We start from the raw sequence: 84169 nt of genomic DNA on the forward strand, positions 1-84169 counted from the left end.
GCCGATGGCCAGCGGTTTGCGTTCCAGAACGCGGTGGATACCTCGGTGCAGCTGTGGGTGGGCGATGCGGTGACCGGCCAGGTCAAGCAGGTGCCGGATGTGCAGCTCAATCCGATCTTCGGCTACACCCTGCAGTGGCTGGGCGGCGGGCAGCAGCTGCTGGTCAAGCGGGTGCCGGCCAACCAGGGCCCGGCACCGACCAGCGGCAACGGCCCCGGTGGCCCCGACGTGCAGGAATCGCTCGGCAGCAGTGGCGAGAGCAGCACCTATGAAGCGCGCGATACGCTCACCAGCGCGCACGATGAAAAACTGTTCGCTTACTACGGGTTGTCGCAGCTGGCGGTGGTCGACGTGGCCGCCGGCCAGGTGCGCAACGTCGGCACGCCGGCGCTGTACAACGAGGTCAACGCGGCACCCGATGGCGTGCACGTGCTGACCGAGACCCTGAAGGCGCCGTTCTCCCACGCAGTGACGTACCAGCGCTTCGCCAACGACGTGGCCGTGCTCGACCTGACCACGGGCCGCGCGGCCGCGATCGCCAGCCTGCCGCTGGCCGACCGCGTACCGGTGCACGGCGTGCCCGAAGGCCCGCGTGACTTTGATTGGCGCGCCACCGACCCGGCCACGCTGGTCTACGCCGAGGCGTTGGACAAGGGCGACTGGAAGGTGACGGTGCCGCACCGCGACCGCGTGCTTGCGCTGAAGGCACCGTTCAACGGCAAGCCGCAGGAGATCGCGCGCACCGCGCAGCGCTTCGAAGGCATCGCATGGAGCGCCGATCCGGCGGTGTCGTTCCTGTTCGAGAACGACGAGAACCGCCACTGGCGGCAGACCCGCATCGTCGATGTGGACCAGCCGACGAAGGAAGGGCGCCTGCTGTGGGATCTGTCCAGCGACGAGCAGTACGCCGACCCGGGCAACCTGGTGTTCACGCGCCTGCCCAACGGCGCGTCGGTGGTACGCCAGGACGGCGCGTTCGTGTTCCTGCGCGGGCAGGGCGCCTCGCCGCAGGGCGACCGGCCGTTCCTGGACCGCCTGGACCTGGGCTCGCTGAAAACCGAGCGCCTGTTCCGCAGCGGCGCCGACGCGTATGAGCAGATCCTCGGCCTGACCGCTACGCCCGGCCGCTACCTCACCTGGCACCAGTCGGTGATGGACCCGCCGAACGCGTTCGTGCGCCAGCAGGGCGAGCGCAACGCCGCGGCGAAGGATGGCGAAGCGCAGTACGCCTCCACCGCCACCGCGCTGACCCGACTCACCGACCCGACCCCGGAAGTGCGCCAGATCCAGAAGCGGCTGGTGACCTACAAGCGCGCCGATGGCGTGGATCTGTCGTTCACCCTGTACACGCCGCCCGGGTACAAGGAAGGCCAGCGCGTGCCGGCGATCCTGTATGCGTACCCGGCCGACTTCGCCAGCGCCGCGCAGGCCGGGCAGGTGTCCGGTTCGCAGCAGACCTTCACCCGGTTGGCACCGTACCGGCTGATGCTGCTGGCCGGCTACGCGATCATCGACAACGCCTCGTTCCCGATCGTGGGCGACCCGAAGAACGCCTACGACACCTACCTGGAACAGCTGGAAGCCGATGCCAAGGCCGCGGTGGACAAGGCCGTGGACCTGGGCGTGGTGGACCGCAACCGGATCGGCGTGACCGGGCACAGCCATGGCGGCCTGATGACCGCCAACCTGATCGCGCACACCACCCTGTTCAAGGCCGGCGTGGCCACGAGTGGGTCGTACAACAAGACCTTCACCCCGTTCGGTTTCCAGAACGAGCGGCGCTCGGTGTGGCAGGCGCAGGACGTGTACCTGAAGGCGTCGCCGTTCTTCTATGCCGACAAGATCAAGCTGCCGTTGCTGCTGGTCCACGGTGAGGACGATGCCAATCCGGGTACCGAACCGTTCCAGTCGCGCAAGCTCTACCAGGCCATCCGCGGCAACGGCGGCACCACGCGTCTGGTGATGCTGCCCAACGAGCCGCACTGGTACACCGCATTGGAGTCCAACGAGCAGCTGGTGTACGAAATGCTCACCTGGTTCGACACCTACGTGAAGAACGCGCGGTAACGTCGACCGTTGCTCGACAGCTGTTGTTGTCCGTCGACTGTTCTTGCTCCACCTCGATCGGCCGTCCTTCAAAAGGGCGGCCGATCGTCTTTGCAGCGCATGCCGGGAACGCAACAACACATGCGTTATCCTGCGCCGCAATGAATGCTCTCCTGATAACCCTGCTGTTGGCCGTTGCGCCCGCTACCGACCCCGCCGCGGAATCTGCGCCCCCGCTGCCTGCCCCGTTGACGTCGCTCGGCCTCCGCACCGGCATGGATTACGCACCGGTACGCAGCGCGCTGCTCCAGCACGGCTGGACCGCCGAACCCCACGATTACGACGGTGCGCCGCCCATCGCCAGGTACCCGGAGGTCGACTGCGGCCAAGGGTGGCAGGCGGTGTGCTCGGTGGGCTATCGCAAGGGCGACAACGTGGTTTACCTGGCCATGGATCCGGCGGCCGACGGCCACCTGCGGCTGTTGGGGGCCGAGTGAGCTGAGCGCGCAGGCGCGCGCTGCACATCTGGACGCGGCCGCTACCGGCAGGCAGAGTGCGCTGGTGAAGCGGTGCATGGCCGCACCCGTGGAGAAGCCTGATGCAGACCGGACGAGCAGCACGCTGCGGTGAGCGTGTGCGCGGCGTGCTGGCCGTGTGCCTGCTGGTGATGCTGCCTGCGCTGGCACACGCGCAGCCGCCTGCCGCCATGGACGCCCCCTCCACCTCCACCGCCCCCGAACGCCCGCGCACCTGCCTGGTGCTCGGCGGTGGCGGCGCGCGCGGCGCGGCCCATATCGGCGTGCTCAAGGTGCTGGAACGCGAGCACGTGCCGATCGACTGCATCGTCGGCACCTCGATGGGCGCGGTGGTGGGCGGCCTGTATGCCTCCGGCTACACCGCCGACGAGATCGAAGCGGTGCTCGACCGTATCGACTGGGCCGAGGTGCTCCACGACAAGCCCCCGCGCAACGAGCGCAGCATGCGCCGCAAGGAGGACGACCTGCGCCTGCTGGGGGGCGTGGAAGTAGGCCTGAGCGACGGCAAGATCGCGTTTCCGCAAGGGCTGATCCAGGGCCAGAAGCTGGAGATGCTGCTGCGCCGCCTGCTGTTGCCGACCTGGCAGGTGCATGATTTCGACCAGCTGCCGATTCCGTTCCGGGCGATTGCCACCGACATCGTCAGTGGCGAAAAGGTGGTGTTCGCACAGGGCGACCTGGCGCTGGCCATCCGCGCCAGCATGTCGGTGCCGGGCGTGTTCGCGCCGGTGCGTTACCAGGGGCGCCTGCTGGTGGATGGCGGCGTGGTCGACAACGTGCCCATCGACGAGGCGCGCCGGCTGGGGGCCCAGCGCCTGATCGTGTCGCGGGTGGGGACGCCGTTGATGACCGAGGCCCAGCTGGATTCGCCGCTGGCGATCAGCCACCAGATGGCCAGCGTGCTGATGCAGCGCGAGGTGCTGGCGCAGCTGGCCACGTTGGGGCCGCAGGATCTGCTGGTGACCCCGCCGTTGGGGGACATGGGCAGCCAGGAGTTCAATCGCTCGCCGCAGGCGGTGGGCATCGGCGAACAGGCGGCGCAGGCCAGCGTGGCAGAGGTACGCCGCTTCCAGGTGGATGCCGGCCAGTACGCCGCGTTCCAGCGCCAGCACCGGCCGCCGGATTACCAGGCACCGCTGGTGTCCTTCGTCGAGGTGCAGCGCGACGGCACGCGCACCGCGCGTTACCTCGAGCAGCGCCTGCAGCCGCAGGTGGGCCAGCCGCTGGCACCGGAGAAGGTGGAGCAGCAGGTGGCCACGGCCTACGGCGAGGGCCGCTACGAGCAGGTGCAGTGGCGGCTGGACGAGCGGGACGGGCGCCAGGGCGTGGTGCTGGCGCCGCAGGACAAGCGCTGGGGCCCGGACTTCCTGCACTTCGCGCTGCGCCTGTCCGATGATTTCGACGGCAGCAGCAACTACCAGCTCATCAGCGAGCTGACCCGCACCGGGCTGAGCGACCAGGGCGCCGAGCTGAAGCTGCGCATCGGGCTGGGCGAAGTGGAAGAGGCGTTCGCCGAGTACTACCGTCCGTTCGGCCGCAGTGGCCGGCATGCGTTGTCGACCTATGCCAAGTACCGCGCCACCGACCTGGACCTGGCCTTGATGGGCGGCGGCGCGCTGGCCGAATTCCGTTACAGCCAGTGGCTGGGCGGGCTGCGCTGGGCGTACTCGCCGCACCCGGACTGGGAGGTGGCCGCGTTCCTCGAACGTGGCCAGGAGCGGCTGCGGCTGGACGTGGGCAACCCGAGCGAACTGGGCAACTACCGGGCCGACATGGGCAGCATCGGCTGGCAGCTGCGGCATGATTCGATCGACAGTTCGGCCTTCCCCAGCCGTGGCCAGCGCCTGTCGCTGACCCGCCAGCACTACCTGGACAGCCTGGGCACCGACGATTCCGCCGCGGTGACCCGGCTGCAATGGGATGGTGCGTGGTCGCAGGGCAGCAACCGCTGGCTGGGCGGTGTGCGCGCCTCGTCCGCGCATGGGGGCGACGATGTCCTGGCCACGTACGGCTTCCTGGGCGGCCTGGGCAATCTCTCCGGCTATCCGGAGGAGGCGATCTTCGCGCCACAGACCGCCTTGGCGCGAGTGGTGTACTACCGCCGCGTCGCGCATGCCGATTCGCTGCTGACCATCCCGTTGTACGTGGGCGGCAGCCTGGAATGGGGCGGCTTCTGGCGCAGCCGCAGCCAGGTCGACATCGACGGCATGCAGAGCGCCGGCAGCCTCTTTGTTGGCGCCGACACCTTCCTTGGCCCGGTGTTCCTGGGGTATGGCCGTGCCCAGGGCGGGCACGATTCGTTCTACCTTACCTTCGGCTCATTGCTGCGCACGCTGGACGGCTTCTGAGCGGCACCGCCGGCGGCGATGGCATGCAGTGCCGCTATGATCAGCACTCCACCGCATAAGGGACTGCGCGGATGCCCGACGCACATCACGCCAACGTGGTTGTATTCGATTTCGATCTGACCCTGACCCGCTGGGAAACCGCGCGTCGCTTCTTCAAGGGCTTGCTGCGCCGCCAGCCGTGGCGGCTGGCCGTGCTGCTGGTACTGCTTCCACTGCTGGCGCCGTTGCTGCTGGTCCCCCGCACGCGCCGCCTGCCGACGCGGTGTGCGGTGTGGCTGGCAACCTTCGGGCACAGTCGCCAGGCGATGCAGGCGCTGGCACAGGCGCATGCCGATGACGTGTTTGCCGCTGACGAAGCGTTGTTCATCGCCCCGGCGGTCGCACGCCTGCGCGAGCACCTGGCGCAGGGTGACCGCGTAGTCATCGCCACCGGGTGCTGGGAGCCGCTGGCCCGCGCGCTGCTGGCCCATGGCGGGCTGGGCAAGGTGCCGCTGGTGGCCTCCACGCTGCGCCCGTGGCGGGGCGGGTGGGTCAGCGACCAACATTGCCTGGGCGCGAACAAGATCCCGATGCTGGCCGCGCGTGGCTTCGCGCCGCCGTGGGCAATGGCCTATACCGACCATCATGCCGACCTGCCGCTGCTGCGCCACAGCGCACAGTGGTGCCTGGTCAGCCCCACCGCCGATTGCCTGCAGCGGATCGAAACGGCACTGGCAACCCGGGCGCAGGTGCTGGCCTGGCGCGGCTGATGCAGTGTGGACGCCGTCTGGCGCCGATGCAGAGCGCAACGTAGTCTGAGGTCCGCGTGGAGTTCAGCGCGCAACGAAGGAGTGCCTGTTATGCGACCGTTCCTGGCCCTATTGCTACTGGCGGTGTGTTCGGTGCCTGCGGCATGTGCCGCTGCCGATGCGCCCGCCGTCAATCCACTGCTGCTGCAGCCCGCCGGCACCCTTCAGGAGCGCCAGGTTGCCGAACTGCAGCAGCGCCTGCGCGATTGGCCGCAGCTGCAGCGTTACCGGGATGAAAATGCCGCATTGGCCGCCCCGGTACCCGGCGCGCCGCGGGTCGTGTTGTTCGGGGATTCCATCACCGAAGGCTGGGGGCGCACCGGCAGCGACAGCTTCTTCCCCGGCAAGGGCTACCTCAACCGGGGCATCAGCGGGCAGACCACCGCACAGATGCTGGTGCGCTTCCGCCAGGATGTGATCGCGCTGCAGCCGGCGGTGGTGGTGATCCTGGCCGGCACCAACGATATTGCCGGCAATACCGGCGCGGCCAGCCAGGCGATGATCGAAGACAACCTGCATTCGATGGTGGAGCTGGCCCAGGCGCACGGTATCGCGGTGGTGCTGAGCTCGGTGCTGCCGGTCAGCGATTACCCGTGGCAGCGCGGCGTGCAGCCTGCGCCGAAGGTGCGCGCGTTGAATGCGGCGTTGAAGCGTTACGCCAGCGCGCACAACGTGGTGTATCTGGATTACCACACGCCATTGGCCAACCGCGACGGTGGCCTGGACAAGGCGCTGGCCGCTGACGGCGTGCACCCCACGGCGGCCGGCTATGCGCGGATGGCGCCGCTGGCCGGGGCGGCGATCCAGCAGGCACTGTCGCGGCCGCGCTGAGCGTCGGGCTCAGGCGTCGTCCTGCTTCAGCGCGGCATCTGCCGCCAGCAACGCGTTGGCGGCGGCACTGAGGGGCGGGGAGGGCACATCGTCGGCACCGATGGACTGCATCATCCGCGGCATGTCCACGAAGCGGCGCTGGCGGCGGTCGTAGATGCCGGTCACCAGCAGCGCGCGGGTGGCGATCTTCTCTTCGCCCAGCAGCACGCGCTGCTCCATGATCACCCGCGTGCCGACCCAGCCCACCAGCCGCGTTTCCAGCGTGAAGCGCTGGAAGGGTTTCAGTTCACGACGGAACTGGATGGTGCCGGCGCCCACGATCGGCGCCCATTTTTCGCGCAGGGCCACGCGGCCCAGGCCCATCCGCAGGATCAGGTCCAGGCGGCCCAGGTCGAAGATGTTCCAGTAGCGCCCGTTGGTCATGTGCAGGTTGCTGTCCAGGTCATTGGGCAGCACCCGGAACGGCAGCCGTGACACCCCGAACGGGGCGGCCAGCCGAGGCCGGAAGAAGCTGCACAGCAGCAGGTACAGCAGGCGGAACCAGAGATTCATGCGGAATATGACGACTGTTATAGTCCCGATACGCTAATGTATGACGACTGTCTTAGCAAGGAATCGCGCCATGTCGCCTCGCCCTACCGATGCACCCCAGCGCGTGATCGCGGCGGCGGCAGACATGTTGGCGCGGGTGGGCCTCAATGCCACCAGCATCCGCGAGGTGACCAAGGCCGCCGATGCGCCGTTGGGCTCCACGTATCACCATTTCCCGGGCGGCAAGCAGGAGTTGTTGGCGCGCGCCACCACCCAGGCCGGGGACAAGGTGGATGCTCTGCTCGCCGAACTTTTGCAGGATGGCGCGGAGCCGGGTCTGCAGCAGTTTCTGCAGATGTGGCGCGCACGCCTGCTGCGCACCCGGTTCGCTGCCGGCTGCCCGGTGCTGGCGGCGGCGGTCGAAGAACCGGTGGATGCGGTGGCCAGCCAGGCACGCGGTGCAGCGGCGGCGGTATTCGCGCAGTGGGAACACCGGTTGGGCAGCGCGCTGGTTGCCGCCGGCCATGCGCCGGCACAGGCTGCAGCGCAGGCCACGTTGATCATCGCCAGCGTGGAAGGTGCCGTGGCCATGTGCCGGGCGATGCAGGACATCGCACCGTTCGACCGGGTAGCGGCGCAGCTGCAGGCGCTGGTGGCGCAGCCGGTGCGTGGCGCGAAGCTCAGCCCCCGGCCGGTGCGTGCGCGAGGAAAAAACGCTCCAGCTCGCTGAGGAACGCGTCGGGCGATTCCACGTTCATCAGGTGGCCGCCGCGCAGCATGCTCAGGCGGGCGCCCGGGATACCGTCCAGCAACACCTGCGCATCTTCCGGCGTGGCCAGCCGATCCTCATCGCCGCCGATCACCAGCGTGGGTACGTGGATGTGCGGCAGCCGGGGGCGGCCATCGAACCCGATCATGGCGTCGAGCAGGCGCTGCCAGTCTTCGGCGGTCTGTTCGTCGGGCGCGTCGTCGGGATAGTCCAGCCACGGCGCGGCGCGCGGATCGGACAGGAAGCCCACCGAGAACAGCCAGGGCAGGACCAGATCGAAGATCTGTTTGGGGGTGGCGCCCGCGCGGTAGACCGCGCCAATGGCCTGCAGGAACAGGCGTGATTGGGTATTGGGGGTGGCGAAGGTGGCCGCCAGCACCAGGCTGTGCACGCGCGTCGGCGCGGCGCTGACCAGCGCCTGGGCGACCACGCCGCCCATCGAGAAGCCGACCACGTGAACGCGGTCGATACCGGCGTGGTCAAGCATGGCCAGCAGGTCCTGGGCCAGCGCGTCAGCGGAGAACGGGCTGTGCGTGCCCGGGGTCAGGCCGGAGCCGCGCAGGTCCACGGCCAGCACCCGATGGCGCGCGGCAAGCGCCGCTTGTTCGGCGCTCCAGAACCCGGCGTCGCCGCCAAGGCCGTGGATCAGCAGTACCGGGGGTCCGGCGCGGTCGTGGCCGGTGTCGATCCAGTGCAGGGCGCCGCGCGTGGTGTTCAGTAGAGGCATGGGACGGGGTTGGCAGGGGTAAGCAGGCGCCCAGCATGCCTGAGGGCCACGGGATTTGCCGCCCGCGTCCAACGGCACGGGCTCATGGCTGGTGCAGATCGTCCAGGGCGATACCGTCGGCCGCCGCGCGCATCTGCGGCTCGGGCACCGGGCCTTGCCGGGTCAGGTCGACCAGCCCTTGGTTGAGGTCCACGTAGGGCTGCATGCGGGTCTGGTAGCGGGCGAACGCCTGCCCGGGCGCGTGCGGGCTGCGCGACAGTTCGCGCGCCAGCACGTAGGCGCCTACCAGGGCCAGGCTGGTGCCCTGGCCGGAGAAGGGCGAAGCACAGTGCGCGGCATCGCCCACCAGCACCACGCGCCCGGTGTGCCACACGGGAAGTTTCACCTGGACCAGTTCCCCGAAGTAGAACGCGTCGGCGTGCGGGATCGCCTCGACCAGCGGTCGCCAGCGTCCGCCCAGTCCCGCCAGCTTGCTGCGTGCCAGTGCCTTCTGCGCAGTGATGTCGTGGCGCAGGGCGTGGTCCACCTCGGCGCCGAACCCGGCCCCGATGCGCAGTTCGCGTCCGCTGGCATCGGGGTAGACCACCACGCCTAGGTCGGCGTCGCGGTACATCCATTCGCGGTCGGTAAGCGCCAGGTGGTTGGGGGCGCTGTAGAACGCCAGCGCACCTCCCAACGGATGCAGGCAGGTCGGCGCCGCGGCGAAGGCCTGCTGGCGCAGCGCGGAGTAGACCCCGTCGGCCCCCACCACCAGGTCGACACGGCGCAATGGCCGGCCGGCAAGCGCGACCATCACCCCGCTGGGGGTGTCGTCGATGCCGGTGATGCGTTCGTCGAACAGCGTGCTGGCTGGGGTGCCCGCGGCGTCGGACAGGATCCGGCACAGCGTGTCACGGAAGATCTCGATATCCGGGCTGTCCAGGCGGCCTGCGCTGAAGGTGCGGGTATCGTCGTGGCCCACCGCATGGCCATCGCGGTCGAGCAGGGTCATCCCGCGCAGGCGCGTGCGCTGGGCCTGCAGTGCTGCGTGCAGCCCCATGGCCTTGACGACCTCCAGCGCCGCACCCCGGATGTCCACGGCATGGCCGCCGCCGCGCAGCGCCGGGGCCGTTTCGACCACCGTGACGTCGAAGCCGAAATAGCGCAGCCACCAGGCGGTGGCGAGGCCGGCGACACCGGCGCCGGAAACAAGGGCGGTGGGTTGCGGCTGCATCGGCAGGCTGGGCGTGGGAGCGGTGCACACATGGTTGGGCGCGGATCGCATGCCCGTCTTGACCTGGGTCAAGCGCGCGACCGATCAACGCGCCGGCAGCGTCGCCAGCAGGTCGGACAAGCCCAGCCAGCCGATCTGCACGCCGATGCACAGGATCACGAACGCCAGCAGGCGTACCACCACCTGGGTGCCGGTGCGTCCGAGCAGCGATTGCAGGCGGCACGCGTAGCGCATGCACAGGTAGATGAGCACGCACAGGGCCAGCAGCGCGCCGGCAGCGGCGGCCAGGTGTACGGCGGCGGGCCCCTCGGCCGGCGACGTGGTGCCCACCGCGATGGCCACCGCGATCGACCCCGGCCCCACCGTGAGCGGCAGCGTGAACGGATAGAACAACTGCGACGTCACGGATGCGTCCACGTCGTCGCGGGCGTCTTCCTGCGCCGCGCCGGCCAGTGAGCCGTGCTCGCTCTGCGCCGGTGCCTGCAGCAGGCGCCACCCGGTGGCGGCAATGACCAGCCCGCCGGCCAGCCGCAGCACCGGAATGGAGATGCCGAAGAAGGACAGCACGTAGGCGCCGATGCCGATCGAGGCCGCCAGCAGCACCAGGCTGTTGAACGCCACCGCGCGCGCCACCTGGCGGCGCTGGGCGGGGCTGGCATCGGGCAGGATGCCCAGCACCATCAGCGCCGCGCCCGGTGGATTGATCACCGGCAGCAGGCTGGTGAAGATCACCAGGAACGCATGGCTGAAGTCATTCCACATGGCAGGCCGCAGTGGCGCCCGGGTGCGGGGGGCAGGGAGGCCCACGATGCGGCCGGCGCCGTGAAGGGGGCTTGATCCCGGTCAAGCCGGGGCACGCTGGCCCGCGGCATGCGCGTTCACTTGACCTAGGTCATGTGTGGGCCCCGTTGCCATGGCTACCGTTGGCCTGCGCTGCGGCCGCTTCCGGTCCGCACCGTCAGCCGCGAGACCGCCATGCGCTCCACCGCTTCCAGCGCGCCCACGGCCGACAAGCCGCCTGCGCGCGCCGCCCATCTGGACGAGGACATCTGCGTCCATATCTTCACCACGTCGGCGGCGATGCTGGGCGTGTGCATGACCGTGGTGGGCGTGCTGCACGTTGTGACCGTGCTGCGCAACGTGGACACGTTGGGCGACGACCTGCTCAGCGTCAATTCGCTGGTCTACCTGGGCGCCTGCCTGAGCGCCTACTGGGCGCTGCGTACGCGGCGGCGCAAGCGCAACCAGTTCCTGGAAGGGCTGGCCGACTGGCTGTTCCTGATCGGCCTGGTGCTCAGCGCGATCGCCACCGGCTTCATCACCTGGGCCATTGCCGGCACCTGACCCCACGCGCCACCCCCCAGCCCCCTCTGAGCCCCAGGAGCCCCCATGGATCGTCACCGCCCTGTCCCGATCAGCGCCGCCATCCACCGACGCCGCAGGCTGCATGACATCTACGCAGCGGCGCTGGTCGGCGTGTTGGCCTGGACAGGCGCCAGCGTGGCGCAGGCCCCGGCCGACAACAGCGCGCCGGGCGCGCCGCTGCAGTCGCCAGTGGAGATCCGCTACGGCGCCGACGGCATCAGCAAGGGCACCCTGCGTCCGGCGATGTCGGCCGTGTCGGTGGGTGGGCAGCCGTACCGCGCGCTGGTGTTCAACGGCGACTACGAAGCGCCGCTGATCCGCACCCGCCCCGGTGGAACCGTGGCGATCACGCTGGACAACCAGATGGACGAAAAGACCAACCTGCATTTCCACGGCATGACCGTTACCCCGTTGGATTCGGGCGACAGCATCTTCCGCGAGGTTGGCCCGCACGAAAAGGGGCTGTACCGCTTCAAGCTGCCCCCCGACCACAGCCCGGGCGCGTACTGGTACCACAGCCATTTCCACGGCGGCGCGCAACGCCAGGTGGAATCGGGCATCGCCGGTCCGATCCTGGTGGACGGCATCCTCGATCCGTTCCCGGAGTTGAAGGGCATCCGGGAGCGCGTGCTGGTCCTGCGCAATTTCCAGAAGACCTTCACCGGCAAGCTGGCCAGCGAAATCGTCACCAGTGCGCCGTCGATCCGCACGGTCAACGGCCAGGCCGATCCGGTGATCGACATCCAGCCCGGTGAAACCCAGCTCTGGCACCTGATGAACATCTCGGCCAACCAGTACTTCCGCATCCGCATCACCGGACAGAACGTGCAGATCCTGTCGCGCGACGGCAACACGGTGACCAAGCCGGTGATGGCCGACGAACTGCTGATCGGGCCGTCCGCGCGTTTCAGCATTCTCGTTGTCGGCGCGGCGGCGGGCGACCACGCGGTTGAACTGGCCGCCGGCAATACCGGTGCGGCTGGCGACCAGTACAAGGGCGCACGCATTGCCACGACGCGGGTGGCTGGCGCACCGGTGGCCACCCGCCGCATCACCAGCCCGTATCCGGTGAGCGAAGACCTGGCCACGGTCAGGGTCGCCCACGTGCGCCAGTTCGCCTTCCAGGATTCGGCCACCGATGGCGACGCGTTCCTGATCAATGGCGAGCGCTTCGATCCGCGCCGGGTCAACACCACGGTCAAGCTGGGCGACGTCGAAGAATGGCGCCTGTACAACCCCTCCCAGGAGCTGCACCAGTTCCATATCCACCAGACCGATTTCCAGGTGGTGGCGATCAACGACAAGCCCGTTCCGTTCAGTGGCTACCGCGATACGGTGTTCATTCCGGCGCGGGGCTCGATCACGCTGCGCATCCCGTTCCGCGACCCGGTGATGCTGGGCAAGTTCGTCTACCACTGCCACATCCTCGAACACGAGGACGGCGGCATGATGCAGGTGGTGCAGGTGGTGCGCCCGGAAGACTATGCCCAGGCAGTGAAGCTGGCCCCGCTGGGCGGCATCTATGGCGACAACCAGACCTGCGCCTACCTGCGCAACAGCGGGCGCGCGTTTACCCTGCCGGCCGACGTGCAGTTGCCTGCGGAGGGACCGTGATGCGCATTCCCCGCAGAGCCAGTCTGGCACTGGGCGTGGCCGCCGGGCTTGGCTTGCTGTCCAGCCCTGCCCATGCCGACAAGGGGTACTACCCCAACGTAGGCATGGATTACAGCGCAGTCATGCAGTACGACTTCAGCCGCAGCGAGGGCGACGGCGCCAGCGCGCCGCGCAACACCACCGACTTCTACCCCGACATCCAGAGCAGCGTCTACGTGCGTTTCAGCCCCAATGATCAGGTGCGGCTGTCCACCGAGTTCAACCCGGTCAACCCGCCGGGCAACGGCGAAAAGCGCACCTTCGGCGACCTTGGGCTGGTGGTCAACGAGCTGAACTACTACAAGCTCACCCAACATACCCAGCTGCAGGTGGGCAAGCTGCAGGTGCCGTTCGGCCGCGCGATGGACGCCGCACCAGGGCTGTATACCAACGATTTCGTCGCGACCTACGACCTGGGCGGCATGCTCGGTGCCACCTATGCCTACCGCTGGTTCGGGCAGAAGATGGGCATGGTGCAGGGCGGGGTGAACCTCTATACCGCCGACACCACCGAGCTCAGCCGGCCATTCCTGCGCGGCGGTGCGCGTGCGCAACGTTCCGATGGCGGGCCGGCCAACACCGGGCGACTCGACTCCTACGCGGTCACCGTCAACTGGGATTCCATTCCCGCCGCGCCGTTCCTGGAGCTGCAGGCCGGCTACATGCGCAACCGCGCCGGCGAGGCACAGCCCGATACCGGTGCGGCCGATGACGAGGTGATCGCCATCGTATCGGCGCGCTACATCTGGGCACCGGCGTCCAGCGCGGACCTGGATACCACCTTGCGGGGCCGCTACCTGGACATCGTGCCGCTGGTTGAATACGCGCACGTGCAGAACGAAAACGCGGTGGCCGGCAACGACACGCGTTACCTGACCACCTCGCTCACCGTCGACTACGGGCGCTGGGTATTCGGCGCGACCCGCACCGACAAACGGCGCCCGTGGGCACCGGGCGCCGGTCGGCACGACTACCTCAACGAACTGAGCTGCGGCTATCGGTTGAGTGGCCAGCTGACCGTGGCGCTGTCGGTGGGCAGCCAGGCGCAGGGCGGGCAAGACTCGAACCTGGTCGGGTTCGCGCTGACGTACAGCGGGGCGCACTGACATGCTGCGCCGTCTCTGCCAAACCGGGGTACGGTCACTGGTGCTGGCGTGGGGGCTGCTGTCGATGCCGTCGCTGGCCGCACAGACGCCACCGCTGATCGGCGGTGCGTTCACGCTGGTCGACCAGGACGGCCGCGCGGTCACGGAGCGCAGTTTCCACGGCACCCCGGTGCTGCTGTACTTCGGCTTCACGTCCTGTCCGGATGTGTGTCCCACCGACCTGGCGCGCGTGGCGCGCATCGCGCAGCGGGTGCGGAAACTGGGCGGTCCCCGCCTGACGCCGGTGTTTGTCAGCATCGATCCGGCACGCGACACGCCGGCGAAAATGAAGTCCTACGTGCGCCTGTTCGGCACGGACGTGGTGGGCCTCACCGGCACGCCGGCCCAGATTGCCACCATCAGCGATCGCTACCACGTGTACGTCAAGAAGGTGCCGACGGCGCAGCCGGGCCAGTACATGATGGACCACTCCACCTTCCTGTTCCTGCTGGATGGAACGGGGCGCTACGTCGACCACTTCGGGCGCAGTACCGACGAGGCGCAGGTGGCGGCCCGGATCGTTGCCGAACTGGCACCGGCCACGCCGAATTCCCGCGTGTCGCCCCGCGCCGTGCGCTGAGCCGACCCTACCCAGCGCCGGCGCGGGCAGTCCGCGTCGGCGCGTGGGCGTGGCGGGGTGCGGTTACGGGCGGCCGTTGTTGTTGGCTGCATTCGCGGCCTGGCGCAGTTCCTGGTCGGCCTGGATCAACAGCTGGCGGGCCCGCTCGGCATGGCCACCAAGGCGCGCGTCGTTGTCCTGCTGGGCCATGCCCACCAGCTGGTAGGCCTGCACGATGTGTTCCTGCGCGTTGCGCAGGTTGCCGTGGCGCTCGCCGATGTTCACGGTCGGCGCCTGCGCCTGGGCGATGCCGACCAGGGTGAACGCGCCGATCAGGGCGAACGGGGCAAGGCGGGAAATACGGTTCATTGCAGCGGCTCCTAAGCAGAAGGGGGTGGCCGTGGCCTGCGGCAGGTGCGGCCGGAACATCACCGTAAGGCGCGCGCCGCGGCAGCTTCTTGACCTGGGTCAAGCGCAACGCGGTGAGGGCCGGTGGTGGCTGGCGGCCCGTGCACGGGACGCCCTTCAATGCAGCAGTTCAGGGCGCAGAACCAGTAGAAATACTGGTGTTTTCCATCTTGCGTAGCGGGCTGCCATCACTACTATGGAACAGTGCGGCACCCGCACGGCCCCCGGCAGGCACCGGCGAGGCGATCGCAGCAGCGCACGTGCGTGAGGATCGGCGGGGGAAGGCGGCAGGCATTCCAGCCCTGCCAGACGGGCCCGGGTATCGGGCGGTGCACCACGCGGGAGCGTCACCACCATGGCTACCACCGTTGGCTTGCCCCCGGCACGCAGCCGGCTGTGCGGCGCCTGCCCGCTGGGCCCGGACTGCTTCCCCGGCTCCCTGGCGTCGGCCCACCTGTACGAGCTGGAAGGGCTCATCGAACACACCGCGCCCGCGCATGCCGGCAGCGTCGTGTTCCGCCAGGGCGACCCCTTCGAGCACATCGCGGTGATCCGGCTGGGCACGGTCAAGACCTATGCCATCGACCGGGAAGGGCGCGAACAGACCCTCGGCTTCCACATGCCGGGCGACTTCATCGGGCTGGGCGCCATCGACGACGGGCGCCATCCCTGCACAGCCGTCGCGCTGGATACGGTGACCCTGTGCCGGCTGCCGTTCCGGGCCACCGCCGACCTGGCCGCGCGCATGCCGATGCTGCAGGCCAAGCTGTTCCGGCTGATGAGCCGCGACATCGCCCGCGCCACCCAGCTGTCGTGCAACAACACCGCCGACGAGCGGCTGGCTGCGTTCCTGATCGGCATGGCCGACCGCATGGCTGCGCGCGGCTACTCCTCAAGCCGCTGGCAGCTGACCATGTCGCGCATGGATATCGCCAACTACCTGCGCCTGGCCCCGGAGACCCTGAGCCGGCTGCTGCGTCGCTTCCAGGCCGAGGGCCTGGTCAGCGTGGAGGGGCGTGAGGTCGAGGTGCGCGGGCGCGAACGCCTGCAGGCATTGGCGGCCGTCGAACCGGCGTCTGCCACGTGTGCCGGTCACGCGCGCAGCGAAGCCGCGTAGTGCGTGGTGAAGCGGCTGGCCGTCAGCAGCGCCAGAACCATCGCCACCCCGCCGGCCAGCACCGTGCCGGGCCAGACCAGGATCAGTGCATCGGCCAGCACCACTACCGCCAGCGCGGCCGTCCACATGCCGGACACTACGTAGTGGCTGCGGATGAAACGCGGCGACAACCACAATGCCGGCTCGGTATCGGGCCGGGTGTAGCCCAGGGTAAACGGGCGGCCGATGAGCATGGAAGCCAGCATCACGCCCAGCAGCACAGCATCCACGGAGAGGCGCACGCCCATCACCGACCAGTTGGGGGCATACACCCCCGCGTAGACGGCCAGCCCGCCGAACAGCAGCAGCGACAGCAGCTCGATCACACCGCAGTGTTGGCGTGGCCCCGTCCAGTCGCGCAGGCATAACCCCAGTGCCGTCAGCGCGGCGCCTGACAGGCCGGCAGCGATGCCGGCGGCGTGTTCCAGCAGCGCAAAAACAAGGAAAGGCAGTAGCCCGAGCAGGATGTTCATGGCGCAGTTCCGGTGCAGATGTCCAGCGTAGGCAGGCGCGCGCGCAAGCGGTTGATCCAGGTCAAGCCGCGCGCACGCCAGCGGCGGCTGGGCCTACAATGCGGCCGTGCATTCCGCATTCCACGGCAAGGACGTCCGCATGCTGCATCACCTGTCCCTTGGGGTCCGCGACCTGGCCGTGGCCGGCGCGTTCTACGACGCTGCGCTGGGCGCGCTGGGGTACCGCCGCGTCTTCGACGATGACACTGCGATCGGCTACGGACTGGTCGATGACGAAGACATGCTGTGCCTGAAACTGCGCGACGATGCCGCCGCCCCCGGGCCCGGCTTCCACCTGGCCTTCAGTGCCCCCACGCCGGCGGCGGTGCAGGCCTTCCATCGCGCCGCGCTGCAGACCGGTGGGCATGACAACGGTCCGGCCGGCCTCCGCCCGGACTACGGCGACTGCTACTACGCGGCCTTCGTGATCGACCCCGACGGCCATCGCATCGAGGCGGTCACCAAGCAGGCGCAGGCATGAACCGGCGGGTGGTGCGCCCGCCCAGGCCGTTGCTGCTGCCGCTCACCCGCGGCAGCGAAATCGCCCGTGCCCGCCAGCAGCTGCAGCGTGGCGGCTGGCCCCGGCTGCAGATGGCGGTGATCGTGATGGTCACCGCCGTGGCCGGGTTGCTGGCCGCGCACCTGCTGGGCCTGGGCGGGCTGGACACGATGCTGCTGCGGTACCCGTTGGCGGTGCTGCTGGCCTACCTGGTGTTCCTGTTGTTGATGTGGGCCTGGCTGCGCTTGCGCGGGGACAGCGTGGTGGACGCGCTGCCCGATGCCGTCGGCGGGGGCGGGAGCGGTTCCGCGCCGGGCGGCGGGCCGAACTGGGTTGGTAGCGGGGGTCACTCCGGCGGCGGCGGTGCATCGGCGTCGTGGACGTCGGCGTCCGGTTCCAGTGCCAGTTCCAGTGCCCGCACCACCAGCAGCGACGGTTCGCTACTGGACCTCGCCGACGGCGAGGCCGGCCTGCCGGTTCTGGCCATTGGCGCAGTGTTGGCCATCGCCGCCGGCACGCTGGTGGCGGCCAGCTGGGTGATCTGGTCGGCGCCGGTATTGATGGCCGAACTGCTGGTCGATGCGGCCATTGCAGGCGGGTTGTACCGGCGCATGCAGGGCATGCGCGCGCAGGGGTGGTGGCGGCTGTGCCTGGCCCATACCTTCTGGCCGCTGATCGGCGTGCTGGTATTTTCCGCCGGGTTGGGCTGGGTGGCGCAGGAAATCGCGCCCCACGCCGACACCCTGGCCGATGTGCTGCAGACGGTGCGCAGCCGATGAGCCTGCTGCAGCGCATGCTGAAAGGCGCCACCGGCGGTGCGGTAGGGCTGGGCGCACTGGTGCTGGGGCTGGTCTGCAGCGGCGTGACCGCAGTGCTGGTCACAGCAATGGGCGCGGCGCTGCTGCCGCGCCTGTTGGCGCCCTTGCTGGAGGCGGGCATGGCACCGTCTGCACTCTCCGCGGCATTCGCCAGCGCCTACCCGTGGGTCTGGGCCGGTCCGGTGCTGGTGGGGCTGGTGGCGGTGTTTGGTCGCCGGCTGCGTTATTGGATGGCCGGCGTGGTGGGTGTGGCCAGCATGCTGCTATGGGGCAGCTTCGCGGTGGTGGCGATGTACCTGTCGCTGTTTTCGCAGGCGGCTGCGATCTGAAACTCCGCTCGGCAAGGGCGAGCAACGCTGCCGCTGCTGGCCGGTGTGCTCAGTCGAACCGCCAGCGCAGGCCGGCATACACCCCGCGCCCTTCACCGGGGGTGGAGCGGGCCACGTCCTTGCCGGCATCGTTGTAGCCGGGCGTCACCGTGGCCGCGTAGTGGCGGTCGCCGATATTGCGCATCTCGGCCCACGCCTGCCAGCGCCCGCTGGGGGCATCGAACCCGACCCGGCTGCCGACGATGGCATGGCTGTCGGCGCGGACGCTGTTGGCGTAGTCCACGAACATTGCCGAAGCGTATTCGGTGTTGAGCGCGGCGTAGAAGCCGGTCGGGTGGTCGTAACGCAGCTCGGCCTGGTAGTAGTGGCGGGGCAGGCCGGGCAGGCGATTGCTGCCGAACAGCGCGTCATCGCGGTAGCGGAAATCGCTGAAGGTGTAGGCCTGGCGCAACGACAGACGGCCATCGCGCCCCTGCCACAGCGTGCTGTCCAGCCCGGCCTCCAGGCCGCGGTGCACAGTGGGGCTGGCGTTGTTCTCGGCCACGAACAGGTTCGGTACCGGCAGCACTTCCACGGTGAGCAGTTCATGCAGCACGCGCGCGTAGTAGCCGGTCAGCTCCCAGCGGCCAATCGCGCTGTCGCCGCGCGCGCCCAGTTCCAGCGTGGTGGCGGTCTGGTTGTCCAGCTGCACCGGCGCGCGCTGGCGACCGGTGGATGCCCCATTGCCTGCCGCGAAGTACTGGTTCGAACCCCAGATCATCGACCACGGGTGCGCCGGCTCCACCGACCGGCTCAGGTTGCCGAACCACTGTGTCTGTGGCGTCTGCTGCCAGGTGAAGCCCAAACGCGGCGCATAGTCCCACTGGTGCTCGCGCAGTCGCTCGGGCGTGGCCGGCCAGGTCACCTGCACATCGCGGCGGGTATTGATCAGCGCCAGCCCGGTCTGCAGGTGCAGCGCATCGGTCAAGGCCAGGTCGTTGCCGATGTGCAGCGTGCTGTCGGTGCCGTGGTGCGAAAAGTCGCGCGTGTGGGTACCGGCGGCGTAGCCGTTGCTGGCAAAGCGCAGCGTCTCGCGCACGTCCGCATCCAGGTCGTGGGTGACGCGCAGGCCCAGCGTGGTCACGCTGGCGCGGCCCAACAGCAGGTGACGGTGGCGGTAGTCCACGGTGGCGTTGAGGTTGCTGTAATCCAGCTGCTGCCGGTACAGGCTTTCGTTCAAGTCCATCGGGTACTTGTGGTACACCAGCCCGGCCTGCAGCGACGAAGCGTCGTCGATCTGCCAGGTGGTCGTGTTGCCGATCCAGGTGCTGCCCGGCTGCGGGCGGCGCGCGTCGATGGCCAGGTTGGCCGGGTTGGCTGCACGCGGGTCGTTGCGGATCTGGTCGCGGGTGAGGCGCCCGGGCGTTTCGTGATTGGTCTCGCGGTAACGCACGAAGAAGCGCGTTTCCAGGGTTGGGCTGATCTGCCAGCCAAGGTTGGCCATCGCGCCTTTGCCGTCGCTGGCGGCATGGCGCTGGTAGCCGTCCGATTCGGTGTCGGTGTAGGCCAGGTAGTAGTCGACATCGCCGCTCACCCCGCCGTAGCCGATGCTGCGCTTCTGGTAGCCACGGCTGCCCGCTTCGTACTGCAGCTCCAGCCCGGCCGAATCGCGACCGCTGCGGCTCACGTAATTGATGGCACCGCCCAGTGCCAATGCGCCGCGCTCGAAGCCGTTGGCGCCGCGCAGCACTTCGGCCCGGCTCAGCCACAGCGGTTCCAGCAACTCATACGGTGTGCCGCCCGGGCCGGTCAGGGGCAGTCCATCCAGCGACACTGAAATCCCCGAGGCATGCGCGCCCGGACCGCGGTTGATGCCCGAGCCACGGATCGAGACCTTGGCGCCTTCATTGCCCGGCGACTGCGCACTGATGCCGGGCTGGTAGGCGAGCACATCGGCGCTGGTGGACAGCCGGCCGTCGGCCTTGGTCAGGTCCACCACGTTGCCGGCGCCGGGAACCCGCTTGAGCGCCGCCCGGGCCTGCTCGGTCTCGCTGGCGGCGGTCACGTTGACCGCGTCCAGGGTGGTGGCCTGCGGGGCAGCGTGGGCGGTGGCGGAAAGGCCGAGGGTGACGGCCAGGAAGAGCGCGGTGGGGCAGGGGCGGTACGGCGAAAGCGACATGCGTAAGGGCTGTAAACCAAAAAGATGGCGCGCAAGTTAACAGGTATGGTCCGGCGCGTCACCCGTCCGTGCCGTACGGGTGCCAGCGGGCGCCTGCTCCCCTCCGGTAGAGCCGACCGTTGGTCGGCTGCTCTCCGTTGCGCCGACGGTGAACCTGCATGCGATCGACCTGAGGCTGCGCCCGTCAGCCGCGACAGGCCGGAAAGCGACTGCAGCCCATGAACACGTCACCGGTTCTGCGATTGCGACGTTCCAACATCGGGGCGCTGCAGCGATTGCAGGTCACCACCTCGGAGGCGGGTTTCGAGTCCGTCAGCACCGGCTCGATCCTTGCGGCAGGCGTCGCCGTCGAACGTACCTGCACCTTCTGAATCATCCCCAAGAGGTCTTCACCCGCTACCAGCGTGATGGGTTTTCCGACAATGAAGACCTGCGCGTCACGGGTGAACCCCCCGCTGCTGACAATCAGCACGGCGTCGGCGCGATGGTGCGCCAGCAGGCCATACATCTCGCGCACGACCGACACGCCCACCTGCTGGCGTCGCCATTGCTTGCATTGCACCAGCGTGCGTTTGCCATCGCGGCGCAGCACTAGGTCGATGCCGCCGTCGGCACCGCCCAAGCCCGTCTCTTCGACGGTGTAGCCCTGCCGCCGATATGCCTCGCCGACCAGCCGTTCGAAGTCACGCCATCCGTTGCTGGAAAGGCTTTCCAGCCCGGTACGCGTGTCCAGCAACCGGCGCCGCCGACGCGCGCCGACCCAGGATGCTGCTGCCGCCAACAGGCAGAGGCCCAGCCACAGCCATGCAATCGGCGCCTGAGCAGCTACGCCTGCAATCAACGCGGTCGGTGTGCCAGCGGCGCGCTCGTGCCACTGCGGCGCGAGAATGCGCAATGCGCCGAAGCCAAGCGCACCTGCGCCGAGATTGACATACCACGGCCATGTGGCCATGACGTCGATAAGGTGCGTGCGTCTGCGTCCCATGCGTACTTCCTCCTGTGTGCGTACGCATTGTAGGGTGCGCCGATCAAGCAGCCGCGTTTGCGTGGATGTGAGACCCGAACCAGCGTGAGGCTGGGGGAGCATTCCGCGATACTGTCAGACAACGTCACGCAACCGGAGAGCCGCTTGGCCAGGCAAGGCGAATTCAAGAAGCTGCTGGACTACCTACAGAAGATTCCGGCTATGTCGGCGTCACCGATGCACTGGGGCAGGGGCGGGGACAGCACCTGGTGCGTTGGGTTCACGATGGATCTTGCACATCCGCTGGCGTGGAGTGCCGTGCAGGAGCTTGCCTACGTGATCAACGGGTTGTCGGTGACCGAAGCGCTGCCGACGGCGTTCATGCCCGTGGCGCCGCCGCCGTATCTCAATGGGCCGGCCAGTGAGTTTCTGTCGTGGCGGATTCAGTCCAGCGGCGCGGAATTCTCACCGGATGATCTGCTGGGGTGGCTGGAGGGGCGATTGCCGCAACCCGTGGAGGATACGGCGCAGTGGATGCCCTCGTTCATCGGCGTGGATGATGCGATGTAGGTGCACGCGTAGCGGATGACGCGCAGCCCCGCACGGCAAGGCGGTACCCGCGAGTGCATGCGGGTAGAGCCACCCCATGGGTGGCTGCAGGCAGTGCCGAATTGGGGAGCAGCCACCCATGGGGTGGCTCTACCCCCGTGTGTGGTAGGTCCCGACCGTTGGCCGGGACGCATCGGGATCAGCCCAGAATCCCCGGCAGATCCAGGCCCTTCTCCTTCGCGCATTCGACCGCGATCTCATACCCGGCGTCGGCATGCCGCATCACGCCCGTGGCCGGGTCGTTCCACAGCACGCGTGCGATGCGCTTGGCGGCCGCTTCGGTGCCGTCGCAGACGATCACCATGCCGGCGTGCTGCGAGAAGCCCATGCCGACGCCGCCGCCGTGGTGCAGCGACACCCAGGTGGCGCCGCTGGCGGTGTTGAGCAGGGCGTTGAGCAGGGGCCAGTCGGAGACCGCATCGGAGCCGTCCTGCATCGCCTCGGTTTCGCGGTTCGGCGAAGCGACACTGCCGCTGTCCAGATGATCGCGGCCGATCACCACCGGGGCCTTCAGCTCGCCGTTGGCGACCATTTCGTTGAAGGCCAGTCCCAGGCGGTCACGGTCGCCCAGGCCTACCCAGCAGATGCGCGCCGGCAGGCCCTGGAACTTGATCTTCTCGGCGGCCATGTCCAGCCAACGGTGCAGGTGCGGGTTGTCCGGGATCAGCTCCTTCACCTTGGCATCGGTCTTGGCGATGTCTTCCGGGTCGCCACTCAGCGCGGCCCAGCGGAACGGGCCGATGCCGCGGCAGAACAGCGGGCGGATGTAGGCGGGCACGAAGCCGGGGAAATCGAACGCGTCTTCAACGCCTTCTTCCAGCGCCATCTGGCGCAGGTTGTTGCCGTAGTCCACGGTTGGCACGCCGAGCGCGTGGAAGGCGAGCATGGCGCGGATGTGGGTCGCCATCGAGGCGCGCGCGGCCTTCTCCACCACCTTCGGCGCGGACACGCGCTTGTCGTCCCATTCCTCCACCGTCCAGCCCTGCGGCAGGTAGCCGTTGACCGGGTCGTGTGCGGAGGTCTGGTCGGTGAGCAGGTCCGGCTTGACCCCGCGCAGCAGCAGTTCGTCCAGCACGTCGGCAACATTGCCGAGCAGGCCCACCGACAGCGGCTTCTTGGCCGTGCACGATTCCTCGATCAGGCGCAGCGCCTCATCCAGGTTGTCGGTCCAGGTGTCCAGGTAGCCGGTGCGCAGGCGCATCTCGATGCTGCTCTTGCGGCATTCCACCGCCAGGCAAGAGGCGCCGGCCATCACCGCGGCCAGCGGCTGCGCGCCGCCCATGCCGCCCAGCCCACCGGTGAACAGCCACTTGCCGGCCAGGCTGCCGTTGTAGTGCTGGCGGCCCATCTCCACGAAGGTTTCGTAGGTGCCCTGCACGATGCCCTGCGCGCCGATGTAGATCCAGCTGCCGGCGGTCATCTGGCCGTACATTGCCAAGCCCTTTTTATCCAGCTCGTTGAAGTGGTCCCAGTTGGCCCAGCGCGGCACCAGGTTGGAGTTGGCGATCAGCACGCGCGGCGCGTCCACGTGGGTGCGGAACACGCCCACCGGCTTGCCCGACTGCACCAGCAGAGTCTGGTCGTCCTCCAGCCGCGTGAGCGTTTCGACGATCGCATCGAAGCTTTCCCAGTCGCGCGCGGCGCGGCCGATGCCGCCGTAGACCACCAGCTCCTGCGGGCGCTCGGCCACGTCGGGGTGCAGGTTGTTCATGAGCATGCGCAGCGGCGCTTCGGTCAGCCAGCTCTTGGCGGTGAGCGTGGTGCCGGTAGGCGCGATGATGGTGCGGGACGGGTCGTTGCGGGTCATGCGGCGCTCCGGTTCGTAGCGAAGGCAAGGCAGGCGTTGAGCACCTGCGCCAGGGTGTGGCGCAGCGGTGCGGCGTGGTCGGGGTCGAGCGGGGTGGGCCAGCTGTGTTCGTCCACCTGGTCCGGTGCCGGCTCGTGCATGTAGCCACGGCAGGCCAGCTCCATCTGCAGGGTATGCACACCGGCGGGAATGTTGCTGTAGTGGCGGGTGATCCAGCCGCCCTTGAAGCGGCCGTTGCGCACGTGGGACAGGCCGCTGATCTTCAGCAGGTTCTCCACCACGTCGCTGAGCGTGTTGTCGCAGGACGTATCCACCGCCCCCGACGGGCCGGCCGTGCCCAGGTTGAACTGCGGCAGCTCGCCCTCGAACAGGTGCGGAATATGCGAGCGGATCGAGTGCGCGTCGTACACCACCACGGTGCCGTGGCGCGCACGCAGCCGCGCGATCTGCGCGGCAAGTGCGTCGTGGTACGGCGCGAAATAGGTGTCGCGGCGGCGCGCGATCTCGGCGTCGTCCGGTTCGCTGCCCGGGTGGTACAGCGGCTGGTTGTCGAAGGTGGTCAGCGGGCACAGGCCGGTGGTGTTCTGGCCCGGGTACAGCGACACACCGCTGGGGTCGCGGTTGAGGTCGATCACCGAGCGCGAGATCGCAGAGCGCACCGTGGTGGCCCCCATGCCGCGCGCGAAGTCGTACAGCTCATGCACCCACCAGTCGGCATCGCGGCGTGCCAGCCACGGCGAGTGGTAGCGGTCGATCAGGTCATGCGGCAGCTCGCTGCCGGTGTGCGGGAAGCTGACAATCAGCGGCGCATCGCCCTCGTGTACCTGCAGCCAGTCCGGGTGGGCGGTCATGCCAGCGGCTCCACCTGTGGCAGCACGTCGGCCAGGCCCTCGGCCAGCGCGCCGCTGCGCACCAGTGCGGTGGCGGCCACCATGTCCGGATGGAAGTAGCGGTCGTCCTGCAGGGTGGGCACCTGCGCACGCAGCCGTGCACGCACGCCTTCCAGCGCCTCGCTGGAACGCAGCGGGGCATGGAAGTCGCAGCCCTGCGCAGCGGCCAACAGTTCGATGCCGACCACGTTGGCCGCGTTCTCGGCCATCGCCAGCAACCGGCGCGCACCGTGCGCGGCCATCGACACATGGTCTTCCTGGTTGGCCGAGGTCGGAATCGAATCGACGCTGGCCGGGTAGGCGCGCTGCTTGTTTTCCGAGACCAGTGCCGCTGCGGTCACCTGCGGAATCATGAAGCCCGAATTCAAGCCGGGCTTCGGGGTGAGGAAGGCGGGCAGGCCGGACAGCGCCGGGTCCACCAGCATCGCGGTACGGCGTTCGCTGATCGAGCCGATTTCGCAGATGGCCATGGCCAGCATGTCGGCGGCAAAGGCCACCGGCTCGGCGTGGAAGTTGCCGCCACTCAGCGCTTCGTTGGTGTCGGTGAACACCAGCGGATTGTCGGACACGCCGTTGGCTTCGATCGCCAGCGTGGTGGCCGCCTGGCGCATCACGTCGAAGGCCGCGCCCATCACCTGCGGCTGGCAGCGCAGGCAGTACGGGTCCTGTACGCGCACGTCGTTGTCGCGGTGCGATTCGCGGATGGCCGAGCCCTGCATCAGCGTGCGCAGCGTGGCGGCGGTGGCGATCTGCCCGCGCTGGCCGCGGATGCTGTGGATGCGCGGGTCGAACGGCGTGTCCGAGCCCTTGGCCGCTTCCACCGACAGCGCCCCGGTGACCAGCGCGGCCTGGAACACGGTGGTGATCGCAAACAGGCCGGCCAGCGCGTAGGCGGTGGAGTACTGGGTGCCGTTGAGCAGGGCCAGGCCTTCCTTCGCGCCCAGCACCAGCGGCGCAAGGCCAAGCCGGGCCAGCGCGTCGGCGGCCGGCAGGCGCTCGCCACCCACAAAGGCCTCGCCCACGCCGATCATCACGCTGGCCAGGTGCGAGAGCGGGGCCAGGTCGCCGGAGGCGCCCACCGAGCCCTGGCACGGAATCACCGGCACGATGTCGTGCTGCAGGAAGGCTTCCAGCAGCGCCAGCGTTTCCGGGCGGATGCCCGACGCGCCCTGGGCCAGGCTGGTCAGCTTCAGCGCCATCATCAGCCGCACCACCGGCGCCGGCATCGGCTCACCTACGCCGGCAGCGTGCGACAGCACGATATTGCGCTGCAGGGTGGCCAGGTCTTCGCGCTCGATGCGCACGCTGGCCAGCTTGCCGAAGCCGGTATTGATGCCGTAGACCGGCGCGCCCTTGGCCACGATATCGGCCACGGTCTGCGCGCTGCGCAGCACCGCCGCGGCGGAGGACGGGTCCAGGCGCACGCGCGCGCCGTCGTAAATCGCGCGCCAGTGCGCCAGCGTCACCGCGCCGGGCTGCAGGGTCAGGGTAGTGCTCATGGAATCTCCAGACATCACAAAAATCAGACGGATACGCCGCGCATCACGCGCGCGTGCAGGGGGTTGAAGCCCATGCGGTACACCAGGTCGGCAGGCGCCTCGATGTCCCACAGGGCCAGGTTGCAGTCCAGGCCGACCGCCAGCCGGCCCACGCGATCGGCACGGCCCAGCGCGCGCGCCGCGTCACGGGTGAAGCCGGCGATGCACTCGTCCACGGTCATGCGGAACAGGGTGGCGGCCATGTTCATGGCCAGCAGCGGGCTGGTCAGCGGCGAGGTGCCGGGGTTCGAGTCGGTGGCCAGCGCCAGCGGCACGCCGGCCGCACGCAGGGCCGGAATCGGGGGCAGGGTGGTATCGCGGGTGAAATAGAAGGCGCCCGGCAGCAGCACTGCCACGGTGCCGGCGGCGGCCATCGCCGCGATGCCCTCGGCGTCCAGGTGTTCGATATGGTCGGCCGACAAGGCGCCATGGCGTGCGGCCAACGCCGCGCCGTGCTGGTTGCTGAGCTGTTCGGCGTGGATCTTGATCGCCAGCCCGTGCTGGCGGGCGGCCACGAACACCTGCTCGGCCTGTGCGGCGCTGAAGGCGATGTTCTCGCAGAACACATCCACCGCTTCGGCCAGGCCCTGCGCGGCCACCGCCGGAATCATCACGTTGCACACTTCGTCGATGTAGTCCTGCGCATCGCGGCCGGGCGGAATCGCATGCGCGCCCAGGAAGGTCGGCACGATCTCCACCGCGCGCAGGCGGCCCAGTTCGCGGGCCACGCGCAGCTGCTTGGTTTCATCGTCCAGGCTCAGCCCATAGCCGGATTTGATTTCCAGCGTGGTGATGCCTTCGGCCAGCATCGCGTCCAGGCGCGGCAGGCTGGCGGCGACCAGTTCGGCCTCGCTGGCGGCACGGGTGGCGCGCATGGTGGAGACGATGCCGCCGCCCGCACGGGCGATGTCGGCATAGCTCACGCCCTGCAGACGCTGCTCGAACTCGCCGGCACGGTTGCCGGCATACACCAGGTGGGTGTGGCAGTCGACCAGGCCGGGGCTGATCCAGCGCCCGCCGCAATCGATGCGCTGCGCCGGTTGCAGGTGCGCCTCGGTGCCGGCCGCGCCCACGTGGACGATGCGGCCGTCGGTGGCGGCGATCACCCCGTTTTCGATCACGCCCAGGCCGGGGCCATCGACGGTGATCAGGTGGGCGTGGTACCAGAGGGTGTCACAGTGCATGGCAGCAACCACATCGGCTTATATGTCTATACAATATAGGCGCCACTTCCGGGATGTCCAGTGATGCCAGCCACCCCCGCCGCGACCCTTGTTTTCCATGCCACCCACGCGCTGCTGCCGCAGGGCTGGGCCCGTGATGTGCGCATCGTCTGCGCCGACGGCCGTTTCACCGAGGTCAATGCCGGCGTGCCGGCGCAGCCCGGCGACACCACGCTGGCCATCGCGCTGCCGGGGCTGGGCAACCTGCACAGCCACGCCTTCCAGCGCGGCATGGCCGGGCTGACCGAGATCGGCGGCCAGAGCGGTGACAGCTTCTGGAGCTGGCGCGAGCTGATGTACCGCTTCCTGGCGCACCTGCAGCCGGACGCGGTGCAGGCCATCGCCGAGCAGGCCTACGTGGAAATGCTCGAATCCGGCTTCACCCGCGTGGGCGAGTTCCACTACCTGCACCATGCCGCCGATGGCACCCCATACGCCAACCGCGCCGAGATGGCCGAACGCATCGCCGCCGCCGCGCAGGGCAGTGGCATCGGCCTGACCCTGCTGCCGGTGTTCTACGCCCACGCCGATTTCGGTGGCGCCGCGCCCAACCCGGCGCAGCGCCGGCTCATCCACGACGTGGACGGTTTTGCGGCGCTGCTGCAGGGCTGCACCCGGGCGCTTTCGGGCCTGGAGGACGCGGTGCTCGGCATCGCCCCGCACAGCCTGCGCGCGGTCACCGGCGAGGAACTCAACGCACTGCTGCCGCTTACCACCGGCCCGGTGCACATCCATATCGCCGAGCAGACCCGCGAGGTCGAGGCCTGCGTGGCCTGGAGCGGCCTGCGCCCGGTGCGCTGGCTGTACGAACACGCCGCCGTGGATGAACGCTGGTGCCTGGTGCACGCCACCCACGTGGACGACGACGAGGTGCAGCGCATCCTGGCCAGCCGCGCGGTGGTGGGGCTGTGCCCGATCACCGAGGCCAACCTGGGCGACGGGCTGTTCCCGATGCAGGCGTTCGCGCGCGCAGGCGGGCGCTTCGGCGTCGGCTCGGATTCGAACGTGCTGATCGACGCGGCCGAAGAACTGCGCCTGCTCGAATACGGCCAGCGCCTGCAGCTGCGCGGGCGCAACGTACTGGCCCCGGGCGACGGCCAGTCCAGCGGCCGCTGGCTGTTCGAGCAGTCACTGCACGGCGCCGGGCAGGCGCTGGGCGTGGCGACCGGGCTGCAGGTGGGCGCCCCGGCTGACGTGGTCGAACTGGACCCGACGCACCCGGCCCTGATTGCCCGCGACGGCGACGCCTTGCTTGACAGCTGGGTATTCGCCGCACGTAATGGTGCGGTGCGTTCGGTGTGGCGCCAGGGTCGCCAGCTGGTCCATCAGGGCCGTCACCTGCAGCGTGATGCCGTGGCCGCCCGTTTCGCCCGCGCATTGCAGACGTTGTTGTCGGCCGGCTGAGTGCCGGTCGCACCCATCCAGGACTCCCGAGTGACGGGCAAGAAAGCAGAAACCCTCAACCAGCGCATCCGCGCCGATCTGGAAAGCCGCATCCTCAGTGGGCAGTGGGAGCCGGGGTTCCGCATTCCCTATGAGCACGAACTGATGGAGCAGTACGGCTGCTCGCGGATGACCGTGAACAAGGTGCTGACCGCGCTTGCCGAGAGCGGCATGATCGAGCGCCGCCGCCGCGCCGGTTCGTTCGTGGCCCGGCAGCCGCCCCACCTGGAACAGGTGGCGTTGGAAATTCCGGATATCGCCATGGCCGTGGGCGCACGTGGCCACGTCTATGGCTACCAGCTGCTGGAGCGGGCCTACCGGGCGCCGCGTCCGCAGGCTGCCGAAGAGGTGGCGTTGTCGGGCAGTGAAAAGCTGCTGGCCATCCGCTGCCTGCACCGTGCCGATGGGCGTCCGTTCGCGCTGGAACACCGCCTGATCAGCCCGGTGGGCGTGCCAGAAGTGCTGGACGTGGATTTCGAGACCACCGCGCCGGGCAGCTGGCTGCTGCAGAACGTGTCCTGGACCCGTGCCCAGCACCGCATCAGCGCCTGGGGCGCCGATGACGCCGCCGCCGCGTTGCTCGAGGTCAAGCCCGGCACGGCCTGCCTGGTCATCGACCGCCTCACCTGGCGCGGCGACCAGCCCATCACCTGCGTGCGCCAGATGTTCCTCGGCGACGCCTGGGACCTGGTCGCAAAGTTCGCCCCCGGCGCCCGGTAGTAGAGCCGGGCTCTGCCGCGCCGCATGACCGGCGGGCGCCGTTACGACGAACGCATCGCCATGCGCACGGTACTCACCGCGCGCGCGATGCTAAAAACCCACCACCATCAAAGCGTAGCGCACTGCCGCCAACGCACCGGCTCGTCCACGCCCACGCGCGGATTCAACTGGATACGCACCGTGCGCAGCGCCGGGTAACGCTTCACCTCGGTGCACACCAACGGCCAGATCGCGTCGATTTCGTCGCTGCGGTTCACCGCCAGGGTCTGCCGCGTCAGCCAGAACGCACTCAGCACGCCGGGCTGGCGGGCCAGGGTGGCGGCCAGCTCTTTCTGGTACCGGGCGAGCGTGGCCGGGTCCGGGTCGGCCACATCGCCAAGGATGCCCGGTGCCGCAGCAGCAGCGGCCGGCTTGGCAGCGGCAGGCACGGCGGGGGCGTTGGGGGCCGGTGCCTCGGCCCCAGCCGGAGCGTCGGCCGGCGCAGCGACGGGCTGGGCCGATGTCGCGGTGGGCGGAGCTACGGCAACGGGGGCGGCCTGCTGGTCCAGTCGCGAGGTCAGGTAGCCCATGCCCACCAGCAGCCCCAGGGTCAGCGACCCCAGCGCGGCGATCGAGATCCGCCGGATCGCCTCGCGGCGGGCCGCGTTCTTGACCTGGGCTTCCATGTCGCCGGGCAGGTACGGCTGCAGCAGCGGCCACAGCAGGTGCCCGTCGAGCACCTCCACGCCTTGCTTCTCGGCAGCCACGCGGCCATCGCGTTCGACCATGCCTTCGGTGATCAGGATGCCGCCGCGGGCACCGGCCAGCCGTGCGGCGGCGCCCAGTTCGTTCACCGCCGCGGTGCCAATGCGGTAGGCGCGGCCATGTTTGCACGACAGCAGCCAGCGGTGCTGGGCGTCGTGCATGAGGAAATCGCTGCGCGGCTCGCGGCTGTCGTCCACCTCGCCAGGCACGTCCTGCAGCCCGCGCTGCTCGCGCATGGCGCGCCGGACGATCTCGGAAAAGTCACGCCAATGCATGCCAGCCAGGGCATTGAGCCCAAGCCGGGTCTCCTTGCGGCGGCGCTTCACCAGCCAGAACCAGGCGGCGGCAAGCGTCCAGACAATGAGGGCCAACAGTAAAGCCAGAATCCAGGAGAACATGAGGCGCTAGAGATGAACACGGATGTGCGATTGACAGTTTATATGCGCTCGCAGGCGTCTGCGGGGGCACTTCAATCCGAACGCTCGGAAGTCAGCGCCCCAGCCGGTGACGGACGTCTCACTTTGGAGCAGCAGACACAGAAAACCCGCCAATCCGTAGCCGTGAGGGGAGGGAACAAACGGCGAAGAAGCGATTGGCGGGTCGGTTTCGATTGTCATCAATGCCGTGCTGCTTTGCAACATCCGGCGCTGATGGCCCCCGAGCCGGGCTCAGGCGCCGCCCGGACCCTGGTGCGTTCCGGGGGACGGGTCGGCGTTGGGTGAGGCGTTGCGGGCCTCGGCGCGGTTGACCCGGGCATTGAGCGCATCGATCCGGGCGTTCAGGGCGGCCACGTCCTCGGCGGTGGGGATGTGCAGGCGCTTGAGCACGCCCTGCACCCGGTCATCGAAGGCCTTTTCCACCTTGTCCCAGGTGCCGGCGGCCTTCTCGCGGGCCTCGCCCAGCTGTTCTTCCACGTTGTCGCGCCAGCGCGGCGTGTCCCCGCTCTGTTCGCGGTTGCGGGCCTCGATGGTTTCGCCTTCCCGCACCAGCGTGTCGAACACGCGGCTGCCCTCGGCCTGGGCACGGCCCAAGGCACCCAGCCCGGCCAGCCATACCTGCTGGGCCGAACCGGTCAGCCGGCGCGAAAAACGCTCGGCCTGTTCGCCCAGCGAGGGCTTGTCGTCGGGGCTGCGGGTGTCGCGGTCGTCGAAGTCGTCGTGTGCGGTCATGGGGCGATCCTGTGGATGGACACCCCGATGCTAATCAGCGCCAGCTTTGCGCCATGTGATGGCCGGCGCCCGCGGACGCGCCGCGATTCAGCCCAGCTTTTCCTTCAGCACGCGCTGGATCTCGCCCTCGACCATGCCCTTCATCGCCGACAACAGGAAGCCCAGCTTGGCGGTCACGTGCACCTGGCCCGGCTGCAGTTCGATCGCACCATCCACGCCGGAGCCGTTGAAGTTCAAGACGTCACCCACCCAGTTGCTCTGCAGGCCGAAGCGCTCGGACAGCTTGGCGGCCACGTCTTCGATCGCCTTGCGGGCGCCATCGACGGGCAGGGAATGGGCGTGGCGGATATCAATGCTGGACATGGGAGCTCCTGGCGGGCGGCAGCGGGGAAGGGCGTGCATTGTGCGCATCCTTGCGTCCAACTCCAAGGACTGCATCACACTTCTTCTTCGATGACATGCAACCTGCTAGGCTTTCGCCGCGTGCAGAACCTGCTAGTTCACTTCACCCAACGCCAACACCCCGACCAGCCGCTGCGGCCCGGGGTGCAGCGCATCGTGCGCCACGCTTCGGGCACTGTCCGGCTCGGCGGTGACGCCACCGGCACCCTGCTGCTTGCACAGTTCTGCCTGGACGACCGCGGCCTGTGGCTTCAGGTCGCCACCGGCACGCGCGGCATCCACGTCAATGGCCGCCCCGTGCGGCGCATGGCCATGCTGCGTGCGGGCGACGCGGTGTACGTGGATGGCGTGGAGATGGTGATCCAGGGCGAGAGCGACGCGCTTGCCCAGGCGCCGCCGCGCAGTGACGCCGGCAGCGACGAACTGCGCCTGCTGCGCGGGTTGGGCGGCCAGCACCACGGGCGCAGCTTCACCCTGGACCGTCCGCGCCTGATCGGCCGCAGCGCCGAGGCCGACATCGCCATCGACGACCCTGCGTTTGCCGAGCAGCACGCACGGCTGGAGCTGCACGGCGACCGCGTGCTGCTGCGCGACCTCGGCGCCGGTGAATCGACCCGGGTCAACGGCGTGGCGGTTCGCCATTGCTGGCTGCTGCCCGGCGACCAGCTGGTGTTCGACACCCAGCACCGGTTCGTGCTCGAAGTGCCGCACGACGCCCGCACCCGGATCGTCAGCGAAGACGAGGACGACCTGCTGGACCTGCCCACCCACGACGCAGCGCCGGTCAAGCCGGTGCGCGTGAGCCGTTGGCCGTGGCTGCTGGCCAGCGCGCTGCTGCTGGCTGCGGTGATCAGCGGCCTGCTGTGGTTCGGCGCACGGTAAAGGTCATTGCACATGACGTTGTCGGCCAGCGGCCGGCACCACCCGGGGGCCCCGGGGCTGGCTGGGTGTTGATCTCGATAGATTCGTTTGCAACCAAATTCGCCTTGTCCTGCAAGGCCTAAAGCCTGGTGCGCTGCGGCATACTAGGGGTCTTGCCCCATAGGTGTGACATGACGCGCGCGTTCAACTTCAGTGCCGGCCCTGCAACCCTGCCGGAATCGGTCCTGCGCAAGGCGCAGGAAGAGATGTTGGAATGGAACGGCGCTGGCGCCTCCATTGTCGAAATGAGCCACCGCGGTCCGGAGTTCATGGCCGTCGCGGCCAAGGCCGACGCCGACCTGCGCCGCCTGATCGGCATCCCCGACGACTACGCCGTGCTGTTCCTGGCCGGTGGCGCCACCACCCAGCAGGCCCTGCTGGCGCTCAACTTCGCCCAGCCCGGCCAGACCGTGGACTACGTGCTCACCGGGCACTGGGGCAAGACCGCGATCAAGCAGGTCACGCCCTACGTCAACGTCAATGTGGCCGCCAGCAGCGAAGCCAACGGCTTCCACGACATCCCCGCGCGTGACACCTGGCAGCTCTCGGCCGATGCCGCCTACGTGCACATCACCGCCAACGAGACCATCCACGGTGTCGAGTTCCGTGACACCCCCGACGTCGGCCAGGCACCGCTGTTCGCCGATTTCAGCTCCTCCATCGCCAGCGAACCGCTCGATGTCAGCAAGTACGGGCTGATCTACGCCGGCGCGCAGAAGAACCTGGGCCCGGTGGGCGTGTCGGTGGTGATCGTGCGCCGCGACCTGCTCGAACGCGCCGGCCAGCCGCGCGCGGACATCTTCAATTACCGCTCGCACGTGGCGCGCGATTCCATGCTCAACACCCCGCCCACCTGGAACTGGTACCTGGCCGGGCTGGTGTTCGAGTGGATGCTGGCCGAAGGCGGCGTCGAAGAATTCGCCCGCCGCAACGCCGCCAAGGCCGCGCTGGTGTATGGCGCCATCGATGCCTCCGGCGGGTTCTACCGCAACGAAGTGGTGCCCGCCGCCCGTTCCCGCATGAACATCCCGTTCTTCCTGCCCGACGACACCCTCAACGCGCGCTTTGTCAGCGAGTCCAAGGCCGCCGGCCTGCTCGCGCTGAAGGGCCATGCCGCCGTGGGCGGTATCCGGGCCTCGCTGTACAACGCCATGCCGGTGGAGGGCGCGCAGGCGCTGGTCGCTTTCATGGCCGATTTCCAGCAGCGCCACGGCTGACGTTTTCGTATTTCCCGGGGCGCGCGACGCCCCACTGCACCTGGAACCCAGATGGCCACCAAACCCGCCAAGCCCAAGGCCGCCACCAAGGCGCCGTCCAAGCCCAAGGCCACCGCACCTGCGAAGGCCGCCCCCGGCAAGGCTGCTGCCGTTGCCAGCACGCCCGCACCGGTGCTGTCGGACGTGCGCGCCAAGATCGACCACATCGACCGCAGCATCCAGGCGCTCATCGCCGAGCGCGCCAACTTCGCCCACCAGGTGGGCAAGGCCAAGGGCAAGCTTGCCGCCGCCGTGGATTACTACCGCCCCGAGCGCGAAGCGCAGGTGCTGCGCATGGTGGTGGACCGCAACGAAGGCCCGCTCAGCGATGAAGTGCTGGTGCATGTGTTCCGCGAAATCATGTCAGCCTGCCTGGCCCAGCAGGAGCCGCTGAAGATTGGCTACCTGGGCCCGGAAGGCACCTTCAGCCAGCAGGCCGTGCTCAAGCACTTCGGCCGCTCGGCGCTGGGCCTGCCGCTGGCTAGCATTGAAGAAGTGTTCCAGGAAGTAGAAGCGGGCAACGCCGATTTCGGCGTGGTGCCGGTGGAAAACTCGGGGCAGGGCACCATCCAGATCACCCTGGACATGTTCCTGACCTCCAACCTGAAAATCTGCGGCGAAGTGGAACTGCGCGTGCAGCAGTACCTGATGTCGCGCAGTGGTCGGCTGGACGATGTGGAACGCGTGTATGGCCACCCGCAGTCGTTCATGCAGACCTCGTCGTGGCTGCGCGCCAACCTGCCCAAGGCCGAGAAGATCCCGGTGTCGAGCAATGCCGAAGGCGCGCGCCGCGCCCGCAATGCCGACGACGCCGCCGCCATTGGCGGGGAGAGTGCAGGGCACGTGTACGGCCTGAAGAAGGTGGTGACCAAGCCCATCCAGAACGATGCCGACAACACCACCCGCTTCCTGGTGGTGGGCCGCAACATCTTCCCCACCTCCGGCCACGACCGCACTTCGGTGCTGGTGTTCATCCACGACAAGCCCGGCGCGCTGTTCGACGTGCTCAGTCCGTTCGCGCGCCACGGCATCAGCATGAACCGCATCGAGTCGCGGCCCTCGCACAACGCCAAGTGGGAGTACGGCTTCTTCATCGACCTGGCCGGCCACATCGAGGATGCCTCGATGCAGGCGGCGCTGGCCGAACTGGAAGCGCACTCTGCACAGATCAAGGTGCTGGGTTCCTACCCGGTCGCCGTGCCCTGATCGCCTCGGCGCAGCCCTGTGCTGCGCCTTCGGTGGCGTCGCCAGCCCGGCGCGCCGCCTTTCCCGCACACCGCTGCATCGCCGCCCGCGCGGCTGCCTGACAGGATCCTTCGATGACCGCTACGCCGTACTGGATTGCCCACAAGGGCCAGCCCCTGCAGGGCACCCTGACCATTCCCGGTGACAAATCCGTGTCGCACCGCTCGGTGATGTTCGCCGCGCTGGCCGACGGCGTGTCGCACATCGATGGCTTCCTGGAAGGCGAAGACACCCGCGCCACCGCCGCGATCTTTGCCCAGATGGGCGTGCGCATCGACACCCCGTCGCCGTCGCAGCGCGTGGTGCATGGCGTCGGCGTGGACGGCCTGAAGGCCCCCACCGCACCGCTGGACTGCGGCAACGCCGGCACCGGCATGCGCCTGCTGGCCGGCCTGCTGGCCGCGCAACCGTTCGACAGCGTGATGGTGGGCGACGAATCGCTCTCGCGCCGGCCGATGCGCCGCGTTACCGGCCCGCTGGCCTTGATGGGCGCGAAGATCGACACCGACAGCGACGGCACCCCGCCGCTGCACGTGCACGGCGGGCAGGCGTTGAAGGGCATCGATTTCGCCTCGCCGGTGGCCAGCGCGCAGGTCAAATCCGCGGTGCTGCTGGCCGGCCTGTATGCCGACGGCGAGACCGCGGTGAGCGAACCGCACCCCACCCGCGACTACAGCGAGCGCATGCTGCGCGCGTTCGGCGTGGACATCGAGTTCTCGCCCGGCAAGGCCCGCCTGCGTGGCGGCCAGCGCCTGCGCGCCACCGACATCGTGGTGCCGGCCGATTTCTCGTCCGCCGCATTTTTCCTGGTGGCCGCCAGCATCATTCCCGGCTCCGAACTGCGCCTGCGCGCGGTCGGCCTCAACCCGCGCCGCACCGGCCTGCTGGCCGCGCTGCGCCTGATGGGCGCGGACATCACCGAAGAAAACCATGCCGAGCAGGGCGGGGAAGCCGTGGCTGACCTGGTGGTGCGTTACGCCCCACTGCACGGTGCGGAGATTCCCGAAGCGCTGGTGCCGGACATGATCGACGAGTTCCCCGCACTGTTCGCGGCTGCCGCCGCAGCGCAGGGCAACACGGTGGTGCGCGGCGCGGCCGAACTGCGGGTCAAGGAATCCGATCGCCTGGCGGCCATGGCCACCGGCCTGCGCACGCTCGGCGTGCAGGTGGACGAAACCGACGACGGCGCCACCATCCACGGAGGCAGCACGCTGGGCAGCGGCACCATCGAAAGCCACGGCGACCACCGCATCGCCATGGCGTTCGCCATTGCCGGCCAGCTCAGCAGCGGCGAAGTGCGGGTGAACGACATCGCCAACGTCGCCACCTCGTTCCCGGATTTCGATGGGTTGTCCACCGGGGCGGGTTTCGGGCTGCGTACTGCCTGAAGGGTTGGGATGTGCGTGGTTGCCGGGCAGAGCCCGGCACTACGGAGGAGCCATTCCCGCGTGGGGTGAGGCCCGTAGAGCCGGGCTCTGCCCGGCTGCCATTCCTCGCGGAGTGCCACAAAAAAAGGGAGGCCATTGGCCTCCCTTTTCGTTCCCGCCTGAGCGAATTAGCGCTCCGTACGGAAATCCACCGGCACGCGCACCACGCTGGCTACGGCGCGACCATTGTTCATGGCCGGCTCGAACTGCCAGTTGCGCACGGTGGTCAGCACCGCGCGGTCCAGGTCGCGGTCACGCGAACCGGTGCGCTGCACGATGTTGGCATCGGTCACGTGACCACGCGGGTCCACGCTCAGGCTGGCCACCACGCTGCCCTGCACGCCACTGCGCAGCGCACTGGCCGGATAGGTCGGCTTGGCATTGCTGGCCAGCGGGCGCGCCTCGCGGTTACGCGCGGCGACGGCCGGCTTGCGCTGGTTGGTGGCCGGTGCAGCCTGGCGCGTCGCCGGGGCCGGTGCCGTGGTGGCAACCGGCGTTTCGGTGGCCGGCAACATGCGCTCGCCTACCGGTGCGGTGCTGGTTTCGTTGGGGTTGGCGTAGCGCAACCAGACCAGCGCAGCGGCGAACATCGCCACGATCAGCGCCATCCACAGCCACGGCGAAGTGCCGCGGCGGGCCGGTTCATCGGTCACGTCGCGCTGGTGCTGCGGCGAAGCGTGCATGTCATGGGCATGGGTAACACTCATGGCGAACTCCTGATGTCGTTTTGACACCCGCAGTCTTGCCCGTACCCGGTTGTGGATGTGTCAGCGCACCGTCAACGCGGTGACTGCATTGCCATCGAGGTTCAGCTTGATGAGCCGTTGCCGAATCAGCGTTGCGTGATGATTCGGCGGCCGCGCATTACTGCGGCTTGAAGTCGAACGGCACTTCGATGCTGCCCGGCACCGGCTGGCCATTGCTCTGCGCCGGCTGGAAGCGCCAACGGCGCACGGCATCGGATGCGGCCCGATCAAGATCGCGTGAACCACTGCGTTCGATGATGGTCACGTTGGAGGGGTAGCCGGTGGCATCCACATCCACGCGCACCACCACCGTGCCGGCATCGCCACGACGCAGCGCGGCAGGCGGATACGAAGGCGGCGGCGACTGGTCAGCGATCGGCTGCGGGCGGTCACCGGCAGCGGCGGCCACCGGGGCGGCCTCGGTGGTCGGAGCGGCGGCCGCGGGCGGCGGCGGGGGCGCGGTTTCCACCAGCTGCGGGGCGTCCTCGCCGGGCGGCAGGGGCTTGGCGTCGGGCATGTCGCTGGAGCCGGCCGCGGCGGGCAGGGGCTCGGGCAGCGGCTCGATGTCGGCCACCTGCTGCGGCGTTGCCGCCGGGCCGGCCTTGTAGAAGTCGTCGTTGCGGCTGCTCAGCCACACCACCAGGAACAGCAGCACGCCAACGCCGAAGGCGATGCCGGCGATCATCAGGCTGCGCCGGGGCAGGTGGAAGGTGATGTTCTTGCCAGACGAAGAGCGGGAAGCGGACATGAGCCATACCGTAGTGAACCCCCCGATTCTGCCACGCCCGCAATGACTGAGGGGTACATGGCGGCCCCCGGGCGGCAGAAATCCGCATAACAGGCGATAATCCCCCTCCAGTCCCAACCCCATCGCACACGCCATGCTTGATCCAGCCCTGCTTCGCCAACACCCCGCCGACCTTGCCGAACGCCTGCGCTCCTCGCGCGGTTTCGAGCTGGATGTGTCCGGGCTGGAGTCGCTGGAAGCAGACCGCAAGCGCATCCAGGTGCGCACCCAGGAACTGCAGAGCCTGCGCAACAGCCGCTCCAAGGCCATCGGCCAGGCCAAGGCCAAGGGCGAAGACGTCTCGGCGATCATGGCCGAAGTGGCCGCGTTCGCCGATGAACTGAAGGCCTCGGAAGTGGCCCTGGACGAACTGCGCGACAAGATCGAAGCCATCGCCCTGGGTATTCCCAACCTGCCCGGCGACGACGTGCCGGCCGGCGCGGACGAAACCGAGAACGTAGAGCAGAAGCGCTGGGGTACCCCGCGCAGCTTCGACTTCCCGGTGCTGGACCACGTGGAGCTGGGCGCCCGCAACCGCTGGCTGGACGCGGAAACTGCGGCCAAGCTGTCCGGCTCGCGCTTCACCGTGCTGCGCGGCCCGCTGGCCCGCCTGCACCGCGCGCTGGCCCAGTTCATGCTGGACCTGCACACCGACACCCACGGCTACCAGGAAACCAACGTGCCGGCGCTGGTCAATGCCGACTCGCTGCGCGGCACCAGCCAGCTGCCCAAGTTCGAGGACGACCTGTTCAAGACCGCCGTGGGCGAGTCCACCCGGTACCTGATCCCGACCTCGGAAGTGCCGCTCACCAACATCGTGCGCGACGAAATCATCGACGCCGACCAGCTGCCGCTGCGCATGACCGCCCACTCGCTGTGCTTCCGCGCCGAAGCCGGCAGCGGCGGCCGCGACGTGCGCGGCATGATCCGCCAGCACCAGTTCGAGAAGGTGGAACTGGTGGCCGCGTGCACCCCGGCGCAGAGCGAAGAAGAACACCAGCGCATGACCCGCTGCGCCGAAGTGGTGCTGGAAACGCTGGGCCTGCCGTACCGCAAGGTGCTGCTGTGCACCGGCGACATGGGCTTTGCCGCGGTGAAGACCTACGACCTGGAAGTGTGGCTGCCCTCGCAGGACACCTACCGTGAGATCTCCTCGTGCTCCAACTGCGGCGATTTCCAGGCGCGCCGCATGCAGGCCCGCTGGCGCAACCCGGACACCGGCAAGCCCGAGCTGCTGCACACCCTCAACGGCTCCGGCGTAGCCGTGGGCCGCGCGATGATCGCGGTGATGGAGAACTACCAGAACGCCGACGGCAGCATCACCGTGCCGGATGCGCTGAAGCCCTACATGGGCGGTCTGGACACCATCGCCTGATCCACGAAAAACCCGCCGAACGGCGGGTTTTTTGTGTGTGTCTCGCCTCGGCGGGGGGCGGGGGGTAGAGCCACCCCATGGGTGGCTGCGTGGGTGGCTGCGGCCCGGTCCGGGGATTACGTTCAGCCACCCATGGGGTGGCTCTACCGGGCAGGTTCCGGGGTTACGTTCAGCCACCCATGGGGTGGCTCTACCCCGCGCAGGTTCGGGGGGGCGTTCAGCCACCCATGGGGTGGCTCTTAGATGGCCTGCAACGCTCGCAACGGCACCCACCCTTCAACTCCCCCGCCCGCCGGCGTGCACCACGCCCAGCCGTTCAGTACGCGCCCACCCACCAGCACCTGGTCCGGGTCCACGTCCAGCTCGCGTGCGCAGTAGTCTTCCTGCGCAAACGCATCGCCCTGCGCATCCCGCCCGATCACCTGCGCCGGCACCCAGCCCGGTGCCTGGTCGGCGGCTTCGCACAGGTACCAGTCGTCCCAGCCTTCCGTGCCTTCATAACGCTCGCCCACCTGCAGCGCCTGGCCACGCGCCAGCGTAATGGGGTGGGGGAATTCACTCCGGTGCGGAGCAACGACCAGATAGCGCATGCGGGTCCGTCCTGAACTTGGTAGGCGACCAGCCTAATAAAGCGCTCACGCCCCGCCCAGCACTTACGTCGCAGTTGCGCCATCGAAAAAGAAGATGGCCCCAAAAAAGGGGCCATCAGGCGCAACACCGGCGGGGGAGGGAGAACCGGTGTTGCGCGCCACGCCGCCACGACGAGGAGGAACGGCGTGGTGTTACACCTTAGGCAGCCGCCAGCTCACGCGGCTGCGGCAGCGCGGCCAGCGCCTGGGCGATGGCGTCGGTGCGGTGCTGCGGCGAGTAGGCGATGCCCTCGGCGCGCACGAATTCCACATCGTCGATCCCGAAGAACGCGAACACCTGGCGCAGGTACGGGTCCTGGAAGTCGGTCGGGGCGCCGGTGTGCAGGCCGCCGCGGCTGCTGGCCACGATCACGCGCTTGCCGCCGGCCAGGCCCACCGGGCCGGTGTCGGTGTACTTGAAGGTCTTGCCGGCCACCGCCAGGCGGTCGATCCACGCCTTGAGGGTGGAGGCCACGCTGAAGTTGTACATTGGGGAGCCGATAACCACCACGTCGGCGGCCAGGAACTGCTCCAGCACCAGCGCCGCGTCGGCCACTTCCGCCGCGTCGGACTGGGCCAACGAGCTGCTGCGCAGGTGCGCAACGGGCTGGGCGTCCAGGTCGCGGTAGGTCACTTCCAGGCCCGGCACCTGGTCGCGCCACTGCTGGACCACGGCGGCGGAGAGCTGGCGGGAAACCGAGTTGTCGCCAAGGACGCTGGCATCGATGTGAAGAAGCTTCATGGCAATCACCTGTTATCTGGGGAGGGGCGGGCAAGGCGCCGCCGACGGAGAACAGGTTAGGTTGTTGCTTGGCTGGGATAAAGGTGGTTGAATACCACGTATTGTTCTATATCTGGAACTTCGGTATGCACGACCTAAACGATCTCTACTACTTCGCCATGGTGGTCGACCACGGCGGTTTTGCCGCGGCCGAACGCGCGCTGGGCATCCCCAAATCCCGCCTGAGCCGGCGCATCAGCCAGCTGGAAACCGACCTCGGCGTGCGCTTGTTGCAGCGCTCCACGCGCCGCTTCGCCGTCACCGACGTGGGCACCAGCGTGCACCGCCACGCCCAGACCATGCTCGCCGAGGCCCAGGCCGCGCGCGAAGTGGTGGACCGGCTCAGTGCCGAGCCCCGCGGCCTGGTACGCGCCAGCGTGCCGGTCTCGCTGGCGCAGATGCAGCTGCCCAAGCTGCTGCCCAAGTTCCTGGCCCAGTACCCCAAGGTCCGCCTGCAGCTGAACATCAGCAATCGCCGCGTGGACATCATCAACGAAGGCTACGACGTCGCCCTGCGCGTGCGTTCGCGGCTGGACGATGACGGCAGCCTGGTCATGCGCAGCTTCGGCCAGGTGCAGGAACTGCTGGTGGCCAGCCCGAAGTACCTCGACCGCGCCGGCCGCCCCAAGGACCCGGACGAACTGGCCAATCACGTCACCCTGAGCATCAGCGAAGACGAAGCCCGCCAGCGCTGGGAACTTCATGGCCCCGACGGCGCCGTGCGCCGGGTGGACCTGCAGCCGCGCGTGGCCGGGTTCGACTTCCCGCTGCTGCAGAGCATGGTCAAGGACGGTTTCGGCATCACCATGCTGCCCGAGACCGTCTGCGCCGACGCCGTGCGCAGCGGCGAGCTGGAAGTGGTGCTGCCGGAATGGTCGCTGCCGCAGGGCGTGTGCCACGCCGTGTTCGCCTCGCGCCGCGGCCTGCTGCCGGCCGTGCGTGTGTTCATCGACTTCCTGGCCGAACACCTGCCGCCGCAGCTGGAGGCCTCGCGCCTGGATTGCGGTGGCGCGTGCGAGCGGGCCAAGGAGAAGATCAAGGCCAGTGCGTTGGGTGCGTTGGCGGTGGATGCGGGCTGAGCCTGGCACCGGCCGGGTGGGCAAACCCCACGTGAAATGCGAGAATGCGACCCCCGGCCAGTGCCGGGGAGCCATGCCGGAAGGGGCGCTGCCCCGACCGGATGCCCGGGTTGCAATGACCCGGGCACGCGGGGCGCGAAGTGCGCTACCGATACGGAGAGATGGCCGAGCGGTTTAAGGCACCGGTCTTGAAAACCGGCGAAGGGTCAAACCTTCCGTGGGTTCGAATCCCACTCTCTCCGCCAAGATGTTCAGAAGAGTCCCTGGAAGCAAGGGTTCTTTTTGTTTTTCTGGGCGGTGCGGGACGGATGCCTTGAGCGGATGCTGTCAGTTGAGGGCTCGTGTCATTGGCCTGACTCCGGTTGTGCCGGATTCTGCTGTGCAAACCTGAGCGGTGGATCTCATTCGGTTCCGCACAGATTTGTTGCCGTTGGTGTCAGTTGACGCTTATGGGCGATGTCCTGGGTGCGGGCTTCGTGTAGTTTCCCAAAGGTGATTGCTGCCTCGACTGAAGATTGGAGGCCGCAGTCGAGGGTAGACGGGGGACAGACAGCAGCGCGATTGGATGGGAGAGGCGGGCGTGGTTGTATCGATATGGTCTCATGTGCATGTCGAAGCCTCCGCGTCTTCCACGAAATCTTGTTGCTAAGGAAGTTTGATTGGTACTTTCAGGGAAGAGGCAAGGTCATGAGGAAGATCCGACGGATAAGTCCGGCCACATTTTTTTCTAAAGCAGGTGTCAGTTGGCTAGTCTCTCGGCTGCTGATTACGCTTCTTTCCGTGGCTGGATGTGCGATTTCTCCTGCGGCTCTTGCATATACGTCTATGCAGCAGGCAATGGCTACATGCCAAGCAACATTGCCTGCGTACGCGGGACACAACTATATCTATAACCAGTTTGGGCAATTGACTACGGAGGCCGAGGCCAATCCCACCGACTTCTCGTACGATGCCAACGGCAACATCGCTTCCAGGGCCGATGCCCTTGGTCGCAGGAGTCGGCAGCAATACGATCCATTGAATCGCCTTGTGCTGTCCCTTCAGGACGTTGGCGGTCTGGATGTGGAAGCCCGTACGCATTACAACGCCATGGACCAGGCGGCCCGGGTAACTGATCCCAAGGGGCTGTCTACAACCTATTCCTACAACGGTTTTGGCGACCTGACTGGGCAAGTCAGTCCAGACAGCGGTGCGAGCCAGTACACGGTTGACTCCGGCGGCAACCGTCGCACGTTCACCGATGCTCGCGGTGTCACCGCGTCGTATCAGTACGACGCGATTGATCGTGTGACCGGTATTGTCTATCCGGACGCCAGTCTGAATATGAGCTACAGCTACGATCTGGTGCCGGCGTCCTGTGCTGCGAACGAGCGCTTCGCCAAGGGGCGGCTCGGACAGGTTCAACATGCCGGTGGCAGCACGTTGTACTGCTATGACCGCCTCGGTCAGGTGACCCGCAAAGTGCAGACGGTCAACGGCGTAACCCGGGCGGTACGATATATCTACAACCCGTCTGGCCAGTTGATGAAGCTGATGCAGCCGGACGGGAGCGTGGTCGATTACGTGCGCGATGGCTTCGGTAGCGTAAACCAGATCGGCCTGACCCGGTCAGGTCAGGCGAGACAGATCGTAGTCAAGGATGTGAAGTATGCCGCTTTCGCTCCGGCCACCGGCTGGACGTATGGCAACGGTCGACAGCTTGATCGTCCACTGGATCTCGATTACCGCCCGCGAGCGGTGAATGATCCGAACGCTGGAGGCCTTTCCCAGAGTTACGGCTACGATCCTCTTGGCTCCATCGTGTCGCTGAAGAATGACAGTGGTTCGGAGACTATGGGGCGGTATGCCTATGACGCTTTGGGGCGGCTGACCCAGACTCAGGACGGTGCCACCGGGACGCCCATCGAGACCTACGCGTATGACTCCACGGGCAACCGCACTTCGCTGACAACTGCTGGCGTCACATCGCTTTACACCTACCCGGCAACGAGTCATCGCTTGATGGCCGTCGACGATGACACGCGTGACCATGACGCTGCTGGCAATACCGTTAGCGCGAGAGGCAAATCATTCACCTACAACGATGCGAACCGATTGGTTGCTTTGACGCAGGATGGAAGTGTGGTCGAACGCTATGGCTACAACCATCGCGGAGAACGCATTCTTCGCGCTCCATCGAACAGTGATGCGCGGATTACGCTGTATGACGAAGCTGGGCGGTGGCTAGGGGATCATCTGGCATCGGGCCCGTCGCAGCAGGCGATCTGGCTGGATGACTATCCGGTGGCTTTGGTCAGTGCTTCGGGTGCTGGTACTCAGGAGCTGCTCTACATCCAACCTGATCATCTCGGAACCCCTCGCGTTGTGATCGATCCCGCTCGCAACGTGACCATATGGGAATGGAGTAGCAAGAGCGAAGTGTTCGGCAATCAGGCGCCGAACACGGATCCCGACGGTGACGGCGTGGCCTTTGACCTGCCGCTTCGCTTCCCGGGGCAGCAGGCGACGGATGCAACTGGGGCGTTCTACAACTATCGGCGGGAATACGATCCATTCGCGGGCCGATACACGCAAAGTGATCCGATTGGTCTGGGGGGGGGGCATCAGTACATATGGCTATGCTGATGGGAATCCTCTTTCTCTGACTGATCCTTTCGGCCTGCAGGCGAGGCCGGGTGGAGGAAATGCGGCGCAGAGGCGAACGGCATTGCGGGCACATCTGAACGCATTGCAGTCAAATTCGCATACATCTCCAATTTATTCTCGCGGACTCTCTCCGGAGGAGGTCGCCTCCATCGAAAATGCCGCGAGTCTTACGAATGAGTTCGATTACACACAATACTGCTCGATTGAGATATGCAGGAAATCCCCCGACGAATGCACATCGGGTGACGTCATGAAGGGTGGGTTTCCAAGCGATCCCACAGTGGCTCAGGTCAATGCTCGCGGTTGCAGATGTGCGAGAGCCTACTACAGGAACTCACCAGAGCCCTATCCCCCGAAACCTCCGAAGGGTTGGGACAATTGGGCGCGAGCACTCATTGATGCTCTCATTCATCGTGGATCTAGAAGGTAATTATGCTCATCAGAATATTCGGAGTTCTGGTCGGTCTTTTGATCATCCTTTATGGCTTGGCCGTGATGGACGGAGCGCAGATTGGGCCTGGTCCTTGCAGGCCTCACTGTGGATTGTATAGGGCAGTTATCGACTTCATCGGGCAATCGAACTACAACTTGATAAGCGGAGTGGCCGGAATCGTTGGTGGGCTGATCTTCATTTATACGTCCGTCTTCATCCTCGGAAGAGACAGGTCAAAGAGAAAAAAGAAGCGTCCGAGAAAGAGGCGGTAAGATGGCGGGGTATCACTCGAACCCGCGGCCCTGCTTCGACCGCGTCACCTCGTCGGATCAACTCATCCAGATCCACAGTCGATGCGGCAAGTGCATCCTGCGTATCGAAGTCCCACTTGTCCTTGCACTCCCATGCAAGCAGATCGCAGACCGCCGTGGCACGAGGGTAAGCATAGTCCTTTACCTCGTTCCGCTTCAGCGCATCGCGATGGATCTTGCACAGCACGAGCTGTTGCGCATCCTCCGCGCACCCGTGCTCCCAGCTGATGTCAGGCCCGAAAGCGCGGCGGCAAACGCGAATGCATTCATTGGCATATTGGGTGTCCAGGTCGCGACTGAAGCGCGAGCGTATGCACGCGGCAGGGGCGTGAGGTCATCGCCACCCGCAGCGCTTCGCCGCGTTCACCATTCTTTGCAGTATGTAGGGGCATCAACTGCAACCGCGTGAGGTCCGAGCAACCCCTTCACGAATTCACATCCATAACAAGCGCCCGCGCACCCTGCCCGGAATGATATGGTCATAAGAACCGGCGAAGGCTTAAACCATCCGTGGGTTCGAATCCCACTCTCTCCGCCAATCATGTATAACTCATTGATTCTAAATGTGAATTTTTGATGTGTCCTGATTGGCAGGCGGAAAGCATGCAGAGGCGACAATCGCATGCGCATCCCTCACCATTTGAGTCGGTCCGAGACCGGTCGCTGGTCGTTCGTCCAGCGCGTTCCCGTCGACCTTCAAGCCGTGCTCGACTGCCGGCTGATCAAACGAACTCTTCGAACGAAAGACCTGGCTCAGGCCCACGTGCGTGCGGTCGTGCTGGGTGCAGGCTATGCTCGGCTCTTCGCACAGTTGAAGGATCAACGCGTGGCCAAGCTCAGCAAAACGGATGCTGACCTCCTGATTGACCGTTTGACGAGCGCTGAGAACCTTCGAGAGCTCACGTTGAACCGGACCCGGGCAACGGACGGGACGGTCACGGAGCAGTGGCAGATCGACAGCCCGAAGGACTTGAAGCTCTACCGGCAGCTCATGGAGTTGGAAGCGATGGCGGCAACGCTCCAGCAGCCTGAAGCTGCCCACCGGGGGCCGACCCGCGAGATCTGGCCACAGGCGACCCGCGCGCCCGCAACACCGCCGGCCCAGGCGATTGAGACGATCACGCTGGGAAAGGCGCGCGATGCCTTCTTGGCGACGCTCAAGCCCTCAACTCTGCCCAAGACCTACACGATCAAGAAGACCGCGATCGAGGCATTGGTGGCGTTCTTGGGGGCAAAGGCCAAGGTCCACACCATCACGCGCTCGGACTTGGCCCGCTGGTATCAGGACATGCGGGAAAAGGGGGCTTCCACGCCAACGCTGACGAACAAGCAGTCCTACATTGGCGGCAAGGGCGGGTTCTTCGAGTGGGCTATGGCCTCTGGTCACTACCCACGGGGCGACAATCCAGCGTCCGGCCATGTGAGTTACTCGCAGCGCGAGAAGCGCGCCCGGAAGAAGCTGGGTTTCAAAGCCTACGATAGGGCGCAGATTCAAGCCCTGTTCGCGCCCGAGGTGCTTGCGAAGATGTCCGAATCGGCCCGGTGGGCTTCACTCATTGGGCTCTACACCGGTGCCAGGGCATCCGAAGTCGGCCAGCTCCTCATCAAAGACGTGTTCGAAGAGGATGGCATCCCGTGCATCCGCATTTCGGACGAGGGCGAGCATCAGAAGGTAAAGACGGAAGTGAGCCTTCGCACCGTGCCGCTCCATCCCGAGCTCCTCGAAATGGGCTTCCTGACATGGGTGGACGGCAAGCGCAAGGCCGGTGAAACGAGGCTGTTCCCGTCTGCTAAAGCGACTGCGGTGAACGGGCAGGGCAACTGGATTACGAAGGCATTCAGTCGGCACCTAGCTGAAGTGGGTAGGGGTTGGGAACCGGCGAAAAGGGGCTTTCATTCGCTCAGGAAGACCTTTATCCAAGAGCTGCAGGGGGCCGGCGTCGTGTCAGAACTGCGCGCGCAGATCGTTGGTCATGAATTGGATGATGAGCATCACTCAACATATAGCCGGGATTTCACGGCGGTGGAGAAGCTCAGCGGAATCGGTGTGCATTCGCCAGGCTTAACTTCCCTTGTTTGGGACTTGCGATGACACTGCCTGCACAATGGTGAAGCATCGGCAACGCCTGATGGTGTCTCTATCGTCGCTGGCCGAAAGCAGGCACATGGCCGTCAACCCACTGACGTATACGGGCGATTTCCATGCCGAACGCGGATGTGCCCGGTGGCTTGGAATCTTCGTTAGATGATTTAGTTGTAAAATATATTTGGGGGGGGTATGAAAAGCTTTGAATTCCGCAAATCAGTGTTGTTTCCATTCTTGGTTAGGGCATTTTTTTCAACCATTCTCTGGTTCGTTGTCTCATACATGGTCTCAGAGTTGATGCCGGTGATGGGGGTTGGGCTCGTAGACTCAAATGGAAGCAAGCTGCCCGTTAGATTTTGGGAGTTCGTCGATAAAAAGCTCTGGATCCTTGTTATTTCCGGAGCCTGCCTTGCGGGGCTTGTCTTTAGCCTTGTTGGCGATTTTCTCGGCGGGAGCAATAGCGTATTCTTCAGAAAGGGGATTTCTTGCTTGAAAGAGGACTCTATATCTCTCCTTATTACATTTGCTGCAATATTCTTAGTGATCTTTTTTCGCCAGCTGATGGTTGGGAAGTTTGATTTAATTGCGGTGCTTGGTTCTATTTGTAATTACCTTCTGGCACTGATGGTTTTCAATTCAAAGATAAAGCATGACGTGGATCAAAATAGCTAAATAGAACCCAAGGATGGCGTAAGCCGCACCTAATGCAGCTAAGTCAGAGAGAATTTTCATCAATTTCTTTAAGGTGATTTGCATCGTAATGGGGGATTTTTTAATCCTTATATCTTCATGATGTGTTTTGTCAAGTCGTTGGAAGGGCGCGGTGTCTCGGGCTGCGCCGGCGATGAGTAGCCCGCAAGTGGGGAAGTCCAGTGAGGAACTCACACTTGCTGGATGGAATTCGCCTGCCGTAATCAAGTCAGCGCCTCCCCGGGCGGCTGATATGACGGTGGAAGGGGCCGGTCGGCTGCTCTAAGAGAAGCTTCGAAGCGCCGTCCAAAAGCAGGATGGGAACACCACCTTCGAGTGGGCGCGGTCATATAGTCGTGCCACATGCTGGCAACCGGAGAGCACAGCCACCTTCCGGCTTGCGCGTCGGGCCATGGGCGGCCCGACGACGAACCCGAAAGGTCCAAGGAAGAGCAAGGCTCCCCAATACCACCAGAAGAACCGGTCGCGTGGGATCATCAGCTTCCGAGCTGCGGGGTGCGGATGGGTCTCCTTGGTTCCTGTCGGCCAAAGCGGCGCGCGGACCCATAGCTCGATGCCTACCAGCGAGTAATGCAGGGGCATCTATGTACAGTTTGGGCGGGCCGACGATAGCCTTCGTCTTTCGGCTAGGGACCCTCCCATGAGCATCCTCAATGTGTTGCTACGCGCTGACCAGTTGCTCATCGCGGTCGACACGTGGGCCGAGGACGCGATGACCCGGACGCCGTCGTCGGGCGCCAAGCTCTTGTTGATCCCCCAGCACAACCTAGTGCTGGCCAGCCGCGGCTCCGCTCAGTTCTTTCTGAAGATTTACGAGCTTTGCCTACAGGCGAGCTTCCGCGCGGATTTCACCATGGAGCAGCTGATGGCCGAGCTCGGACTGGTCATGGACCACCTTTGGCCGAAATACGTCCAGGCGGCTGCGGAGGCGGGCATGACGCGGGACATCCTACACAGCGAGCTTGTTCTGGGCGGCTGGTCACCGAAGAGCGGCCGGATGATGGCCACGGCCTATGCCAAGGATGCGGGCGGCGGTCCGACACGAGTGCAGCCATTGGAAGGCGGCGTAGCGTCACCGGGAGAACCGTTGCGTGGGCGTTCGGACAGCTTCGAATTTGATGACGTCCTGGAGGCAGGCCGGCTGCAGGCGGCCTACGTCAACGAAAGCGTGGGTCGGACCGTTGCTGGGGGCAGGCTGCTGGTCGCTGATCTGCGAAAGGGGCAAGCGACCATCACCGATTTGGCGGAGCTGTAGTGCTGCCTTCAAGCCTCGATGGGGCGACAGCCTCATCGGTCGCACCGGGATTTAATGGAGTTCGTTTACCGAGAGGGTCCAGGCGGCGCATCAGGACCGTTTCCGACCTGCCAAAGAACCCGCTTTTCGTGTCCGCTGCCCAGAACGACCTGCCACTTTGCGAATCCGGCGGAAAGGTCTCCCGTAGTGGGTAGGTCGCTCTCAACGATAATGGCATCGAAGCCGCCGAACCCATGAGCTTTCGCCCTCACATAGAGGGATGTTCCCTCTCTGACTAGGTTGCCAGGCAAAGCGCGTGAATAGTCTGCGCTGAACACGCTCGTCTCATCGATTTCGATGCGAACTCCGGGAAATACCAGTCCAACCCAGCCGTCCGCACCGTCGGCCTCGAACCAAGTGAACTGGTGGCTACCAGTCAGGATCAGAACAGCGGTCTTGCCCAACTTGGAAGTGCCGATGAGCAAAGCCTGATCTGAATCATGCCTCGGCAGGATGAGCGAAAGAGCGGCGCAGGAACTCGCACTGCCTACAGTGAACTCGCTGGTCGATATCATCTCAGCGCCTGTGTGGATGGTTGCTACGGCTTTGAAGTGGACCAATGAGCTGTTCCCAGAGGAGCTCCGCCGCACCCTCCTGCGTCAGCTTTTGACCCCGACTTGACCCATACGCGGACATGCCCAAGTTGGTGAAAAACAGGGATTGATCATCGCAGTCCACGGAAAGGGACTCGTTGAAAGAGTTGCTGTCGAGCTTCTCACCTTGAATGTAATTGATGCCCCCGAGCATTCCCCCCAGGTAGATCGTTGCCCGAGCAACGTCCTTCCCATCCTCATAAATTGTGGAGAAGAAGCGGTTGGCGTCGATTCGTCGGAACGATCCCTCGTAACCCGGATTTCGTTCTTCGAGCTCGTTAAGGGAGTTCTCGAAGTGTTTGGCGATGTAGTCGAAGGTTTCCGCCTTGAACTGATCTTTGTCCCGCTGCGTAAAAGTCTTGGCGAGACGCAAATTGCTCGACCTCGGGCCTGGCCGGGATTGCGCGGGCAGGGAACTCGCGACGACGCCTGGGGGCATTCCCGCAGCAGGCGTCGCACGCGCGCTTGGCGAAGCCAGCGCAGCTTGCTTGGTTTGGCGATGGGTGGCCGCTGCGCGAACGGCCTTGGCCACCTGCAAGAAAGCGTCGTCGAGGTCAGCCCATTGCTTCACCGGCTTGCCGTCGGTTGGAGTAGCCATGAGCTTCCCAAAAGGAGCGTGGTGCCATTCGCAGGCCCTCAAGATGACCGGGATGACGGTTGCTTCGCCTGAGTCATGTCGTTCCAGCGCCCGCCTCATTTCCCTGTCGTAGCAGTAAGGTGATGCAAGGAAGTCGGGACTGACGAGAAGCAGGATGATGTCATCGCTGTTGATGTGCTCATCGATCGTTTTATCGATTTCTTGGCCTGCGATGATGCGTCGATCGTGCCAAGTTTCGATAATTCCTTGATGCTTAAGCATCGCGAGCTGCTTCTCGAGCTGGTCGCGCAGCTCCTCGTCTGCATGGCAATAGGAAAAGAAGACGCTGGGCAAGATCATGCTCCTTAAGGCGCTGAGCGGAGAGTCGTAGAGTCGATTCTATCCAAAGCTGGCGAGCCTGGCTCATTAAATCAGGCCGCGGCTCCTCCAATAAGCATGGCTGCGGTTGTCGTGCCTGATGCGACTGGACGATGGTCCTATCGTGGCTCCTACCCAGGGGAGGCGCTGGCAATGAAAGACGGCATTTACCATGTTCGTTTCTTGTCGAACAGGAAGGGAGTCGGCGAGGGCATCGCTGTATTCAAAGAGGGCAGCGTCAACGGCGGCGACTCGGGCTATACCTATTCACGATCGAAGCAGGGTGACGGCGCTGGGTTTACGACCAAGCTGACCATCGAACGCTGGGATCCGGGCTCCGAATCCGTGTTTGGCGGGCTCGACCAGTTCGAACTCGTGTTCCGGGGCGATGCCACGGATGCCCGCTTTAGTGCCAATGGCAGCATCGTCGGGCGCTCTGAAGCCACGTTGGTAGTGGAAGGGCGCTACTTGACCCCTGCACTCTGAGCGACACCAACGAGAAGGCCCCCGAGTTGGGGGCCTTCTTTGATCCGGCGGAGCTTCTTAGGATTGGGTCAGCTGTGCCCAGAGCACAAGCAGAAACATGGGCAACCCACTCAGCAGCCCGAACACCCACAGGGCTCCCATAAGAGTCAGCGGCGTCATGACCCACCACTGCCACCACGTGAACCCATGATCCCGCTGCCGAGCCTCCCAAGCTGCTGCCGAATGCAGTCGTTCCACCTTCCGCGTTCCTCGCCGGGCCATCAACGGCCCGACAATGAACCCGAAAGGTCCGAGGAAGAGCAGGGACAGCGAATACCACCAGAAGAAGCGCTCCCGGGGAGTCCTGACGCTCTTGATGGTCCTGATAGATGGCGCAGTTACGCGATCTGCGTGGGCAAAGTGCAGGGAAGGGGCCTGGCTCTTCATTGGGCGTAGGCCCTCCAGCTTCCGTCGGCCTTGGCATACCGCAGATTTTTGTCGACGGGAAGCGGGACTCGATTGCCCATCATGTCCATCACCACTGTGCCTCGCGTATCGCACCGATAGCCGTCCGCGTCCCCCGCCCGCGTGCACCCGGTCAGAGTGAACCCATCGATCGTGACGACGGGTGCCGAGGCGCTCTGGGCCATCAAGTCGGCCAAGGCCTGCTTGGCCTGCTCTTCGGACGGTTTGCTGCTGCAGGCGGTAAGGCAGAGTGCCGCAGCGGCGGCAAGGATCCATGCTTTCATGTCGTTTCCCTATTGGTGAGGGCGCAAGGCCCGGGGTGCCTCAGCGGTCGCGGTTGCCATCGGGCCGGAACCCCGCGATCCACATCCTGGTGTCCTTGAATGGCGTCAGGATTCCGGACGGGCCCGGGTGGAGATCTGAGGTCTGGATGAAGCCACTGACCCACGCCACCCGAAGTGCCACATCAACGGCGCGATCGGAGACGCCAGGGCGGGACACGTTGACGACAAAGGGCTGGGCAGGCGGGTTGGGGCCCGTGGAGCGGCTGGCCCCCGTATTGGGTTTCCCGGAAGGCACGCGGACCCCAGTGAGGGTGTCCCGCCCCTTCCACAGTGCAGAGGTGTTCAACTCGGCGGTGTCGCCCAGATCGTCGGTCTCGGTCACGGCGGCATTGGCGCAGGTCCGGAACGTCTCCGTGGTGGATGACGCAGGACTGGTCCAGATCCGAGCCTCGACGGTCCAGCAGGGCAGGGACGCGCCCCACTCGGTGTAGGTCAGTGCCACCCGGGGCCACTCCAGCTTGCCGAGCTGAGCCTGCTGGTGGTTGTCCGCCCTGAACAGCTTGGGCAGCTTGCCGGCTCCACTGAGGGGCGTGTAGATGGCTCCCAAGCCGTTCGAGCGTCCAGGGGCCGCCCGGTTCGTGGCGGAGGACTTGATGCCGATGGCCTGCTGCCCGGCGTCCTTGAGGCTGGTCCCAAGCTGACGGAAGAAGCCGGGCTTGTTCGGAGCCGCCGGCACCTCTTCTTGGGCGAGGACGGGGAGGGAGAAAGACAGTGCAAGGAGCGAGGCGACCGCTCCGTGTCGTGAGTGCTTCATATGCAGCCCCTGTAGACCGCCAACCCGGCGGCATTTACGATAATCGCAGATGTGCAACCGAGTTCCAACCGTCAAACTGAGAGGGAATTCAGCTGTGGTGCAAGTTTTCGGATGCCGCAACCCAAGACGCCCTCGACGATCTACGGCAAACGACTGCGCAGTGCGCGGATTGCTCGAGGCTGGACGCAGGCACAACTGGCCGAGCGCATTGGGATGGTGGACTCAGTCTCTGGGGCGACCCGGGTGAGCCGGTACGAGACCGGGCAGCACGACCCGGACCCAGCTACGTCTGAGGCGTTGGCAAAAGCGCTGGGTTTGCCGGTCGCGTATTTCCACGCGACCTCAGACGTGTTGGCCGAGGTGATCTTGCTCGTGAGTAAGCTGCCCTTGGCCAAGCAAAGGGAGGCCCTCGAGAAGCTCAAGGAGTTTGCTGGCAAGACCAAGGGCTGAGGTTCGCCCGCTTGCGGCTTCTTGCAGCAGGACCGATTAAAAGGCTTGTGTTGTGAACCACCTCCCTCGGCCTTGCATACGGCTTGGGCGGGTGTTGCCTCTAGAAACCCCTATCTGCCGCCGTTAGTCGATGAGGCGCCCGGGAACGTTACGGCAAGAAGGGCTTCGTCGGGCCCATGAGCGGTACTCTTCAGTTCGTGGGCTGAGCCAAGTTGTATCTGTGACAATCAATAGGGAGCGTCGGATGGACATGGAAGCAAGAGCCGAAATATCGGGCTGGGGCAAGGCATACGCGACAAATCCCGATTTCAAAGCGATCTTCGACGAGATGCACGAGGCCTTGGACGGGTTGCCTCCGCCCCTTCACGCCAGGGGGCAAGAGCTTCCGTTCCCCCAGCTTCATCACGCATGCCTCGGCGCAGATCTGCACCTGGTGGCTGCCCTCTTGGATGCCGGTATTGCGGCCGACGCATACCCCTGCACCGAAGACGAAGACGACGAGCCGGCTTTGGTGTGGCTCGCTCGAGACGACCTCTTGAACACTGACGAAAAGATCAGGCTCGCGACCCTGTTGCTCGACCGCGGCGCGGATGTCAATGAAGGTGATCCGCTGGAACACGCCAAGGAGGCCGACCAGACGCAGTTCGTTGCTTTTCTGTTAAGCCGTGGAGCAGGGTGACCACGTGGTTGTTCAACCTCGCGCAGGAGCTGTTGTTGCTGTCTAGGGCGGGCTCCCTCCCAGATGAGCGGGCATTGCTGGCAGCGACGGCGAGGCGCTTGGACCGGCGCCTCGCACGTCATGCACAGCGGCGTTCAGCGGTAGCAGCGCCGGACGTGCGGGACCTACCGCATGAGCTTGCGGGCAGCAGCCAGCGGCCCCTGACTTAACGATCCGCCCTCCTACGGCGATAGCTGACCACCCGATCGCGCCCCTCGCCCTTAGCCTTGTATAGGGCCTTGTCGGCCTGCCGAATGGCGTGGTCGGCGTCCTCGTGTGTTTCTGGGAAATGACTGACGCCCATGGAGACAGTGATGCTGCCGACGATGGGGAATGCGTGGTCGTGGATGCTTCTGCGGAGCCGCTCGGCGACGAACTCAGCGGTCTCAGCGCTCACGTCGGGCAACAGCAGCAAGAATTCCTCGCCCCCGATGCGACAGAGGACATCTTCTGCCCGGGAGTTCTGTCGCATCAGATCGGCCACACCCGCAATTACCCCGTCGCCTACCTCATGACCGTGGCGGTCATTGACCTTCTTGAAATGGTCAATGTCCAAGGCAATGATCGCAAACCGCGTTCCCGAGTTGGACAGAAAACCTAGCGCTCTTTCCAGACCCCGGCGGTTGAGCAAGCCGGTCAGTGGATCGGTCAGTACGGCCTGGTCCAGCCGACCAATTCGGTCGTTGAACGCATTGAAACTGATCAGCACGGCCTTCTGTAGTTCATCTGCTTCGTAATACCACGTATCAACCGCAGTCACGGTCAGAATCGCCTGAGACACATCGCTGTTCTGGGCCGTCGATGCCAGCTGCCACAACGGCCGTGAAATGCGCCGGGAAACCACCCAGATCAGTAGAAGCGAGAGGATGCCCAGAGGGGCGGCGTTGAGCAGCACAGTGTTCATCAGGCGTGTCAGCGGCCGCAGGGTAGCCTCGACGGGACGTTGAGAAACGATGCCCCAATGCACGGCTGGGATAGGCGCATACCCGGCCAACATATGCACCCCATGGCTGTTGATCGTGGGCATGGCACCGGCTTCTCCGCGAGAAACGGCCTTGACCACTTCATTTTTTAACGCCGATTCGCCCACCCGGTCAGGTTCGGGGTGATAGAGAAGCTTTCCGTCCTGGCCTACGACGTAAAGATACGACCCGTCCCGGTAGTAGTGCGTTCCAAGTAGGGTATGGAGCACGTTGGGCTCCTTCAAGTGGATTGAAGCGCTGATGTAGCCTTGGTAACCCCCAGGCGGGTCAAAGATTGGTTGCGAGATGGTCAGGACCAACTTGCCGGTCGCAGAAACGTAGGGGTTGCTCACGAGCGGGGCGCGACTTGCGATCGCTAAGGAGTTGGCTAAGCTGGAAAGAACCTGGCCGTCGATCTGCGGTAGGGTCGGGGAAGATGCCGTCACTCGTCCTTGGTTGTCCACCACCACAACCGAGTTGAACGCATTTGTCTGGGATTGCAGTCGATGTGCCTCTGCGGAATCGACGCCACTGCCAATGCCTCCGGCTCCAATGGCCCGTGCGCTGTATTCCAGCTGCTGCTGGGTCGATACCAGAAAATTATGGGTGGTCTGCGCGAGCTTGTGGGCATAGACGCGGTTGGACTCAAGTGCGTTATTGATCAGCTGCTCGCGTTGGACCTGATACGCCGCAAAAACCGCATTTGCCAACATGACCCCAGCTGAGAGAATGGCGAGCCCGACGATCAACCGTTGGAGATTAAGGTGTTTGGCGATCTTCCTCATATGTCCTGCGTCCCTTCGTACGATTCCATAATTGCCTCAGGCCAGCAGCACAAGATTCGGTGTTGAGGGCAGGGGCGCCAGGCAATGGGGTGTCGGCTGCGTCTCTTATCTAACTCAAGCCTACGATGACTGACAGACGATGAACAAACGGCATTAACGGCAACGCCACTGACGCGATCTAGCCCTTAATGGTTAAGCACACAGCGGTTGAGACCCCGGGTGCAGGATCAGCCTTGCAAAAAAGTGCCGCGCCCGCTGGTCACGACGGCCACCAATGGGGCGTCATTGCCTGAAACTCACCACGATCATCTGGGGGAGAACATCGTGGGCGGGCAATCCAGCGGCGCGCGGCCGGCCTCGGGTCTAAGTTGGATGACCCAAGGCAGTGTCGATCATTCCATCCAAGATGTAGACAGAGCGTGGAAAGGCGGTGAGGAGTTCATTCAAGAGTCAAGCACTGAATCCAGTGGCGCGCGTCGGCTGGCCAGTTCTCGCGCATTTACGGGCCGGCCGAAGAACCACCCTTGGCCAATCGCCTCCGGGGCGAGGCTGCGGAGCATGGCCGCCTCGGCCGACGTTTCAATGCCCTCGATGGTCACGTCCAGGTTCAACTTGAGTGCTAGCTCATAAACGGCGGGAAGAACAGAACGAAGCGGAGAGTCGGTCGTAATGGCCCCCGTAAACAAACGATCAATCTTGATGCCATTGAAGCTCGTGCGAGCTAAGTGGGAGAAGTTCGAATGGCCCGTTCCGAAATCATCGATGAGGAATCGAAAGCCTGCCCCTTGAAGGAGCGCCATGTTTTTGAAAAATTCTGGCGTCACGATATCGTTGCGTTCGGTCACTTCAAAACAGACCTGGAACGGCCTCAAATGCCGACTCTCAACTTGGCTCAGCGCGTAGTCGGGGAAGGAGCCATCTGCAATATCCTCCGGCTCCACGTTGATGCAGACGTAGAGCTCGGCATCCGGTAGAAGAACTCCTTCGATGTCATCAAGCGCGGTGGCGAGGACGTATCTTGAAAGCACAGGGCCAAAGCCATTGACTTGGGCGAGGGGCACAAAGATGTCCGGACCGATCTCCTCCTCGGGGGAGATATGCCACCTGGCGAGCGCCTCGAAGCCAACGGTGGATCCGTCGGATATCTTTCGAAGGGGCTGAAACACGATGGTCAACTCACCGCTTTCTATCGCACTCTGTAGGCGTTGCTCTAGGCTCCTTTCCAAGTTGCGATAGCGGATTGCCATCCACCCCAAGCACAGGCCGGTGACCAGTCCCAAGCCAGCAAAAGTCGCGAGCAGGTGGGAGGGCAACGACCACAGCGCGGTGCGCGGTGAAGTAACTGCTGCGCAGACTCCGACCGTGTCGCTGCAATAGCTGCGCTCAAGCGTGTCGTTTCGATGCCAGTCCCGTGCGTTAGCGACAGGTTCAACTGACCTAAACGTGTATTCGCCATTGGCTGTGGCGATCACAATGCGGCTGGTCCTGGACGGATCTACATTGTCAAATGCAGACGGGGAAGTCACCGTAGCGACGTTGCCCCGGACCACGATGTTCGTGGCGATGTAGGGGGAATGGAGCACGTCAGACGACCTCCAAATGCCGGCTCCGTTTCGCTGAAACCTGGGGGCAGGCAAGACCATGGGGGGCTCCAAGGCTCCCCATAGGGCCGTGCAGACGATTTGGCCGTCGCGAACCTTTCCCACGTCGCTCATGTAGCTGGAACTGAAGGCGATGGCTTTGAGGTTTCGCAGGTCTGTGTCGGAGCAATCTTCTCCGCGTGTTGCCAAGGCTTGCTTGGCGGCTGCGGCGCTGCTGCGCGCGATCACTTCTGCCTGACCAACTGCCAGTCGGGCGGCCGCAGACGCGCGTTCGACGTCTTGCACGTAGAGAACCGCCTGCGCGATTACGAGAGTGGTCAACATCGTCAACCCGACGGCCGCTGCCAAAGCTAAGCCGTCTTGGGTCCTGTTGCGTTTGCGCATCTGTTTGAGCCTTGGGAAGCAATGGCTGTGCTTGGAGGTGCTCGCCAACGCTGGTATTTGATAGCACTTTGTGCCGCCAGGTGGAAGGAGGGGGCGCTCTCTTGAGTGTCAGGGAGTAGGGTGTCGCGGGTTGTGTCCGCCCGGTGCTTGAAGGCAGTGGGGATTGGCCGTAAGTTGGTGGTCGGCAGGCGGTGGCCTATTCAGGTTTTCTGCGGCGGCGATAGACCGGCCACTGCTTTCGGGCCGCTTCACTGTGCCCCCAGCAGTAAAGTCAGGATCGCAGCATGAAGAATCCCTACGCAGGCAGCGACAAAGCAACGCTGTGTCAGAAGGCTCGTGAACGAGCGTCCGTTTTGCTGGATGAGACCCATCCGGGTCCATTCGTGCCTGGACAACGAACCCCATACCTGACCCGGGAAGAAAAGCGGCTGAGGCTCTTGGATACTGCTCAGCTACTGGAGTGCCTTGCGGCAAGGCTACTTGGGGACGAGGCCGTGGCGGGCAGCCCACGGCAATGGTTTCTCTCAGGCAGGTTGACCCTGGTTGAAGCCCATCAGGCAGAGTTGGATCGCAAGTCACGTGCCGCCCGCCTTGAATCGCTAATGGACGCAACTGACTTCATCTTGGGGGTGGGTGGGCGGGCATGGATAAGCGAGCGCGACCACTCCCGGCGCAGTCGCTATGACCTGGCCTTGGAGAGCGATCAAGGTTTGATGGTAGTTTTGGCGGAACTGCAGGGACTGAAGAAGGGTCCTTCCGAGGGCAACACAGGAGGGGCTGCCTCGGCGCCGGAAGCGGGGGAAACAGAAGGTCACGAGGCAGGGGGATGAGTCGCCCCACCGAAGCGGTGTTATCCAGTATGGAGACGCTCACGGCCTCTGTACTCCCGCGATCGGACTATTGCCGTTCATCCCCGGTCTCCCTTTGGATCAGCTATGACCCCCAGTGCCCGCTCCGCGATGACTCATTGGGCTTCTACGCCCATGTTCCTGGACCTCACCGTCGGGATAGCCGCCGAGCAGATGCAGGAGATCCTCCCGCATTATCCGCATCCGTCGGATCAGCCCATCGCCATCTGCGTCAACGGTTACCGCTGGTTTGGAAGTGAAATGGAAGCGCTAGCCGATGCCATCCATCGGGCTGCCCGTCGGCCTCACCTCCATCATTTGTCCTTGGCTGGGGCAGACTGGGAGGTTGAAAGAAACAAAGAAGGGTTGTGGGCAGTCCCCGGACGATGTTCGCCAAAGAGCCGCAACGAGCGTGTTCTCGACAGCTTGGGAACCGACACAGCCCTCTTTCGGACCACGGACTCGGCGACCGCCTAGCTGACGATGCAGGTTGGAGCGGGCTAGCGTCTGCCTTGATGGGTAATGGAACGTGGAATCCGAACGCCGACTGAGGCGACCAAGATGTCAAACCGGGCCCATCGGAAGGGTCTTCCGAAAGTGACGTTGGTGCTCGGCGCCGCTAAAAACCCAGGCGATGCGCGTCACATTTTTGAAGGGAATCGCCCGCTGGCCGGGGTGAGAAGCGCCATGCCGTCTGGCATACTCCCGCCGCCGGAAAGGGGGGCATGCAAGTGAACATCAAGAAGAAGGTTAGAGCGGTGGGTGAAGCTTCCTATCACCCGTGGCCAGAGCTGAACCACGCTGCCCGGGTTCTGAGACGGGCAGCCCGCGAACAGGGCGCATCCAAGCTGCATGTGGTTACCGGCGCCGTCGTTCTGACGGCTTTCGCGGTCGAGGCGTTCTGCCAGACCCTGGGACCGGATTTGTTCCCCGACCGCTGGGCTTCGGGCGCTAAGCCCCTTGTGGAGAAGGCCGTGCTCCGCAAGCTGGAACTGATTGGCCACGAGGTTGGGGTGGACGTGGACTACAACCAAGAGCCGTGGATACACGTCAGCGCATTGTTCGAGGCCAAGCGCCAGCTCCTGACTCCAAGCTCAAGCCCAGTCCCGCTGGATGAGGACGTGTCAGTGGATGAGGACGCAGATCCTAGGTTTGATGTCCACGCGGCAGTGCAGCGGCACTTTCGACCACTCCACAACTTAGTTCAGCTGGAGAAGGTGGCGGCGGAGGTCAACAAAGGCCTGCTTAACATCTGGGACGCCGCCGGCGGGGCGGAGGCCGTGCTCGATGTGTTGGGACACACTTCTTGGGCGATACAATCGGCTGAGTGACGTGCTGGGCCCAGGGGTGGGGCCGGCCCAATTACGTGTGGAGGGTGGCTTGGGGACAGATCAATCGGATGAACGGTTCTACTCCGTTCGTTTGGCGACGGAGGACACAGGGTATCTGGCCGAAGTTTGGCAAGACGCCCCTGATCGATGGGTGCTGCTTGCCGTTACTCCGGACGCAGGCCGCGCTCTTCTGGACTTGAGGCGCCCGTTTCCGTCTTTGAAAGACGCGCTTTTGGCAGCCGAGGCTCTCGCGGGGCACGCCATACGGGCTGCGCGGGAAAGCACCAAAGGAAATGACCGGTAGCTTGGCGACTGATCTTTTGCGCAGTGCGGTGCTCTTTGTCTGCCCTGACCATCCTCTGGCAGTCCTTTTCCATACTTATGACGTTGGACAGGTGTCTCACTCTCCGCCATGCAGAGTCGCCGCCGCTCTAGGGGCTTGATCCCACTGACTCGGTGGCTGAATATGGAAGAACGCCGCCCTTGGGCAATTGTGCTTCTCCTATCGAGGGCCAGCCTCTGTTTGATCAGTCGGCCGCACAGCAGGGCGCAGGCGCCGTATCCACTTCTCGAAAGCCAGCAGAAAATTGCTGAGACGTAGCTCCATTGAACCGTCCAAATTGCCCTGGCGGACATCGAACGAGCGCGGGGCGTCTGCGATGAAGAGCTGGGGCGTCGGCATCGTTAAGGCACCCACGGCCGTCAGGGCGTGCCGCAGCTGTGCTTGTGCCAAGCGGGTGCCCCAAGGCCCCACGGTCGCTCCTGTTATGGCCACAGGCTTTCCCGCGAAGGCTGGACCGGCTGCGCCGCTCCGGGAAAGCCAGTCGATGGTGTTCTTCAGGACGCCTGGCAGAGACTGGTTGTACTCGGGCGTGGCTATCAGTATCGCGTCAGCTGCCGCGATGGCCTCGCGCAAACGAGCAACCCCGCCTAGTCCGCGTTCCCCCGTGGCCTCCAGATCCTCGTCAAACATAGGAATGTCGGCAATGGTGTCGTGCACCTTCAAGATCATCTGAGGCGGTGCCATCTGGGCGGCCGCATTCAAGAGTTGTCGGTTGTAGCTGTCCCGTCTCAGACTGCCAGCGACAGCGAGGACGTGGATTGAAGTAGCGGGGCATGCCATGGGGTGGCTCCTTGGGTATCAAAGCAAAAGAAGGGCCGCAGCCGTGATCAACGCAGCGCCCATCGCTTGGTCAAATCGACGCTGCGACTCAGGTGTGCGCAGAATCCCGGCAAGACGACGACCTGCTACCGCCCACAAGAGCAGGCATGCGGTGGGAATCACCACAAAGATGGGCGCCAGCCAGGCAAACGTCATTGCCCCACCCATTGGTGGAAATGCGGCAACGAGGGACAGAACCATCACCCAGCTTTTGGGGTTCAAGAACTGGAACACAAACACGCCATAGAACCCAGCTGGCAGGGGAGAGTCCTTGCCTGGGCTCGCCGAGCCACGCATCATTGTGAGTCCTAGCCAAGCTAGGTAGGTGGCGCCCGCAATGGCGACGCCCAAACGAAAATGGGGCGTCGTTAGCACGGCAGAACCCGCCGCAATGGTGCCTGCCAGCATCGCGATTCCCCCGCAGACAACGCCACCAATGGCCGACCAGGCGCGGGAGCCGTCCCCAGCCGCTGCTGCCCGAAGCACCACGACATTATTCGGCCCCGGGCTTAATGCAGCCACCAAGACCACGCCCGCAGCACCGGCGAATGAGTTGAAGATCATAGGGTTGCGCCTTCGTCTGATACCCCCATTCTTGAGCCAGATACTGGTGCGCGCCTGCACCGACCTGGTCTATTCTTTAGGCCATGGACCGCTTGCCTCTCAATGCCCTTCGCGCGTTCGCTCTGGCATGTGCCCACGGTGGTGTGCGGGCGGCGGCTCGCGAATTGGGCGTTTCCCATTCCTCCGTCAGTCGTTACCTCGCCGAGCTCGAGGCTTGGATGGGCATACCACTTGTTGAGCGCGATTCCGGGCCCTGGGCCCCTACGCCCCAAGGCGCGCAACTGGCTAGCCGTCTGCAAACCCAGCTGCTGGAGATGGCCAACGCCGTCGAGGCGGCCCGTGAGGCGAACTCCGTCTATTCAGTGACGGTGGGCGTCGCGCCGTCCTTTGCCACCCGGTGGCTGCTTCCCCGGCTGCCTTCCCTTGCGCGAGCGCATCCAAGAGTGGAGTTGTCCGTGCTGGTCAATCAGCGCGTGGACAACTCGTTCCAGGACGTGGACTTGGCGATCCGCATGGGTAGAGGCCCTTGGCCTGGATTGCAATGCGAGCCCCTTATGGATGAATTGCTTTATCCGGTTGTGAGCCCGACGATCTGGAGCAATCAGCCGCACCATCCCGAGAAAGATTTCCTGATTAAGATGAACCTGCTTCATGACCGGGATCCTTCCGCAAGCTGGGAGCAGTGGCGTCGCACGTATGGTCCCTCAACCTTGTCACTGGCCAGCGGGGCTCGACTCGCCTCTTCCGATCTTGTGCTTCGCTCAGCCGAGCTGGGTCATGGGGTGGCGCTTGCCCGCGGTCGATTGGCTGAGGCTTCAGTGAAAGAAGGAACCCTCTTCAGGCCCTTTGGCTCGAAGGAAGTGCGTGTCCCCAATGCCTACTGGATTGTCCGTCCCAACCTGTCGGTTGACGCACGGTCACGCCGCCATGCCATTACCACTGTGGTTGCTTGGCTCAAGGAACAGGCCGCGTGAGATGGGGCGCTTCGAGGGGAGCAGCACTGGTTGTGCCTTGACGCCGCTGTCATGAGGCGTTGACGACGCCTTGGCGATGACTGTGGATACTCCGGCCAAAGACCCCCCAGAGACAGCCCCGATGGCCAGCACCAATCCGGCTCCCGAAGTTGTGCGCATTGAAGTGATGGACTTGGACGCTGGCGAAGTGGCCGTTGTTGCCCAGCTCGACCAACAACCGCCAACCGAGTGGGTGGAGTGCATTTGCCGTATCGTCGATTCGACGCCGGGCATGGAGGAGGTCGCCGTGCGTTTGGACGGGTATTGGCTTTTCTTCGTGGGCTTTGGGGCAGGCAGCGGCTCCGCCATTCACCACCGTGTGGCACAACTGATCGCCTCCGCAAGAGACCTTGGTCGCGGCCCGCGGCCAGCTAAGAAGCCGAGAGCGGCCAGCAAAAAGGAAACGCCGACACCCATTGCGGATCAGCGTTATACGGAAGGTGCTGCGGTACATGCGTTGCAGGTGTAGGTTAGGTCGCTGCCGCAAAAGGTTCACGACGGAAACGATTCCAACTTCTCGTCGGGTAGGGTTGCTAAGAATTCACGGAGGCCTTGTCCTCGCTCTCTCCGGTTCCGCGGTCACTGAAAACCTGAAGTAGCGCTTCGGCATTGAGGGGGCGGGAGAGGAGATATCCTTGGATCTGATCGCATCCATGCTCCTGCAGAAAGCGGAGTTGAGCCGGTGTCTCTACACCTTCTGCCACAGTGTGGTAGCCGAGCTCGCGAGCTAGGTTAATGATCGCCATGACCTTGGGCTTGGCCTTGGGATCGGTCTCCAGATTGTCGATCAGGGACTTATCCATCTTAATGGTGTCGATCGGCAGGTCAGACAAGTAGCCGAAATTGCTGTAGCCGCTCCCGAAGTCGTCAATCGCAATTTTGATGCCGGCTTCGGCCATTGCTCTGATCTGACGCCCGGCGACCGAGTCGGCGCGTAGCCACTCGCCCTCCGTAATTTCAATTTCAATGCAGTCAAAGGGCAGGCGGCGCGCCTCGAGCATTGAACGAAGTCTTGTCCAAGCGTCTTCAGAGGAAAGGTCAGCGCCGGACAAATTGATGGAGAGGGCTAAATAGTGACGTGCGGCGCGCCACGCGACCAGTTGATCCAGCGCAGCATCGAGCACCCACGGGGTGACAGCCCCCATCAAGGCGGTCCGCTCAAATATCGGGATGAACTCTCCTGGGCTCACAGGCCCCAAGCGGGGGTGCGTCCAGCGAAGCAAGGCCTCCGCCGACACCGGCTGAAGGTCACAGGCGCGGTAGCGCGGCTGATATTGCAAATAAAACTCGTCCTTCCGGAGCCCGCGCTCTGCGTCAGCGGCCAAACGGTATCCCCGACGCATGCGATTGTCGCGCTCCTCGGAATACCAGGCGAAGGGCTGCCGCGCTTCGAAGGATTCATGCAGCCCGATCAATACCTTACGAATCACATCGTCACCGGTGTCCGCGCCCAGAGTCACAGCGCAGATTCCCGCGTGGAAGCGCGGAGACATCGGAACTGCCGCTGCCATCAACGGCCGGGACATGCGCTGGCGAAGCTCGTTCACCAGCGCTTCCAATTCCTTTGGACTGGGTAGGTCGACCAAGAACGCAAAGCGTGTCACACCGACGTGGTAGACGTCCGCCAAACCTTCCAGCGCGAACTTCAGCCGGACGCCTGCTCGACGAATCAAGACCTCCAGCGGCCGCATGCCGAGGGCTTGGCCGGCCTCATTGGCGCGAGGGATATCAAACACGTCCAAAAGAACCGCGAACATTCGCCGGCCGCTGTGCCTCTCCGCCAAGCCGGCATAGTCAATCTGGAACTGGTGTCGATTCGGAATTCCACTGACCGGTTCCAAGCGGCCGGACATGTTTCTCAACTCAAGTTGCGCAATCACCAACTGGGCCAAAGTGGACAGCTGGGCGCGCTCTGGCTCTGAGAACTCGCGCACCTTTGTGTCCATGATGCACATGGCGCCTATAGCGACACCGTTCTTCGCCACAAGGGGCGCTCCGGCATAAAACAGCAGGTGGGGCGGAGCGACGACCAATGGGTTGTTCTCAAAGCGCGGGTCCTCCCGAAGATCCGGGACGACCATCACCTCGTTGCAGGCGATCGCATGGGCGCAGATGGAGAACCTTATATCCGTCTCACCGACCGGCAAGCCGATTCGGGAAATAAATCGCTGCTTGTCGTCTCCGACAATTGAGACGAACGCCACTGGAGCATTGAAGGCGAACGCGGCCAGCGAGGTGATGCGATCCAAGGATGGCCCGGACTCCGAGTCCAAAACATGCATCGCTCCCAAAACCGCCATCCGTTCCTGAGCTTCGGTGATAGGCACATTCATGGCAACTGCGCGGCAACCATTCGACGGTAAGTTAGCTCTATATCATTAATTCGAACCACAGCCCATGAAATCCTGATGAGTTGGGCCCAACCCCGCTGGTTCTGATGACTACCGTGTCGCTTCGTCCTGGAGCGCCACGTCCGGCACCGGTTGGGCTGCTCCACACTTTGGGCAACAAACGATGGTTGCGCCCTCTCGACGGTCGAAGCCGTCCGCCCCGGTCAGCACTGCCACCCAGCGACCGTGGCAGGACAGACACTCAATGTCCATGCTTTCAGCCCCAGGCCATACGGGCTGCTCAGCAACTGCACTGGTCGTCAAACGCTTGGCCTCGGTGACATTGGTGATGATGAATCTTTCAGTGACAAGCACGTCGGCATCTCCTCTATCTGTGCATCGTGGCGCTCAGCCCTCAAGCAATGGGCACCCTAGCCATGATCAACCTTTCACGGGCCCGATCAATCCGATGAGGCCTTCTATGTGAACAATTCAGCGTTCCATTCGCCGGCAGAGGACTCCGCTCCGTTGTCCGAAGTCGCTGAGATATCATAGCGGGGATGACCGACAGCCCGCCTATTTACGCCTTGGCCTACGCCAGCCGCTCCTCTTCAAATCTCGACAATTCGGATTTGGAAGAGATCCTCGTCGACGCGTCGGCCCAAAATCGAATGGCGGATGTGACCGGGGTGCTGCTCTACGACGGCACAACTTTTCTCCAATACCTGGAAGGCCCCGAGGAGGGAGTTGCCTCGGTTTTTGACCGCATCAAGCAGTCTAAGCGGCATGCGGATATCCGGGTGCTCACCAGTGGTGAAGTGCCAGAACGCTACTTCTGGAACTGGTCGATGGCTTGCCAGCATGCCGACGCGTCCTTGATCCAGAAGATAGAAGCCGCACGCTGGAGCGAGCGCAGTCACCCCTTCTTGGAAGAAGATGCTGAGCACAACCCAGGCCTGCGTCTGCTGGCCGAGTTCTGGTCGGTCCAGGCCCCTCCGACAACGTAAAGGCCCATCCCGCTCGGATGGTGAACGAGTTAGGAAGGTGCGCGGCCTGTCTAGGCGTGCACGTGTCAGGCTACGGAAACCTAACTGATAGCAACGTAGGGTTTGCCCATCGGCTTCATGGTGATGCCGAACACGGAGAATGATCATGGGCAGTCAGAATCAGCAGAGTCCGAATCCCGGCCAGAACCAACCGGGTCAGCAGAACCAGCCGGGGCAGCAGGGGCAGCAGGATCGCGATACCCAGCGCCAGGGTCAACAGCAGCAGGACCAGAACGGCAAGCGCGAGCGGTCCGGCCAGCAGGGCGGCAAGGACGAGGAAGAGTAAGCTTCCCAAGCGTTGACGAGCCAAGGGCTCGGCCGTCCAGGCCGAGCCTTTTTTGTATCAGGACACGCTCAAGTCAGAATTCCGTCTTCCCGGGCCACTCGAACCATCTCCAGCGAGTTGCCCACATTCAGTTGACGCATGATGGCGCGTTTGTGGGATTCCACCGTGCGCGTGGAAAGATGAAGCTTCTGCGCGACATCTTGGGCCCTCATGCCCAAAGCCACGTGCTCCAGGACCTGCAATTGCTTGGCGGTCAGCATCGCCTGCCGTCTCTTGGGGGCTGCAGCTTCCGCTTCCGCCTGCGAGGCAAGAAAGCTGGCTGCTACATACGTGCATCCGTCCATGATGCAATCGATCGCGCGAAACAGCTCTTGGCTGCTACAGCGTCTGTGTAGAAATCCCTTCGCGCCGGCGGCTATCGCGTGGGTCACAGTGTCTGGGCCGGCCTCTGCTGGGAGAAAGATGAAGGCCGGCGCCCCCTCCTGCTGCAGCATCCCGTCCATCAGAGCTATGCAACTTGCGCTAGGCAAGTAGAGATCGGCTATCACCAGGGTCGGGCGGACTTGGCTGACAAGCTCTTGGAAGCGCGCCGCCGTTGAAGCAATCCAGATGCGTGAGAACCGGCTTTCCAGTAGCTTTGCGATCCCCTCCGCCACGAGTGTGTGCCCGTCGACCAGCAGAAGACTACCGAACTGCTTACGCTCCGGCGGGTTACAAACCATATCCACTGCAGCGTTCCTCGGTCGGGGGTATCCAAGCTAGCAGACCCGGTGACTAGGGGGAAAGGGCATGGGGACGGGTATTGGTGCTTGGCAGCTAGACGGGGGCCGGCGGGGTGGGCGCTGTGCTGGGCATCTCGGCTAGCAACCACAACAAGAAGGCGCCCTGTTCGAGAGTAGGGCGAATTTTTTGACCTGATCGGGCCCGCGACTCAAGCTCATCCAAGAACGCGGTGCCAGACGCGAAGTCAGTCACGGAGGGCGTCAAACGTTCAGCCGCCGTCGCCAGCTCTGCGAGGTCAAGCAAGGCGTCGTCGCAGACGAGGGAGATCAGCGTGGTCTTGCCCAAGGCGGTAAGGCCGTGCTGTGGCGGTTTGGCAATCATTACCCATACAAATCCTGCATCCACGAGCTCAGTCGCCCGCGAAGGGGAAGGGCGAAAACCCTGTGCCACCATGCTCAGGTCCGCCATTAGGTCAAGGCTTTTTTCTTCTAATGCCAACTGCAAGCTCCCGTGTCGTATGGAAAATGTGCCACCTACTACGACCGCCATCAAGCGCATCGTTAATGAACGTCTCCAAATCTCTTCGTGGGTAGGAGAGGTTCTTTCCCAGTCAGTCGGCGACACTTCTCAGTGCAAGCCAGCATTGGTCGCGCGGGCAGGGCATCTTGGGCTGCGGCTGAAGGACTCTAACCGAGGTAGCGATCTATCGGAACCACCTTTGCTGCCTGAGAGTCCTCCAGCAGTTGCAGCGCTCTTGCCTTCCTTGCTCCGATGCCCGCGATTGCCTCTGGAACGACAACCGTCTCGTATTCCCGGGAGTTGCTGTCAAAGCAAGTTGAGGCAATGCAGGAGTCTGCGGCCATCCCGCACACCACCAATTGATTGCATCCCAGCTTTGCGAGAAGGACAGCTAAGGGGGTTGCCAGGAACGCGGAGTGCTTGGGCTTCAGAACGAAGTAATCATCAAGAGCAGGGCGAAGCAGAGTTGCAATCTTCGCCGAGACGCCATCCGCAGCCAAGCATTCTTGAACTAACTCCTTGAAGTCCATCTGCCAGTTTGCAAAGTTATCATTGGCGTAAATCACCGGATCGCCCTCGGCTTTGAAGTGCTGCCGGAGGCGGGCGATGGCCTTTGAAGCATTCAGCGCGCTGCTCGCAATCAAGTCGGCCTCCGGGAAGTCAAACCGACTGAACATGTCAACGATGAGCAGGGCGGGCGTCGTTTTCTTCATGCGTGGCTCCCGGAATTGCTCAATCGCCCGTTTGGCTGTGGGGGGCAGCCATAGGCTTAGACTGAGGTGAATCCTTTTGGCGAAGGAAAATTGTCAGTATCACCAATGACAGCACTGCCAAGAACTCACTCTGCCAATTCTGGAACGACTCAAACCAGAAGCTGCTGCTCCACAAGTGTTCCCAGCACGTGGGAGGCGGAAGTCCTTTGAAGGCCATCTCGTCGACTTCAGCGCGCCAGCTGCCGGCCAAGTGGAGAGAGAAGCTCATGAAGAAAAGGAGCCCGAAGGCGATAGCTAAGGAATGCCCATAGAGAGCCTTCCACACTCCCCCGCGTCGCACGGGCCATGGCGTGGGCCCGTCTTCAACACGCTCTTCTTCCTCATCGGGAGAGAGGGGCCTGGACTCTGCCGACCCCTTCTGGCGAAGGGTTACGGTCAAAAGGACATACATCCCCATCTGCAAGAACTCACTTTCCCAATTCTCGAAGGTGGCGCTAACGAAGTGACCGCTGTGGAGGTACCCCCATAGCCCCAACAGCGGCCTATGTGCTTCCTTGAGCTCTTCATTGTGTGCCAAGAACCCGGTCCAGATCTGTCCCAACAAGAAGCAGATCAGTAATAGGAACAGGACTATCGATAAGCCGTTTCTTTTCCACATGGCCAGTAGTGCCTAATGTTGTGCGTCTGCCAGACCGTGGGGAGGTTTGGAGCCGATGGAACAGGGGGCTGAACGACAAGGCGACACCTCAGCGTCGCCTTTTTTCTAATCAACCTGCAAAGCCTGGCGTTCCTCCAGAGCTGCCAACGTCACCGAAGTTCGGCTGGGTGCTTCCCGACGGATCGGGAGCACTCCCCGACCCGGTTCCGCTGCCCTTGACGCCCTGGCCAGGGCTAGGGCGGTCCCCAATTGAGCGCTGAGCGTCGGAGGAGTCCGAGGTGCTGTCGTCCGCCGGGGGTTTGGCGGGCACAAATGGTGAAATGGGGTCACTCGCCGGGAACGTTTCTTCCAGTGCTTCTTCATGGTTGCGTTGCGTGCGCGCCTCTCGGGCTCGTTGCTCCGCGGGCGACTCTTTGGCGTTGTTTTCCCCCGGAAGGGGTGGGTCTTTCTGATCTCTTTCCATGACTGACTCCAAAAGGGGGCAGACAAAAAATCGCCATCGCAGCATTGCGACGGCGTCCAGAACTATGCAACTGCTGCAGCATTGCCACCGGATTGGGCCAACAGGGTGAGCTTCTCGTCGGTGGCCTTCTCTTCTTCAAGTGTCTCTAGAAGAAGCGGAACAGCGGCCTTGTAACCCAACTGCTTGGCCAAGGCTGCGATGGTTCCGTAGGAGGCAATTTCGTAATGTTCGACCTTCTGCGCCCCACCGATCAACGCAGCGTCACGGACTGGTCCCTCTTCGATGCTGTCGATCGCCTCTTTGCCCTCCTCTACCAATCCCTCCATCGCGGCGCATTTGATGCGCTTGAGCCGGATTCCAAGAAGTTCGACAACCCGGTCGATGCGCTCGATCTGGCCTTGGGTCTCCTCCAAATGGGTCTCGAAAGCGGTGGCGAGTTCTGGGTTGGACGCAGCCCGGGCCAAGCGAGGCAGAGCTTTGGTGAGCTGTTTTTCAGCGCTGTAGATGTCAGACAGTTCGTGGATGAAGAGGTCTTCGGCAGTCTTGATCGCCATGTCTGCGTTCCTACGGATGGGTGGGTGTTAGACGCTATGCTTCGTGGTGTTAGTTTTCATCTGGTTATCGTGAAGCTGGGCTACACACCAGCCGGCTCCTCCGTTTCTTCATCGCAGGCCCCGGGCATGCATCGGTCCTTCTTGGCCTTCAAGTGCGCGGCGGTCTTAGCGAGCTGTTCGTAACGCAGGCGGATCTCTTCCAGCCGGTCCTGATCCATTTGTTCAAGGTTGAGCAGTTCGTCATTGGCGTTATGAGTGACGCGAATCAACTCGTCGAGTTTGATGTGAATTGCTGCGGTGTCGGCGTTTTGGGTGTGTTGTATCAGGAACACCATCAGGAAGGTGACGATCGTCGTGCCCGTATTGATGACCAACTGCCAAGTGTTGTTGAAACGAAACAGCGGGCCGCTTCCTGCCCAGACGATGACAACGCCCAAAGCAGCGACAAAGGCGCTCAGCGAACCAGAAGCCTTGGAAACGCTGCAGGCGATCCGGTTAAAAAAGACGTTTCCCATAGTGCTCATTCATCGGCTGTGGTGGCAGGACCATAGGAGTTCGGTCGTCTTCGCGCAGTGAGCACGGCGGCAAGGAAAAGGGAACAATCTAAATGGTTCAGCTTGGGTGAAGTAGGTCACGGATTTGAGCCGTCCACCCCCAACTTAAGGAAATTTTTACAACGTTATCGCTCGTTTGTGACGCCCTTGGAACGAACCTTTTATTCCTAAACGAAATGAGGGCCGGGCCATGAATCCTGCCATCGTGCGTCGGTTAGAGATTTGGGCATCAATGAAGGGATTTCGCCGTCTTACCGTTGGCCAGGCCGCAGAGCATCTGCAGGAATTAGTGCCTGGATACCCAAGCCTGGGGGACGGGCCCTCGGTGGTTTCAGCCGACGGCTGCCGCTGGTTCGAGCATGAGATGGAGGCGGTGGCAGATGCCGTTTTCCAGGTTGCGAGCTGCTCAAGCGACTTGGAGGAGACGCTCGAAGGCGATGATTGGGACGTGGATCGGGACAGTGAGGGAAGGTGGTCCGTCCCAGCCGTCTGCAGGCGGGAGTGGACGGGCAGACGCCCCCGTTTACCGCCCTCGTTACAAGGTTGGTTTCTGCGCTGAGACGCCCTCAATAGACGGTTCACGGGGCGGCGACGACACAGACGATACAAGGGAAAGCGGCCGAATCACGGCCAAAAAGGATCGTTATGGCTAGGCCTATCTGGAGTGGATCTTTGTCGTTTGGTCTCTTGAACATCCCGGTCTCGCTGATGTCGGGGGAGCGCCGCACTGATCTGAGCTTCCGGATGCTGGACTCCCGAGACAAGAAGCCGATTCGGTTTGAGCGGGTGAATGCGGACACGGGGGAGGAGGTGCCGTGGAAGGACATTGTTAAGGCCTTCGAGTATGACAAGGGCAGTTACGTCGTCGTCGAGAAGGAAGACATCGCCGCGGCCGCTCCAGAGACCCACGAGTCCGTCGATGTAGAGGCGTTCGTCGATGCATCCAGCATTGGTCTGCGTTTCTTTGAGAAGCCATACATCCTGGTTCCTGGAAAGAAGGCGGAAAAGGGCTATGTATTGCTCCGGGAGACGCTGAGAGAAACCGGAAAGGTTGGCATCGCCCGAGTGGTGATCCGCACCCGCGAATACCTGTGTGCGGTGATGCCTGAAGGGGACGCTTTGGTCCTGATTCTGCTTCGGTATCCGCAGGAATTAGTAGCGCCCGATGACTACAAGCTTCCGGCTGGGCAGACTGGCGACTATAGGATCGCGCCGAAGGAAATGGAGATGGCCAAGCAGTTGATCAACTCTATGACCAGCGAGTGGGCACCTGACAGCTATCACGACGAGTTCCGCGAGAGGCTATCTGCGATCATTCAAAAGCGAGTAAAAGATGTCGGTGCCACCACAAAGTTTGAAGAGCCCGTGCATCCAGAGGATGCTGCCACGAACGTGGTCGACTTCATGTCTCTCTTGCAGAAGAGCTTGGAGACAAATAAGCGCACCCCTGCCAAAAGCCTGCCGGTGAAAACGGCCTCCAAGTCCCAGGCGAGGTCGGGCAAGGAGAAGGAGAAGGTTGCACCGGCAAAAAGGGCGTCGAAGAAGGTCTCACCCAAGACAGAAGCCACCAAAAAGGCGCCCGCCAAGAGGACGCGCAAGTCTGCCTGAGCGGCGAGAAAGGCGCCCGCCAAGAGGACGCGCAAGTCTGCCTGAGCGGCGAGAGCGAAGTAGGGCAAGCCGCTAGCGTGACGCAGCTTCTGGGCAGACGCGCGGAGAACCTAGCGGCGCGAAGAGGCGTGAAGAGATAGACAAGGCCGGTTCACGGTGACCCCACGGAGGCGGGGCTAGAAACGGTCTACCTGCCAAGGAGTTACAGCGCCATGAGCGACGACAAAAAGAAGACTGGAACGCCCGATCGTGACCGGATCAATGTCAACGAAGACTACGAGGTCCAGTATTGGACCAAGGCGTTGGGCATCACGGCTGCTCAGCTCAAAGAGGCGGTCAAGGCCGTCGGTCCCACATCGGCTGCGGTTCGTAAGCACCTGGGCAAGTGACGGGCGCGGGGCATGTCCCTCACCGAATACCGGCGCAAACGGAGCTTTAGCAGGACAAAGGAGCCCGAGCCTGGAAAGGTGCTGCCAGCGGGGCAGCGGGCCATCTTTGTCGTGCAATTGCACCACGCCAGCCGGCGCCACTACGACTTTCGTCTACAGGTCGGTGACGCTCTCAAGAGTTGGGCTGTGCCCAAAGGGCCAAGCTACGACCCGAAGGTCAAGCGGATGGCTGTCGAGGTGGAAGACCATCCCGTTGACTACGCTGGTTTCGAGGGCGAGATCCCCAAAGGCGAGTATGGCGGCGGTCATGTTGCTCAGTTCGATCACGGGGTGTGGGCTACGGAAGGAGATCCGGAGACCCAGCTTGCCAAAGGGCACCTGCGCTTTGAATTGTTCGGAGCCAAGCTTAAGGGGGGATGGCACTTGGTCCGCTCCGGCAAGCCGGCGCGCCAGCCGCAGTGGCTGCTCTTCAAGGAAGACGATGCCTATGCAAGCCAAGTCGACGCAGACGATCTGTTGGGAGATGTCGCCCCGCCCCCCGCTGAAGACCTTAAGCGGGCCGGCAGCGGGAAGGCCGACAAAAAACGCCTAAAGGCGATTCCCGTTGCAAAGGTTGCTCGACGCGTGGACTGGGCGAAGAAGGCGCTGGCGCTCACCAATAGTAAAAAGGCCGAGGCCCCGGTGGCGCCGTTCAAGCCCCAACTGGCCAAGCTGGGTGAGTCGCCACCCAAGGGCGATCAGTGGGTGCACGAGATCAAATGGGACGGCTACCGGATCCTGGCGACCGTGGCGGAAGGAGGGGTTCGCTTATGGTCGCGCAACGCGTTGGAATGGACCAGCAAGATTCCGGAGATCCGCGACGCGATCGCTGCCTTGGGGTTGAAGTCAGGCGCGTTGGACGGGGAGCTGATTGCAGGGCGCGGGACGAAGGAAGACTTCAACTTGCTACAAGCAACCCTGTCTGGTGAACGACAGGGGGCGCTGTCGTATGCGCTCTTTGACCTTCTGCATATCGATGGCGTGGACATCGCCGACGCGCCGCTGCTGCAACGAAAGGCGCTGTTGGAGGAAGTCCTGAAGGGAACCCCGACCCATTTGGCCATGAGCTCGCACATCGTCGGCGATGGCGAGGCGGCTTACCGTCTCGCGGGGGATCAGCATTTCGAGGGCATCATCTCCAAGCGCGCCGATCGCGGCTATCACGGCGGCCGGGGTGAGGATTGGAGGAAGACCAAGCAACTTGCTAGCGATGAATTCGCGGTTGTCGGCTACACGGCGCCCAAAGGAAGCCGCACGGGTTTCGGATCGTTGCTACTGGCCAAGCCGGACCCCAAGCATGGGTGGCTTTACGCCGGGCGCGTCGGCTCCGGGTTCTCGGACGCCCTGATCGGGGAGCTGACGGCGCTGATCGGCACCGCCGGCGGGAAGAAGCCCACGGCGTATGTGCCGACCACGGACACCGATCTGCGGGCCGCCACTTGGTTTGCGCCCCGGTTCGTGGTCGAGGTGTTTTACCGGGGCATCGGCGGGCAGCAACTGCTGCGCCAAGCGTCGCTGAAAGCCGTGCGGCCCGACAAAGACGTGGCCGATCTCAAGGACTCAGATCGGAGCGATTTCCGAGGCCGTGCGACGTCATCCAAGCCGACTCAGGGGGGCGAGAGAGGAATGACTGATCCGGTGCGGGGTATCGCCGTCAAAACTAGGGAGGGCAAGGGTGGGGGCGTTCCGGGAGAGCGTGCGCCCCCCAAGCTTTCCAGTCCCTCCAAGGTGATCTTCCCCGACCTCAAGGCAACCAAGCAGGACGTGTGGGACTACTACAGCGCGGTCATGGATTATCTTTTGCCTGAGATCATTGGGCGTCCACTGTCGATCATCCGGTGTCCAGCTGGGACTGGCAGGCCGTGCTTCTTCCAGAAGCACCACACCGCGGGGCTGGAGTTGGTGAGCTCGGTGAAACTCAAGGAAGACAGTGGAATCAATGCCCACTACCTGGTGGTCGAAGACGCCGCCAGCCTTCTGGAGCTCGTGCAGTTCAATGCCTTGGAGTTCCATCCTTGGGGCAGCCACGCCGATTCCCCCGACCGGGCCGATCGCGTGGTGTTCGATCTAGACCCCGGCCCGGACGTGCCATTCTCGGAGGTCAAGAAGGCCGCGACCGACATCCGAAAGCTGCTTCAGCAACTCGAGTTGGAGTCCTTCTTGCGGGTGTCCGGTGGCAAGGGTCTGCACGTGGTAGTGCCGTTGAATCCCGGGTGCGATTGGGATCTGACCAAGCGGTTCGCCCACGGGTTCGCGGACGCTTTGGCACAGTCCGAGCCGCACCGGTTTTTGGCGACGTCGACCAAAAGCTTGCGCAACAAACGCATATTCGTCGACTACCTGCGCAACGGCCGAGGCGCCACCGCGGTGGCGTCGTATTCCTTGCGAGGCCGGCCTGGTGCGCCCGTGGCCATGCCCATCGCGTGGAGGGAGCTGGCAAAGCTCACTCGGGCAGATACCTTCACCATGAAGGACGTTCCCCCCAAGCTCAAACGCAGGCGCAAGGACCCTTGGGAAGGCATCGAATCCATCCAACAAAATCTTGCACGGTGGGCACAGGACGACTGATCCCGCTCACCTGCTGCCGTCGCCTTTCAGGAGAAATAATCATGCGCCGATCCATCGTTTGCGCCGCCGTCGCGGTTGCACTCTCTGCGTGCGGAGGCGGCAACACAGAGTCCCGCGTCCAAGCGCCGGGGGCCGAAGAAACCGCGAAGACCAAAGCGCTGGAGACCGGCGCCGCCGTTCTGCAGGACAGGCCGCCGGTCGACGCCATCAATGCCTATCTGGACGGGTTTCATTTCTACAACGGCCAGATGAAGGTCCAAATGGAGGCCCACCACTACTGCTCCATCCTCAACGAGGATGTTATCCAGTGCACGATCTACGACGGAAATGTAAAAGATGCCAAGTTGATGGGGGTGGAATACATCATCAGCGCGAAGCTGTTTGCAGGTCTTCCTGAGCAGGAAAAAGCGCTATGGCACAGCCACGTTCAGGAGGTGAAATCGGGTCAGCTCATCGCTCCAGGGATTCCCGAGGTGGCCGAGCATGCGCTGATGGAGAAGCTCATCCACACCTATGGCAAGACCTGGCACACCTGGCACACAGACTTGGACAAAGACCTGCCACGCGGCATGCCGCAACTGATGATGGGGTTCACTGCAGATGGGCAAGCGGACCCGGCGATGGTGGCAGCCCGGGACGCACGGCTGGGCGTCAGCAGTGAGGACAAGCGAAAGCGCCGTGCCAACATCGCCGCGCCCCCAGTCGATGCGGGGGCGGATGCATGGCAGAAGGGCAACGTTATCCAAATCGAGGACCCGAGCGCTGGCCATGGTCACACAGATGAGGAGAAAACGGATGGGCCCTCCGACGCAGAGAAGAACGCCACGTCTAGCGCGAGTTCCGGCAAGTAGCCGCAATGCTGCCGGGTCCTTCAATCGCCGCGTTGCTGGTTTGGCGGAACTCACGCGGCGCTCGCGCTGTTTTCGCAGGCGGTTGATCGCCGCAGGGCGATTCTTCAGCTTCCAGTTAACCTTCTCGGACGTGCGCCCATGAAACGGACACTCGGATACGTCGCGCTGCTCACGACACTCGCTTGGCCTGCATTGGCCCAACAGGGAGACGGGACGGATGTCCCCGCACGGGTTAACACATTCAAACCCGACAAGGTTCCCGCGACCGGCGAGCGCATTGCGGGACTGAAGGTGCCGCAGGGGTTCGAGGTGAAAGCCTTCGCGAAGGATCTTCAGAACGTCCGGATCATTGCCGTAGCGCCCAGTGGCGACATTTACGTTTCCCGCCGTGACCAAGGGGACGTGTTGCTACTGAAGGACGCCAATGAGGACGGGGTTCTGGATGAAGCCCCGCGGACTGTGGCGCACCGTCCCAGCGTCCATGGATTGGCTATCGGGGACGGCCACCTTTATATGGCCACTGCTACAGAAGTATTCCGCGCCCCCCTCAATCCCGACGGCTCCTTGGGTGCGATAGAGCGAATCATCAATGATCTGCCGGACGGTGGGCAGCATCCCAACAGAACCTTGGCGTTCGGCCCTGACGGCATGCTGTATATCAGCGTGGGATCGTCGTGCAATGCTTGCAATGAGTCCAATCCTGAACACGCAACCCTCTTGCGCGCCTCGCCGGACGGCAAGAGGCGCACGATTTTCGCCAGTGGTCTGCGCAACACCTTGGGCTTCGCTTGGGATCCGAAGACCGGCGAACTGTGGGGGATGGATCACGGCATCGATTTCCTGGGCGATGATGTTCAACCGGAGGAGCTCAACCACATTGTCAAAGGCAAGCAGTATGGTTGGCCCCACATCTGGGGAAAGAATGGGCAGAATCCGCAGAGCACGCCGCCAGGAGAAATCACGAAGGCCCAGTGGGCTCAGATGAGCGAGCCCATCGTCTTGGGCTATACGGCGCACGCGGCCCCCATGCAACTGGTCTTCTACACCGGCAGCCAGTTTCCTGCCGCCTACCGAGGCGACGCGTTCGTTACCATGCGGGGGTCATGGAATCGGAAGCCGGCCTCTGGTTTTGAGGTGGTGCGGATCCGGTTCCGTAACGGGCAGCCGGTGACGTTCGAGCCATTCCTGTCCGGGTTCCTGACCGATGGCGGTCAGAGGCACATCGCACGCCCGGTGGGCTTGGCTGTCACGCGGGGCGGGGCGCTCTTGGTGGGCGACGACGCCAACGGCGGGATATATCGGGTGAGCTACGGTGCAGGCAAGGCGGCAGCTGCGACCGCGACCGTCATCCCGAAGCAGTCCTTGGAAAGGCAGGTGACTGAAGGCACGGGTGTCCCCTTGGCTCTCGATCGCGTATCGCAGGCGGCGTCCTTCGGCATCCGATCGCCGGCGTTCCAAAACGGTCAGGCGCTCTCTTCTCGATTCAGCGCATATCACGAAGGGCTGTCGCCCCCGCTTGCGTGGGACGCCGTTCCGAAGGCGGTGACTTACGTGATCATCGCGGAGGACCCGGACTCTACGCCCATCAAGCCGTTCGTGCACTGGGTCGCTTGGAACATCCCCGCCTCCGTGACCAGCTTACCCGAGGGCGTCCAGGTCCAGCCCCGGCTGACCGACCCTGAGGGCGTCCTGCAGGGGGCGACCAGCCGTGGTTCTGTTGGATACTACGGTCCCAGGCCGCCGGTGGGGGATCCGCCGCACCACTATCATTTCCAAGTGCTGGCGCTGGACAGGGCGCTCGATGTTCGTCCGGGGGCGACGCGTGATGAGGTGCTTAAGGCCGTAAAGGGCCACGTTTTGGCAAAAGGCGTCGTGGTCGGCACCTATCAACAGACCGATCCGCCACTGAAGTGACACAGCGGGTGGTAGGGCAGCTGATCCCATGCACTGATAGTCCGCTGGGGTGCGCCAGTGGGAAGGGCCGGATGCGGCGGAAAAAGGCGCTTCGCGATATCATGGGAGCATGAGCAGTTCCCCCCCAGATAACGAAGCGCCTAGGCTTCTTGGATTCGACGTCCCCGACTTACAGGAGAACGTGGACCAGTCCGAAGACGAGGCGATCATTGCCATGTTGGACGTGGCCCCGCATGCCGCCTGGCTTGCCCTGTTTAATGACCGCTTGGACGCGTTGAAGAGCGATCTGGGGGTGGCTGGGGTGGAGGTGGAAGGTCCCTCTATCCGTTTCTACGGTTCGATTTCGGACGGCAGGAGATTGGCAACCGCCGTTGCCTCCCTAATCAACGACGTGACCTTGGACTATCGGTCCCAGTCAAGTGCAAGAAAGGTACCCTTTGAGCGGCCCGACCCGTTCTAGCGAGGACGCCCGGGCGGAGCGCTAAGAAATGTCCGTTCCGTGTCGGCGGGAGAAGTCTTCAAACCGAAAGAGGCTGATGGCTTGGTGCTCGCCGCACTTGGGGCACTTGAGGGTCGCTCCTCCTTCTAAAGGTTCAAGCCCTTGGGCCGGAGTGGCGGTGAACGCTGCACTGCATTGGAGGCAGCGGCAGTAAACCCGGGTCAGCTCCAACAGCCGACCGTCCTGACTTCTTACGCCTTCAACATCCAGAAGGTGGAAACGACCTGTATTCGGCACTGAGGCGCTGGCTCTTTGTTGGGGCGATGGGAGGTTGGGCGTGTGACGCGTTCTCGCGCCGCTATCTTCGCGGACCGGACGCGCTCACGACCGTAGAGAAGGGGATAATGCGGCGGACGTTCGCGTGTCAACGACGAACCGGGCGCCTTTAGCTTGAGCAGCATCATAGCGCAGGCCCCATCCATGCGAGAGGCAGATCTCCATACAGATAGCCAAGCCCAGCCCGGCGCCGGTGCTGTCACGGGGATTGGCGCGCCAGAAGCGCTTGAACAGCAGTGACTGGTGCGCCGGCGTCACGCCGGGGCCATCGTCCTGCACGCTCAAACCCGCGGGGAACACGTCAACGCGCACCTGGCCGCCCGCGGCCGCATGGTGGATGGCGTTCTCAATCAGATTCTTGGCCAGCACGAACACCGCCGACGCATCTGCCGGCAGAAGCACGTCGCCGGCCTGGTCGTGCACATCGACGCTCACCGAGCGTTGCGCGCACACGCGAACCAGGTAGTCGGCCGCATCCTGGATGATCTGTGCAAGGCGAACCGGCGCGAAGGTGTAGTTGTGTGCCTCGCTCACTTCGGCAAGGTGCAGCAGCTGATGAATCTGGCGCGCCATATGCCCGGCGTCCTGCAGCAGCACCTCCCTGTTGGTTGCGCTGCTCAGTTCAATTTCGGCCGTCAACAGCGACAGCGGTGTTTTCAGTTCGTGCGCCGCCGATGCCAGGAACTCCTGTTGCACGCGGAAGCCGTTCTCCAGGCGGGCGAGGGCGGCATTGAAGGCATCGAGCAATGGAGCAACCTCCGTGGGAAGCCCCCGGCCCCGGAGGCGGGTGCCTAGGCTTCTAGGGTTAACCTGCGCAGCGATCGCTGAGACCTCGCGGAGAGGAGCGATCATTCGCCTGATGGTCCAATATACGACGATTGCGAAGGTCAACAGCGCCAATAGCAGCGTGACCAATCCCGCCCTGAGGTAGAGCGTGCCAGCGTAGTCACTGAGTGTAAGCACCAGCCGATCACTGCGCGCCACACGAACAATGTAGCGTTGGCCCTGGATTTCCACTGGCCCTTGCATGACTCGCAGGCGAATGGTCGTTCCATTGCCCGCCACCGTCATCGAGTCAAAGCTCCAGGGCAGCACTCTTAGGGCCTCCAGGGCCGGGCCGGGCGAACTTTGCAGAACAGCGACCCCAGCGCTGTCAACGATGCAGTAGGCGGAGTCCTTGGTCATGGCGTCGTATGCATTGACGTTCTGTGGCTTCAGGTCGACGGAGAAGTTCCCTTCCGCATCTCTTCTTAGACCTTCGATCAGGTGATCGAGCTCCTCTTGCAGTTCCGTGCGGAGCAAGCGATCGGGCAGCTTTGGGGAGGTCATGGCGAGCATGACCAAAACGGCTGCCAGTGCCGCCACCAACATTGCCAGCATGGTGCCGATCATCAAACGCGCGGTCAGGCTACTCGGCAGCATCAGAGGGAATCAAAGAAAAGCCCAGGTTGCGCACGTTGATGAGAGAAAGCGGGGCGTCGATCGCGGCGAGCTTTTTCCGCAGGCGATGCAAGGCGACGTCCAACGCGTTGGGGGTTACGGCGTCTGAAACGCCCCAGGCCGCCGCCTCCAGCGCGGTGCGCCGAACCACCTGTCCAGCGCCCCTCACCATCAGAATGATGAGCTGCAGCTCTGCCGGTGCCAAGCTGACCTGTTCTTGGTGGTGCCGCATGCAGCTCAGTTCGGGCAGGATCTGAAGCCCGTGGTAGCTCAGCTGAAGCTCGCGAAACTCTGCGGGACGACGCATCAGCGCCCGCACGCGCGCTGTGAGTTCTTCTATGGCAAACGGCTTGGGGAGGTAGTCGTCCGCTCCCGCGTCCAGCCCGGCCACCCGATCGTGCAGAGCGTCCTTGGCGGTCAGCATCAGGCACGGGAGCTTGCTGTCAGCCGCGCGCAATCTTCGGATCAGGTTCAAACCGTCGCCATCCGGTAACCCGCGATCCACGATGGCCAAGGCGTAGGGAAGATGAAGCAGCCCATGCCAAGCTGCCTCCAAGGTAGCGAACGTATCCACAGCGATGCCAGCAGCCCCCAGCCCTCGCTCGACCAAGTTGGCCAAGCGGGGATGGTCCTCAACCAAGGCAATTCGATTGGAAACGGCCGGGGCTGGCAAGGAGGGGGCCATGGGGGCTGAGATCTAAGTATGAACGATCAGAAGCTCCGGGAGATTCCCAAGCGCACTGCGGCGGACCCGTTCGAATCCGGTTCCAGAAGGGGGCTGTCCGCCAACTCGTTCGGCAGGAACTTGTAGTCTACGCCCCCAAGCACCCTCCATTTTTCGCCCAATGGACGGGAGAACCCTATGCTGACTTGGGGAACCAGGGCTGAGCCGGGCCGGTAGGGCGCTACGCCCCGGCTGATTTCTTCGTCCAAAGTGCCGTAGTAGTAGTTCACCAAGTCCTTGGACATCCATCGAACCCCAGCGCCAGGCACGACCGTGGTGCGCCCCCATTGCAAAGCATAACCATAGTCCACAGCAAACTCGTAACCCCCACTGGCGTCAGTTACATCAGCCAAGGCGCTGACCTTAAGCTCGCCGGCCCTTCCTCGCCAGCTCGCCGCCAAGCCGGCATCCAGCGCGTCGTCTCGGTCTTCCAGGGCAGTACCATCCAGCCCATTGCGAGCGAGTCCGGCGCGGGAAAGGTCCTTGATGTCGAACCCATCGAAGCGGCCAGAAAGGACGGCATCAATAGAGAGGCTCTTGCGTTGGATGAGGTGGATACCTCCTGACAGTCCGCGCCAAAAGAAGCGCTGCCCATCAAAGGTCACCAAGGGAAGAGGGCGAACGCGGGTGCCTTCGCCGACATAGGGGCTGTCGCGGACAGAAACGGCGACGCCTAGGGTCCATCGGTCGTCTTGGGCATCGGCGAGTAAATCACTGCTGCTGGAGACGCCTTGGGCCATGGCAATGGTGGGGACAAGGAGCAGCGGAAGGGCGAACACGGTCTTGAGCATGCGAGTAGCGTCGTGGGGAGGCGCTACGAGCTTTGATCATCCGAACTTACAGAGAACTTACCAACGCAGGGTCCGCTGCGGTTGGTTCAGCCAGCGCCCTCCGCCGTTGACGCCCGTGAACCGCCGCAGCGACCACACGAACCGGCTACCTTGCTAATGCAAGCGGCAGCAATGGCCTGACGCAGTCCGCATTGAATGCCGAGGTTGCTGCTCGGGCAGGCGCGGCTCCCGCCGAAGGCTTCCCGCCGGTCGGACCTTGCATGGCCGAGAGCCGAGCGTTGCTGACGGCTTGATGGCGACCGCAATGCGCGCATCGGAATAGGGCACCGCCGGGCAGCTCAACCAGGGAACCCGCTCCTGAGGATGAGGTCGCCTTGCACTCGCCACACTCCACGGTGAGGGCGAGAATGCGTTCCACATCCCCGGACGAGGCATAAATCGCCTCAAAGGAGCGCACAACGAAGGATGCTGACTTGGGCATCACTGCTCCTGAACAGGGGGACTGAGCGCAGGATCTCCTCAGGCCCGTGATGGGGCTGTAGTGATGGACCTCAGTGTTCAACGCAGCAGGGGGCGGCACAGGGACGGGGCCCGTGCGGCCATACGACCCCGATCAGCAGCCCTGGACGAACGGGGGGCGAGCGGAAGCGACCTTTGAAGGGTAGCGGCAAGGCCGCGTCGCCGATCACTACGTCATTGCAACGCAGACCCAAACCCCTGGCCGTGCTTTGGGCACCAGATTTGAGACCTTCAGGCCAGTTTTCAGGGTTTAGGCTCGGCCATCGATTTGCACTTCGTCTCGGATGGGTTTGAAGAGTGAAGTCATGTGGCATTCGTCTCCTGAAGGAGCTGCGATGAGAAAGTTCCGACCGCTTCCCTGTGCAGCCAGTGAGAGAAGACATCTGTTGCGCTTTTTCGACGTGCGGCGAGCGGACGGACCGTCCAAAACGCATACGCGTTGGCCAACTGGCCGGTGGATGGCCTAACAAGCCGCCCTCGCCGAAGATCTTCTTCCACCAGCGGGGCCAACCCCAGTGCGACGCCGTGCCCGTGGATCGCCGCTTCCTGGGCCAGATAGATGCTGGGAAACACCGAGCCAGCGTCAGCTGACACACCCTGCAGGCCAACCGCCTGCAGCCAGGCCGCCCAATCGGGAACGCCCGGTCGCCCTTCGGCGCTTTGATCATGGATAAACGCGACGTGGGCGAGATCGGCGGGCGATGCAATCGGCTTTCCGTCTTTGCGGGACGTGCCTGGGGCGCACACCGGAAACACCGGCGCGTCCATCAACTTCTCAACCTGCACGCCTGGGTATGTGCCAAGGCCGTATCGGATCGCGACATCGACGTTATCCTGGCCCACGTCGACCAGCTGATCGCTCGTGAGGACCCGCACCTGGATATCCGGGTGGGCCTCGTGGAAGCGGTGAAGCCTGGGCGCCAGCCACTTCGCGGCGAACGACTCCAGGGTGCTGACGCGCAGATGGTCGGGTTCGGCAGCCGCGCTTGGGTCCAGTGCGAGGTCGAGCATTTTGAAAATCTCAGTGAGCGACGCCGCAAGGGTGGCGCCTTGCGGGGTAAGCATCACCGCCCGATGGCCGCGCTCGAAGAGCTCGGTGCCCAGGTAGGCCTCGAGGCGTTTGACCTGGTGGCTCACCGCGGCCGGTGTGACAAACAGCTGGGTGGCCGCCTTCTGGAAGCTGAGGAATCGTGCAGCTGCCTCAAACGCCCTTAAGGCGTTCAGGGGAGGGGCGTGGCGCGGCTTCATCTGACGCTCCTACCAGCAGGGATGAACGATCTTATCAGGTTACTTTTACTAATCTGAAGGCGAAATCTTCTCGCTTGTCGGTGCCTGTTCGCTCGTCAATCATGGCGGCCACCATTCAAGGGAAGCCGCCATGCAGCTGAAACCGTTGGGCCCGGACGTGTTCTTGTGCCTTGGTGAGGACTACCACTCCGTTGCGACGGTTTTCGTCGATGGCAACCATGTGCTGCTGGTGGATTCACTGGGAAGCGCAGCGGATGCGGCGGCGTTGCGCGTGCTGATCTGCGACGAGCTGGGGAAAACGGTCCGCGTCATCGTATCCACCCATTTCATGAGCGATCACGTCGCGGGGCTTTCGACCTTTCCCGACGCCCTGGCCATCGCGCATCGCAATTACCGGCACACCTTCCTGTCACAGAACCGCCGTGTCGACGCGTTC

Annotated in this window: 81 protein-coding genes, 1 tRNA gene and 2 pseudogenes (1 of these 84 running past the window's edge); 45 read left to right on the forward strand and 39 right to left on the reverse strand. The window is 64.3% G+C overall.

What is annotated here, in order from left to right:
• The 5 genes from ABIA71_RS15260 to ABIA71_RS15280 all read left to right on the forward strand — a co-directional run.
• On the forward strand, positions 1 to 2067 hold the 3' portion of the coding sequence (locus tag ABIA71_RS15260; RefSeq protein ID WP_354286299.1) for a S9 family peptidase. 396 nt of this gene lie to the left of the window's left edge; 2067 of the gene's 2463 nt are visible here — the last part of the coding sequence; its start codon lies off the left edge, out of view; the stop codon is at positions 2065 to 2067.
• Between the two features lie 254 nt (positions 2068 to 2321).
• Positions 2322 to 2543, forward strand: coding sequence for a hypothetical protein (locus ABIA71_RS15265; protein ID WP_354286301.1), 222 nt, complete (start codon positions 2322 to 2324; stop codon positions 2541 to 2543).
• 101 nt (positions 2544 to 2644) lie between these two features.
• Positions 2645 to 4930 (forward strand): patatin-like phospholipase family protein, encoded by a 2286-nt coding sequence (locus ABIA71_RS15270; RefSeq protein WP_354286303.1) that lies wholly within the window; start codon positions 2645 to 2647, stop codon positions 4928 to 4930.
• Positions 4931 to 5001: 71 nt separating this feature from the next.
• The gene (locus ABIA71_RS15275) at positions 5002 to 5679 is read left to right on the forward strand and encodes an HAD family hydrolase (RefSeq protein ID WP_354286305.1); all 678 of its coding nucleotides are present in this window, start codon (positions 5002 to 5004) and stop codon (positions 5677 to 5679) included.
• A 90-nt stretch (positions 5680 to 5769) separates the two neighbouring features.
• Positions 5770 to 6549, forward strand: coding sequence for an SGNH/GDSL hydrolase family protein (locus ABIA71_RS15280; RefSeq protein WP_354286307.1), 780 nt, complete (start codon positions 5770 to 5772; stop codon positions 6547 to 6549).
• Positions 6550 to 6558: 9 nt separating this feature from the next.
• On the opposite strand, the gene ABIA71_RS15285 is transcribed toward ABIA71_RS15280, so the two are convergent.
• Complete coding sequence (locus tag ABIA71_RS15285) at positions 6559 to 7101, reverse strand: thioesterase family protein (RefSeq protein WP_354286309.1); 543 nt, start codon at positions 7099 to 7101, stop codon at positions 6559 to 6561.
• Between the two features lie 70 nt (positions 7102 to 7171).
• Here ABIA71_RS15285 and ABIA71_RS15290 point away from each other — a divergent pair, with 70 nt between their 5' ends.
• Complete coding sequence (locus ABIA71_RS15290; RefSeq protein WP_354286311.1) at positions 7172 to 7810, forward strand: TetR/AcrR family transcriptional regulator; 639 nt, start codon at positions 7172 to 7174, stop codon at positions 7808 to 7810.
• Here ABIA71_RS15290 and ABIA71_RS15295 read toward each other — a convergent pair.
• From ABIA71_RS15295 to ABIA71_RS15305, 3 genes are all read right to left on the reverse strand, one after another.
• Positions 7761 to 8576, reverse strand: coding sequence for an alpha/beta fold hydrolase (locus tag ABIA71_RS15295; protein ID WP_354286312.1), 816 nt, complete (start codon positions 8574 to 8576; stop codon positions 7761 to 7763). The two genes, ABIA71_RS15290 and ABIA71_RS15295, sit on opposite strands and share 50 nt — an antisense overlap.
• Before the next feature lie 82 nt (positions 8577 to 8658).
• Positions 8659 to 9840, reverse strand: a complete 1182-nt coding sequence (locus ABIA71_RS15300) for an FAD-dependent monooxygenase (RefSeq protein WP_354286314.1) — start codon at positions 9838 to 9840, stop codon at positions 8659 to 8661.
• A 33-nt stretch (positions 9841 to 9873) separates the two neighbouring features.
• Positions 9874 to 10551, reverse strand: coding sequence for a MarC family protein (locus ABIA71_RS15305; protein ID WP_354286316.1), 678 nt, complete (start codon positions 10549 to 10551; stop codon positions 9874 to 9876).
• Between the two features lie 213 nt (positions 10552 to 10764).
• On the opposite strand from ABIA71_RS15305, the gene ABIA71_RS15310 reads away from it, so the two are divergent.
• From ABIA71_RS15310 to ABIA71_RS15325, 4 genes are read left to right on the forward strand one after another with little or no spacing between them, the layout of a single operon-like run.
• Positions 10765 to 11133, forward strand: a complete 369-nt coding sequence (locus ABIA71_RS15310) for a hypothetical protein (protein ID WP_354286318.1) — start codon at positions 10765 to 10767, stop codon at positions 11131 to 11133.
• 45 nt (positions 11134 to 11178) lie between these two features.
• On the forward strand, positions 11179 to 12768 hold the full coding sequence (locus tag ABIA71_RS15315) for a multicopper oxidase family protein (protein WP_354286320.1): 1590 nt from the start codon (positions 11179 to 11181) through the stop codon (positions 12766 to 12768).
• Positions 12768 to 13913, forward strand: coding sequence for a hypothetical protein (locus ABIA71_RS15320; protein WP_354286322.1), 1146 nt, complete (start codon positions 12768 to 12770; stop codon positions 13911 to 13913). Before ABIA71_RS15315 ends, ABIA71_RS15320 begins: the two co-directional genes overlap by 1 nt.
• Before the next feature lies 1 nt (position 13914).
• Positions 13915 to 14532, forward strand: a complete 618-nt coding sequence (locus ABIA71_RS15325; protein ID WP_354286324.1) for an SCO family protein — start codon at positions 13915 to 13917, stop codon at positions 14530 to 14532.
• 63 nt (positions 14533 to 14595) lie between these two features.
• Here ABIA71_RS15325 and ABIA71_RS15330 read toward each other — a convergent pair whose 3' ends face one another.
• A complete protein-coding gene (locus ABIA71_RS15330; RefSeq protein ID WP_354286326.1) occupies positions 14596 to 14880 on the reverse strand; it encodes a hypothetical protein in 285 nt (94 codons plus the stop codon).
• A gap of 394 nt (positions 14881 to 15274) precedes the next feature.
• On the opposite strand from ABIA71_RS15330, the gene ABIA71_RS15335 reads away from it, so the two are divergent.
• Positions 15275 to 16036, forward strand: a complete 762-nt coding sequence (locus tag ABIA71_RS15335) for a cyclic nucleotide-binding domain-containing protein (protein WP_354286328.1) — start codon at positions 15275 to 15277, stop codon at positions 16034 to 16036.
• Here ABIA71_RS15335 and ABIA71_RS15340 read toward each other — a convergent pair.
• Complete coding sequence (locus ABIA71_RS15340; protein WP_354286330.1) at positions 16012 to 16548, reverse strand: hypothetical protein; 537 nt, start codon at positions 16546 to 16548, stop codon at positions 16012 to 16014. The genes ABIA71_RS15335 and ABIA71_RS15340 overlap by 25 nt on opposite strands.
• Before the next feature lie 139 nt (positions 16549 to 16687).
• On the opposite strand from ABIA71_RS15340, the gene ABIA71_RS15345 reads away from it, so the two are divergent.
• Genes ABIA71_RS15345 through ABIA71_RS15355 form a run of 3 tightly spaced genes read left to right on the forward strand, consistent with a single transcriptional unit; the run spans position 16688 to position 18233 of the window.
• A complete protein-coding gene (locus ABIA71_RS15345; protein WP_354286411.1) occupies positions 16688 to 17068 on the forward strand; it encodes a VOC family protein in 381 nt (126 codons plus the stop codon).
• Complete coding sequence (locus ABIA71_RS15350) at positions 17065 to 17865, forward strand: hypothetical protein (protein ID WP_354286332.1); 801 nt, start codon at positions 17065 to 17067, stop codon at positions 17863 to 17865. The genes ABIA71_RS15345 and ABIA71_RS15350 overlap by 4 nt, the downstream gene beginning before the upstream one ends.
• Positions 17862 to 18233 carry a hypothetical protein gene (locus ABIA71_RS15355; protein WP_354286333.1) on the forward strand — a complete coding sequence of 124 codons (372 nt, stop codon included), beginning with the start codon at positions 17862 to 17864 and terminating at the stop codon, positions 18231 to 18233. Before ABIA71_RS15350 ends, ABIA71_RS15355 begins: the two co-directional genes overlap by 4 nt.
• Before the next feature lie 49 nt (positions 18234 to 18282).
• Here ABIA71_RS15355 and ABIA71_RS15360 read toward each other — a convergent pair whose 3' ends face one another.
• Both ABIA71_RS15360 and ABIA71_RS15365 read right to left on the reverse strand, forming a co-directional pair.
• Positions 18283 to 20391 (reverse strand): TonB-dependent receptor family protein, encoded by a 2109-nt coding sequence (locus ABIA71_RS15360; protein WP_354286335.1) that lies wholly within the window; start codon positions 20389 to 20391, stop codon positions 18283 to 18285.
• Between the two features lie 184 nt (positions 20392 to 20575).
• Complete coding sequence (locus tag ABIA71_RS15365; RefSeq protein ID WP_354286337.1) at positions 20576 to 21376, reverse strand: restriction endonuclease; 801 nt, start codon at positions 21374 to 21376, stop codon at positions 20576 to 20578.
• A 144-nt stretch (positions 21377 to 21520) separates the two neighbouring features.
• Here ABIA71_RS15365 and ABIA71_RS15370 point away from each other — a divergent pair, with 144 nt between their 5' ends.
• Entirely contained in the window at positions 21521 to 21925 is a 405-nt protein-coding gene (locus ABIA71_RS15370; RefSeq protein ID WP_354286339.1) for a hypothetical protein, read from the forward strand.
• A 178-nt stretch (positions 21926 to 22103) separates the two neighbouring features.
• On the opposite strand, the gene hutU is transcribed toward ABIA71_RS15370, so the two are convergent.
• The 4 genes from hutU to hutI are packed head-to-tail and all read right to left on the reverse strand — an operon-like array spanning position 22104 to position 27383.
• Entirely contained in the window at positions 22104 to 23771 is a 1668-nt protein-coding gene (gene hutU / locus ABIA71_RS15375; protein ID WP_354286340.1) for a urocanate hydratase, read from the reverse strand.
• Complete coding sequence (gene hutG / locus ABIA71_RS15380; RefSeq protein ID WP_354286341.1) at positions 23768 to 24622, reverse strand: N-formylglutamate deformylase; 855 nt, start codon at positions 24620 to 24622, stop codon at positions 23768 to 23770. The genes hutU and hutG overlap by 4 nt, the downstream gene beginning before the upstream one ends.
• Positions 24619 to 26160, reverse strand: coding sequence for a histidine ammonia-lyase (gene hutH / locus ABIA71_RS15385; RefSeq protein WP_354286342.1), 1542 nt, complete (start codon positions 26158 to 26160; stop codon positions 24619 to 24621). Before hutH ends, hutG begins: the two co-directional genes overlap by 4 nt.
• 23 nt (positions 26161 to 26183) lie before the next feature.
• Entirely contained in the window at positions 26184 to 27383 is a 1200-nt protein-coding gene (gene hutI, locus ABIA71_RS15390; protein ID WP_354286343.1) for an imidazolonepropionase, read from the reverse strand.
• A gap of 63 nt (positions 27384 to 27446) precedes the next feature.
• Here hutI and ABIA71_RS15395 point away from each other — a divergent pair, with 63 nt between their 5' ends.
• Positions 27447 to 28826, forward strand: a complete 1380-nt coding sequence (locus ABIA71_RS15395; RefSeq protein WP_354286345.1) for a formimidoylglutamate deiminase — start codon at positions 27447 to 27449, stop codon at positions 28824 to 28826.
• A gap of 30 nt (positions 28827 to 28856) precedes the next feature.
• Positions 28857 to 29585 carry a histidine utilization transcriptional repressor HutC gene (hutC, locus tag ABIA71_RS15400; RefSeq protein WP_128097489.1) on the forward strand — a complete coding sequence of 243 codons (729 nt, stop codon included), beginning with the start codon at positions 28857 to 28859 and terminating at the stop codon, positions 29583 to 29585.
• A 107-nt stretch (positions 29586 to 29692) separates the two neighbouring features.
• On the opposite strand, the gene ABIA71_RS15405 is transcribed toward hutC, so the two are convergent.
• The 3 genes from ABIA71_RS15405 to ABIA71_RS15415 form a co-directional block, all read right to left on the reverse strand.
• The gene (locus ABIA71_RS15405) at positions 29693 to 30727 is read right to left on the reverse strand and encodes a restriction endonuclease (protein WP_354286347.1); all 1035 of its coding nucleotides are present in this window, start codon (positions 30725 to 30727) and stop codon (positions 29693 to 29695) included.
• Positions 30728 to 30997: 270 nt separating this feature from the next.
• On the reverse strand, positions 30998 to 31498 hold the full coding sequence (locus ABIA71_RS15410; RefSeq protein WP_354286349.1) for a phasin family protein: 501 nt from the start codon (positions 31496 to 31498) through the stop codon (positions 30998 to 31000).
• Positions 31499 to 31585: 87 nt separating this feature from the next.
• Entirely contained in the window at positions 31586 to 31861 is a 276-nt protein-coding gene (locus ABIA71_RS15415; RefSeq protein ID WP_038687727.1) for a polyhydroxyalkanoic acid system family protein, read from the reverse strand.
• Positions 31862 to 31981: 120 nt separating this feature from the next.
• On the opposite strand from ABIA71_RS15415, the gene ABIA71_RS15420 reads away from it, so the two are divergent.
• From ABIA71_RS15420 to aroA, 4 genes are all read left to right on the forward strand, one after another.
• On the forward strand, positions 31982 to 32782 hold the full coding sequence (locus ABIA71_RS15420) for an FHA domain-containing protein (RefSeq protein WP_128097339.1): 801 nt from the start codon (positions 31982 to 31984) through the stop codon (positions 32780 to 32782).
• 170 nt (positions 32783 to 32952) lie between these two features.
• Entirely contained in the window at positions 32953 to 34038 is a 1086-nt protein-coding gene (serC, locus tag ABIA71_RS15425; RefSeq protein ID WP_038687731.1) for a 3-phosphoserine/phosphohydroxythreonine transaminase, read from the forward strand.
• Between the two features lie 51 nt (positions 34039 to 34089).
• A complete protein-coding gene (gene pheA / locus ABIA71_RS15430; protein ID WP_354286352.1) occupies positions 34090 to 35283 on the forward strand; it encodes a prephenate dehydratase in 1194 nt (397 codons plus the stop codon).
• Between the two features lie 113 nt (positions 35284 to 35396).
• Entirely contained in the window at positions 35397 to 36710 is a 1314-nt protein-coding gene (aroA, locus tag ABIA71_RS15435; RefSeq protein ID WP_354286354.1) for a 3-phosphoshikimate 1-carboxyvinyltransferase, read from the forward strand.
• Positions 36711 to 36877: 167 nt separating this feature from the next.
• Here aroA and ABIA71_RS15440 read toward each other — a convergent pair whose 3' ends face one another.
• Both ABIA71_RS15440 and ABIA71_RS15445 read right to left on the reverse strand, forming a co-directional pair.
• Entirely contained in the window at positions 36878 to 37456 is a 579-nt protein-coding gene (locus ABIA71_RS15440; RefSeq protein ID WP_354286356.1) for an energy transducer TonB, read from the reverse strand.
• Between the two features lie 157 nt (positions 37457 to 37613).
• A complete protein-coding gene (locus ABIA71_RS15445; protein WP_354286358.1) occupies positions 37614 to 38243 on the reverse strand; it encodes an energy transducer TonB in 630 nt (209 codons plus the stop codon).
• Between the two features lie 133 nt (positions 38244 to 38376).
• Here ABIA71_RS15445 and serS point away from each other — a divergent pair, with 133 nt between their 5' ends.
• Positions 38377 to 39657, forward strand: a complete 1281-nt coding sequence (gene serS, locus ABIA71_RS15450; RefSeq protein WP_354286360.1) for a serine--tRNA ligase — start codon at positions 38377 to 38379, stop codon at positions 39655 to 39657.
• A 239-nt stretch (positions 39658 to 39896) separates the two neighbouring features.
• Here the strand turns inward: serS and ABIA71_RS15455 are convergent, their stop codons facing one another.
• Positions 39897 to 40247 (reverse strand): SH3 domain-containing protein, encoded by a 351-nt coding sequence (locus ABIA71_RS15455; protein WP_354286362.1) that lies wholly within the window; start codon positions 40245 to 40247, stop codon positions 39897 to 39899.
• Positions 40248 to 40446: 199 nt separating this feature from the next.
• Complete coding sequence (locus ABIA71_RS15460) at positions 40447 to 41028, reverse strand: FMN-dependent NADH-azoreductase (RefSeq protein ID WP_354286364.1); 582 nt, start codon at positions 41026 to 41028, stop codon at positions 40447 to 40449.
• A gap of 125 nt (positions 41029 to 41153) precedes the next feature.
• Here ABIA71_RS15460 and ABIA71_RS15465 point away from each other — a divergent pair, with 125 nt between their 5' ends.
• The 6 genes and pseudogenes from ABIA71_RS15465 to ABIA71_RS15490 all read left to right on the forward strand — a co-directional run bounded on the left by ABIA71_RS15465 (position 41154) and on the right by ABIA71_RS15490 (position 49588).
• The gene (locus ABIA71_RS15465) at positions 41154 to 42146 is read left to right on the forward strand and encodes a LysR substrate-binding domain-containing protein (protein ID WP_354286366.1); all 993 of its coding nucleotides are present in this window, start codon (positions 41154 to 41156) and stop codon (positions 42144 to 42146) included.
• A gap of 155 nt (positions 42147 to 42301) precedes the next feature.
• Positions 42302 to 42391: transfer RNA gene (locus ABIA71_RS15470), tRNA-Ser, on the forward strand.
• A 643-nt stretch (positions 42392 to 43034) separates the two neighbouring features.
• A pseudogene (locus ABIA71_RS15475) lies at positions 43035 to 45222 on the forward strand (RHS repeat-associated core domain-containing protein); the annotation flags it as partial.
• Positions 45223 to 46158: 936 nt separating this feature from the next.
• Entirely contained in the window at positions 46159 to 47628 is a 1470-nt protein-coding gene (locus ABIA71_RS15480; protein WP_354286368.1) for a DUF6538 domain-containing protein, read from the forward strand.
• 186 nt (positions 47629 to 47814) lie between these two features.
• Positions 47815 to 48294, forward strand: coding sequence for a hypothetical protein (locus tag ABIA71_RS15485; protein WP_088434128.1), 480 nt, complete (start codon positions 47815 to 47817; stop codon positions 48292 to 48294).
• A 679-nt stretch (positions 48295 to 48973) separates the two neighbouring features.
• On the forward strand, positions 48974 to 49588 hold the full coding sequence (locus ABIA71_RS15490) for a hypothetical protein (protein WP_136005453.1): 615 nt from the start codon (positions 48974 to 48976) through the stop codon (positions 49586 to 49588).
• Positions 49589 to 49653: 65 nt separating this feature from the next.
• On the opposite strand, the gene ABIA71_RS15495 is transcribed toward ABIA71_RS15490, so the two are convergent.
• Together ABIA71_RS15495 and ABIA71_RS15500 are read right to left on the reverse strand one after the other, a co-directional pair.
• Positions 49654 to 50142: a hypothetical protein gene (locus tag ABIA71_RS15495; protein ID WP_088434126.1), complete on the reverse strand. Its 489-nt coding sequence runs from the start codon at positions 50140 to 50142 to the stop codon at positions 49654 to 49656.
• Between the two features lies 1 nt (position 50143).
• Positions 50144 to 51157, reverse strand: a complete 1014-nt coding sequence (locus ABIA71_RS15500) for a toll/interleukin-1 receptor domain-containing protein (protein ID WP_354286371.1) — start codon at positions 51155 to 51157, stop codon at positions 50144 to 50146.
• Between the two features lie 171 nt (positions 51158 to 51328).
• Between ABIA71_RS15500 and ABIA71_RS15505 the strand changes: the two genes are divergently transcribed.
• Positions 51329 to 51661, forward strand: coding sequence for a GrlR family regulatory protein (locus ABIA71_RS15505; RefSeq protein ID WP_354286373.1), 333 nt, complete (start codon positions 51329 to 51331; stop codon positions 51659 to 51661).
• Between the two features lie 57 nt (positions 51662 to 51718).
• Here ABIA71_RS15505 and ABIA71_RS15510 read toward each other — a convergent pair whose 3' ends face one another.
• Genes ABIA71_RS15510 through ABIA71_RS15520 form a run of 3 tightly spaced genes read right to left on the reverse strand, consistent with a single transcriptional unit; the run spans position 51719 to position 53203 of the window.
• Positions 51719 to 52105 (reverse strand): hypothetical protein, encoded by a 387-nt coding sequence (locus tag ABIA71_RS15510; protein ID WP_502961263.1) that lies wholly within the window; start codon positions 52103 to 52105, stop codon positions 51719 to 51721.
• Positions 52084 to 52389 carry a hypothetical protein gene (locus ABIA71_RS15515; protein ID WP_088434123.1) on the reverse strand — a complete coding sequence of 102 codons (306 nt, stop codon included), beginning with the start codon at positions 52387 to 52389 and terminating at the stop codon, positions 52084 to 52086. The genes ABIA71_RS15510 and ABIA71_RS15515 overlap by 22 nt, the downstream gene beginning before the upstream one ends.
• Before the next feature lie 40 nt (positions 52390 to 52429).
• Positions 52430 to 53203, reverse strand: a complete 774-nt coding sequence (locus ABIA71_RS15520) for a hypothetical protein (protein WP_088434122.1) — start codon at positions 53201 to 53203, stop codon at positions 52430 to 52432.
• A gap of 111 nt (positions 53204 to 53314) precedes the next feature.
• On the opposite strand from ABIA71_RS15520, the gene ABIA71_RS15525 reads away from it, so the two are divergent.
• Positions 53315 to 53653, forward strand: coding sequence for a helix-turn-helix domain-containing protein (locus tag ABIA71_RS15525; RefSeq protein ID WP_088434121.1), 339 nt, complete (start codon positions 53315 to 53317; stop codon positions 53651 to 53653).
• A gap of 244 nt (positions 53654 to 53897) precedes the next feature.
• Positions 53898 to 54332, forward strand: a complete 435-nt coding sequence (locus ABIA71_RS15530; protein WP_088434120.1) for an ankyrin repeat domain-containing protein — start codon at positions 53898 to 53900, stop codon at positions 54330 to 54332.
• 205 nt (positions 54333 to 54537) lie between these two features.
• Here the strand turns inward: ABIA71_RS15530 and ABIA71_RS15535 are convergent, their stop codons facing one another.
• Together ABIA71_RS15535 and ABIA71_RS15540 are read right to left on the reverse strand one after the other, a co-directional pair.
• Positions 54538 to 56118 carry a sensor domain-containing diguanylate cyclase gene (locus ABIA71_RS15535; RefSeq protein ID WP_354286375.1) on the reverse strand — a complete coding sequence of 527 codons (1581 nt, stop codon included), beginning with the start codon at positions 56116 to 56118 and terminating at the stop codon, positions 54538 to 54540.
• 443 nt (positions 56119 to 56561) lie between these two features.
• Positions 56562 to 58103: an EAL domain-containing protein gene (locus tag ABIA71_RS15540; RefSeq protein ID WP_354286377.1), complete on the reverse strand. Its 1542-nt coding sequence runs from the start codon at positions 58101 to 58103 to the stop codon at positions 56562 to 56564.
• 284 nt (positions 58104 to 58387) lie between these two features.
• Here ABIA71_RS15540 and ABIA71_RS15545 point away from each other — a divergent pair, with 284 nt between their 5' ends.
• A complete protein-coding gene (locus tag ABIA71_RS15545) occupies positions 58388 to 58933 on the forward strand; it encodes a hypothetical protein (protein ID WP_293980111.1) in 546 nt (181 codons plus the stop codon).
• Positions 58934 to 59676: 743 nt separating this feature from the next.
• On the forward strand, positions 59677 to 60282 hold the full coding sequence (locus ABIA71_RS15550; RefSeq protein ID WP_088434332.1) for a hypothetical protein: 606 nt from the start codon (positions 59677 to 59679) through the stop codon (positions 60280 to 60282).
• 502 nt (positions 60283 to 60784) lie between these two features.
• Here the strand turns inward: ABIA71_RS15550 and ABIA71_RS15555 are convergent.
• Together ABIA71_RS15555 and ABIA71_RS15560 are read right to left on the reverse strand one after the other, a co-directional pair.
• The gene (locus ABIA71_RS15555) at positions 60785 to 61405 is read right to left on the reverse strand and encodes an NADPH-dependent FMN reductase (RefSeq protein ID WP_293980113.1); all 621 of its coding nucleotides are present in this window, start codon (positions 61403 to 61405) and stop codon (positions 60785 to 60787) included.
• An 18-nt stretch (positions 61406 to 61423) separates the two neighbouring features.
• Positions 61424 to 62008, reverse strand: coding sequence for a LysE family translocator (locus tag ABIA71_RS15560; protein ID WP_088434334.1), 585 nt, complete (start codon positions 62006 to 62008; stop codon positions 61424 to 61426).
• A gap of 83 nt (positions 62009 to 62091) precedes the next feature.
• Here ABIA71_RS15560 and ABIA71_RS15565 point away from each other — a divergent pair.
• From ABIA71_RS15565 to ABIA71_RS15575, 3 genes and pseudogenes are all read left to right on the forward strand, one after another.
• Positions 62092 to 62271, forward strand: a pseudogene (locus ABIA71_RS15565) (helix-turn-helix domain-containing protein); the annotation flags it as partial.
• Positions 62272 to 62322: 51 nt separating this feature from the next.
• The gene (locus ABIA71_RS15570; protein ID WP_354286412.1) at positions 62323 to 62982 is read left to right on the forward strand and encodes a LysR substrate-binding domain-containing protein; all 660 of its coding nucleotides are present in this window, start codon (positions 62323 to 62325) and stop codon (positions 62980 to 62982) included.
• Between the two features lie 121 nt (positions 62983 to 63103).
• Positions 63104 to 63490: a hypothetical protein gene (locus ABIA71_RS15575; protein ID WP_354286380.1), complete on the forward strand. Its 387-nt coding sequence runs from the start codon at positions 63104 to 63106 to the stop codon at positions 63488 to 63490.
• Positions 63491 to 63554: 64 nt separating this feature from the next.
• Here the strand turns inward: ABIA71_RS15575 and ABIA71_RS15580 are convergent, their stop codons facing one another.
• Positions 63555 to 65354 (reverse strand): sensor domain-containing phosphodiesterase, encoded by a 1800-nt coding sequence (locus tag ABIA71_RS15580; protein ID WP_354286382.1) that lies wholly within the window; start codon positions 65352 to 65354, stop codon positions 63555 to 63557.
• Between the two features lie 557 nt (positions 65355 to 65911).
• Here ABIA71_RS15580 and ABIA71_RS15585 point away from each other — a divergent pair.
• Both ABIA71_RS15585 and ABIA71_RS15590 read left to right on the forward strand, forming a co-directional pair.
• Entirely contained in the window at positions 65912 to 66358 is a 447-nt protein-coding gene (locus ABIA71_RS15585; RefSeq protein ID WP_354286383.1) for a BLUF domain-containing protein, read from the forward strand.
• Between the two features lie 145 nt (positions 66359 to 66503).
• Entirely contained in the window at positions 66504 to 66683 is a 180-nt protein-coding gene (locus ABIA71_RS15590) for a hypothetical protein (RefSeq protein ID WP_354286385.1), read from the forward strand.
• 68 nt (positions 66684 to 66751) lie between these two features.
• Here the strand turns inward: ABIA71_RS15590 and ABIA71_RS15595 are convergent, their stop codons facing one another.
• From ABIA71_RS15595 to ABIA71_RS15620, 6 genes are all read right to left on the reverse strand, one after another.
• On the reverse strand, positions 66752 to 67405 hold the full coding sequence (locus ABIA71_RS15595) for a LuxR C-terminal-related transcriptional regulator (RefSeq protein WP_354286414.1): 654 nt from the start codon (positions 67403 to 67405) through the stop codon (positions 66752 to 66754).
• A gap of 94 nt (positions 67406 to 67499) precedes the next feature.
• On the reverse strand, positions 67500 to 67904 hold the full coding sequence (locus tag ABIA71_RS15600; RefSeq protein WP_354286387.1) for a hypothetical protein: 405 nt from the start codon (positions 67902 to 67904) through the stop codon (positions 67500 to 67502).
• A gap of 188 nt (positions 67905 to 68092) precedes the next feature.
• Complete coding sequence (locus ABIA71_RS15605; protein ID WP_088434341.1) at positions 68093 to 68638, reverse strand: cysteine hydrolase family protein; 546 nt, start codon at positions 68636 to 68638, stop codon at positions 68093 to 68095.
• 19 nt (positions 68639 to 68657) lie between these two features.
• A complete protein-coding gene (locus ABIA71_RS15610) occupies positions 68658 to 69296 on the reverse strand; it encodes a DUF6766 family protein (protein WP_088434342.1) in 639 nt (212 codons plus the stop codon).
• Positions 69297 to 69821: 525 nt separating this feature from the next.
• Positions 69822 to 70313, reverse strand: a complete 492-nt coding sequence (locus ABIA71_RS15615) for a YciE/YciF ferroxidase family protein (protein ID WP_088434343.1) — start codon at positions 70311 to 70313, stop codon at positions 69822 to 69824.
• An 80-nt stretch (positions 70314 to 70393) separates the two neighbouring features.
• Complete coding sequence (locus ABIA71_RS15620) at positions 70394 to 70828, reverse strand: low affinity iron permease family protein (RefSeq protein WP_088434344.1); 435 nt, start codon at positions 70826 to 70828, stop codon at positions 70394 to 70396.
• A gap of 684 nt (positions 70829 to 71512) precedes the next feature.
• On the opposite strand from ABIA71_RS15620, the gene ku reads away from it, so the two are divergent.
• The 6 genes from ku to ABIA71_RS15650 all read left to right on the forward strand — a co-directional run bounded on the left by ku (position 71513) and on the right by ABIA71_RS15650 (position 78696).
• Positions 71513 to 72475: a non-homologous end joining protein Ku gene (gene ku / locus ABIA71_RS15625; protein WP_354286390.1), complete on the forward strand. Its 963-nt coding sequence runs from the start codon at positions 71513 to 71515 to the stop codon at positions 72473 to 72475.
• 212 nt (positions 72476 to 72687) lie between these two features.
• Entirely contained in the window at positions 72688 to 72864 is a 177-nt protein-coding gene (locus tag ABIA71_RS15630; RefSeq protein ID WP_088434045.1) for a DUF3606 domain-containing protein, read from the forward strand.
• 12 nt (positions 72865 to 72876) lie between these two features.
• Entirely contained in the window at positions 72877 to 75471 is a 2595-nt protein-coding gene (ligD, locus tag ABIA71_RS15635; protein ID WP_354286392.1) for a DNA ligase D, read from the forward strand.
• A gap of 41 nt (positions 75472 to 75512) precedes the next feature.
• A complete protein-coding gene (locus tag ABIA71_RS15640) occupies positions 75513 to 76322 on the forward strand; it encodes an OBAP family protein (protein WP_354286394.1) in 810 nt (269 codons plus the stop codon).
• 138 nt (positions 76323 to 76460) lie between these two features.
• Positions 76461 to 78236, forward strand: a complete 1776-nt coding sequence (locus tag ABIA71_RS15645) for a YbhB/YbcL family Raf kinase inhibitor-like protein (RefSeq protein WP_354286396.1) — start codon at positions 76461 to 76463, stop codon at positions 78234 to 78236.
• A gap of 109 nt (positions 78237 to 78345) precedes the next feature.
• On the forward strand, positions 78346 to 78696 hold the full coding sequence (locus ABIA71_RS15650; protein WP_088434049.1) for a hypothetical protein: 351 nt from the start codon (positions 78346 to 78348) through the stop codon (positions 78694 to 78696).
• Between the two features lie 360 nt (positions 78697 to 79056).
• Here the strand turns inward: ABIA71_RS15650 and ABIA71_RS15655 are convergent, their stop codons facing one another.
• From ABIA71_RS15655 to gcvA, 4 genes are all read right to left on the reverse strand, one after another.
• Positions 79057 to 80433, reverse strand: a complete 1377-nt coding sequence (locus ABIA71_RS15655) for a sensor histidine kinase (RefSeq protein ID WP_354286398.1) — start codon at positions 80431 to 80433, stop codon at positions 79057 to 79059.
• A complete protein-coding gene (locus ABIA71_RS15660; protein ID WP_354286400.1) occupies positions 80420 to 81136 on the reverse strand; it encodes a response regulator transcription factor in 717 nt (238 codons plus the stop codon). The genes ABIA71_RS15655 and ABIA71_RS15660 overlap by 14 nt, the downstream gene beginning before the upstream one ends.
• Positions 81137 to 81162: 26 nt before the next feature.
• Positions 81163 to 81966, reverse strand: coding sequence for a MipA/OmpV family protein (locus tag ABIA71_RS15665; protein WP_313159556.1), 804 nt, complete (start codon positions 81964 to 81966; stop codon positions 81163 to 81165).
• Positions 81967 to 82788: 822 nt separating this feature from the next.
• The gene (gene gcvA / locus ABIA71_RS15670; RefSeq protein WP_354286403.1) at positions 82789 to 83733 is read right to left on the reverse strand and encodes a transcriptional regulator GcvA; all 945 of its coding nucleotides are present in this window, start codon (positions 83731 to 83733) and stop codon (positions 82789 to 82791) included.
• Between the two features lie 130 nt (positions 83734 to 83863).
• Here gcvA and ABIA71_RS15675 point away from each other — a divergent pair.
• Positions 83864 to 84169, forward strand: a 306-nt coding sequence (locus tag ABIA71_RS15675) for an MBL fold metallo-hydrolase (RefSeq protein ID WP_354286405.1), incomplete at its 3' end; no start/stop codon positions are given.

Origin of the sequence: Stenotrophomonas sp. 2619 (assembly GCF_040548725.1) — a bacterium.
Lineage (GTDB): Bacteria > Pseudomonadota > Gammaproteobacteria > Xanthomonadales > Xanthomonadaceae > Stenotrophomonas > Stenotrophomonas maltophilia_AP.

Coding starts and splice junctions, on each gene's coding strand:
- pheA (WP_354286352.1), top strand. CDS start 34,090: ATGGCCACCAAACCCGCCAAGCCCAAGGCCGCCACCAAGGCGCCGTCC.
- ABIA71_RS15300 (WP_354286314.1), bottom strand. CDS start 9,840: ATGCGATCCGCGCCCAACCATGTGTGCACCGCTCCCACGCCCAGCCTG.
- ABIA71_RS15455 (WP_354286362.1), bottom strand. CDS start 40,247: ATGCGCTATCTGGTCGTTGCTCCGCACCGGAGTGAATTCCCCCACCCC.
- ABIA71_RS15465 (WP_354286366.1), top strand. CDS start 41,154: ATGCACGACCTAAACGATCTCTACTACTTCGCCATGGTGGTCGACCAC.
- ABIA71_RS15505 (WP_354286373.1), top strand. CDS start 51,329: ATGAAAGACGGCATTTACCATGTTCGTTTCTTGTCGAACAGGAAGGGA.
- ABIA71_RS15585 (WP_354286383.1), top strand. CDS start 65,912: ATGACCGACAGCCCGCCTATTTACGCCTTGGCCTACGCCAGCCGCTCC.
- ABIA71_RS15405 (WP_354286347.1), bottom strand. CDS start 30,727: ATGTTCTCCTGGATTCTGGCTTTACTGTTGGCCCTCATTGTCTGGACG.
- ABIA71_RS15650 (WP_088434049.1), top strand. CDS start 78,346: ATGAGCAGTTCCCCCCCAGATAACGAAGCGCCTAGGCTTCTTGGATTC.
- ABIA71_RS15640 (WP_354286394.1), top strand. CDS start 75,513: ATGCGCCGATCCATCGTTTGCGCCGCCGTCGCGGTTGCACTCTCTGCG.
- ABIA71_RS15340 (WP_354286330.1), bottom strand. CDS start 16,548: ATGAACATCCTGCTCGGGCTACTGCCTTTCCTTGTTTTTGCGCTGCTG.
- ABIA71_RS15660 (WP_354286400.1), bottom strand. CDS start 81,136: ATGGCCCCCTCCTTGCCAGCCCCGGCCGTTTCCAATCGAATTGCCTTG.
- ABIA71_RS15535 (WP_354286375.1), bottom strand. CDS start 56,118: ATGAGGAAGATCGCCAAACACCTTAATCTCCAACGGTTGATCGTCGGG.
- ABIA71_RS15265 (WP_354286301.1), top strand. CDS start 2,322: ATGGATTACGCACCGGTACGCAGCGCGCTGCTCCAGCACGGCTGGACC.
- ABIA71_RS15345 (WP_354286411.1), top strand. CDS start 16,688: ATGCTGCATCACCTGTCCCTTGGGGTCCGCGACCTGGCCGTGGCCGGC.
- ABIA71_RS15315 (WP_354286320.1), top strand. CDS start 11,179: ATGGATCGTCACCGCCCTGTCCCGATCAGCGCCGCCATCCACCGACGC.
- ABIA71_RS15655 (WP_354286398.1), bottom strand. CDS start 80,433: ATGCTGCCGAGTAGCCTGACCGCGCGTTTGATGATCGGCACCATGCTG.
- ABIA71_RS15560 (WP_088434334.1), bottom strand. CDS start 62,008: ATGATCTTCAACTCATTCGCCGGTGCTGCGGGCGTGGTCTTGGTGGCT.
- hutH (WP_354286342.1), bottom strand. CDS start 26,160: ATGAGCACTACCCTGACCCTGCAGCCCGGCGCGGTGACGCTGGCGCAC.
- ABIA71_RS15530 (WP_088434120.1), top strand. CDS start 53,898: ATGGACATGGAAGCAAGAGCCGAAATATCGGGCTGGGGCAAGGCATAC.
- ABIA71_RS15305 (WP_354286316.1), bottom strand. CDS start 10,551: ATGTGGAATGACTTCAGCCATGCGTTCCTGGTGATCTTCACCAGCCTG.
- hutI (WP_354286343.1), bottom strand. CDS start 27,383: ATGCACTGTGACACCCTCTGGTACCACGCCCACCTGATCACCGTCGAT.
- ABIA71_RS15445 (WP_354286358.1), bottom strand. CDS start 38,243: ATGTCCGCTTCCCGCTCTTCGTCTGGCAAGAACATCACCTTCCACCTG.
- ABIA71_RS15410 (WP_354286349.1), bottom strand. CDS start 31,498: ATGACCGCACACGACGACTTCGACGACCGCGACACCCGCAGCCCCGAC.
- ABIA71_RS15310 (WP_354286318.1), top strand. CDS start 10,765: ATGCGCTCCACCGCTTCCAGCGCGCCCACGGCCGACAAGCCGCCTGCG.
- ABIA71_RS15570 (WP_354286412.1), top strand. CDS start 62,323: ATGGCCAACGCCGTCGAGGCGGCCCGTGAGGCGAACTCCGTCTATTCA.
- ABIA71_RS15580 (WP_354286382.1), bottom strand. CDS start 65,354: ATGAATGTGCCTATCACCGAAGCTCAGGAACGGATGGCGGTTTTGGGA.
- ABIA71_RS15500 (WP_354286371.1), bottom strand. CDS start 51,157: ATGATCTTGCCCAGCGTCTTCTTTTCCTATTGCCATGCAGACGAGGAG.
- serS (WP_354286360.1), top strand. CDS start 38,377: ATGCTTGATCCAGCCCTGCTTCGCCAACACCCCGCCGACCTTGCCGAA.
- ABIA71_RS15290 (WP_354286311.1), top strand. CDS start 7,172: ATGTCGCCTCGCCCTACCGATGCACCCCAGCGCGTGATCGCGGCGGCG.
- ABIA71_RS15395 (WP_354286345.1), top strand. CDS start 27,447: ATGCCAGCCACCCCCGCCGCGACCCTTGTTTTCCATGCCACCCACGCG.
- ABIA71_RS15605 (WP_088434341.1), bottom strand. CDS start 68,638: ATGAAGAAAACGACGCCCGCCCTGCTCATCGTTGACATGTTCAGTCGG.
- ABIA71_RS15575 (WP_354286380.1), top strand. CDS start 63,104: ATGGCCAGCACCAATCCGGCTCCCGAAGTTGTGCGCATTGAAGTGATG.
- ABIA71_RS15545 (WP_293980111.1), top strand. CDS start 58,388: ATGAAGAATCCCTACGCAGGCAGCGACAAAGCAACGCTGTGTCAGAAG.
- ABIA71_RS15480 (WP_354286368.1), top strand. CDS start 46,159: ATGCGCATCCCTCACCATTTGAGTCGGTCCGAGACCGGTCGCTGGTCG.
- ABIA71_RS15355 (WP_354286333.1), top strand. CDS start 17,862: ATGAGCCTGCTGCAGCGCATGCTGAAAGGCGCCACCGGCGGTGCGGTA.
- aroA (WP_354286354.1), top strand. CDS start 35,397: ATGACCGCTACGCCGTACTGGATTGCCCACAAGGGCCAGCCCCTGCAG.
- ABIA71_RS15620 (WP_088434344.1), bottom strand. CDS start 70,828: ATGGGAAACGTCTTTTTTAACCGGATCGCCTGCAGCGTTTCCAAGGCT.
- ABIA71_RS15665 (WP_313159556.1), bottom strand. CDS start 81,966: ATGCTCAAGACCGTGTTCGCCCTTCCGCTGCTCCTTGTCCCCACCATT.
- ABIA71_RS15615 (WP_088434343.1), bottom strand. CDS start 70,313: ATGGCGATCAAGACTGCCGAAGACCTCTTCATCCACGAACTGTCTGAC.
- ABIA71_RS15360 (WP_354286335.1), bottom strand. CDS start 20,391: ATGTCGCTTTCGCCGTACCGCCCCTGCCCCACCGCGCTCTTCCTGGCC.
- ABIA71_RS15645 (WP_354286396.1), top strand. CDS start 76,461: ATGAAACGGACACTCGGATACGTCGCGCTGCTCACGACACTCGCTTGG.
- ABIA71_RS15485 (WP_088434128.1), top strand. CDS start 47,815: ATGAAAAGCTTTGAATTCCGCAAATCAGTGTTGTTTCCATTCTTGGTT.
- ABIA71_RS15330 (WP_354286326.1), bottom strand. CDS start 14,880: ATGAACCGTATTTCCCGCCTTGCCCCGTTCGCCCTGATCGGCGCGTTC.
- ABIA71_RS15590 (WP_354286385.1), top strand. CDS start 66,504: ATGGGCAGTCAGAATCAGCAGAGTCCGAATCCCGGCCAGAACCAACCG.
- ABIA71_RS15285 (WP_354286309.1), bottom strand. CDS start 7,101: ATGAATCTCTGGTTCCGCCTGCTGTACCTGCTGCTGTGCAGCTTCTTC.
- ABIA71_RS15520 (WP_088434122.1), bottom strand. CDS start 53,203: ATGAAGCACTCACGACACGGAGCGGTCGCCTCGCTCCTTGCACTGTCT.
- ABIA71_RS15540 (WP_354286377.1), bottom strand. CDS start 58,103: ATGCGCAAACGCAACAGGACCCAAGACGGCTTAGCTTTGGCAGCGGCC.
- ABIA71_RS15295 (WP_354286312.1), bottom strand. CDS start 8,576: ATGCCTCTACTGAACACCACGCGCGGCGCCCTGCACTGGATCGACACC.
- ABIA71_RS15325 (WP_354286324.1), top strand. CDS start 13,915: ATGCTGCGCCGTCTCTGCCAAACCGGGGTACGGTCACTGGTGCTGGCG.
- ABIA71_RS15350 (WP_354286332.1), top strand. CDS start 17,065: ATGAACCGGCGGGTGGTGCGCCCGCCCAGGCCGTTGCTGCTGCCGCTC.
- ABIA71_RS15270 (WP_354286303.1), top strand. CDS start 2,645: ATGCAGACCGGACGAGCAGCACGCTGCGGTGAGCGTGTGCGCGGCGTG.
- ABIA71_RS15515 (WP_088434123.1), bottom strand. CDS start 52,389: ATGAAAGCATGGATCCTTGCCGCCGCTGCGGCACTCTGCCTTACCGCC.
- ABIA71_RS15460 (WP_354286364.1), bottom strand. CDS start 41,028: ATGAAGCTTCTTCACATCGATGCCAGCGTCCTTGGCGACAACTCGGTT.
- serC (WP_038687731.1), top strand. CDS start 32,953: ATGACGCGCGCGTTCAACTTCAGTGCCGGCCCTGCAACCCTGCCGGAA.
- hutG (WP_354286341.1), bottom strand. CDS start 24,622: ATGACCGCCCACCCGGACTGGCTGCAGGTACACGAGGGCGATGCGCCG.
- gcvA (WP_354286403.1), bottom strand. CDS start 83,733: ATGAAGCCGCGCCACGCCCCTCCCCTGAACGCCTTAAGGGCGTTTGAG.
- ABIA71_RS15555 (WP_293980113.1), bottom strand. CDS start 61,405: ATGGCATGCCCCGCTACTTCAATCCACGTCCTCGCTGTCGCTGGCAGT.
- ABIA71_RS15595 (WP_354286414.1), bottom strand. CDS start 67,405: ATGGTTTGTAACCCGCCGGAGCGTAAGCAGTTCGGTAGTCTTCTGCTG.
- ABIA71_RS15490 (WP_136005453.1), top strand. CDS start 48,974: ATGAGCATCCTCAATGTGTTGCTACGCGCTGACCAGTTGCTCATCGCG.
- ligD (WP_354286392.1), top strand. CDS start 72,877: ATGTCCCTCACCGAATACCGGCGCAAACGGAGCTTTAGCAGGACAAAG.
- ABIA71_RS15630 (WP_088434045.1), top strand. CDS start 72,688: ATGAGCGACGACAAAAAGAAGACTGGAACGCCCGATCGTGACCGGATC.
- ABIA71_RS15495 (WP_088434126.1), bottom strand. CDS start 50,142: ATGATATCGACCAGCGAGTTCACTGTAGGCAGTGCGAGTTCCTGCGCC.
- ABIA71_RS15280 (WP_354286307.1), top strand. CDS start 5,770: ATGCGACCGTTCCTGGCCCTATTGCTACTGGCGGTGTGTTCGGTGCCT.
- ABIA71_RS15415 (WP_038687727.1), bottom strand. CDS start 31,861: ATGTCCAGCATTGATATCCGCCACGCCCATTCCCTGCCCGTCGATGGC.
- ABIA71_RS15610 (WP_088434342.1), bottom strand. CDS start 69,296: ATGTGGAAAAGAAACGGCTTATCGATAGTCCTGTTCCTATTACTGATC.
- ABIA71_RS15440 (WP_354286356.1), bottom strand. CDS start 37,456: ATGAGTGTTACCCATGCCCATGACATGCACGCTTCGCCGCAGCACCAG.
- ABIA71_RS15335 (WP_354286328.1), top strand. CDS start 15,275: ATGGCTACCACCGTTGGCTTGCCCCCGGCACGCAGCCGGCTGTGCGGC.
- ABIA71_RS15320 (WP_354286322.1), top strand. CDS start 12,768: ATGCGCATTCCCCGCAGAGCCAGTCTGGCACTGGGCGTGGCCGCCGGG.
- hutU (WP_354286340.1), bottom strand. CDS start 23,771: ATGACCCGCAACGACCCGTCCCGCACCATCATCGCGCCTACCGGCACC.
- ABIA71_RS15275 (WP_354286305.1), top strand. CDS start 5,002: ATGCCCGACGCACATCACGCCAACGTGGTTGTATTCGATTTCGATCTG.
- ABIA71_RS15525 (WP_088434121.1), top strand. CDS start 53,315: ATGCCGCAACCCAAGACGCCCTCGACGATCTACGGCAAACGACTGCGC.
- ku (WP_354286390.1), top strand. CDS start 71,513: ATGGCTAGGCCTATCTGGAGTGGATCTTTGTCGTTTGGTCTCTTGAAC.
- ABIA71_RS15365 (WP_354286337.1), bottom strand. CDS start 21,376: ATGGGACGCAGACGCACGCACCTTATCGACGTCATGGCCACATGGCCG.
- ABIA71_RS15550 (WP_088434332.1), top strand. CDS start 59,677: ATGCAAGTGAACATCAAGAAGAAGGTTAGAGCGGTGGGTGAAGCTTCC.